The organism is Sulfolobus sp. A20, assembly GCF_001719125.1.
Taxonomy (GTDB): domain Archaea; phylum Thermoproteota; class Thermoprotei_A; order Sulfolobales; family Sulfolobaceae; genus Saccharolobus.
Genome location: NZ_CP017006.1, coordinates 2,359,384 through 2,474,726, shown reverse-complemented (window position 1 = coordinate 2,474,726; position 115,343 = coordinate 2,359,384). Strand labels below are relative to the sequence as shown.

At 36.1% G+C, this 115,343-nt stretch carries 96 protein-coding genes and 2 pseudogenes (1 of these 98 running past the window's edge); 61 read left to right on the top strand and 37 right to left on the bottom strand.

The window, feature by feature from the left end; all coding sequences use genetic code 11:
* Positions 1-577: the final stretch of a long-chain-fatty-acid--CoA ligase gene (locus tag BFU36_RS12655; RefSeq protein WP_069284358.1), read on the top strand. The gene continues 1,115 nt to the left of window position 1, outside the view; the window shows 577 of its 1,692 coding nt (coding positions 1,116-1,692); its start codon lies beyond the left edge, outside the window; it ends in the stop codon at positions 575-577.
* A 1-nt stretch (position 578) separates the two neighbouring features.
* On the opposite strand, the gene BFU36_RS12650 is transcribed toward BFU36_RS12655, so the two are convergent.
* On the bottom strand, positions 579-1,688 hold the full coding sequence (locus BFU36_RS12650) for a mandelate racemase/muconate lactonizing enzyme family protein (protein WP_069284357.1): 1,110 nt from the start codon (positions 1,686-1,688) through the stop codon (positions 579-581).
* A 192-nt stretch (positions 1,689-1,880) separates the two neighbouring features.
* Here BFU36_RS12650 and BFU36_RS12645 point away from each other — a divergent pair, with 192 nt between their 5' ends.
* Positions 1,881-3,161 carry an MFS transporter gene (locus BFU36_RS12645; RefSeq protein ID WP_069284356.1) on the top strand — a complete coding sequence of 427 codons (1,281 nt, stop codon included), beginning with the start codon at positions 1,881-1,883 and terminating at the stop codon, positions 3,159-3,161.
* Here the strand turns inward: BFU36_RS12645 and BFU36_RS12640 are convergent.
* Positions 3,158-4,018 (bottom strand): amidohydrolase family protein, encoded by an 861-nt coding sequence (locus tag BFU36_RS12640; protein ID WP_069284355.1) that lies wholly within the window; start codon positions 4,016-4,018, stop codon positions 3,158-3,160. The two genes, BFU36_RS12645 and BFU36_RS12640, sit on opposite strands and share 4 nt — an antisense overlap.
* A gap of 778 nt (positions 4,019-4,796) precedes the next feature.
* On the opposite strand from BFU36_RS12640, the gene BFU36_RS12635 reads away from it, so the two are divergent.
* Complete coding sequence (locus BFU36_RS12635; RefSeq protein WP_231961159.1) at positions 4,797-5,999, top strand: thiolase family protein; 1,203 nt, start codon at positions 4,797-4,799, stop codon at positions 5,997-5,999.
* A complete protein-coding gene (locus BFU36_RS12630; RefSeq protein ID WP_069284354.1) occupies positions 5,999-6,355 on the top strand; it encodes a Zn-ribbon domain-containing OB-fold protein in 357 nt (118 codons plus the stop codon). Before BFU36_RS12635 ends, BFU36_RS12630 begins: the two co-directional genes overlap by 1 nt.
* 48 nt (positions 6,356-6,403) lie before the next feature.
* Here BFU36_RS12630 and BFU36_RS12625 read toward each other — a convergent pair whose 3' ends face one another.
* Together BFU36_RS12625 and BFU36_RS12620 are read right to left on the bottom strand one after the other, a co-directional pair.
* On the bottom strand, positions 6,404-8,248 hold the full coding sequence (locus BFU36_RS12625; protein WP_069284353.1) for an AMP-binding protein: 1,845 nt from the start codon (positions 8,246-8,248) through the stop codon (positions 6,404-6,406).
* Positions 8,249-8,317: 69 nt separating this feature from the next.
* Positions 8,318-9,100, bottom strand: coding sequence for an acetoacetate decarboxylase family protein (locus tag BFU36_RS12620; RefSeq protein ID WP_069284813.1), 783 nt, complete (start codon positions 9,098-9,100; stop codon positions 8,318-8,320).
* Positions 9,101-9,195: 95 nt separating this feature from the next.
* On the opposite strand from BFU36_RS12620, the gene BFU36_RS12615 reads away from it, so the two are divergent.
* The 9 genes from BFU36_RS12615 to BFU36_RS12575 all read left to right on the top strand — a co-directional run bounded on the left by BFU36_RS12615 (position 9,196) and on the right by BFU36_RS12575 (position 17,791).
* Positions 9,196-10,596, top strand: coding sequence for a hypothetical protein (locus tag BFU36_RS12615; RefSeq protein WP_069284352.1), 1,401 nt, complete (start codon positions 9,196-9,198; stop codon positions 10,594-10,596).
* A gap of 4 nt (positions 10,597-10,600) precedes the next feature.
* Positions 10,601-10,996 (top strand): SCP2 sterol-binding domain-containing protein, encoded by a 396-nt coding sequence (locus BFU36_RS12610; RefSeq protein WP_069284812.1) that lies wholly within the window; start codon positions 10,601-10,603, stop codon positions 10,994-10,996.
* Between the two features lie 48 nt (positions 10,997-11,044).
* Positions 11,045-12,592, top strand: a complete 1,548-nt coding sequence (locus BFU36_RS12605; protein ID WP_069284351.1) for an acyl-CoA synthetase — start codon at positions 11,045-11,047, stop codon at positions 12,590-12,592.
* Between the two features lie 87 nt (positions 12,593-12,679).
* The gene (locus BFU36_RS12600) at positions 12,680-13,771 is read left to right on the top strand and encodes a biotin/lipoate A/B protein ligase family protein (RefSeq protein WP_069284350.1); all 1,092 of its coding nucleotides are present in this window, start codon (positions 12,680-12,682) and stop codon (positions 13,769-13,771) included.
* Positions 13,772-13,855: 84 nt separating this feature from the next.
* Positions 13,856-14,641, top strand: coding sequence for a PaaX family transcriptional regulator C-terminal domain-containing protein (locus BFU36_RS12595; protein ID WP_069284349.1), 786 nt, complete (start codon positions 13,856-13,858; stop codon positions 14,639-14,641).
* A gap of 218 nt (positions 14,642-14,859) precedes the next feature.
* A complete protein-coding gene (locus BFU36_RS12590) occupies positions 14,860-15,213 on the top strand; it encodes a PaaI family thioesterase (RefSeq protein WP_069284811.1) in 354 nt (117 codons plus the stop codon).
* Between the two features lie 28 nt (positions 15,214-15,241).
* Complete coding sequence (locus tag BFU36_RS14120) at positions 15,242-15,457, top strand: hypothetical protein (RefSeq protein ID WP_069284348.1); 216 nt, start codon at positions 15,242-15,244, stop codon at positions 15,455-15,457.
* A 551-nt stretch (positions 15,458-16,008) separates the two neighbouring features.
* The gene (locus BFU36_RS12580) at positions 16,009-16,725 is read left to right on the top strand and encodes a helix-turn-helix domain-containing protein (protein ID WP_069284347.1); all 717 of its coding nucleotides are present in this window, start codon (positions 16,009-16,011) and stop codon (positions 16,723-16,725) included.
* 64 nt (positions 16,726-16,789) lie between these two features.
* A complete protein-coding gene (locus tag BFU36_RS12575) occupies positions 16,790-17,791 on the top strand; it encodes an NAD(P)-dependent alcohol dehydrogenase (protein WP_069284346.1) in 1,002 nt (333 codons plus the stop codon).
* Between the two features lie 19 nt (positions 17,792-17,810).
* Here BFU36_RS12575 and BFU36_RS12570 read toward each other — a convergent pair whose 3' ends face one another.
* The 4 genes and pseudogenes from BFU36_RS12570 to BFU36_RS14505 form a co-directional block, all read right to left on the bottom strand.
* Positions 17,811-18,521 (bottom strand): aspartate/glutamate racemase family protein, encoded by a 711-nt coding sequence (locus BFU36_RS12570; protein ID WP_069284345.1) that lies wholly within the window; start codon positions 18,519-18,521, stop codon positions 17,811-17,813.
* A gap of 4 nt (positions 18,522-18,525) precedes the next feature.
* Entirely contained in the window at positions 18,526-19,842 is a 1,317-nt protein-coding gene (locus BFU36_RS12565) for an MFS transporter (protein WP_069284344.1), read from the bottom strand.
* 103 nt (positions 19,843-19,945) lie between these two features.
* Entirely contained in the window at positions 19,946-20,800 is an 855-nt protein-coding gene (locus tag BFU36_RS12560) for a cyclase family protein (RefSeq protein ID WP_069284343.1), read from the bottom strand.
* A gap of 66 nt (positions 20,801-20,866) precedes the next feature.
* Positions 20,867-21,172: pseudogene (locus tag BFU36_RS14505) on the bottom strand (AMP-binding enzyme); the annotation flags it as partial.
* 204 nt (positions 21,173-21,376) lie between these two features.
* Here BFU36_RS14505 and BFU36_RS14345 point away from each other — a divergent pair.
* The gene (locus BFU36_RS14345) at positions 21,377-21,595 is read left to right on the top strand and encodes a zinc ribbon domain-containing protein (RefSeq protein WP_306416235.1); all 219 of its coding nucleotides are present in this window, start codon (positions 21,377-21,379) and stop codon (positions 21,593-21,595) included.
* 356 nt (positions 21,596-21,951) lie between these two features.
* Here BFU36_RS14345 and BFU36_RS12555 read toward each other — a convergent pair whose 3' ends face one another.
* Positions 21,952-22,584 carry a helix-turn-helix domain-containing protein gene (locus tag BFU36_RS12555; RefSeq protein WP_069284342.1) on the bottom strand — a complete coding sequence of 211 codons (633 nt, stop codon included), beginning with the start codon at positions 22,582-22,584 and terminating at the stop codon, positions 21,952-21,954.
* Between the two features lie 54 nt (positions 22,585-22,638).
* A pseudogene (locus BFU36_RS14340) lies at positions 22,639-22,824 on the bottom strand (hypothetical protein); the annotation flags it as partial.
* Positions 22,825-23,361: 537 nt separating this feature from the next.
* Between BFU36_RS14340 and BFU36_RS12550 the strand changes: the two are divergent.
* From BFU36_RS12550 to BFU36_RS12505, 10 genes are all read left to right on the top strand, one after another.
* On the top strand, positions 23,362-24,204 hold the full coding sequence (locus BFU36_RS12550; RefSeq protein WP_231961155.1) for an XdhC family protein: 843 nt from the start codon (positions 23,362-23,364) through the stop codon (positions 24,202-24,204).
* Positions 24,205-24,267: 63 nt separating this feature from the next.
* Entirely contained in the window at positions 24,268-25,146 is an 879-nt protein-coding gene (locus tag BFU36_RS12545; RefSeq protein WP_069284340.1) for a xanthine dehydrogenase family protein subunit M, read from the top strand.
* 2 nt (positions 25,147-25,148) lie between these two features.
* The gene (locus BFU36_RS12540; RefSeq protein ID WP_069284809.1) at positions 25,149-25,631 is read left to right on the top strand and encodes a (2Fe-2S)-binding protein; all 483 of its coding nucleotides are present in this window, start codon (positions 25,149-25,151) and stop codon (positions 25,629-25,631) included.
* A complete protein-coding gene (locus tag BFU36_RS12535; protein ID WP_069284339.1) occupies positions 25,632-27,992 on the top strand; it encodes an aerobic carbon-monoxide dehydrogenase large subunit in 2,361 nt (786 codons plus the stop codon). It abuts the gene before it with no gap.
* 29 nt (positions 27,993-28,021) lie between these two features.
* On the top strand, positions 28,022-28,900 hold the full coding sequence (locus BFU36_RS12530; RefSeq protein ID WP_069284338.1) for a MoxR family ATPase: 879 nt from the start codon (positions 28,022-28,024) through the stop codon (positions 28,898-28,900).
* A complete protein-coding gene (locus BFU36_RS12525; RefSeq protein ID WP_069284337.1) occupies positions 28,866-29,870 on the top strand; it encodes a VWA domain-containing protein in 1,005 nt (334 codons plus the stop codon). Before BFU36_RS12530 ends, BFU36_RS12525 begins: the two co-directional genes overlap by 35 nt.
* A 201-nt stretch (positions 29,871-30,071) precedes the next feature.
* Positions 30,072-30,980 carry an oxaloacetate decarboxylase gene (locus BFU36_RS12520; protein WP_069284336.1) on the top strand — a complete coding sequence of 303 codons (909 nt, stop codon included), beginning with the start codon at positions 30,072-30,074 and terminating at the stop codon, positions 30,978-30,980.
* Positions 30,977-31,420 carry a heme-binding protein gene (locus tag BFU36_RS12515; RefSeq protein ID WP_231961153.1) on the top strand — a complete coding sequence of 148 codons (444 nt, stop codon included), beginning with the start codon at positions 30,977-30,979 and terminating at the stop codon, positions 31,418-31,420. The genes BFU36_RS12520 and BFU36_RS12515 overlap by 4 nt, the downstream gene beginning before the upstream one ends.
* Complete coding sequence (locus BFU36_RS12510; RefSeq protein WP_069284805.1) at positions 31,413-32,711, top strand: 3-isopropylmalate dehydratase large subunit; 1,299 nt, start codon at positions 31,413-31,415, stop codon at positions 32,709-32,711. Before BFU36_RS12515 ends, BFU36_RS12510 begins: the two co-directional genes overlap by 8 nt.
* Before the next feature lie 5 nt (positions 32,712-32,716).
* The gene (locus BFU36_RS12505) at positions 32,717-33,250 is read left to right on the top strand and encodes a 3-isopropylmalate dehydratase small subunit (RefSeq protein ID WP_069284803.1); all 534 of its coding nucleotides are present in this window, start codon (positions 32,717-32,719) and stop codon (positions 33,248-33,250) included.
* 36 nt (positions 33,251-33,286) lie between these two features.
* Here the strand turns inward: BFU36_RS12505 and BFU36_RS12500 are convergent, their stop codons facing one another.
* Positions 33,287-34,399 (bottom strand): mandelate racemase/muconate lactonizing enzyme family protein, encoded by a 1,113-nt coding sequence (locus BFU36_RS12500; protein ID WP_069284335.1) that lies wholly within the window; start codon positions 34,397-34,399, stop codon positions 33,287-33,289.
* 88 nt (positions 34,400-34,487) lie between these two features.
* Entirely contained in the window at positions 34,488-35,852 is a 1,365-nt protein-coding gene (locus BFU36_RS12495) for an FAD-binding oxidoreductase (RefSeq protein ID WP_069284334.1), read from the bottom strand.
* Positions 35,853-36,192: 340 nt separating this feature from the next.
* Between BFU36_RS12495 and BFU36_RS12490 the strand changes: the two genes are divergently transcribed.
* The 3 genes from BFU36_RS12490 (at position 36,193) to BFU36_RS12480 (ending at position 38,558) form a co-directional block, all read left to right on the top strand.
* Entirely contained in the window at positions 36,193-36,657 is a 465-nt protein-coding gene (locus BFU36_RS12490) for a DsrE/DsrF/DrsH-like family protein (protein WP_069284333.1), read from the top strand.
* A gap of 127 nt (positions 36,658-36,784) precedes the next feature.
* Complete coding sequence (locus BFU36_RS12485) at positions 36,785-37,297, top strand: OsmC family protein (RefSeq protein ID WP_069284332.1); 513 nt, start codon at positions 36,785-36,787, stop codon at positions 37,295-37,297.
* 448 nt (positions 37,298-37,745) lie between these two features.
* Entirely contained in the window at positions 37,746-38,558 is an 813-nt protein-coding gene (locus BFU36_RS12480) for an N-acyl homoserine lactonase family protein (protein ID WP_069284331.1), read from the top strand.
* Here BFU36_RS12480 and BFU36_RS12475 read toward each other — a convergent pair.
* The gene (locus BFU36_RS12475; protein ID WP_069284330.1) at positions 38,555-39,700 is read right to left on the bottom strand and encodes a homogentisate 1,2-dioxygenase; all 1,146 of its coding nucleotides are present in this window, start codon (positions 39,698-39,700) and stop codon (positions 38,555-38,557) included. The two genes, BFU36_RS12480 and BFU36_RS12475, sit on opposite strands and share 4 nt — an antisense overlap.
* An 88-nt stretch (positions 39,701-39,788) precedes the next feature.
* Here BFU36_RS12475 and BFU36_RS12470 point away from each other — a divergent pair, with 88 nt between their 5' ends.
* The 3 genes from BFU36_RS12470 to BFU36_RS12460 all read left to right on the top strand — a co-directional run bounded on the left by BFU36_RS12470 (position 39,789) and on the right by BFU36_RS12460 (position 42,829).
* Positions 39,789-40,811 carry an LLM class flavin-dependent oxidoreductase gene (locus BFU36_RS12470; RefSeq protein ID WP_069284329.1) on the top strand — a complete coding sequence of 341 codons (1,023 nt, stop codon included), beginning with the start codon at positions 39,789-39,791 and terminating at the stop codon, positions 40,809-40,811.
* 89 nt (positions 40,812-40,900) lie between these two features.
* Positions 40,901-42,010, top strand: a complete 1,110-nt coding sequence (locus BFU36_RS12465) for an enolase C-terminal domain-like protein (protein WP_069284328.1) — start codon at positions 40,901-40,903, stop codon at positions 42,008-42,010.
* 48 nt (positions 42,011-42,058) lie between these two features.
* Positions 42,059-42,829, top strand: coding sequence for a Zn-dependent hydrolase (locus BFU36_RS12460; protein WP_069284327.1), 771 nt, complete (start codon positions 42,059-42,061; stop codon positions 42,827-42,829).
* Between the two features lie 4 nt (positions 42,830-42,833).
* Here the strand turns inward: BFU36_RS12460 and BFU36_RS12455 are convergent, their stop codons facing one another.
* Entirely contained in the window at positions 42,834-44,180 is a 1,347-nt protein-coding gene (locus tag BFU36_RS12455) for an MFS transporter (RefSeq protein WP_069284326.1), read from the bottom strand.
* A gap of 944 nt (positions 44,181-45,124) precedes the next feature.
* Here BFU36_RS12455 and BFU36_RS14555 point away from each other — a divergent pair.
* The 6 genes from BFU36_RS14555 to BFU36_RS12430 all read left to right on the top strand — a co-directional run bounded on the left by BFU36_RS14555 (position 45,125) and on the right by BFU36_RS12430 (position 51,761).
* Positions 45,125-45,220 (top strand): hypothetical protein, encoded by a 96-nt coding sequence (locus BFU36_RS14555; protein WP_083216414.1) that lies wholly within the window; start codon positions 45,125-45,127, stop codon positions 45,218-45,220.
* Positions 45,221-45,854: 634 nt separating this feature from the next.
* Entirely contained in the window at positions 45,855-47,906 is a 2,052-nt protein-coding gene (locus tag BFU36_RS12450) for an ABC transporter substrate-binding protein (protein ID WP_069284325.1), read from the top strand.
* A 17-nt stretch (positions 47,907-47,923) separates the two neighbouring features.
* Positions 47,924-48,982: an ABC transporter permease gene (locus BFU36_RS12445; RefSeq protein WP_069284324.1), complete on the top strand. Its 1,059-nt coding sequence runs from the start codon at positions 47,924-47,926 to the stop codon at positions 48,980-48,982.
* Positions 48,979-49,851, top strand: a complete 873-nt coding sequence (locus tag BFU36_RS12440; RefSeq protein WP_069284323.1) for an ABC transporter permease — start codon at positions 48,979-48,981, stop codon at positions 49,849-49,851. Before BFU36_RS12445 ends, BFU36_RS12440 begins: the two co-directional genes overlap by 4 nt.
* Positions 49,844-50,857, top strand: a complete 1,014-nt coding sequence (locus BFU36_RS12435; protein WP_069284322.1) for an ABC transporter ATP-binding protein — start codon at positions 49,844-49,846, stop codon at positions 50,855-50,857. Before BFU36_RS12440 ends, BFU36_RS12435 begins: the two co-directional genes overlap by 8 nt.
* A complete protein-coding gene (locus BFU36_RS12430; protein ID WP_069284321.1) occupies positions 50,832-51,761 on the top strand; it encodes an ABC transporter ATP-binding protein in 930 nt (309 codons plus the stop codon). The genes BFU36_RS12435 and BFU36_RS12430 overlap by 26 nt, the downstream gene beginning before the upstream one ends.
* A 178-nt stretch (positions 51,762-51,939) precedes the next feature.
* Here the strand turns inward: BFU36_RS12430 and BFU36_RS12425 are convergent, their stop codons facing one another.
* The 3 genes from BFU36_RS12425 to BFU36_RS12415 form a co-directional block, all read right to left on the bottom strand.
* Entirely contained in the window at positions 51,940-53,205 is a 1,266-nt protein-coding gene (locus tag BFU36_RS12425) for an MFS transporter (RefSeq protein ID WP_069284320.1), read from the bottom strand.
* A 55-nt stretch (positions 53,206-53,260) separates the two neighbouring features.
* Positions 53,261-54,259 carry a zinc-binding dehydrogenase gene (locus BFU36_RS12420; RefSeq protein ID WP_069284319.1) on the bottom strand — a complete coding sequence of 333 codons (999 nt, stop codon included), beginning with the start codon at positions 54,257-54,259 and terminating at the stop codon, positions 53,261-53,263.
* 83 nt (positions 54,260-54,342) lie between these two features.
* Positions 54,343-55,491 carry an MFS transporter gene (locus BFU36_RS12415; protein ID WP_069284318.1) on the bottom strand — a complete coding sequence of 383 codons (1,149 nt, stop codon included), beginning with the start codon at positions 55,489-55,491 and terminating at the stop codon, positions 54,343-54,345.
* A 122-nt stretch (positions 55,492-55,613) separates the two neighbouring features.
* On the opposite strand from BFU36_RS12415, the gene BFU36_RS12410 reads away from it, so the two are divergent.
* On the top strand, positions 55,614-56,402 hold the full coding sequence (locus BFU36_RS12410; protein WP_069284317.1) for an Lrp/AsnC family transcriptional regulator: 789 nt from the start codon (positions 55,614-55,616) through the stop codon (positions 56,400-56,402).
* A 110-nt stretch (positions 56,403-56,512) separates the two neighbouring features.
* Here BFU36_RS12410 and BFU36_RS12405 read toward each other — a convergent pair whose 3' ends face one another.
* Positions 56,513-58,714: an MMPL family transporter gene (locus BFU36_RS12405; protein ID WP_069284316.1), complete on the bottom strand. Its 2,202-nt coding sequence runs from the start codon at positions 58,712-58,714 to the stop codon at positions 56,513-56,515.
* 286 nt (positions 58,715-59,000) lie between these two features.
* Between BFU36_RS12405 and BFU36_RS12400 the strand changes: the two genes are divergently transcribed.
* The 3 genes from BFU36_RS12400 to BFU36_RS12390 all read left to right on the top strand — a co-directional run bounded on the left by BFU36_RS12400 (position 59,001) and on the right by BFU36_RS12390 (position 61,288).
* Positions 59,001-59,228, top strand: coding sequence for an antitoxin VapB family protein (locus tag BFU36_RS12400; protein ID WP_069284315.1), 228 nt, complete (start codon positions 59,001-59,003; stop codon positions 59,226-59,228).
* Entirely contained in the window at positions 59,225-59,575 is a 351-nt protein-coding gene (locus BFU36_RS12395) for a type II toxin-antitoxin system VapC family toxin (RefSeq protein WP_069284314.1), read from the top strand. Before BFU36_RS12400 ends, BFU36_RS12395 begins: the two co-directional genes overlap by 4 nt.
* Positions 59,576-59,764: 189 nt before the next feature.
* Positions 59,765-61,288, top strand: a complete 1,524-nt coding sequence (locus BFU36_RS12390) for a long-chain fatty acid--CoA ligase (RefSeq protein WP_069284313.1) — start codon at positions 59,765-59,767, stop codon at positions 61,286-61,288.
* A gap of 674 nt (positions 61,289-61,962) precedes the next feature.
* Here BFU36_RS12390 and BFU36_RS12385 read toward each other — a convergent pair.
* The 9 genes from BFU36_RS12385 to BFU36_RS12350 all read right to left on the bottom strand — a co-directional run bounded on the left by BFU36_RS12385 (position 61,963) and on the right by BFU36_RS12350 (position 75,942).
* The gene (locus BFU36_RS12385; protein WP_069284312.1) at positions 61,963-63,231 is read right to left on the bottom strand and encodes an MFS transporter; all 1,269 of its coding nucleotides are present in this window, start codon (positions 63,229-63,231) and stop codon (positions 61,963-61,965) included.
* A gap of 735 nt (positions 63,232-63,966) precedes the next feature.
* Positions 63,967-65,244, bottom strand: a complete 1,278-nt coding sequence (locus BFU36_RS12380; protein WP_143576785.1) for a hypothetical protein — start codon at positions 65,242-65,244, stop codon at positions 63,967-63,969.
* 111 nt (positions 65,245-65,355) lie between these two features.
* Positions 65,356-67,629, bottom strand: a complete 2,274-nt coding sequence (locus tag BFU36_RS12375) for a M1 family aminopeptidase (protein ID WP_069284310.1) — start codon at positions 67,627-67,629, stop codon at positions 65,356-65,358.
* A gap of 889 nt (positions 67,630-68,518) precedes the next feature.
* On the bottom strand, positions 68,519-71,854 hold the full coding sequence (locus BFU36_RS12370) for a molybdopterin dinucleotide binding domain-containing protein (RefSeq protein WP_069284309.1): 3,336 nt from the start codon (positions 71,852-71,854) through the stop codon (positions 68,519-68,521).
* 133 nt (positions 71,855-71,987) lie between these two features.
* Positions 71,988-72,554 (bottom strand): DUF1404 domain-containing protein, encoded by a 567-nt coding sequence (locus tag BFU36_RS12365; RefSeq protein ID WP_069284308.1) that lies wholly within the window; start codon positions 72,552-72,554, stop codon positions 71,988-71,990.
* Positions 72,555-72,595: 41 nt separating this feature from the next.
* A complete protein-coding gene (soxB, locus tag BFU36_RS12360) occupies positions 72,596-74,119 on the bottom strand; it encodes a proton pump complex quinol oxidase subunit SoxB (protein ID WP_069284307.1) in 1,524 nt (507 codons plus the stop codon).
* A 1-nt stretch (position 74,120) separates the two neighbouring features.
* Entirely contained in the window at positions 74,121-74,657 is a 537-nt protein-coding gene (gene soxA, locus BFU36_RS12355; RefSeq protein ID WP_069284306.1) for a proton pump complex quinol oxidase subunit SoxA, read from the bottom strand.
* Positions 74,658-74,804: 147 nt separating this feature from the next.
* Positions 74,805-74,951 carry a hypothetical protein gene (locus BFU36_RS13965; RefSeq protein ID WP_156770093.1) on the bottom strand — a complete coding sequence of 49 codons (147 nt, stop codon included), beginning with the start codon at positions 74,949-74,951 and terminating at the stop codon, positions 74,805-74,807.
* Between the two features lie 310 nt (positions 74,952-75,261).
* Positions 75,262-75,942 carry a sulfocyanin gene (locus BFU36_RS12350; protein ID WP_069284305.1) on the bottom strand — a complete coding sequence of 227 codons (681 nt, stop codon included), beginning with the start codon at positions 75,940-75,942 and terminating at the stop codon, positions 75,262-75,264.
* Positions 75,943-76,737: 795 nt separating this feature from the next.
* Here BFU36_RS12350 and BFU36_RS12345 point away from each other — a divergent pair.
* The 9 genes from BFU36_RS12345 (at position 76,738) to BFU36_RS12305 (ending at position 85,806) form a co-directional block, all read left to right on the top strand.
* Entirely contained in the window at positions 76,738-77,370 is a 633-nt protein-coding gene (locus BFU36_RS12345; RefSeq protein ID WP_069284304.1) for a sulfocyanin-like copper-binding protein, read from the top strand.
* A 141-nt stretch (positions 77,371-77,511) separates the two neighbouring features.
* Positions 77,512-78,138, top strand: coding sequence for an arsenate reductase (azurin) small subunit (locus tag BFU36_RS12340; protein WP_069284303.1), 627 nt, complete (start codon positions 77,512-77,514; stop codon positions 78,136-78,138).
* A 127-nt stretch (positions 78,139-78,265) separates the two neighbouring features.
* Complete coding sequence (locus tag BFU36_RS12335; protein WP_069284302.1) at positions 78,266-79,024, top strand: hypothetical protein; 759 nt, start codon at positions 78,266-78,268, stop codon at positions 79,022-79,024.
* Positions 79,025-79,771: 747 nt separating this feature from the next.
* A complete protein-coding gene (tatA, locus tag BFU36_RS12330) occupies positions 79,772-80,029 on the top strand; it encodes a twin-arginine translocase TatA/TatE family subunit (protein ID WP_069284301.1) in 258 nt (85 codons plus the stop codon).
* Between the two features lie 310 nt (positions 80,030-80,339).
* Positions 80,340-81,572, top strand: a complete 1,233-nt coding sequence (locus BFU36_RS12325) for an NAD(P)/FAD-dependent oxidoreductase (protein WP_069284300.1) — start codon at positions 80,340-80,342, stop codon at positions 81,570-81,572.
* A gap of 64 nt (positions 81,573-81,636) precedes the next feature.
* Positions 81,637-82,635, top strand: coding sequence for a thiamine pyrophosphate-dependent dehydrogenase E1 component subunit alpha (locus BFU36_RS12320; protein WP_069284299.1), 999 nt, complete (start codon positions 81,637-81,639; stop codon positions 82,633-82,635).
* Between the two features lie 17 nt (positions 82,636-82,652).
* Entirely contained in the window at positions 82,653-83,633 is a 981-nt protein-coding gene (locus BFU36_RS12315) for an alpha-ketoacid dehydrogenase subunit beta (RefSeq protein WP_069284298.1), read from the top strand.
* 6 nt (positions 83,634-83,639) lie between these two features.
* Positions 83,640-84,641 (top strand): NAD(+)/NADH kinase, encoded by a 1,002-nt coding sequence (locus tag BFU36_RS12310; RefSeq protein ID WP_069284297.1) that lies wholly within the window; start codon positions 83,640-83,642, stop codon positions 84,639-84,641.
* The gene (locus tag BFU36_RS12305; protein WP_069284296.1) at positions 84,634-85,806 is read left to right on the top strand and encodes a dihydrolipoamide acetyltransferase family protein; all 1,173 of its coding nucleotides are present in this window, start codon (positions 84,634-84,636) and stop codon (positions 85,804-85,806) included. The genes BFU36_RS12310 and BFU36_RS12305 overlap by 8 nt, the downstream gene beginning before the upstream one ends.
* Positions 85,807-86,777: 971 nt before the next feature.
* Here the strand turns inward: BFU36_RS12305 and BFU36_RS12295 are convergent.
* Positions 86,778-87,986, bottom strand: coding sequence for a winged helix-turn-helix domain-containing protein (locus BFU36_RS12295; protein ID WP_069284294.1), 1,209 nt, complete (start codon positions 87,984-87,986; stop codon positions 86,778-86,780).
* A gap of 274 nt (positions 87,987-88,260) precedes the next feature.
* On the opposite strand from BFU36_RS12295, the gene BFU36_RS12290 reads away from it, so the two are divergent.
* Together BFU36_RS12290 and BFU36_RS12285 are read left to right on the top strand one after the other, a co-directional pair.
* The gene (locus BFU36_RS12290; RefSeq protein ID WP_069284293.1) at positions 88,261-89,856 is read left to right on the top strand and encodes a B12-binding domain-containing radical SAM protein; all 1,596 of its coding nucleotides are present in this window, start codon (positions 88,261-88,263) and stop codon (positions 89,854-89,856) included.
* A 132-nt stretch (positions 89,857-89,988) separates the two neighbouring features.
* On the top strand, positions 89,989-90,987 hold the full coding sequence (locus BFU36_RS12285; RefSeq protein ID WP_069284292.1) for an NAD(P)-dependent oxidoreductase: 999 nt from the start codon (positions 89,989-89,991) through the stop codon (positions 90,985-90,987).
* Between the two features lie 4 nt (positions 90,988-90,991).
* Here BFU36_RS12285 and BFU36_RS12280 read toward each other — a convergent pair whose 3' ends face one another.
* On the bottom strand, positions 90,992-92,380 hold the full coding sequence (locus BFU36_RS12280) for an MFS transporter (protein WP_069284291.1): 1,389 nt from the start codon (positions 92,378-92,380) through the stop codon (positions 90,992-90,994).
* Between the two features lie 410 nt (positions 92,381-92,790).
* Here BFU36_RS12280 and BFU36_RS12275 point away from each other — a divergent pair, with 410 nt between their 5' ends.
* Positions 92,791-93,957, top strand: a complete 1,167-nt coding sequence (locus BFU36_RS12275) for an acyl-CoA dehydrogenase family protein (RefSeq protein ID WP_069284290.1) — start codon at positions 92,791-92,793, stop codon at positions 93,955-93,957.
* Positions 93,958-94,129: 172 nt separating this feature from the next.
* On the opposite strand, the gene BFU36_RS12270 is transcribed toward BFU36_RS12275, so the two are convergent.
* Positions 94,130-96,949: a hypothetical protein gene (locus tag BFU36_RS12270; RefSeq protein ID WP_069284289.1), complete on the bottom strand. Its 2,820-nt coding sequence runs from the start codon at positions 96,947-96,949 to the stop codon at positions 94,130-94,132.
* Positions 96,950-97,316: 367 nt separating this feature from the next.
* On the opposite strand from BFU36_RS12270, the gene BFU36_RS12265 reads away from it, so the two are divergent.
* Positions 97,317-98,879 (top strand): APC family permease, encoded by a 1,563-nt coding sequence (locus tag BFU36_RS12265; RefSeq protein WP_069284288.1) that lies wholly within the window; start codon positions 97,317-97,319, stop codon positions 98,877-98,879.
* Between the two features lie 144 nt (positions 98,880-99,023).
* Positions 99,024-99,437 (top strand): hypothetical protein, encoded by a 414-nt coding sequence (locus tag BFU36_RS12260; protein WP_069284287.1) that lies wholly within the window; start codon positions 99,024-99,026, stop codon positions 99,435-99,437.
* Positions 99,438-99,854: 417 nt separating this feature from the next.
* Here BFU36_RS12260 and BFU36_RS12255 read toward each other — a convergent pair whose 3' ends face one another.
* Together BFU36_RS12255 and BFU36_RS12250 are read right to left on the bottom strand one after the other, a co-directional pair.
* A complete protein-coding gene (locus BFU36_RS12255; RefSeq protein ID WP_069284286.1) occupies positions 99,855-100,619 on the bottom strand; it encodes an enoyl-CoA hydratase/isomerase family protein in 765 nt (254 codons plus the stop codon).
* A gap of 40 nt (positions 100,620-100,659) precedes the next feature.
* Entirely contained in the window at positions 100,660-102,336 is a 1,677-nt protein-coding gene (locus tag BFU36_RS12250) for an AMP-binding protein (protein WP_069284285.1), read from the bottom strand.
* 65 nt (positions 102,337-102,401) lie between these two features.
* Here BFU36_RS12250 and BFU36_RS13960 point away from each other — a divergent pair, with 65 nt between their 5' ends.
* The 4 genes from BFU36_RS13960 (at position 102,402) to BFU36_RS12235 (ending at position 105,910) form a co-directional block, all read left to right on the top strand.
* Positions 102,402-102,563 (top strand): hypothetical protein, encoded by a 162-nt coding sequence (locus BFU36_RS13960; protein ID WP_156770092.1) that lies wholly within the window; start codon positions 102,402-102,404, stop codon positions 102,561-102,563.
* 56 nt (positions 102,564-102,619) lie between these two features.
* A complete protein-coding gene (locus BFU36_RS12245) occupies positions 102,620-103,264 on the top strand; it encodes a helix-turn-helix domain-containing protein (RefSeq protein WP_069284796.1) in 645 nt (214 codons plus the stop codon).
* A 282-nt stretch (positions 103,265-103,546) separates the two neighbouring features.
* Positions 103,547-104,866 carry an MFS transporter gene (locus tag BFU36_RS12240; protein ID WP_069284284.1) on the top strand — a complete coding sequence of 440 codons (1,320 nt, stop codon included), beginning with the start codon at positions 103,547-103,549 and terminating at the stop codon, positions 104,864-104,866.
* 9 nt (positions 104,867-104,875) lie between these two features.
* Positions 104,876-105,910 (top strand): NAD(P)-dependent alcohol dehydrogenase, encoded by a 1,035-nt coding sequence (locus BFU36_RS12235; protein ID WP_069284283.1) that lies wholly within the window; start codon positions 104,876-104,878, stop codon positions 105,908-105,910.
* On the opposite strand, the gene BFU36_RS12230 is transcribed toward BFU36_RS12235, so the two are convergent.
* Complete coding sequence (locus BFU36_RS12230) at positions 105,903-106,853, bottom strand: cyclase family protein (protein WP_069284282.1); 951 nt, start codon at positions 106,851-106,853, stop codon at positions 105,903-105,905. The genes BFU36_RS12235 and BFU36_RS12230 overlap by 8 nt on opposite strands.
* Before the next feature lie 147 nt (positions 106,854-107,000).
* On the opposite strand from BFU36_RS12230, the gene BFU36_RS12225 reads away from it, so the two are divergent.
* Entirely contained in the window at positions 107,001-108,419 is a 1,419-nt protein-coding gene (locus tag BFU36_RS12225; RefSeq protein WP_069284281.1) for a UbiD family decarboxylase, read from the top strand.
* A 499-nt stretch (positions 108,420-108,918) separates the two neighbouring features.
* A complete protein-coding gene (locus BFU36_RS12220) occupies positions 108,919-109,419 on the top strand; it encodes a hypothetical protein (protein ID WP_231961151.1) in 501 nt (166 codons plus the stop codon).
* Here the strand turns inward: BFU36_RS12220 and BFU36_RS12215 are convergent.
* Genes BFU36_RS12215 through BFU36_RS12205 form a run of 3 tightly spaced genes read right to left on the bottom strand, consistent with a single transcriptional unit; the run spans position 109,408 to position 112,293 of the window.
* Positions 109,408-110,640 (bottom strand): M20 family metallopeptidase, encoded by a 1,233-nt coding sequence (locus BFU36_RS12215; RefSeq protein ID WP_069284279.1) that lies wholly within the window; start codon positions 110,638-110,640, stop codon positions 109,408-109,410. The two genes, BFU36_RS12220 and BFU36_RS12215, sit on opposite strands and share 12 nt — an antisense overlap.
* Before the next feature lie 3 nt (positions 110,641-110,643).
* Complete coding sequence (locus tag BFU36_RS12210) at positions 110,644-111,432, bottom strand: SDR family NAD(P)-dependent oxidoreductase (protein ID WP_069284795.1); 789 nt, start codon at positions 111,430-111,432, stop codon at positions 110,644-110,646.
* Between the two features lie 9 nt (positions 111,433-111,441).
* Complete coding sequence (locus BFU36_RS12205) at positions 111,442-112,293, bottom strand: P1 family peptidase (RefSeq protein WP_069284278.1); 852 nt, start codon at positions 112,291-112,293, stop codon at positions 111,442-111,444.
* A gap of 409 nt (positions 112,294-112,702) precedes the next feature.
* Here BFU36_RS12205 and BFU36_RS12200 point away from each other — a divergent pair, with 409 nt between their 5' ends.
* Positions 112,703-113,935, top strand: a complete 1,233-nt coding sequence (locus BFU36_RS12200; RefSeq protein ID WP_069284277.1) for an MFS transporter — start codon at positions 112,703-112,705, stop codon at positions 113,933-113,935.
* 15 nt (positions 113,936-113,950) lie between these two features.
* On the opposite strand, the gene BFU36_RS12195 is transcribed toward BFU36_RS12200, so the two are convergent.
* Complete coding sequence (locus tag BFU36_RS12195; RefSeq protein ID WP_069284276.1) at positions 113,951-115,033, bottom strand: aminotransferase class I/II-fold pyridoxal phosphate-dependent enzyme; 1,083 nt, start codon at positions 115,031-115,033, stop codon at positions 113,951-113,953.
* Positions 115,034-115,343 lie beyond the last annotated feature (310 nt).

Here is a 115,343-nt window from a genome sequence, read left to right as displayed (position 1 = left end):
ATCAGCTCCCTTTGTCTTTGTCAGAGTAGTAGATCCAGAAATGAATGACGTTCCAAAGGATGGAAAAACTATAGGTGAAATAGTTGTTAGAGCCCCATGGATGACTAGAGGCTACTACAAGGATCCTAAGAAAACTGAGGAGAGTTGGACTGAAGACGGATGGTTTCGCACTGGAGATTTAGCCATATGGGATGAGGAAGGGTATTTAGCTTATGTTGATAGAGTTAAGGATGTAATAAAGAGTGGTGGAGAATGGATACCTAGTACTAAGCTTGAGGACTTAATTTCTACTCACCCTGGAGTAGCAGAAGTTGCCGTCATCGCAGCAAAACATGAGAAGTGGGTAGAGAGACCCATAGCAATCATAACTCCTAAACAAGAATATAAGGGAAAGTTAACGGAGAATGATATAATACAACATTTAACTGGATTCGTAAATCAAGGCGTTATTCCCAAATGGTGGATTCCGGACAAGATAATAATATGGGAAGAAGGAGAACTTCCAAAGACCAGCACTGCAAAAATAGATAAAAAAGTCTTGAGGGATAGATTTTCAAACATTCTAGTCCAAAAATAATCTAAACAATAAAATTTTTAATTTTTTCTAGATCTAATTCTACACCTAATCCTCCTTTCTCAGGGACTTTCACGTATCCATTTTCAATGTTAATTTTGTCCTTGAAACCGAATTGAATAATTTCATCGAACCACCACGAAGGATCTAAAGGAGTTTCTAAATATGGTGTGAGATTTTCTGGTAAACTGGCGACTAAATGTAAGTTAGCTAACCAGCCTAAGCCTGGATCCCAAGCGTGAGGGAGAAACAAAAGATTATTGATTTGGCTAAGCAAGGCTATCTTTACACATTCATTGAAACCGTTGGAATAAATGGCATCTGCTTGAATTATATCTAATGCCTTATTATCAATAAATTGCTTAAATTTTGAAAAATTATATTCCAATTCATTGCCTGCTATTTTTATATTAGTGTTCCTTCTTAGCCAAGCATAGCCTTCTATATCGTCTTTGAAGAGAGGTTCCTCTAACCACTCAACCTCATACCTCTCTAATTCTTTAGCGACCTTTAAGGCATCATATCTGTTCCAAAATGGTGGAACAAATGACCAAGCTTGATTCGCATCAACTGCAATCTTTATTGAATTTCCAAATTCCCTCCTAATCTGTTTTATGATGTCAAAATCATCTTCTATTCTTGGTCTATGAAATCTAATTTTAACTAGGTCAATCCCTAACTCATAATATTTCTTCATTAAATTAATTAACTCATTGGATTTCATTAATCTACCTGTACTAGCGTATATTTTTACTTCTTTCCTGTTACCTCTGAACAATCTATATAGTGGTAGGTTCTCCTTTTTGGCTATTAAGTCCCATAACGCAACTTCTATCGGTCCAACTCTACCAAAAAACCAACTCCCCAACTCTAAGATTCTATCATTTGTTATGAAGTCCTCAATATCTAAGTTTTTTAGTGTAGGCATTAGTCCCTTAACTGCTACATCAGTCTGAGCCGTGAACTGAGTTGCAGAATATCCTTTAACGCCTTCTCCCTCAACTATTACTAGGGAAAACTCGAAGTGATTATTAATTGTAGGTTCCCATGAGAATTGTACTGGTTCCTTAAGTGGTAATTTTACTTTGTATATTTTAATATCATTTATTTTCATTATTAAATTCTTACTCGACTATAAGAATTAAACTTTTCTACTCTTCAAGTCTATTGATCCTCACACCTATCTGACTTCCTCCCTTCTATAAATGGCGAGGCTTCCCACACTTATGTGAAATTAATATGGTATACAAACTAACTATAAACTAGCAAACATTTTTATCTTTCCTTTAATCATACTATACTTAAGATGAGCTACTTTGACAAATTACCCAAGGGGGTTAAAATAAGATCATTTTTCGTATCCTCTGCAGGATTCTTCTTAGATGGATATGACTTGTCAGTTATATCTTTCGCAATATATTTCATTGAACACGAAATGGGTTTATCTTCAGTTGAAACTGGGTTAGTTACAGCTTCTTCCTTGATTGGAATGATTTTCGGGGCTATATTATTCGGCTGGTTATCTGATAAAGTAGGAAGGAGTAGAATAATGGGAATAGACCTAATTTTCTTCGCAGTATTTGGCATAACCTCAGCCTTATCTCAAAACTTCATTCAGCTCTTCATATCTAGGCTACTATTAGGTGTTGGAATTGGGGGAGACTACCCAGTAAGTAGTACTTTAATAGCTGAATTCTCACCTTCTATCAGTAGGGGGAGATACTTAACCGGTAGCGTTTCAATGTATTGGGTAGGGACATTAGTCTCTGCATTAATTACACTGCTCACATTACCTCTAGGTGCTTATTACTGGAGATGGGTTTTTCTCTTTGGAGCTTTAATTTCAATTCCCATAATCTTAATTAGAATAAGATTAATTGAATCACCAAGATGGCTAGTATCTAAAGGAGTACTTAAGGACAGTAATTTACCTAAACAAGAAGATGAAAATAAGGGAATTAAGGGATACCTTGATCTATTTAAGGGTAATGTATTACTAGTAACTCTTTTCGTATCCCTAGTCTGGTTCCTATTTGATGTAGCCTCATATGGAATAGGTCTGTATTATCCCTTAATACTGAGAGAATTCGCTTTTCCCTCAAACTATGAAGTTCTATATGGAACGATGGTCATAGGGATAGGAGCAATCATTGGCTATATAATAGCGGAGTTTCTAATAGATTCTTTAGGAAGAAGAGTTGTACTTCTATTCGGATTAGGAGCTATGTCCCTCCTACTGATCTTAGGAGGAATAGTAAAAATTTTCGGTTTTATTTTAGTTCCATACTTCATGACATTTGTAGCATTAGAACAGTGGGCTGGAGCAGTCACCTTATTTTATCCGACAGAATTGTTTCCCACTTCTGTTAGGTCTAGTGGGCAAGGTTTTGCTACGTCGATAAGTAGGATTGGGGCTGTGTTAGGAGTATTCTATTTTCCTATAATGGTAAAAGATCTAGGATTTTCAACTTCCCTTATCGTGTTCGGCATTACATGTGTCATAGCCTTTATATTCTCTATATTAATGGCGAAGGAAACTAAAAGAAAAACGTTGGAAGAAACTTCTGTAGGTCTTAAAAGATCTTAAGCTAGAGGTTTAAAGAAACTTTCAGGATTTATTTTGGCAATTTTTTCCTTTGCTTCCTCGGAAATAGAAATACTCAAGAACTCCATTAGGTTTTCCTTTAAACCCTTAACACCTATGTCGGGGAAGTCACTACCATAGAGGCATTTATCCTTTATCTCCTCAAGTCTAGGTATGTAATCTAGGATTCTTTTGGGCGGTATACTTGACAAATCCAGATAAATATTCCTTCTAATTCTAGCCAACTGAAATGCCGTATTTACCCATATAGGTCTTCCACTATGAGCTAATATGATTCTCAGTTTGGGAAAGTCTACTGAAACGTCGTCCGCAAATATGGGGTCACCATACTTATTTCTGGCAACTGGAAAATAACTAGTTCCAGTATGGACTATTATAGGTAAATTATGGTCTTGAGCGAACTCATATATAATTTCTAATTGTTTTAGACCACCTTCTTCAACCCTATAACTATTTGGTTTTACCCACATATGAGGAGGATGTATCTTGAAACCTGAAACTCCTGCCTCGTACTGTTTCTCTAGCCAATATTTAGTCTCCTTTTCTGATAAGTGGTTTGGTTGAACCCCTCCCACAATTGAGATTCTATCAGGGTATTTCTTGAAGAAATTAATAGCCCTTAGCACTATATCCTCATTAGATCCCCACATTTCTCTTGAAGGATATACTATGTTTACGACGTATTCTATGTTAGCCTCATCCATTTCTTTGATTATGTGATCGATGGAAACTAGTTGCCTGTCAACTGCGTTATTAGACATGTTATTTACTCTCCTTATCATTTCATCCGACATTATCTCTCTTACCCAAAGATGCACGTGAGAATCTATATAGCCCATAACGATTATTATAATAAAGTCATATTAAAAACTTTATAAGAAAATTGAAATACATTAATTAGATTTAAATTGATAAAGTTAAATATACTTCCGTTATATGGGTATGAAATCAGTTTAGGTCACTCATTGACGAATTTTCTTAAATTTAAATTCTCGTTACTAGGTTAGATTATACCTTTTATATACCTTCATAACTGAACTAAAAAATATGATGTCATTAGCAAAGCACGTTAGATGCTTAGATTACACTATTACACTTTCGACGAAATTGAAGGCAATAAAAGTTATGAAGCTAAATATTTTGTGTGTAAAATTAAAACTTCACCAAGTTCTTATCTATAAAACTAACATGTGAACATTAGTGTACTCCCATTATGTGTAGAAAATGGAGGAACGATACATTTTGCTTCCCATTGCTATCGTTACCCTTCCACTACGTCTGTAGACATATCTAACTTAATTTATACCTTTGTTCTTAAACTATAAAGTCGTATCTAGTTTTGCCGTTATTAGTTCAAAAAATCTTTAGAGAGTATTTTAATTTTGTAAGATATTTACCCTATCTATTTTAAAAATTTTAATAGAATTTTATGTTACACATATGTACGAAATGAATAATTATGAAACAATACTTTTTATCGTATAAAAGATTTTTAATAACCATTACTCGTCTAGGAATATAGTTTTTCACTAACATCATAATGAAAACTTATTGTTAATGAATTCAAGTAGTTCATAAACCTATAACGTCAGTAAGGAAAGTTTATATAGTTTATTAATGAAAGTAATTAATGAAACCATGGTAGATGCTAGTATTGTAGGATTTGGTTTCTATTACGAGAAGAAGGTTGAGGTACCTGCTGTAGAGCTATTCAAGAGGTCAATAATTGAAGCCATTAAAATGGCTAACATGGAAAAAGACGAAATAGATGGATTGGTTGTTACTGCAGTGCCAGGGACAATTGATAATTCACATGATACTGGAATATTCCTAATTAATAAGGTAGCTAGCAAGGTTGGAATAAACAAGCTTAATTACTTCGACTATGTGTATACTGGAGGTTCGTCAATAGTTGTAGGAACTTATAGGGCTTTTAAGGCTGTGGAAAGCGGTCTGGCTAATAACGTATTAGTTGTAGGAGGAGGAAAGGGAAATCTGCTCAAGAGAATACGAAGTTCGATGTTTGAGTCCACTATTAAAAATTACGTCAATGAAGGGGTTACATATTATGAGTTAACAATACCTACTATTGAGTTCTATCCAACGAGCGATTATGCGTTAATAGCTAATAGGTACATGAGGGAACATAATACAGACGATAGTGGTAGGGCAATGATAGCTGTAAAGCAAAGGGAGAACGCTAATCTAAACCCTAAAGCAATATATAGAGGGAAGTTAACATTGAAAGACGTGCTAGAGTCACCTATGGTAAGTTATCCTCTAAGGCTATTAGAAGTTACCAATCCAGTTGACGGGGCTTTAGCTATTTTGGTAAGTAAAAATGCTTCAAAGTCAAGTATATCCCCTATAAAGTTGATGGGATTTGGAGAGGCTACACTAACAATTCCATTAGCTGAAAGAGAAAATATATTAGATACTCCAGTTAAACATAGCGTGAGAAGGGCGTTAAACTCATTAAATTTAGATAAGATAGATTACTACGGAATATATGATGCCTATACTATAATGGTTCTTTTAGAGATAGAAGGGATAGGATTAGCTGATAATGGTAAAGGAGGGGAGTTCGTAATGGGAGATAGCTTCCTACCTACTTCATCTTATCCAATAAATACGAGTGGTGGAAGTCTAAATGTTGGACAAGTGGGATTCACCAGTGGTGGTGTAGTTTTAGCTGAGGCATTATATCAATTAGCTGGATTAGCTGAGAACAGACAAGTTAAGGATGCTAGAATTGCCTTAGTTAATACTTTAGGTGGGGTTTTTGATCATTCAGCAACAATAGTTTTGGGTGTTGAATAATGGATTACAAGCAATTAAATGATGAATACTATAACGTATTAAGATCAGGTGAAGTACCTATACTTTCTTGTAAGAATTGTGGATACAGTTTCACTAATCTTAGAACAACATGTCCGAAGTGTAGTAGTGATAAATTAAATGTTAGGGGAGCTAAAGAGGGTGTAGTATATTCCTACACGATAATAGAAAGAGGACTACCTTTTACAGCAGTGCTTCTATTAGTGGATATTAATGGAGTTAGAGTTAAAGCCAATTATCTAGGGGATCCAAAGAAGTTAAGGATCGGATTAAAGGTTAGATCAAAGTATGTCAAGCAAGAACTGATAGAGTCAATAGTATTTGAGCCGGCGGAGTAGTAGCAAATACAGTCTCTTCTCGATTAAAAAAGTTAAAAAAGACTGAAGCTATTCATTTTTTATAACTTCTTTCAGTTCGTTTATTACGTTCACATCATCTAAGGCTGAGATATCCCCTAATGGTTCGTCTACTAATAATGACCTTAATAATCTCCTCATAATCTTAGCGCTTTTAGTCTTAGGCAATCTTCTCACGAAGAAGATATCGTCTACAGAGAAGCCCCTCTCACTTAAGTATTTAACTACATCCTCCTTAGACATCACACTACCAGGCTTTAGTACTATGAAGGCTGATATCTTGTTCTTACCCTCTTTAGTGTATCCCACTACTGCAGCCTCTGCTATGTTAGGATTACTTACTAATATCCCTTCAATTTCCAACGTGCCTACTCTATTACCCCCAGTTACGATTATATCATCAGCTCTACCTAATACGTAAAGATAACCGTCTTCATCATAAAACCCATAATCTCCAGTATATACGTAGTTAGGGAATCTTGAAGTATATATTTTTATAAACCTCTCCATGTTAGGATCGTTCCATAATCTTCCCATTGCTGGGTTAAGCATGCTTAGTACAATATATCCCTTTTGATCAGGTGGCAATGGTTTTCCATCATCATCTACAACATTAACGCCGAAGAACTTAAGTCCAGCAGATCCAGGCTTATAGGGGATTTCCCCTAACCCAAATGGAGTTGAAGCTATTGGAAATCCATACTCTGTCATCCAATAGGAGTCAGCGATTATTACGTCAGGCATATTTTCTCTTAACCATTTCCAAGTACCCGGATTTAAGGGCTCACCGGTATTTAAAATGAGCCTCAACGAGCTTATATCTCCCCTTACTGACTCTTCCCCTAAACCCTTTAACATGTTGAGGAGTGTAGTAGGCATCCACACTAGATTAACGTTAAACCTCTCCACGATTTTAGCGAATAAATCTCTTCTATAACCTATGAACCCTTCAAATATGATACCAGTGAGTCTCTTTTGCGGAATGAAATGTATATTCCCACCCCACGTAAGCCATCCTAAATCTGAAATTATCCACACGGTATCTTCTCCTTCATGAAATCCAAAGACTGATTTAAGAGCCCATGTTGAGGCTACAATGTATGCTAAGGAAGCGTATATCCCTTTAGGCTTTCCTGTAGTTCCAGAAGTGTAAGCTATTATGAGTGGGTCGTTTGATTCTATTGGTTGAGGTTCAACATACACTTTACCCTTAGGGGAGTCATCTTCGTATATTACATCCCTATTCTTAACTACATCAAAGTCCGAATAACCTCTGCTTACTACGACTACTTTCTCCACTGTAGTCTTGTAGTCATTAAGGACTTTATCAACATAATCCTTAATTCTTATCTCATTTCCATTTCTAAATCCCTTCGATGCAGTTACTAATATTTTAGAGCCGCTATCGTTTAACCTTTCGGCAAAAGCTTGTGGTGATAGGCCTAAGTAATGCATTGCTATTACAGCACCTAGCCTATATATTGCTAGAGCGAAATATATTGCCTCAGGTATGTTAGGTAGTAAGAGGGAAACTGTGTCCCCTTTTTTCACCCCTAACTCTCTTAAGAAATAGCTAGCCCTATTTACCTCATAGAATAAGTCCCAATAGGTTATTGCCTTGGTTAAGCCGCTTTCGTTCATGTAATAAAAGGCTACCTTATTCTTATTATCCTCTAAGTTTAGGTCGATAGCGTTCCAACATATATTCGATAATCCTCCTATATACCATCTTATTTTAGGTGGAGAACCTTCAGCTACTTCCTTCGGTTCTTGAATCCATTTTATTATGTTTCTATTTTCCCACCAGAATTTTAGGGGATTTTGGTCTACTTCCTTTATTAACTTCCTAATTTTAGCTAATGAATATAACTCCATTATAACAATTGACACTTTAAAAACATATAAAGTTTACTATCGCTTTTAAGTATTATTAAAAGAAAAAAATCAAATATATTTATATACTACCTTCCCTGGCGGTAAAATCATGTCAAACTTTCCGAAGTATGCACTAACTGGCTCTGCTGGACCAAACTTGAAAATAGGATCAGTTAAGCTTTCCTCTACGAAGTTCAATACCAGTTTCCCAGTCCACAACTCCAATGAGTTATCACTAGTAGATGTTCTAGGCGTCATTTTCACCTCAACTTTCACTAACTCCGCTAACGGTTTAGATTCAGTATCTGCATTTGGTATTAACTTAAGAAGCAATGTAGGTGAGGAGCCTATTCCGGAAGCTTGTAATTCTTCCATCTTGGCTTGTCTCTCAATTCTCATTTGAGAACTTATTAGTTTCCTTCCAGCAGGTCTCTCTAAAATAGCCTCTACACTCTCACCTTGAATTTCTAATTTCATCTTTGCAAATTTCTTAGGAAAGCCCCAAATTTCCCTACCCGCAGTTAGGGCTGAATCATTGTCTACATAAATGTAGGAGACGAATAGATGTGGTTGGTTTTGGTAAAGTACTAATGGCGATATCACTACCTCATTATAAGAACCATATAAGCTAGAAAAGGGATAATAAGCTTGGAAATACATAAATAATGGCTTGTTATCACCTAACGTGACTAGATCTAGATTATCTGGCACAGTTTCACTTATACCATCTGGATTTCCTTTAAAAATTCCGAGTATAGCGTAAAAATCTCTATAATATGCTGGAGGCTTTAAATATATTGGCGCATGAGCAGGCATGGCGAATGCTTGGTTAACATTTAATTTACCCTTCATTAGTTTATCTTTCACTTATAGCTTAATAAACTTTAATCATGAATAGTTTGTAGTCTGATAAAGATTTAAAAATAAGTAGAATTAAAATAATCATAATGGTAACAGAGAAAGAAAGGGAACTATTGAGAAGAGTGTGGAACGAATCCCTTATGAAGCAATTAGCTCACGTGAGGAGTAGAAGGTTTGGATTAGGATATAGATATGACACTGGAGAATCTATAAGAAAGGGAAATTTGGTTGTAGAATATCCAAAGGGATTGTTAGAATTTAAGTCACAGAAAGAACCTATCCCGTTATCCGATGTAGAAAACGCGTTAATTATGTGGTCAGCTGCTGGACCTAATGGATTAATTTTGGCAGATTTAGGCGTTAATAATAACGTAGCTACTTTCATTTACGCTACTGGTAGGACTATTCCTGGTCCAGATAATGATCAAGGATTGGACTTGATATATATTGTTGATGATGGAGTTTACTACTATAGACCATCACAAGCATCAAAAATATATGAAATTGAAAGAGAAGATGATTTGGGTAAAATAGTTGATTGGTACAAAAATTATTCCATTAAATTAGCGAATGGAAGAACAGACTTAGCTGGTACAATGCCCTTCGCTATGGCCTTTAACAAAAACTTTAACGAGATAGGAAGCACGCTACTACTTCCAATTTATGATGCCTCTAGGGTGATAGTTAACATATTATTTCACTATTTTGAATATGAACGTGTACCAATAATAGATGATAATACTGGCCAATTAGCAGACCAAAATGGTGCTATGAAGAAGCTAATTGATAAAGGTTACTTAACCTCTCAAATCCCATTAACGATGGACCTCTTAGATAGGGCCATAGGGGCAGTTGCTGGTGTAGTTGTTGGAACTTCTGTCCAGAACATAAGATTGATGAGCGAAGCTATTGGCTTAGGAAGTTGGATCTTTGGAGGGATTTATGATTATAGTATAATGGGAGCTTTTTCGCCTCAATTCAGAGGATTGGAAGAGGCAGGTGCTGTAGTGTGCCAACCACCATCTAAGAGTAAGAGATTATGGCCATATAAGGTTGGTATAAGAAATGTTAAGATGAGTTTTTCCATTATAGAGGGTTGCAAAGATTCTCCATATAAAAGTGGGGAAGAACTAGTTAATGATTTCTTAAATATAAAGTACGGGAAATATAAGGAGCCAAATGGTTTAGAATATGATGGAATATGGAGCCAAAATAGAGACCCTAATCTAGTAGCTTGGAAAAGGGATATTTATGACATGCTTAGAAGAGATGAAAAGGTAAGAGTTAAAGAAGAGATAAAGGATGCCGTAGTATCCTTTATAGATTACTCAGTAGCAAAGTATGGAATGTTTCCTAGAGTAGATCCTATATGGATTCCAATGGCTGTTCAAGTTCACCATCTGGATGTAGATTTCTACAAGAAGTATTATAAGGAAGAAGTATTAACTGAAAACATCTTAAGGCATTTTGAAATTTGGCACAGGTGAAATGATGAAATTTCCAAGCCTAGAGTGGGCACAGAAACTATGCGCTGAAATAAATGGTATAAATATTGATGAGATAAAATCATGGAATTGGAACATACTATTTATATTAAAAAATGTACAAAATAGAAATATGAAATTCAAGGTTAATATAAAGGAGGGAAAATGCTTAGGAGTAGAAGAGGGAGAAAATCTGGACGCAGATTACGTAATTGAGGGAGAGTATAGTGTATGGAAGTCGATATTACTGGGTGAATTAGATTTAGCCGTAGCCTTACTATCCGGTAAACTAAAGCTCGTTAATGGAGATAAGCTAAACTTAATAAGACACATTAGGGCAGCTGTTAATATCGCAAGTATAGTCAGAGGCAGAGGTATAACTAACGATCTGGAGATACTCTAAAACTATTTGAACATAAGCTTTTTTAATTTTTTATCTAATTCTACTTTAATGAGATATGAAGAAGTGTTAAAAAGTTTTAGTTGGGATGATGTAAAAAAGTACTTTGGGCAGGATTTTAGGGATAAGCTAATAAGAGAAGGAGGAGAGGTTGGGGTACTTAGGGTAGATGATAAGTGGAACAAGCAGTCATTATCTTACTCTCAACTGAAGGATAAAGCTCAAAAACTGAGTTCCTTCCTTAGAAATGAGTTCAAGGTGAGTAAAGGAGACGTAATGGCTTGTCTAGCTGAGAAAAAGATTGAACAAGTAGTTTACCTAGTCTCAAGTTGGATGTTAGGGGCAATATTTGAACCATTATTTACAGCATTCGGACCATCTGCAATAGAAATGAGAATTAAAGATAAGAAACCCAAAGTAATATTAGTACAAGAGGATCAATACGATAAGATTAAAGACCTATTCGACAACATCATCACTTTTCCCGGAAGGAAAGAGAAGTCTGTGTCTTTTGATGAGGCAATATCTTACGATAAATTGAAGAGGGAGGAATGGGAGAAGATTTCATATAATGATCCCTCTGGCTTACAATATACTTCCGGTACAACTGGAAGACCAAAAGGGGCTTTGCAGAACTTCAGAACACTCTATAGTTTATACGTTTATATGAAGTACGGAATAGGTATAAGGGATGATGACGTGTTTTGGACTCCAGCAAGTCCAGGCTGGGCTTATGGTTTAGGAGTTGGAATAATATCACCAATAATATTTGGGAAACCAGTAATTTTCTTCGATAAACTATTCTCACCGGAGGATACTTTAAAATTCGCTGAGGACTTCAAGATTACAAATTTCGCATTTGTTCCTACAGCATATAGAATGATAATGGGGAAAGTAAGAGAGCCTAAGAAGTATAATTTGAGAATAACTAGAGCGAGTTCTGCAGGAGAACCCTTGAATCCTGAAGTGATAAGGTGGTTTAAGGAAAACTTTGGCTTTACTATTAAGGATCATTATGGTCAGACAGAGACTGGAATGATAGTATATAACGGTTGGGGGTATGAGGCTGATATAAAGCCCGGTAGTATGGGATTACCTGCTCCGGGATATGAAGTGACTGTTATTGATGGAGTTATTGCGGTAAACAAGAATACTGAAGGGTTCTATTTCTTAGGATATATAAATGATGAGGAGAGGACTAAAAGGGCATATAGAGGGGATTGGTACTTAACGGGGGATATGGCAGAAGTAGATAAGGATGGTTACTTCTGGTTTGTTGGAAGGGAAGATGAGGTGATTAAGGTTTCTGGCTATAGAGTAAGTCCTTTCGAGATAGAGAGTGTTCTAATCCAACATCCTGCAGTGATGGAAGCAGCTGTATTAGGAGTAGATGATCCAGTTAAGGGTAAAGTTATTAAGGCATTCATAGTTTTAAAGCCTTCATATAACCCCTCTGAAGATTTAGCCAATGATATTATAAACTTCGTAAGGGAGAAATACTCTAAGCATGCCTATCCTAGGGAGGTTAAGTTTGTTAATTCGTTACCCAAAACTGAAAGTGGGAAAATACAGAAATATAAACTGAGAGAAATGTTATAGTGCTGACTTCCTCCCCACCATAAAGGCTTGTCCTCCCTTTATCAAGATACATAACTATTTAAACTAAAAATTTATAATAGAAACGACATGAATATAAGGTTATTATATTTCGAAAAGGCTGATCCACAGATTTTTAATTTAGCTTCAATCATATCTTATGCCTATTCTATAGGCGAATTAGAGGAGTTATATCCCACGTTGATAGTGATGGAAGGTTTCAGTAGACCTTTCTCATATTTAGGTTATTACCAAGATGTTGATAGAGAAGTGAAAATTGAGAATTGCAAAAGGTATAACGTAGAGTTAGTAAGAAGATGGAAGTTAGGAATGGGAAACATTTTCATGGATAAGATAACCGGAGGATGGGCAATCATATTCCCGCAGAGAATGTTTAATAGCTCCACTGAAGCATATGACGTGTTAGTTGGCAAAGTATTTTTAAATGCGGTAAAGGAGTTAGGCGTAAAGGATGCTGAATACGTGAGTCCGAATGATATAAGGATTAAAGGAAAGAAGCTTTGTGGAACTGGAGTAAGTATTCTAAGTAATAAGAGGGAAGTCTTATTCTTCAACGGATTCACCAACCTTTGGCGACCAGATCCAGAATTGCCTTTCAAAGTTCTTAACATACCACCAGAAAAATTTGCAGATAAAGCTATTAAAAAGCCAGAAGAGTACTTCGCCTCAATAGATATAGATGGGATTTTAACGCCTAAGAGTGGCGATTTCAGAGAGTCTTTGACGAATGCGATAAAGAAAGTATTCGATGCAAAAATTGAGATAAGCGAACTTAATGATGAAGAGGAGAAGATCTGGAGTAAATATCTCAGTATACTGAAGTCTGAGGAGTTCATCTTTAGAAGATCGACTGGTAAGTTTATGGCTAAGAACAGTGTATATGATTATAGATTTGCCCAAAAGAAGTATAGAAAGTTGATTCAAGCATCAGTAGCTTTAAGTGGTAATGAGATTAAGGACGTTATGATCACAGGAGATTTCGGGCTAGTTCCTCCGGATCTTGATGAAGATATAACGAGAGAACTAATAGGTTTAAGATGTGATGAATTTAACGTTGCTAAAGATAAAGTCTTAAAACTGATGAAAGAAGGGTATGAAATAATAGGTGCTACACCAGAGGAATTCATTACACCAGTGTTCATGGCTTGTAAAGGAACATAAAATATCAAATTGTTTTAATCATTTTTGTAGAAATGTAGACAATTATTTAAGACTTTAAAGAGTAAAGTAAATAATGATACCTATATGAAACTAAAAACATTAATTTTTACAATCTTAGGGGATTATAATTTGAGCGGGAGAAATAGCTCCATAAGAGCTAGAAGTCTAGTCAAATTAGTGGAGCCCTTTGGTTTTACGAGTAGTGCTGTAAGAACTACGTTACATAGACTAAAGCGTGAAGGACTCATTACGAGTTCAAATAGGGGGAGTTATGAGTTTTCGCAAGAAACTATCTTAAAGTTTGAAACAGCCATAAAGAGGGTTAAAGAATGGAGGTTTGGTCATTGGGACGGTAAGTGGAGGATAGTGATTTACAATTTTAAGGAAGACAATAAGGCTTTGAGGAATAAGATCAGAAGAGAACTACAGTGGTTAGGTTTCGGATCTTTAGCCTCTTCAACGTGGATTTCTCCCAATCCTTTAGAGGGTGTGGTAAATGAAATGATAGAGAAATATTGGAAGGATGGGGGGAAAGTGTACTTATTTATAGCCTCATTTCCTCAAGATCCTCAAATGATAATCAAAAAGTGTTGGAATCTAACTGAAATAGAGTTGAGGTATAAGAATTTCATAGGTAAATGGATAAAATTAGCTGATAATGCTGATAAACTATCCCCTGCAGAGGCTTTCGTAAATAAGATAACCATTTTGCATGAATATAGGAAGTTCTTACATATTGATCCTGGACTCCCTCAAGAACTCTTACCCCCTAACTGGATAGGTTATGAGGCATATAAGCTGTTCAAAAAAATATATGATGATTTATCCCCCTCAGCTAACAAGTATTTTGAAAGCGTTTATGAAGAATAATTACTGCATTGTAACTTTAATAATATGTAGAATCTTAAACAGTGATTGGTAGACTAACTTCTTTCCCACCAGTGAGCCTCTCCTCACTTTGTAACCTAAAAAGTTATACAAGTCTCATTAAGAATTTTATATCAATATAAAATAAATAGATATCTAAGGTGAGAAAAGTGGAGAATGTAACTGAAGAGCAGTTGACAGCTTATATACAATCGCATCCCATGTCACAACTCTTAGGGATTAAAGTGATTGAAATAGCCAAGGATCACGTGATAGTTAAATTTCCCTTTAAAGAGTTAATAAGTATTCCCGGAGGTATCGTCCACGGAGGAATATCCATGTATGTTTTAGATACTGTTTGCTGGTCCGTAGCTAGGTTAGTTTCGGATAGTCAAGTTCTCACATTAGAACTGAAAATAGCTTTTCTTTCACCATTAAAGGGAAATGAGTTTAAGGTGATAGGTAAGATACTTAAAAAGGGCAAAAGGGCTATTTTTGTAGAAGGAGAGATCTATAACGATAAGGGAGAATTATGTGTGAAGGCCTTAGGGACTTTCATGAAGGTTAACGCTTAATTTAAAGCGTGTTAGATACTAAATTTTATTGGCAAAGGAAGGGCAAGCTTTTCTCCCGGGGTTAAAGTTTTTAAGTGAAGGAAGATCATTGAGGGAAGCCATAAAGCGTAGTGAAAACGTGTCCCTCCTCCTCAATACATATTTACAAGTCTCGAGGAGGGTGGGGTTCCTCTACCCAAGGGATAGGGGTAAAATGGCTGAAGACCTAGCTATCGCTGGACGAGTGGGTATTAATGCCCACTAGCTATGAAGGCGGTAAACTTGTGAACCGCCCTAAGGGAACCCTTAAGGCGGGAAGGAGGTCAGATATTAAATACATACGTTTTTCCGTAGCATTTCCTATCCTATCCTAAAGGGTTATGTTGAGGTCTAAAGGACTACCCTTTGTAGGAGTTGCTTCATATTAGCAACGCTTTTAAATGAAGTTGTTTTAACCCTAGCTTGTTACTAATATGATTATTCATAAATTAATGAGTGATCTTTGCTACACAAAATTTATACTTTTCATCTTATTCTTAAAGGTTACTACCATTTTATAAACATTCGTAAACAATTAAAGAATAACTGTAATTTAATAATCTTCATCTTTTCGAAGCTTTGCTACTAAGATGACGTAATATTAAATCTTTATCATTACTTAACCTATACCATATTACTTTTTTTCATCAATACAAATATTGCCGATTAGTTATATAAGAACCAGGTTGTGCTTCCTCTTCATGATTTTCTCTAAATAAGTTATGGTTATTCGAACGCTAAAAGTATTTTATCAACTGAAACAAAGAATTAAATGTAATGGGAAAAGATATTGCAATTACCTTTCATGAGATGATGGTAGATTATATACATGAGAGTGATTGGACTTCAAAGATAAGTGTAGATAGAGAAAGGCTAGTTGTGTCTCCCTTTTCCTCCTATATTTCATCGGAAGGCGAGATAGAGATATCAACAGTTAAGGTTTATTCCAAAGAGGAACTAAAACTTTTAGAAAAAACTTTAAAGTCACATTGGAAGATCAAGAGAATATTATTCTTATATCCAATAAATGATGGATATCCTAAAGTATTAAGGTTAGGAGTCATTGGTGACCTAAGGGATTCAGTTAGAGGGACTGCTTACACTCTTGGGGCAATAGCGGATTCCTCTTTATACTATGAGACAAGGGAGAAGTGGTCTATTTTATTCATGGATAAATACAGCGTTGACGCAATGAGAAGATTTCTTGAAATCCACGGAAAGGTCTTGAATTTTAAGGTGAAGGAGTTTCAATTACCCATAGATGTTCTTTCTAAGTATGAATTTAAGAATAGATCCCTATTTACTGATAGAGAGGTTGAAGTTCTTAGGTTAGCTTATGAAAGAGGTTTGTTTGAGTATCCAAAGAAGAATAAGATTGAGGATGTAGCTAAGGAATTAGGAGTTACTAAGGCTTCATTAAATGAAGTGTTAAGAAAGACGCTAAAGAAGATAATCAAGAACATAGTTAGTAGTTTGGACGACTATTTCTACTAATAATGTAAAACAGCATACTAGTCTGGGTCATAATTTATTAATTACCTATCTAAACCTATTACCCATGAAGTCTAGGGCTATGATTCTTAAGGAGTTTGGCAAACCCTTAGAGATGGGAGAAATAGAAGTTCCTGAGGCAAAGAAGCAGTCAGTTGTAATAAGGGTGAATGGTGCAGGAGTTTGTAGAACTGATTTAAGACTTTGGAAGGGGACAGAACCCAGACCAGGATTCAAATTACCTTTTGTCTTAGGTCACGAGAACGCTGGAACTGTTGTAGAAGTTGGAGAAGATGTTAAGGGGCTCAAGAGGGGAGATAAAGTAATAGTTTATGCGGTTTGGGGAGACTTAACTTGTAAATACTGCAGGCAAGGCAAATATATGTTATGCAGAAATCAAGCTATCCCGGGACAGTCATATTATTATGGTGGTTTCTCTGAGTACCTTTACATCCCTAACTTTATGTTTCTATATAAGATAAATGTGGATCCAATACTTGCTGCACCCTTAGCTGACGCAGGTCTAACTTCTTACTCAGCAGTCAAAAAGGCTTTAAAATACGCTAAAGCTGACTCAAGTATAATACTTTATGGCTTTGGAGGATTAGGAATTTACGCTTTGCAAATAATTAAAGCTTTAGCTCCTTATCTTAAAGTCTACGTTGTTACTAGATCTAAAGAAAAATTAAATCTAATAGAGGAGTTAGGAGGGATAGGCATGAGACCAGAGGAGTTGAACGTTAAGGATGTTAGTGTAGCAATTGACTTCGTTGGAAATGAGGAATCGACTATGAGAATAGCTAAAACTCTCGAAAGTAATGGAGTTATAATTGAAGTAGGTATGGAAGGGGATAAATTATCAATACCAACATTTGAATCAGTAGTTTGGGAATATAAACTAGTGGGAAGTAATTATGGCACCTTCAACGAACTAGGTGAGTTGATGAGTTTAGTAGAACGTAATTTGATAAAACCATTCGTGATAAAAAGAAGTTTAGAGGAGTTAAACGAAGCTTTGAGAGATCTTGAGAGCGGAAAAGTTTTGGGAAGACAAGTGGTAATACCCTAACAGTTTTTGAGGAAAAAAGTCACTTTAAGAATAAAGTTCCCAATTTTACTTGTACATCAACTTGAAGTCTTCTAACAATATCCCATAGTGTAGCACTATTACTACTTATAACCGGCTTATTTAACTCTTTTTCAAGTTTATCTATTATCTCAAAGGTTCTCCAGTTAGTACAAGAGATGAAGAGAGCATCATACTTATTTGTACTCTTAGCCACATTTAATATGAAGCTATAACTATAATCTGGCTCAAGTTTGCCAATCTGAGTATTATCAACTATACCCATTCCTTTTATGTTCACAACTTCAAAGCCATTAGCTTCTAAGAATTGTTTCTCTTTCTCATTCAGCTCTTCTATGTAAGGAGTAACCACCAGGACTTTACTTGCATCTAACGCTCTTAAAGCTTTAGTTACTGACCCAGACGTAGCTACAGCCTTTATTCCAGTTTTTTCCTCTATCCTTCTCTTTATAAGTTCATGATGATTAGGTCCCTTAAATAAACTGCCCGTGGTACAAGCGTAAGCTATTATGTCAACTTTAGCAGTCTTTAGTTCTATTGATGCTCTCTCAGTTTCCTTTTCCATTTCCTCCAATGATTTTAATGTGACATCTGGCAGAATAATCCTTGAAGTATGAACTGTAAAATCTGGTTCTTTGAATACTCTGTTAAATTCTCTCTCTACTGTAGTGTTGGAGGATGGAACTATTACACCTATTTTAGTCCATTTCATTTTCTCACCTAGTAGTAGCTATTTCTTCCTCCCCCTCATAACTCCTTCCTTTAGTTTCCCCTATTACTAAAGTAGCTATTAACGCTATTATTCCCGTTCCTATCATGTAATATACTGGCATATTAATATCATGTGTAACTCCTATTAAATAAGTTAATAATAAGGGAGAGCTTCCTCCTAAAAGCCCTACACCTATCTGATAAGCCATTGAAATTGCGGTATATCTAACTTGTGGAGGGAATAGTTCAACTAGTACAGCCGGTGTAATAGCTCCAGCTAAATAGTATACAAACAAACCTGAAACTGTTATTGCCGTAATCACTAATTCTGGATTCCCACTCCTTAACATAGAGAAGTAGAAATAGGCGAATATTATCCCAAATACCGCATCGATTAACATTTGATATTTTCTTCCTATTTTATCAGATAGTAGACCAAATAGAGGAGATGCAAAAATTCCTATTATTGATACTATTAAAATTGCAAAGTCTACAACAGTTAAGGACACTGCCGGGTAATGGAATTCCTTAGCTAGAGACGTAGCATAAGATATTGAAAGGGTATAGTTTACGTAATACCATACACCATTAAATATCCCAACTAGGAACAATGCAGCTATTATATACTTCCAATAACCTTTTGCTGCCTTAAATAATGGATTTCTCTCTATTTTACCCTTATCTTGTAATTTTTTAAACACTGGTGAGTCCTCTATTCTAAGCCTAATGATTACAGCTAAAATAGCTATTACGAAACCTATTGCAAAAAGTATCCTCCAGCCTATTGTATCAAAACCATTAGCACCTAATATACTTGTTAGCAGAATCGATAGAGCTGAAATGAGTAATGTTGCTATTGACACTGTTGCTTGTAATATGCCAGAATAGTATCCTCTCCTATTAAGGCTTACGTATTCTGAAGTTAGAGAAAACGATCCACCCCATTCGCCTCCTAACCCTATCCCATCTATCAATCTCATCACAGCAAGAAGTATTGGAGCAATAATTCCAATCTGATAATAGGTTGGAAGTATAGCTACAATAAGTGAACTTAAGCCAGCAAATAATAGGGTAAATATTAGTGAATAAATTCTACCGTACTTATCCCCTAGATAGCCGAAGATTATGCCTCCTAGTGGTCTACCTAAAAATCCTATAAAGAAGACTAAGTATGTTAGCAGTAATGATAATAATGGAACTGATGAAGGAAAGAACTCCCTAGCAATTATAGTTGATAACAGTCCATATAAAAAGAAGTCATACCACTCGAATCCTATTCCTAACGTTGTACTTATTATTGCCTTTGTTTTCATTGAGACCATGATATCCACACAAGATACTACGGGATATAAAGATTAAAAATCTTACATCAGTTACTATTAAAAAATATTTATGATTAACAAGATTTAATTTAAAAAATTTTAATCATATGATAGCTATAGGATTCACCGGGGATGCAGTTGCACCTCTAAGCCTTAGCGGAATAACTATTAATAAGAAATCCTTTCTCTTCTCCTCTTGTAAACTATCAACTAAATCATCTAAATACATGTTATCTATAAGCAAAATTCCGTTCTGAGCTATGAGGAATCTATGAACGGGGAAGAAATCCTTAGTACCTCTCGTTATATATTCGCTCCTAGGAGAATCATTCCCAACTAGTCTAAAGCCCATTTCCGCTAACCATTTAGCACCTTCTAGGCCTATACCCGGTTCTTCATCAGTGTAATCTTTCCAACCCGTATATATTATCGCTGCGTCCCCCTTTTCAACCTTTATATTTCCTAGAGCGTTCTTTAGGTCATTTACCGTCACTTCTTCCACTCTATCCTTAGGAGTATAAAATAGTATTCCCCTAGTTATGATGGGAGGTATAGATGTTATATCCAAAGTATTGAAACCTTCTATATCTTCTTCAACCTCCTCAATTTTTATCTTTCCAAATAGCTCTCCCCTTTCTGAAACGTGATTTAAACCATCTAAATGAGTACCAGAATGGTCACATAGGCTTAACCTCATAGTGGCAAACCCCGTTCCCTCTGGTATATCCTTATCCTTATACTTCCTTTTTGCATCTCTATAAGTAGTCAATCTTGACATGTGAACTGGACCATGAGTTTTAATGAACCAGCCATTATATAAAACCTTAGATAGCTGAATTACAAACCCCTTCTGGATTAGATTTTTCAATTCATCCATTCTCTTTATCTTAAAAAATGTACCGTTACTGCCTTTCTCTATATTCAGATTATAAAGAAGTTGTTCCAAAGCGTTTTCCATAGAAAGATATTAGCTAAAGAAAATAATAAAACTTCAATGGAAAAATAATAAAATAGTTGAGGACTTTTAACTCTGCAAGTTAACCCTTCTTTTCAATTCAACTCTCTTAATTTTACCGGACTCTGTCTTCAGTAACAAATTCAACTTCCCTAGGATATGCATACATAACTACTTTTAACTAATTCGACAATCTCTTGCTTAATTTTCTCACTGGGCTCGTAACCAGTCTTTAACACTATAAACGCTTTTATGATCTCAACCTCTCACAGGGTCTTCTTTTCCAATAACAGCTGATTCGAGAACAGCCAGATGTTGGTTAATTATAAACTCTATTTCCTCCGGTCCGACTCTATATTCGCTACATGTATATACTCATCTATATTAAAATTAAGCAGAGTAGGTCTAGAAAACTCCATAGATTGAAAGTTTGCTCTATCTACTCCTACTTAAGGTCTTTATCAAGAAATCGCTTCAGCTCTTAAACCATATTCATCCCTCCAACCCATATCACCAGTTAGCAAAAATCCTCCTCAAATTTTATTAGCTGTAGCCTCTGGATTCTTATAATGCTATAGTATCTGGCAATTTTACTGCTATCAAGGTAATAAGTTCAATCTGAATATTTGGTCTTATCGTAAACTCATCGAGGCTATAGTTGACAAGCTCTATGAATACGGCATAAAGGTGTTTCTAGTTGTTGAATACAATACTTCACGTTTCTGTGCTTTCCATGACGTTGAAGTGAGTGGGAAGCCTAGGGGAGTTATCAATTGCCCTTTAGGTCATACGCAGTGACGTTAACGGTATATAATGAAGAAGGCAATAAAGAAAGTTGTAGGCACGTTGAAAAAACCTATTTCCTTCCTCGTAACGTCAAATGGAGTAGCAAAGGGGAGTAATGCTTTAGACCTCAGCAGAACCCTTGTCCTTTAGGGCTGGGAGGAGGTCAGCATCTCTATATATAATAGTAGTGCTTTCTCTATGCTTAGAAATAGCCTCTCCCGTATTGAAATACTCTGGAATTTCCTAATTAAATTTCGAATATAATATATAGTAGTCATCAGTGCCATACTTTCTTAGATCTATTTTTAGATTACTCATAATTTAAGTAACGAATAATATGATTATATATTCTTCACATTTAAAAATCCTTAAAATATGTCAAACTGATCATCGAGGAAAGCCTTTAGGATTGATTTCTCCGCTCTTCTTATGTGATATATGAGGGTGTTAGGTTTAATACCTAAGGCTTCAGATAGCTCGTAAATGCTTATTTTTCTGGGAGTATCAAAATATCCTAACTTATACGCATCTCTTAATATCTGTATATTTCTCTGACTTAATCCTAATTCCTCAAACCTCATGGAGTATAGCTTTCTGATCTCTCCTCTCTTATCTAACTCCTCTTTAAGGGTACCCAAATTACCTTCTTGTATTATAAATTTCCATCTCTCTAATCCATCATTTATCTTGTGTTCGATTACGATTGCGTCATGTTTTTTCAAAAGTTTAGAGACGGCATTATCTTTACCATAAAGGAATTCTAATAAATAACCTAAGTCACTTATCTTCTCTATCTTGCTAATTTTTAATTTACTAAATTTTCTCATACTACTTATGAAGCTTTTAGAATCCTTTCCTATAATTAGTATCGTAGAAGAGAACCATCTGTCATTAAGAAAGTTCTGATCTATCAACTTTATTTTGACATCATATTTTTGGGTAATTTCCGTCCAGCAATTATCATGTGAGATCTCTGTTGAAATTAAAACATTTCTTTTCATGCATTAACTTATATATGAATATAAATAAAAAATTTCTCATATAGGAATGATGGTTTAACTTCTTCCCCCTAGGGAGGTTTCCTTCATCGATTCGTGCTTACATCTCCCATGCGTCGAGAGGCTCAGAGAACCATAAAGGTTCATTATTGCAATAACTTCCCTAACGTTCTCATAGCCACAATTAACACAATGAAAGTATCTATAACCAACCCCTTTCATATCCTTACTACACTTTGGGCAACGAGTAGAGGAAAACTAGGGATAACATAAGCAACTCTAAGACCATACTTTTTAGCCTCCATTTAATCCAATATTGAACACGTCGGCATTGTACGAGATAAAGCCTATCTATTGGTAAACTCTTCACACTCTTGTTATTCAAATCCTCTAAAAAGATATGAGTGATCAGCCCGTTCACGTAATTTTAAATTGGCAGAGATAAGGATGTACGATAAGGCATCAGTTTACGTCTCTTGGTCTAATACAAAGGTTTGACAAGAGATTAGTAGATCTAAAAAGTTTAAAACTATTAAGCATGGACTTTACATGGAACTCAGCAAGATGACTGAAAACATTCTTCCACAATTTACTCGAAATTCATAAGCATAAGTGAGAATAAAATTTTAAGGAGGTAAAGAAATTGTTATCCATACTCCGAATGAGCAAAAATTAATTATAAAAGGTAAATAATGATGTGATGGTCAAGACTTAAATATTTGGCTTCAAAAAATAAACTATAGGAAGATCATGTTAAGCCAACAATATAAAGGTTATTTCATGGGTTCTCTTGACTTCATAAAGAGAGTTGAAGAGTTAATGGAAAAAGGAGAGGAATTTGCAGTAGTAGAAGTGGTAAATGCTGAAGGTCCAAGTTCATTAAAAGCTGGGAATAAACTTATCGTTAAATCTGATGGTTCATATGAGGGTTGGATTGGTGGTTTTTGCATTAAAGAAGAGATAATAAAGAATTCATTAGAAGTAATTAATATGAGGGTTCCAAAATTTTTACATTTAAAGACTTGTCATGGTGGTACAGTTTATTTATATATCGAGCCTATGGTAGGTAAAAGAGAGATAATAATAGCCGGGGATAATCCTATAACTCACTATCTAGAGAAGTTAGGGGCTGATATGGGATTTAGTCTAATTAAAGTTAGTGATCCAGGTGAAATTAATCAAGTTAAGGTTAGTAAAAACTCGTTTGCGTTAATTGCCACTATGGGCGAGAGAGATCATGAATTCGCTGAAGCATTACTCAACTCTAACGTGAAGTATATAGGAGTCGTAGCTAGTAGAAAGAGAGGAGAAGAGATTTTATCTTACCTAAGGAGTAAGGGATATGGAGAGGATTTGATATCAAGGATTAAGATTCCCGCTGGTATAGATATAAACGCCGTATTTCCCGATGAGATAGCTGTAAGCATCCTAGCTGAGATTATAAAGGTCGGAAAAGAGGCTAAGGCGAAAAATGAGTATGAAATATTTGAAGATCCAGTTTGTGGTATGTCTGTATCTAAGTCGTCTCCTTACTTTTCAACTTTTAACGGTAAGGTTTACTATTTCTGTAGTAAGCATTGTAAAGACAGTTTCGAGTCTAATCCTAAAAATTATATTAAATAATAAAAAATGCAAAGTTTTCCTTGATAGCAAAGCTTTTTTAACTTGCAAAAATAAGATAATTTGATGTATCCTGCAGAATTTGACTATTTCTCGCCTAACGACCTTAAGGAGGCACTAGAACTATTATCTAAATACGGAGATGACGCAAAGATACTGGCAGGAGGTCAAAGTTTAATAATAGCGATGAAGTTAAGAATCATTTCTCCTAAGTACGTCATAGATATAAATAACATACCAAATCTATCTTATGTTAGCGAGTCAGAAGGTTATTTGAGGATCGGAGCATTAACTAGATATTCAGACTTAGAGTATTCCGACTTAATAAGAAATAAATACCCATTACTTCATGAAGCTGTCAAGCATATTGCCGATCCTACGGTAAGAAACTGGGGAACTGTAGGAGGTAATGTATGTTATAATCATCCTGGAAATAACTTACCTTCTGTGATGCTAGCTTACAATGCTGAACTCGTGGCTACAAGTTTGTCTGGAAGTAGAGTTATTAAGGCTAAAGACTTCTTTTTAGGACCATTTCAAACCGCATTGAGAACAGATGAGATCTTGACCGAAATAAGGATTCCAATTCAACAACCAAGGAATGGTGGAAGTTATATAAAATTAGAGAGAAGAGTAGGCGACTTCGCAATAGTTGCATCAGCTGTAAATATATCCGTAGATTATGATGGAACTGTGAAAGAGGTAGGAATCGGGATTGGTGGAGCGAGTAATAATGCAGTTAAGGCTTATAAAGCTGAAGAGATGTTAAGAGGAAGTAGGATAAACGATAACTTGATTAAAGAAGTAGGCAAAGTAGTGAGTGATACAATTCAACCAGTTGAAGAACCGTTTGGTCCTCCAGCTGAATACAGAAAGGCTATGGCTGGAGTGCTAACAGTTAGGGCGATAAAACAATCATTAAGAAAGGCTTTAGGAGGTGTGTGAAATTGGTTAAAGCTGTCCACGTTAAAATAACGATAAATGGCAAACCTTATGAGGCTGATATAGAGCCTAGATTACTATTAGTCCACTTCATAAGGGATATAGCTGGTTTAACTGGGACTCACATAGGATGTGATACTACAAATTGTGGAGCATGTACAGTTATCTTGAATGGTAAGGCTGTTAAATCTTGCACGATATTTGCAGTTCAAGCAAATGGCAAAGAAGTATTAACCATAGAGGGTTTGGCTAAAGACGGAAAGCTTCATCCCATACAAGAAGGATTTTGGGTTAAGCATGGTTTACAATGCGGTTACTGTACGCCGGGAATGATAATGGCAGCTTATCAATTACTCATGAGGAATCCTAATCCAACAGAAGAGGAAATTAGATGGGGAATATCGGGAAATCTTTGCAGATGTACTGGATATCAGAATATAGTTGAGGCAATTAAGTATGCAGCAGAAAAGATGAGAGGTGGGGCTTAGATGGCAGAGGAAACTTTACCTCCTGTTGGAGTTCATGGAATGGGTCATAAAATAAGGCGTAAGGAAGACATGAGATTCTTAATGGGTAAGGGAACTTATGTAGATGATATAAAATTACCGGGAATGGTTTACTTAGCTTTTGTTAGAAGTCCTTATGCTCACGCGAAAATAAAAAGAATAGATATAGAAAAGGCTAAGTCGATGCCAGGAGTTATCGACATAATAACTGGAGAAGAACTAGAAAAAGCGGGATTATCGTGGATACCAACCCTTATGGGAGATAAAATGATGGTATTACCTACTGATAAGGTAGTGTTTCAAGGACAGGAAGTTGTAGCGGTTATAGCAGAAGATAAGTATAAGGCTTTAGATGCAGCTAATCAAATTGAAATCGAATATGAACCTTTAGAACCAGTTATTGATCCTAAGAAAGCTTTAGAAACAAATTCGCCCATTGTAAGACCCGATAAGAAGTCCAATTTAGTCTTTAAATGGGAAGCTGGAGACAAAGAACTTACAGATAAATTGTTTAAAGAGGCTGATGTTGTAGTAAGTCAAGATTTCTACTATCAAAGATTACACGTAGCTTATATGGAGCCAGTTGGATCAGTGGCACATTATGATCCAGTTTCTGGTAAGTTGACATTATGGATGACAACTCAAGCTCCTCACGTCGTTAGAACAGTGTTCTCACTAGTTACTAAAATACCAGAAAATAAGATAAGGATAATCTCACCAGACATAGGAGGCGGGTTTGGAGGGAAAGTTTACGTATACCCCGGTTACGTAGTTTCAGCTTATGCATCAATAAAACTAGGAAGACCAGTTAAGTGGATAAATACTAGATCTGAGGATATGAGAAGCACAGCTTTTGCGAGAGACTTTCACATACATGGAGAATTAGCAGCTAAAAAGGATGGGACAATACTAGCGTTGAGGATTAAGGTGATAAGTGATCACGGAGCCTTTTATGGTGACGCAAATCCATCTAAGTTCCCTGCAGGTCTATTCAGTATTTGCACTGGAGCTTATGACATGAAGTCTGCCTACGTCGAGGTAACTGGAGCTTACACTAATAAGCCTGCTGGAGGTATCGCATATAGATGTTCATTTAGGGTAACTGAAGCATCATATACTATTGAGAGGCTAGTTGATATACTAGCTCATGAATTGAGAATGGATCCTGCTGAGTTAAGGTTAAAGAACTTCATCCCACCAGAGAAATTCCCATATAAGTCTGCATTAGGTTGGACGTATGATAGCGGCAATTACGCTGCTGCATTGAAGAAAGCTATGGAAAAAATAGGTTATTATGAGCTGAGGAAGGAACAAGAGGAGAAGAGGAAGAAAGGGGAATTAATGGGGATTGGGATAAGCACTTTTGTCGAAATAGTAGGAGCAGGACCAGCTGACTTGTTTGATATTGTGGGAATAAAGATGTTTGAGAGCGCTGAAATAAGGATTCATCCCACTGGTAAGGTAATAGCCAGATTTGGAACTAGAGCACAAGGTCAAGGACATGAAACAACTTATGCCCAAATAGTATCTGAAATTTTAGGAATTCCAGTTGAGGATATAATTGTCGAAGAGGGAGATACGGATACTTGCCCATATGGCTTAGGTACTTATGCAAGTCGTAGTACTCCAACTGCTGGGGCAGCAGCTGCAGTATCAGCTAGGAAAATATTAGACAAGGCTAAGAAGATAGCTGCACACCTATTAGAAGCGAGAGAAGAGGACATTGTATTTGAGAAAGGTAAGTTTTATGTAAAGGGCTATCCAGAAAAATCTAAGACTATTCAAGAAGTTGCGTTAGCTGCATATACTAATCCTCCACCTAATCTAGAAGCTGGACTAGAGGCTGTTACATATTATAATCCCCCAAATATGACTTTCCCATTCGGAGCTTATATCTGCGTTGTTGATATTGACAAAGGAACCGGGCAAGTCAAGGTTAGGAGGTTTGTAGCAGTTGATGACTGTGGAAACATTATAAATCCAGTAATTGTTGATGGTCAAATTATGGGAGCTTTGACTATGGGATTTGGTACAGCATTCATGGAGGAAATACGTTACGACGAGAATGGAAATATTTATGGGGGAAGTTTCGCTGAATACTTAATACCCACAGCTGTGGAAACACCGAAGTGGGAACTAGATAAAACCATAACACCATCTCCTCATCATCCATTAGGAGCTAAGGGGGTAGGAGAATCTGCTACAGTCGGGTCTCCAGCAGCATTTGTAAACGCGGTAGTTGATGCCTTATCTCATTTAGATGTTAAGCACATTGATATGCCTATATGGCCTTGGAAAGTATGGAAAATACTTAAGGATAAGGGGATAGCCTCAGATGAATAAATTTTAACCCTTTTTTTAAGTGAAATAAAATGATCAATAGTGTTGATGAACTAATTAAACTATTATCGGACCATAATTACGTAATAGAGAGGGAAGCAGCTGTAGCTGTATTTCTAGCATTAAAATTAGAAAAACCTTTATTGATTGAAGGACCACCAGGATGTGGAAAGACTGAACTAGCCAAAGTTATAGCAAAGGCATTAAATTTACAGTTAGTTAGACTTCAATGTTATGAGGGATTAGACTATTCTCAAGCAGTCTATGAGTGGGATTATCCTAGACAATTGCTGGAAATAAAGATGCTACAGCAATTAAATAACGAGAATGAGATAAGGAAGAGAATATACAGTGAAGAGTTCTTGCTCGAAAGACCACTATTAAGGGCATTAAGGTCAGATAAAAGGGTAGTATTACTCATAGATGAAATAGATAGAGCTGAGCCGGAATTTGAAGGATTTTTATTGGAGTTTTTAGGGGAATTCCAAGTTACAATTCCTGAATTAGGTACAATAAAGGCTAACAGCGTACCTTACGTATTTATAACGTCCAACAAAACTAGAGATCTATCAGATGCCATAAGAAGAAGGTGTATATACTTAAATCTATCATATCCTAAAGAAGAAAGAGAACTAGAGATAATAAAGAGAAAAGTTCCTAATGTAAGAGAGGATGTAGTTAAGTCAGCTATAAGAATAGTGAATGAACTTAGGAATGATGATGAAATAATTCATAAACCTGGAGTGTCCGAAACTATTGACTTTGTTAATGCAATACTAACTCTTAATGTAAAAAATATAGACTATGATACCATAAAACAACTCATAACTACTCTACTTAAGGATGAGGAAGATATAAGACATTTCGTGAGTAAAAATGAGAGAGGAAGAATTGATAGTCAAGATAGCTAACGTATTAAGGGAAATGGGAAGGAATGTAGGTATTGATGAAACTCTTGACGCAATTAATGCAATAAGAGTTATAAAGGATAGGGATCCCTTTACTCTAAAGGCAATACTTAAAGCTACTCTCTTAAAGAATTTTCAACTCATCAATAATGAGGAAAAGCGTAGTCAAAGCCAAAAAGTATTCGGAAACGTTGTGACCCAACAGTACCTCAGTGAAAGCAAAACGCTGTTCATCTACAGCCCTTCAGAGGCTAAAGCAAAGTTAGAGAATTTTAAAGTAGATATCAACGATATAACGAAGTGGAGGAATATTGCAAATAATATTAGAGAGATTACGTTAAGTTATCAAGGGCATAGATTTAAGGTAAAGGAAATTGGGACATTAGATATTAAAAGGACACTAAGAAGAGAAGCGAAGTACGAAGGTGATTATCCAATTATAATAAAATCTAAAAGAAAAATTTTAAAATCTAATATAATTTTGTTATGCGATGTCTCTGGTTCAATGATAGATTTCTTTAAGGAAAGTTTACTACTATCTTTCTTCTTAAAGAGGATGGAGAAAAAAACTGAAATATTCTATTTTAGTACAGACGTAAAAAGAGTAACTAACTTCTTTCAAGTAACCAGCTTGAATCTAATAAATCTAAGAAGTATTTCGTCGACAATTTCTTATGGGAGTGGTACGAGAATAGGAGAAGCCTTGCAAGAGTTAAAGAGGCGTTACGGTTATTATTTAAATAGAAGAAGCAGTGTAGTTATTTTCAGTGATGCATGGGATTTAGGTAATCTAGAACTATTAAAAAGAGAATTAAAGGATATCAAAAAAAGGTGCTTTTTATCTATGTGGATTAATCCTTTAATGGATAGCCCATCATATTCTCCAGCTACTGAGACAGTTAAAATTGTAAATGAAAACGTAGACTTAATGATCTCCCCTAGTAGTCTAATAGATCATAATTTTTCCATTTGAGTCTTGCTTCCTTCCTACTGGAGGGACCTCCCTTATTTTGTAACCTCCATTATTTTGTAAAGTCAGAATAAATATTATAATCTCTTAGCCGATCTCATCCAGCCAAAAGAGTTTGCCCTTCAAGACAATCAATTTAATGCATTCGCGTCATTAATTTTATTACTTAAAAAACTTATTAATCTGGTGTTTATATGATACTATATGGGAGGGGTCCTTCTAAGAGATAAAATTAATGGACCAGATAACCTAAGGAAATTATTGGAATCTAAAGATATATTGGTTTGCCCAGGGGCATATGATGCATTAAGTGCTAGACTAATAGAAGCGATGGGATTTGAGTGTGTCTACATGACAGGATTTGGAACAGCAGCTAGCATGTTAGGCTACCCTGACGTCGGATTAATCACTATGAGTGAGATGGTAGATAACGTTAAAAGGATTGCCAGAGTAATTAGCGTTCCGCTAATAGCTGATGCTGACACCGGTTACGGTAATCCAATAAACATCATTAGAACTATTCGAGAGTATGAGGATGCCGGGGCGTCTGGTTTACATATCGAGGATCAAACTTTTCCAAAGAAATGTGGACATTTAACTGGTAAAGAACTAATACCCCTTGAAGAAATGGTAGAAAAGATTAGAGCAGGTAGAGATGCTAAAAGGAATCCTAACTTCCTCCTAATAGCGAGAACTGATGCTATTGCCGTGGAGGGAATTGACTCAGCTCTAGAGAGGGCTAAGGAATATTATAAGGCAGGAGCAGATATGTTGTTCGTTGAAGCCCCAGAAAATGTTGAACAGATAGAGAGGATTGCAAAGGAACTTAGGGGTATTCCTTTATTATACAATTGGGCAGGAAAAGGTACAAGGTCTCCTTTAATAGATCTAAAGACTCTAAGGGAATTAGGTTATAAACTCGTTATAGTACCAGTAGTAACGCTATTCACAGCATTTAAGGCAATGAAGGAAGTTCTTGAGAGAATGAAAGTAGACGGTCTACCATTAAACGTACTAGATAAAATGGTAAATTTCAACGAATTTGTAGAATTTATAGGCGTTCCAGAAGTACAAAAATTAGAGCAGAAATATGTTACTAGGGTGAGAAAGTGAAGACAACTTTCACTAAAGAGAGCATTTCCGATGATATGGCTATGGTTATGATAAAAGCTGCTACAGAAAAAGCTAAGGAAATAGGAAAGTCATTCGTTATAGCAATAGTTGATGAGAGCGGTGTTCTTAAGTCCTTTTTGAGAATGGATGGTGCACCTCTTTTAAGCGTTCAAGTTGCTATTGATAAAGCTTATACTGCAGTTGGTTTTGGAATGCCTACCCACCAATGGTATGACTTCATAAAGAATGATCCACCTTTAGCATTAGGTGCTCCATCTGGTATTAATAGACTAATAATATTTGGAGGAGGATATCCAATAGTGTTAAACGGTAAAATTGTAGGAGGAATTGGTGTCAGCGGGGGGCATTACACTGAAGACATGAAGGTAGCTGAAGCTGCTTTAGAAGCATTGAAGAAAGAGGTTGAGAGAAGTGGGTAAGACTATAGCGGAGAAAATATTACAAGCCCATTTAGTTGAAAAGCGTAATGAAATAAAGCCTGGCGAAATAATTCTGGCTAAGCCAGATGTGATATTACTCAATGACGTTTCTGGTCCATTGGCTATAAAGCAAGTTAAGAGTATTGGGGCGAAAAGGGTTAAGGATGTAAACAGTTTGGTTCTAGTTTTAGATCACTTTGAACCTCCTCCTTCTCTGGAGGCAGCTCAAAACAATAAAGTAATGAGGGATTTCGCTAAAGAGCAAGGAGCTAACAAGTTCTTCGAGATAGGATCTGGAATAGAACATACGTTATTACCAGAAATGGGATTGGTTAAGCCAGGTTATTTAATCATTGGAGGGGATTCCCACACTACAACATATGGAGCATTTAATGCTTATGGTTCAGGGTTTGGTGCAACTGATATAGCAGTAGCCATGGCATTAGGTTACTTATGGTTTAGGGTACCTGAAAGCCAATTATTCATATTTAAAGGAAGAAGACCACCATTTATCACTGGAAAGGACTTAATATTACATGCTATAAGTGATATAGGAGTAGATGGAGCAAACTTTCAATCTATGGAGTTTTCTGGACCTGCTCTACTTAATTTTAATATAGATGAGTATATGCATGTAGCAAACATGGCTATAGAGGCTGGAGCTGAAGCAGGAATATTTGAGCCTAATGAGGTTGTAATAAATTGGAGTAAGACTTATTTAGGTGAAGTAAGCAGTCTAGTGAAAGCGGATAACGATGCTAAGTATGTAGCGGTTCATGAGTATGATATCACTAGTTTAGAACCTTTGATAGCTAAGCCTCATTCCCCGGGTAATGTTGTGAATGTCAAAGACGTCGAGGGAATACCAGTTAATCAAATATATATAGGAAATTGTGCAAACGGAACAATAACGGATTTGAGACAAGCTGCGGCTATTCTTAGAGGCAAGAAGATCGCTAAGGACGTTAGGTTAATTATAATGGCAGCTACTCGTAACGTGTATAAACAAGCCATAAAAGAGGGTCTTATCGATACATTTATTGACGCAGGTGCCCAAGTATCTCATTCTACTTGTGGAGCGTGTTTCGGAGGTCATATGGGCTTATTAGCAGATGGCGAAGTAGCAATTACTACCACAAATAGAAATTTCAGAGGTAGAATGGGCTCAGCTAAGGCAGAAGTATATTTAGCAAATGCTATGGTAGCTGCAGCTTCTGCAATAACGGGATACATCACGGATCCTAGAAAAGTTGCAGACTGGGATGAAGTTAAAAAGTTTGTATATGGGTGAAAGAAATGATATTTAAGGGTAAGGCTCACGTAGTAGGAAATGATGTTGATACTGACGTAATAATTCCGGGTAGGTTTTTGACTATCACAGATCCTAAGGAAGTCGCAAAACACATTTTTGAGGGAGTAGATCCTGATTTCGTAAAACGTGTTAAACCGGGGGATATAATGGTTGCTGGTAAAAATTTCGGCAGTGGCTCATCGAGAGAACAAGCAGCAATAGGTCTTAAAGCTTTAGGGATAAGTGCGGTAATAGCTAAGAGTTTTGCGAGAATATTCTTTAGAAACGCGATAAATGTAGGACTTCCAATATTCATCTCCCCAGAAGCTGTAGAACATTTAAATAGTTTGATGAAGGGAAGGGAAGTAATAGGATCTTTTGTTAAGTCAACTGACATTGAAGTGGAAATTAACGTAGATACTGGCGAAATTAAAATTATGGATAAGACTTTTAATAGTACTCCTATGCCTCCTTTTATTTTAGACGTCATGAGAAGTGGAGGTATTTTAGAGTGGGCAAAGAGTAAGCTAAATGAATAATTTTTTTACGAAAAGCATTTTTATACGAGGGAAAAATTAGCTAACTTTTCTTCTATCTACTTCGTATTTAGAGATTTTTTCCCAATCAAATTCTATTCCATGACCAGGCTTATTAGGAGGAATAGCGTATCCCTCTTCGAACTTCAGTGTAGAAGCTAATACACCACTATCATTTAGATTACTTCCGGGTAGATGCTCTAGAAATAATGAATTCTTTATTGCTGAAAGTACTTGAACTGAGATTTCTTCACCGAAGTGCGGAGCCATAGGTAATCCTAAGGCTTCTGCAATCCTAGCATATTTCATCCACTCAGTTATACCTCCAGACCTATGAACGTCTAGTTGAACTATATCAACGCATTTGTCTAATATTAATCTAGCTTGCTCATATCCATTATATAAGCTTTCACCAGCAGCTATTGGTATATCTAACTTTTCCCTCAATTGCTTATACTGATCTAGAAGATCAGCTTCGATAGGTTCTTCTAACCAATAAACTCCCAATTCTTCCAGTACCTTCCCTCTTCTCACAGTTTCTTGATAGGACCATCCTCTATTAACATCTACCATTAGAGGCATATCCCCTATAACTTCCTTTACCGCCTTTATTCTCTCTACATCTTCCTCAAACTTTGGCTTACCCACCTTTATCTTGAACGCTTTAAATCCTTGAGCCTTAAACCTTTTTATATCATCAACTAATTCCTCTAAGGAGAAGTTCAAATCTATTGCACTTCTATAAGCTTTCACTTTAGGAGACTTTGGTCCTCCCAGTAATTCATACAATGGCATATCATGAGCTTTAGCTAGTGCATCCCATAATGCGATGTCTATTGCTGAATAAGCTATTCTACTGATACCCTCTAAGCCATAAGAGTAAGAAAGAGACCAGACTTTTTTATTTAATGTCTCGGGATCAATTGAGGGAGAGCTTAAAATCTCCTTAGCCCAATAATCCGCTATTAGATGAAATACCGCACTACCTCCTCTCCCTTGAGTATAAGTCCATCCTAGTCCTTCAATTTCATTAGAAAACCTTATTTTGACTACTGTCCATTCATATGCAGTAAATCTCGCTATAGCGTTTTCTTGAATATGTCTCGAGGGAACCTTATATAATAGTACTTCCATCTCTTTGGGCTGTAACATATATGATGATTGTTATCTGTTAATTATAAGTTTTATTACTATAAAAATGAATAACATGAAACATATTAATAAATAACCAGCCTTCTCCTTAATCAATAAGCTTTCCCTTATTCATCACTCCATTTTCATCTAAGTAATTTCTGATGATATTAAATAATCTAATTTCGTCCTTCTTTTCCTCGCCTATCCATTTCTTCTTTAAAAATCCTACTCCGTGATGATGTGAAATAGTCCCACCGTATTTTAATACAACTTTGGCTGTAGTCTCCCATATCTTCTCAAGTAATTCTGGGTCTTGTTTAAATATAACTACTACGTATAGGCTAGAGCCATTCATGTAAAGGTGACTTAACCTGGAAAGAACATTATATACCCCTGATAACGACATTATAGATTTTCTCAACTCACGATACATTTTAGGTAATTCGCTCCAACTAATAGCTAGGTCTAATGTGTCATTCCAATATCCTTGTGTGACGAGATAAAGTAGCTGTTCCTCATATTTTTTAGCGAAGACTTCCCTCCACTTTTTAACCAGCTCTGGCTCACCTTCCTTACCGTTGTAGGATCTCGCTATCTTCTTAACTATACTTTCCTCAGCGTTTACTAGCTCTTGGTCATATTCTCTTAACCTTATAAGAGAGATAGAATATGGTAAACCCAACATGTAACTACCACTTTCGTTATCATGAATTACTGCTCTATAGGGAGGATGAACGTGTATTGTGTACTCTCTAGCAAACCTTATTGCGTCCTCAAAAGTGTCGAAATAAAAGGCTAAATCTTTATAGTAATTAGCTAATGGCTTTACTCTCAACTTAGCCTTAGTTATTATACCCAATCTACCTTCAGAGCCTATAAATAGATGCATTAATTCTGGACCCATTGAATTCCTTATTGATTTATTTGGACCAACTTCGATTTTCTCTCCATTAGGAAGTATAACCTCTAACCATAACACTAACTCCTCTATATTACTACTACTATGAGACCCAGAACCCTTATGTGCTATCGCACCGCCTATAGTTGCTAAGTAAAAAGATTGGGGATGATAATCTAACGTATACCCCTTATTGTTTAGCCAACTCTCTAAGTCCTTTATCTTTATTCCCGCCTCTACTGTGACCGTTAAATCTTCCTCATTGAACTCAATTACTTTATTAAGATCGCTTAAATCCAATACAACACAATCTTTATTATGGTAAGCACCTCCAACCACACTAGACCCTCCACTAAAAGGAACTAAACATACTTTATATTTGTTTGCAAGTTTGACAATTTCTGAAATTTGATCATTATTGCTCACCTTTAATACTGCAATAGGCTTTCCTATATCTTTGCCTAGATATTCCTCCAAAGCTAGTAAAGGTGTCCAATCTCTTCTATATCCTTCTACGTCTTTAAGGATACTGATGCCTCTGGACTCAACCCCTTTTAAGAATGTATCAAGCAAGGTTATTCACATTTTTTAATTCATTAATTGATACTTTATAAATTTATTAATACATGAAGATTCTTGAACAACAATTTTGTTATTTTGTTATAAATTGAATTTTATTGATGTGAATGAAATTGTGATTTATATATAGAAAGACTTAAGTACGCACACGTTTGAAATTGGACTATGACCACAATTTGTACCTATATTACAATTATATGTGCATATATTTTTTAAGGGAGAGAAATTTCACGCTAGTCGTATCTTGTAATAGCGTTAGATAATATATTCTGTTAAGATCATTATGTTGCACTTATCGTAAGTTTTAAATGTAATGAAAATCATAAAATAATTCATGAGCCAAGAAAGAAAATTAGGAATTGTTGTTCAGTCTGGCGCAGCAAATAGGATATGTTGTGTAGCAGTTTATGCAGCATCAGCATTATCCTCTGGCTGGACAGTGGTCTTGCATCTAGTTAATGAGGGATTAGTGGCGTTCAGAAAAGACACAGCTAAAAAAGTTTGGTCTAGCTTGAATCCAGAAGACTTTAGTATTTACCCTAAGATGTATGGTCCTAATGTTGAAATTTTTCTTAAAAACTTACAAGAAATGATAAAAACTGGTAAATTGCAAGACTGGTCGGATATGTTTGTTGAGCTTAAAAAGTTATATGGCGAGAAATTAAGAATATATGCTTGTCCATTAGCTGCAGCTACTTATGGTATAAAGAAAGAGGACTTATTGGATATCGTAGATGATATAAAAGGTGCAGAATCCTTCTTAGAGGAAGTTTACCCGGGAATAGTAATGGTATTTTAAACCTTCATAAGGCTAAAAAATTTTTTACAATGGAACTTTTTAAAGGAAATCAGTTAGGTTATTTTCTAGAAAATAATTTATTGCATAATTCTTGCAATTTTAAAATTCATGCAACTAACCATAATTCATGGACTCGCAAATTTCGGATGTGGTTAAAAGGGTTAGAGATGATATAAAAAAGTTGAAAGACGCTAAAGCTCATTTTAGGGTTAATACTACTTTAATTAATGGATTTCATGTGGAAGCATCTGTGAGGGGATTTAAATTAACTATAGATGAGCCTGAAAGTTTAGGAGGAAGTAATAAGGGACCTAATCCAGTAGAGTTACTTTTAATATCCTTAGGTTCTTGCCAATGCATAGTTTTTCAAGTCTACGCTTCTGAGTTAGGAATTAATATAAAGAGGTTAAGTGTAACAGTCGATGGAGAACTAGATCCTAAAGGGTTCCTAGGTATTTCACAAGTTCAAGCGGGATTTACGGATATAAAATACACAATTGATATTGAAACTGACGCTGATCCAGAGAGAGTGAAAAGATTAAAGGAATTAGTAGAGTTACATTGCCCAGTTCTTTCAACGTTAACTACACCCGCTAAGATTACGTCCTCACTAAGAGTCAATGGAGAGGTAGTATATTAATTTATAATGCGAAATAGACTTCCGAAATCCCTACCGTAAATTTAATATTAGTTCATCTCTCAGTTATATCTAACCTCATCTTAAATGGTGTGTCCTCTTTTTTATCAAGGTGATGTTTTAATCGTATAGTATCATCTTGAAGGTATAAAACGAATTATAGAATGTGTTAATATAGCTGGACTCCTCCCAGCCCTAAAGGGCGAGGCTTGTCTTTCATTTTGTAATACTGATTAATAAATAGGTTGGTTGAGATTTATTTTTTATAACCATACAACCTCACTATGATCATGAGTTAACAAAATCTCTGTAAAATTCAAAATATTTTTACTAAGGTTTAGAGCTAATGTTTTTCTTCACTATAATTGTATAATAATTAAAATAAAAATGTATTTTATAAATAGAATGCTTTCAAACTAAAACATATAAATCATAAATGCCATTATGTCTTATGAACCAAGTTAATAAAATCTATCTTCTAGATCACGGTAAGATTAGGGCAGATATAGGTTGGTTTTTACCTACACCTATGACTGTTGAGGAGATGACTAATCCTAAGCCTAGGAATTGGGTTGACGTTAGTGTTATGAGTGCTGTAATAGAGCATAAGGATGGTATTATATTGTTTGATACTGGGATCTCAGAGAAGTCAAAGACCAAATGGCCTAATATGGCGTTGAGCGTATTCCCGATAGTTAGTTTTTCTGACGAGAATAAGATAGAGAATCAGTTGAAGAGTATTGGACTCAAGCCAGAGGATATACACTTTATAGTCTTCTCCCACTTACACTTAGACCACACTGGGAGTTTAGAAATATTCAAATCTTCTAAGCCGGGAATTATAGTTCATGAGAAGGAACTAAAGTTTGCATTATTAAACGCTTGGTTGAACAAACCAGTCCCCTACGTATATGATGACTTAGAATTGTTGAGAAATATGAATATAATGCCTATTACTGGGGAATATTTTGAACTATTACCGGGTATAGAGCTCTTCCTATTTGGTGGGCACACTCCAGGGTCAATAGTTGTTAAAGTGAGGACTAAGAATGAAAATAATTACGTCTTTACTGGAGACTTCCTTCACGTACCAGAAGAACTAGATTACGAATCTAAAGGTTGGTTATTGGGTGACGCTGAGGAATACTTCCTAAACATGAAGAAGCTTAAGGCTATGATGAAAGTTCCGAGAACATCGGTAATAATATCCCATGATCCAAAACTTTGGGATAAATATCCTAAAGCTCCAAAAAGCCTGGATTAAACCCAAGACAATGGATAATTTGGATCATCAATCTCCTTAGCGTAAATACTTAACTTTAGCCTTTTTTGGGTTTCAACTAGTATTGCTACTTCATCATTTAGTTTACCTCTCTTCTCTAAACTGCTCTCTAAGGCTCCGGGCTGAGGTCCATGAGCATGACCTCCCCTATGAACAGTTATATCTCCCTTGGTTATTCCCCTCCTACTCATGAACTGCCCAGAAGAGTAAAAGATCACTTCATCAGCATCAATGTTCTCATGATAATATGAGATTGGAACAGCCTCCGGATGATAATCGAAAAGCCTAGGCACGAAGGTACATATTGCAAAGTTCTCACCAGTAAAAGTAGTATAAACTATTGGAGGTTGATGAATTTTCCCAGTTATTGGTTCTAAGTCATATACGCTAATAGCAAATGGAAATAGATAGCCATCCCATCCCACTACGTCAAATGGGTGATAATCTACAAAGACTACTTGGAACCCCTTCTCACTCCTTATCACAACTCTATATTCCCCCTTTTCATCAAATGTTCTAAGTGTAGGAGTTCTGATATCTCTGTAATAATAGAAAGAACCCTCCATGAGTTGACCATACTCATTCCTATATCTCTTAGGTACCTCTATCTTCTTTCCCTCTATTATGAAAAACTCTGAAGGCTTTCTTATCTCGAAAGTATAAGTTGTCCCCCTTGGAATCAATAAATAGTCCCCTTCTTTTATCTCTAATTCTCCAAATACGCTCTCAAACTTCGCCTCTCCAGTGTGGAGATAATATACTTCGTCAAAGTCTGCATTTCTGTAAAAATAAGGTGAATTACTTTCTAGCTTAGCGTAGGATAGTACTAACTCATCATTGTATAGGAGAGGCTTCCTATCAATAAATGGATCAGAGGAGTTACCTAGTTTTGACGTACTAAGCTTGTGATGTCTATAACCGGATTCTTCCCATTCTTTAATGCTAAAGCTTTTCCACTCTCCTAGCTTTATCACCCTAGTTGGAGGGTTTAAGTGATAAAGTAATGAGTACCTACCGAAAAAGGTTTCAGTACCAAAGACTTCTTCTCTAATAATTTTCCCATCTTTCATAAACAGTGTGTGTCTTTTCTTAGGCAATTCTCCCTGCTTTACGTAAAATACCATATATTATCTATTGTTTAGGACAAATTTAAATATATAATCGAAACACTTCAATGTAAAGTTTATTTTAAATGTATCCTAAATTAGTCTTATGAAAATAAAACCTGAACTCTTTTGGGTAGTAGATTATTATCCAGAAAGCGGTTTATCAAAGGGGGAATATTACGAGCAAGTAGTAAAGGAGATAGAATTTGCTGAGAAGTTAGGTTTCCAAAGTGTTTGGATAGCTGAACATCACTTCTCAAATTATGGAATCGTACCCTCAACACCAGTCTTTCTCTCTCATGTTGCTACAAGAACTAGTAAAATTAGAATAGGACCGGCTGTATCTACGATAGTTTTCAAAAACCCAATTCAAGTTGCTGAGGAGTATTCATTGTTGGACGTTATATCGAAGGGAAGAGTTAATCTAGCTATGGGTAGTGGGTACTTAAAGCATGAATTTCAGGGTTTTGGCATTAACCCTGAATTTAAGAGGGAGATATTTGATGAGGGATTAGAGATAATCTTAAGAGCGATGAGAGGAGAGACTGTAACTTTTCACGGAAAGTATTTCAATTTTGAAAACTTAAGTATAAACATCTTACCACTACAAAAGCCCCATCCTCCTATATGGATAGCTGTTCTAAGAGCTGAAGCTGCATATCATGTTGGCAAGAAAGGATTTAATTTAATGATGATACCTTATGCTACTGTCGATAAGCTTGATGACATAAGTCAAGTTGTGAACTCGTTTAGAGAGGGATTGAAAAGTTCTGGATTAGAAGAAAAGGAGTTATCGTTATCATTTCATACCCACGTAGGAAAGTCTTTTCACGATGCAATAGAACAATCTAAAGACTACTTACATAGATACGTATTTTCAAGATTATATGCTAAGAGGAGGACTTTAGATGAGTTATATAAAAGCGGTCTTTTATTGTTAGGTGGACCAGAGGATATAGCTAACCAGATAGAGTATATCTATAAATTAGCTAGACCAACAAGGCTAATGTTCTTAATAGACTACGGTATGAAGCCCTTAGAGATGGTTGAGGAGAATATGGTACTACTTAAGGAAAAGGTTAGCAAGGCATTAGAAAGTAAAGGTATTACACTCGAATTTAGCGATTAACTTACGGATAAGCTACCTTAGTTAATAAAACTATTACCTTACTTGTATGGTTTACTTTTTTTCTATTTAAGAAATAAATATAGCTAAGAATGAGAGTAAAAGATATCGTATTAGTTAAGGCGAATTATAAACCAAATCTAGAGGCTTATCCTTATACAAAACCCACAGATTATTATGAAATAAAGGGCTTAAATCCACTAGAGTCAGCTGGCTATAATACGGTCTCTTTCGTTAAAATGGTCACAGACAACAATGAGGAAAGTATTGTAGAAGTTAGTGACATGGTTGCAGACATCATTTTGAAGTTAAAAAACGTAATAATCGGAAGGGAAATTGATGAAACCGAACGAATTTTTGACTTGCTTTATAGAATAACCTTACCTTTTGGCAGAAAAGGGATAGTAATGATGGCAATAAGTGCAATTGACTTAATGTTATGGGATCTAAAAGGTAAAGAGACTGGAAAGCCTGTATATAAATTATTAGGCGGTCCGACTAGGGAGAGAATTCCAGCTTATGCCAGTCATTTACATCCAACTGATATAAACGAATTACGAAAAGAGGCTTTAAGCTATCTAGAAGAAGGGTATCAAGCTATGAAAATGAGATTATGTTGTGGTCCATTAGATGGCTATAAGGGGATGGAGAGGAATGAGGAACTAGTTAAAGCTGTAAGAGATGCTATAGGTTATAATGTAGACCTAATGGCTGACGTTTGGATGGCTTGGAATTTAAAGTACGCTAGAAGAATGTTAAAGAGACTAGAGAGGTATGAGTTAAGCTGGATAGAAGAACCACTACCACCAGATGAATACCATGCTTATAAGGTATTAAGTAAGGAGATAGGAATTCCCATAGCAGCAGGGGAACACGCTTACACCGTTGAGGAATTTAAACTTTTAGCAGATTATGGCATAGAGATTTTGCAACCAGATGCCTTATGGTCTGGTGGAATTACCACTCTTAAGAAAGTTCAAGGATTAGCTGAGGCTTATGGATTACAAGTCATTCCTCACACTAGCATACCGTATAATCTGCATTTCCTATTTTCATGCCCTCCTCACATCTGCCCAATGGCTGAGTTCTTAACTAAATATAGATGGATGGAGGACTTCATGGTTAATCCACCGAGACCCAAGAATGGATATTTCTACTTAAACGATAAAGTAGGCTTTGGAATAGAGTATAGTCTTAACTAACTAGTCAGGGATTTCATTTTTATATTAGAGAGATGATGAGGATATTAAATGATAAAGAGAGTTCTCATGTTCAAGGTAGGAGAACATGGAGAAGTACCGGGAGCAGAAGTTTTCTGGATGAGAGAGTTCAACAATTGGATGAAGCTTTCGTTTTACTCTTTTTTGATAGAGGATGGAGATGAATATGTTTTAATTAACACTGGTTTAGTTAGGGATTTAACGTTAAGGAATAAGTTTTTAAGAGAATGGGCTGGTAATGATAGATGTAAGTTCTCCTTTACCGAAGATCAAAGAATAGAAAACCATTTAGCTAGATACAATATTAAACTAGAAGATATATCAAAAGTTGTGATAACCCCAGTCCAAGACTATGCAATAGGTAATATTGACTTATTTGATAAGGCAAAGTTTTACTTCTCTAAAAGAGGATGGTTTGAGGATGTAGTTAATCCTAATCCTTCACCTTTTTTAAATAGAGACATATATTTACCTAGATACGTTAGAGAGTATCTATTTGAAAAGGCGTGGAATAGGATAGTTTTAATTGATGATGATTACATTAGTGAGAACGTCTTCGTTAAGTGGACTGGTTGCCATCATAGGAGCTCGTTATCCATTGTGATAAATGGTCAAAAGAGAATTTGTATAACTGACTCAGCGTTTGTTGCGAGAAACTTTGAGGAGAATATACCAATTGGTATAGCAGAGAATATTTATGAGTGCCTAAACGCTTATGAGTATTTAAGAAAAACGTGTGATATTGTCATACCTGCATATGATCCAAAAAATGTTGAAAGGTTTGGAGAAAAAATAGTTTAAAAAATTATTTTTGCATAATTTTCTGTCCATAAAATTCTTTTAATATTTCTTCTAAAGTTTTTCCCTCAGCTCTTGGTCCAAATAGTCCCCCTATTATGGCATTAGCTACAAAGAAGGCTGTAGCAACAGAGGCTATTGCACTGTAACCTATTGTTGACACGATAGTAGGGACAAATATACTCCATACTCCAATCGCAAACCTCATTGAAGCCCATACTAAAGCTTGAGCTGTATTTCTTATTTCTGTGGGGAAAAGCTCTACTGACCACATTCTAGTTATTGGCCATAGACCCATTCCGTGTCCAAAGCCGAATAATATGACATTAGCAGCTGCTACAGCTAGTATCTTCACTGGTAAAGCTATGGGTATAGCGAATGCTATCGCACATACCATTGCTGAAATTGCATATAATAGTCTTCTGTTAACCTTATCTGATAACTGCATTGGAACTAGTATTACTCCCATAATTGCAGTTATGAACCAGAGTATTTGTATTAAATCTCCTCCAGTAGCACTACTAATTCCCAAATCCTTTACGAAAAATGGTAAGAAGAATCCGAATGTACCAGCTGGTATTCCCCACATAATGTATAATGGGATGATAAATGCAAATCCTTTAGCGAATTGGCTCAATTTAGGCTTGGAATTTTCTATGCCGGAAGTAACACTAGTCGATGGTGAGCTTACACCAAGCTGTTCAATAGCTTTCTTTACATCCTCTTCCTTACCCTTAGCAGCGGACCATCTAGGTGATTCTATCAGTCCTCTTCTAAGTAACCAAGTAATTAGTGCGACCAATGCTAAACTCCCGAAAAGTATTCTGAAAGAGTTTACTCCTACAGAATATGTTCCAACTCCTAGCAATAATATTACTATTGGACCTATATACCAGAAGAGGTTGGTGAAGGACATTAATCTACCTCTTCCTCTTTTAGGAGAGAATTCTGCAATTAAAGACCATGATGTAGGAACATCTACACCCACAGCTATTCCAGTTATTATATACCCTAAAATTAACATGAACGGATTTACACTTGCAATGACTATAATGGTACCTATAATATAGAATATAAGGTCATACGTGTAAATCGCTTTTCTACCATATCTATCACCTAAAGGACCAGCTACTAATGCTCCAATGAAGGCAGCAAAAGCATTAGGACTTAATGCAGCTATCAAGCCTAAGAGGATCGAGCTCAAATGAAAATAGGATACCCAAATGGAAACAGAGGCAGCTCCTGCCACTATCGCCCCGGCATCTAGATAGTCACCTAAGGCAGCTAATATAGTCCATCTATAGTGTACATTCTTTATTGGTGCATTATCGAATGGAGTGAAGTCTTTGCTCATGAGACATAACTAATCTTCCAAATTAATATTATAGCCTCCTTACATGTAAGGAATATTTAAGTAATATAAAACAATAAATTATCTATCATATCAAAGTAAAACTACCGAAGCAAGCTGACTTCTCCCCACATTAAGCTTTTCCTCATTTCGTAAATCTTTAAATATTGTATCATAATAAAATAACGACAAACCTTACCTTTCAAGAAGGGGGTAAAAGTTTTTAAAATATAAAAATCGTAGTCTCTTTTATGCCACTCCCTTCTGGTCAACTTAATAAAGATGAGGAGCAGGGGAACAGATTATCACTCCCGCAATACCAAAGGGGAGTGTAAGAACAGTCGTTCTTAGACTATTCCCTAACGGATACCAAAAAAGAAAGCTAAGCTGACGTAACATCAAAGATGTGGAACGAAATATGAGAGAAGGCAACAGTTCTTCCAACAAAAGAAAATAGACTTCAAGGGTACTTGGAATAAATTCTACGAGAAGTACAAGGGGATACTTGGAGTTAATGCACAAGCAGTATTGCACAAGAATAATGAGGCTTGGTCGTCCCTTTTTCTCTCTGCTAAAGAAGAAAGACCTACATCTTTCCCTAATCAAATTTCATAACCAAGTTATTGGATAGAAAACGGCGAGAGGAATCTTCTTATTACGCAAGACCGTTATAAGGTTGGTGAGGAAAGGCATATTTTAGTGTGAAGGACTGGAAGATGGAAATACCCTTTGCAGGCACACTTAGATGGTTTGGCATATAAGGAAGGATAGAAATACACATAATCAATAAGTTCTATGCTCATATTCCTATAGACGCTAGTAGGGTAGTTTCAAAGAAGAGTAAAAAACCAGTAAAGAACTCCCTCATAATTCACGGTAAAAGGGATAAGATCTAAATAGCCGTTCCTAAAGGTAACAATACAGCCTCAATTGACCTTGGTATAAACATGTTAGCAACGGTTTTAGTTGATCATGGTAAAACTCTATTTTACCGCGGTTCCATAGTTAAGAGTGATTTTCTATTTTCAGAAGAGGATTACTGAGCTTGATGAGTTGAAGAGTAAAGCTGAGAAGGTTTAAGAGTTTCATGCTAGGGAAGAAATTCTTAAATAGAGGGAAAGGCTCTTTGCAAGCTGAGGAAAGCCTCACCCTTCAGGGAGAAGAGGAAGTCAGAAGATTAATTTCCGAGATCAAACTTCACAACACGGTTTTTCGATAGTTCAATGTTATTATAATTCTTCTTATAATTATAATAATTTTTAAAGATATTTTAATATTTTATCGTATTATTCTTAAGTCATAAATAAAGTTAGATGCATGTGAGATATTTTAGAAGTGGATCACAGTTTCTGATATTTGACGTATAGTCCAGTTGAACTGACTTCCTCCCCGCCATAAATGGCTAGGCTTTCACCACGCTGTAATTTGTTATTAAAAGTATCACACTGTGTAGGCACTATAAAAAGTTAATCTCAAGCTTTATAAACATCCTCTAATAATACGCTTTATTACTTGCTTTAGTTTTTCACATAATTTGCATAAAATCAACTTTTAATGACATAACTGATTCAAAAATTTTTTATAATAGTAGATACATTACCCAGTAAATTTAGGTAGTTAATGAAGTACATATGTGATAAAAATTTTTATAATAGTGTACCTTAAACTATACTCGTTATGAGAAGGAATAAATTAGTTTTAGGAATTAGTAAATATATAATCGCTATTATAGTAATTATCATAGTAATAATAGGAGCAATAGTAGGTATACTTTTAATATCTAATCACTCGAAGACTAACCTCGTTACAACAGTTTCATCCACTACTAGCATGACAAGCATACCTACATCATCATCTACCATACCAATTGCTACTAACGTCTCAGTACCTTCTTCCATTACCGTAGAAGAAGCAGCTGCTCCCGTGAGCGTAGATCCAGCTACTAGCTATGATATTGCAGGAGGCGAGATTATTCAAAACGTATATCAGACACTAGTATTCTATAATGGAACCAATACATCTAGCTTCATAGGAGTTCTAGCAGAGAACTGGACTGTACTGAATAACGGTACTACTTATGTATTTCACTTATGGCCTTTTATAAAGTTTAGTGATGGGAGCCCACTAAACGCTACTGATGTATGGTTTTCAATATATAGGACAATGCTAATAGATCTAGGAATATCTATCTATGTTAGCCAAGGATTAGCAGTAAACAACGGTGTGGGATTTGTTGGTACTTTACCAAATGGAAAAACTGGAACTATTATGTTACCGAACGGAATCGTTCAAGCATTTGAAAACGCTGGATACAGTTTTTCGTCAAACCAGACTATAGCTATGGAGCAAGCTGCTTATGACTTAGCGTACATCCTTTCCCACTTCAATGTGAGCAATCAGACCATACAGAAAATAATGTCCTATCCTCATCAAGCCGTAGTTGTATTGAATCCATATACCGTAGAATTTAATCTAGACTATCCATACTCAGCTTTCTTGGCAGCAATATCGACTAGTGCAGGTGCAATAGTCGATCCAGTATTTGTTGATGAGCATGGAGGAGTTCAAATAGACTCTCCAAATACTTATCTATCTACTCACGCTTTAGGATCAGGTCCTTATGTTCTTGAAACCCCTATAGGTGGTTCTTACGTTATACTGAACGCTAGTCCGAATTACTGGGCTTCACAAATTCCAAAGAATATGGTAAATCCTATGCTTGAAACGCCAAAAATTAAGACTATAATCATAGACTATCAAACTAATGAAGCAGTAAGAATTTTAGACCTACAACAAGGTAAAGCACAAATATCTCAAGTTGACGTTATACAATTGCCAGAACTAATAGGTTCTTCTGGTTTATCAACTCTTCAGAGTGAAGTATCTAAAGGCATATATCCAGTAGTCTTCACATCCGGAAATACGACGATATATGTATGGGGACCATCAGCTCAAATAGATTTTCTGGCTATAGACGCATATCAATATCCATTTAATATTACAGCTGTTAGGCTCGCAATAGCCCACGCGATAGATCCTACGGTTATACAACAACAAGTTTACAAAGGATTTGCGGTCAGTTATGTGGGTCCTAATGACCCAGCATTACCTTACTATAACTCGTCAATACAAGGTTATACGTATAATCCTTCTTTAGCAATTAAATTGTTAACTCAAGCAGGTTTTAAATTAGTATTGCCTAATGGGACAGTTATAAATCCGAATGGTAAACCATTCCCTACGATAACTTTAACATATCAGTCTGGTAGCACTGCACTACAAGATGAGGCATTATTAGTGCAACAACAGTTAGCTCAAATAGGGATAAACGTTCAATTAAACGCTGAGTCTGCAGTAACAATAGTCGAATCTTACCTCAATCCTCCAAATTCTTCCGCTTATCCTGCATTCCAATTAGCCGGTAACTTTCCACCAGTATTAAGCCCTATTGATCCAGCAATATATCTTCTATCTATAGCAAGATTACATCACGGTAATCCAGCCTTCGTAGATAATACAACAATTAATCAATTGATTATAGAAGCGGTTAGGACAAGTAATCCAACACAATTACAGCAAATATTTAATAACATAACATTATTAACGTTAGCTCAAGCCCAATACGTCTGGTTAGATGACTTCTTAGCATATACTGTAACGTCATCCACTATTCACGGATTGTGGTACAGCCCAGGATTAGATGGGATGTTCTACGCGGACCTATATTGAAAGAGAGGTGAAAGGGGATTTTTTATAAGCTCATAGGAAAAAGAATTATTGAAGCTTTTTTTGTGATACTTGGAGAGTTACTTATTGTTTTTTATTTAGCAAATGTTGCAGCTCCTAATCCGGCTTCCGTTTGGGCAGGTCCAGAAGCGTCTCCTGCTCAAATTCAGATAATTACTGAGCTTTATCACTTAAATCAACCTTGGTACGTTCAACTTTACTACTATATTTTAAACTTCTTTACCGGGAAGTGGGGGATTTCACCATTGTATCAAACCCCAGTGATTACATTGATTGAGGAATATCTACCCGTAACTTTAGAACTAGCTATCATAGCCTTAATACTGAAAATATTAATAGAAGTCCCATTAGGAGTAATCTCTGCGATTAGGGCTAACGGATATCTCGATAACGCTATAAGAATCATATATACAATTTTAAGAAGTGCTCCACCTTTCATGATAGCGTTAGCTTTACTCTTAGCATTCGCATATTATGTTCATCTATTCCCTCCTTCGTATTACATGAATCCTATTTTATCTGTCCACGAACCTAAGTTCTACGTTTCAATTGGTGGTCATAAATATTATATATGGTTAATTGACAATATGCCTATCCTAAACTCCTTATTAGTAGGTGATATCCCAGCCTTTGTATCGTCATTACAGCATGCAATACTCCCGGCATTATCGCTAGTGTTAATAGGATTTGGAGGTGTAGTTAGATTGACTAGAAACTCTATGCTTGAGGTTTTAAACATGGAATACGTGAAGACGGCGAGAGCTAAAGGTCTAAAAGAGAGGATCGTAATTTTTAGACACGCTTTGAAGAACTCATTACTACCATCTGTTACTATAATTAGTATAATCTTTTCTGGACTAATGCAAGGAAGTCTAGTAGTTGAAACGATATTTAACTACTACGGAATAGGATATTTAGTTGCTGAAAGCCTTCTAAATTTAGATTCTCCTACCCTCATAGCTAGTACTGTTATAATTACAATAGTAGTTGTAATTTCTAATCTAATTGCTGATATTTCCTACGCATTTCTAGATCCTAGGATAAGGGATGCGATATGAGTCTTCAGTCGCTTAAGATAATCAGAAGAAACAATAATTTGCTTATTGGCACCGCTATAATATTATTCTTTTTCATTTTAACGTTATTATCATGGGCTGATATTCACTTGATAACTCCCTATAATCCGAATCAAATAAATTTCGATCAATCTAATTTACCTCCATCACCATCTCATATATTTGGAACTGATCAAGAGGGAAGGGACGTATTTTCAAGAGTTATAGCTGCCTTACCTATAGACTTCTTCATACCATATCTCATAGTAATTGCATCATTAATCATTGGTCTAGTGATAGGGATTATCAGTGGATATTATGGTGGTCTAATTGATGAGGCACTTATGAGAATTACGGATATATTTTTAGCTTTCCCCGGGATATTATTAGCATTGGCAATAAGCGAGATTTTAGGTACGACACACTTATCGCTAAGATTATATTTCAGTGCTATAGCTCTAACCATTGTGAATTGGCCAGTTTATGCTAGGCTAACTAGGTCCCAAGTACTTCAGATAAAATCGATGGGTTACATAACCTTAGCCAAAGTGGCAGGATTAGGGAATTATTACATAGTTAGAAAGCACATTTTACCAAACCTATATTCAACGCTACTGGTTTATTCAACTCTAGACCTAGGTACTATAATTCTAAGTTATTCTATCCTCGCATTTTTTGGGCTCGGCGCTCCTCCACCAACACCTGAGTTAGGAAGAATGGTCTATGACGGTTTATCATCGCTCCCACAAAATTGGTGGTCCTCTTTATTTCCAGCATTAATAATAACTTTAATGGCCCTTGGTTATTCCTTAGCTGGGGATGGATTAAGGGACGTATTATCCTCAGATGTAGGTGAGATTAACAATGGATAATAAATTACTCATAATTAGGGATTTATGGATTAGCTATTCTAAGGGAGGTAAAAGAGGATATGCTGTTAGAGGAGTGGATTTGGAGATAGAGAAGAATCAAATAATAGGAATCGTCGGAGAAAGTGGTTCTGGTAAAAGTACATTAGGACATGCGATTATTGGATTGTTGCCTAATAATGCTAAGATAGAGAAAGGGAACATAATATTCGAGGGAACTGATTTAACTAAAGTGAGAAAGGAGGACTATTTCAAGTTTAGAGGGAAAAACGGTATTTTCATAATCTTCCAAGACCCGATGACCAGTTTAAATCCTACAATGAAAATAAGGGATCAACTAGGTGAGATTCTCAGAAACGAGCCTAGAAAAGATGAGTTCTCACATTCGACCTTATTTTTCGGTTATCGTAAGAAGAACATTGTTAGGGAAATAGATGAGTTAAAGGAATCATTAAAGAAAGTAGGATTTAGAAACCCTGATGAAATTTTGTCCAAATATCCACATCAGTTGTCAGGTGGAGAGAGACAAAGGACAATGATTGCAATGGCTTATTTATTAAAACCTAAGGTCTTGATCGCAGATGAGCCTACTACAGCGTTAGACGTAATTAACCAAGCTGTAGTGTTGAAAATGCTAATGGAGTTAAAGGAGGAGTATAAGACTTCTATAATATTCATAACCCACGATCTGACATTAATAAGTCAAATAAGTGATAAGATAGCGGTGATGTACGGTGGAATGATACTAGAATATGGAAAAAGTGAAGATATAATAAAAGATCCTCTTAACCCATATACCAAAGGATTACTATCCTCAATACCTAATAGCTTTAAAGGTGAGGGTAGAGTATCCTCAATACCCGGCTTCCCACCTAACATATTTAGTTTACCACTCGGTTGTCCGTTTTATCCTAGATGTAGTTCAAATATGAAGATTTGTGAGTCTCAAATTCCAAAGGAGAAATACTTGGGTGATGAACATTATGTCAGATGCCACCTCTATAGTTAACGTAAAAAATCTAAAAGTAGTTTACAACAAGAAGAAAACAGCCTTAGATGGTATTTCAATTCACGTAAATAAGGGAGAGACATTAGGGGTAATAGGAGAATCTGGAAGCGGAAAAACAACGTTGGGATTATCTATCTTAAGATTAATAAAGATCACTGAAGGGGAAATACACTTCAAGGGGCTTAACATAACCAATTGGAGCGAGAAACAGCTCAGAAAGATTAGGAAGTTCATGCAATTAGTTCCTCAAGACCCATATTCTAGCATGAATCCGAAGTTAAAGATAAGAGATATAGTTATAGAACCCATACTAAATGAGAAATATGATTTAGATGAGAAAGCTAATAAGGTCTTACAGCAAGTGGGATTAGATCCCTCAATTAAGGATAGATACCCTAAGGAACTTTCAGGTGGTCAAAGACAAAGGGTATTAATAGCTAGGGCTATGATAGGAGATCCGGAGTTCATAGTACTGGATGAGCCAACATCCAATCTAGATGTTTCAATACAAGCTCAGATCTTGAATTTATTGTTAGACATGCAGGAACAGAGGAATTTATCATATTTGTTCATAACTCACAACATTCAAGTGGCTAAATACATGTCTAATAGGATAGCAGTCTTATATGGAGGGAAACTGGTAGAATTGGGTGAAACTAAGGATGTAATTAAGGATCCTCTGCATCCATACACTATGGAACTACTCGAATCTATTCCCTCAAGTGAATTCAAAGTGAAATTGAAACAAGGCTATAATTACGTAGAGGGCAATAATAAAGTAATTACGAGAGGATGTATCTACTTTAATAGGTGTAAGTTCGCAAAACAGGTTTGTAAGGAGGTTAACCCAGAGTTAAGGCAAATTAAAGTTAATCACTTCGTCGCATGCCATCTCTATTCTTAATAATAAATTACCTCAATTATCATATTTAATCGTGTTAGATTTTTTTAAATGCTGACGAATTATTTAACGTTTATCATCAAATTGTTGAAAATCAATTGGAAGAAGTCGTGTAGTCATGGAGTACTCTTTTTACAATACCATTATTTTAATGTTAGTAAAAAATAATGTAACTTTAACCCTAAAAATATATGTTTAATCTCTTATATCTCGTCAGTATTGAAGCTCCAAGGAAATATATGATACCCACGATTGCAAACATTTCTATACCGGGATTATAGGAATGAGTAATTGTCAGCATATATCCAAATACTATTGGAATAACTATTCCCCACAGAGTTTCCCATAAGCCAATGTGTCCTCCCCATTGACCACTATACTCGGGTGGAACTATAAATGAAGGGGCAGCCCATTGTATACCAGACCATCTCAAGAAGAAAAATGACGCACATAATATCGTTATTGCCTCTACGACGGAATTAGACAAAGTGACTAGCAATAGACCTAAGGTAACTGAGATGGAACTCACAGCAAAACCTATTTTTAAAGCAGTATTAGCCCCAATCCTTTTTATAAGATAATCTATCACGAACCCACCAGTGATCTCCCCGAAGAAACCAAATCCCCAAATTAATGCCGTATAATACAATGTTAAGGTTAACGTTAGACCCTTTGCATAATATAAATACTCCGGTAACCACGTAAATAGACCAAAGAATATACCAGCTTGAGCCCCTAATCCCATCATGTAAGCCCAATAATCCCTAGTCTTAAACCAATAGATTATAGGCACTTTCTTCTGCTGTAAGATAACCTCTTGATTATTTTTAATATAGTTAAGCTCATCTTGACTAATTCCAGGATGCTTGTCAGGGGTATCATGTACTAAAAACCTCAATACAATACCTAGCAAAATGGAAATTATCCCAACTACGATTAAGGCTACTCTCCATGCGACATTACTTGGAAAGAATAATAAAAACCATATTAGCACCAATGAACCTAATACTACTCCCACATTAACTCCTGCATCACCTATAGTACCTCCCCTAGCTTTCTCCCCCTTAGTTAACCAATTAGCTGTTATTTTAGTCACAGCTGGAAATCCTACAGCTTCAGCAACTCCTAATAAGACTCTAGCGATAATTAAGTAAATAGCTGATAAGGCAAAAGCTGTTATTATTTCAATCACACCCCAACCCATCACGAATGAGCTTAGGACTGATCTAGGACCATATCTATCTAATAGATAACCAACAACTGGATTCATTATTAAATAGCCGTAAAGAAATCCGTTTCCTATTAATGCTATCTCTATAGGGTTTAAGGAAAATAGTTTAGTCAATATTGGTTCAGCTGATGGAACTATCCCCCTATCTACATAGTCAACTGTTATTATAACGAACATCAGAGCGATTATTGTCCATCTTACATGGTTAGAGGGCATAAATCTACTAAATCTTACCAAGAATAAAAGCTTTACTCAAAAATATTTTTTAATGCTACTGAATTATTATAATAATTTTCAAATTATTTTCATCTAATAAGAGAGAGGGTAAAATATCTGGATCACTAAGTTTAACTACTTTAGTAATATACTTCAAATAATATTGCTGATTAGCGTAAACTATCTCACTAGCCTCAATGAAGTCTGTAGGATTATAGATTATTGAACCCTTAATCGTCAGCTCTCTTCTTATTAACGAATCTCTGTGAAAGCTTAGTACTTCATTTCCTAAGCCAGTTATGACGATTTCAGACTTAGAAGGGATGAGATCAAGGGCTGACTCTATCTCTCCTATACTCTTATTATCTCCTACGGTATCAAGAACGTTTATTGCCTTATTGCTTAAGGCTTCCCTTATGGAAGGAAAAGCCCTTATACCTATCATCCTAGCTAACTCTAACTTCCTCTCATTCTTCTCCACTGCTACCACATCATTAAAGCCTAAAATTCGAGCTGTCTCATATGCTAGACTACCCGTTCCACCCAAGCCTATAATTACTAACCTTCTATCCTTTTCCTCGAACTTCTTGAGAGCGTGAATCCCTACAGCAACTGGCTCAATTATTGGGCCTAATATTTTCTGTAGGTCTTCTGGAAGTTTTAGGAGAAATCTTGGATCAACCATCATATACTCCGAGAGTCCCCCATCAGTTCTAACTCCTATCATCACCTTGTTCCTACACGCATTAAAGTTCCTGTTTAAGCAGTCAATACATTTTTCACAAAAATAATTTGGATAAAGTGCCACATAGTCTCCAACTTTTAACTCATTTCCAGCTATGTCAATACCATTTCCCTCCATTACAATTCCGGCTATCTCATGACCTAGAGCAATAGGCTTCTCTAACTTATATTTGCCTAATAGAATTGACTTATCAGTTCCGCAAACGGAATAGAAGATGGGTTTTATTTTGATATGTCCCTCCTTTAAAGTCTCATCTTGCATCTCAACTTTCTTAAAACCTTTTCCGTCAAATATTATTTTCCACGTCATAAAGAAGAGAAATGATAAGACAAATATAACGCTATTTATATCATCTTAACTTTTTAACGCCCTTTGAATTCTATCTTAAAAGTCTATCTCGAAGAAGATATTCCTCTCATATAGGTCCTATAAAAGTAGGAAAGTGAGATTAGGATCAAGACAGAACTTAAAACATACTCTGAGCTTGCCGAGACGAATTGGAACATGAAATTCCCTAGAGGGAAACCTATTAGGCTACCTAATGCTGTCGATGATTGAGTGAATCCAAAGGCACCTCCCCTATTTCCAGATGATATGCTCTTACTAAGTAACGTCAAAATCGAGTTCTGGACTATTCCATTTCCTATTGCTATTGTAACTAATGATATATATGTTAAGTTTTGATTGATTGGAAATAAGAGAAGAGCGTAAGCGAAAAGGGACACTAATAGACCAATCACTGTTGAAACCTTCTCCCCTACTATTCCTATTAATCTATAGACTAAAAGGAATTGTACAATAGCCTGAACTGTTCCTACTATTCCTAATATTAGTCCTATTTGTTGAGGACCCCACTCGTAAAAATACTTTCCGTAGAAGGCTAAAGTACCTTGAAGAATTGCGAAACTCAAGGTAACCGTAAGTATTAAAATGAAGAAAGAACTCGACATTTTGAGAATATCCTTTAAAGAGCTTTGCTTGATGATAACTCCAGTATTTTCATCCTTTAAAGTTAATAAAACTGATAGTAAGTTAATTAAGCTTAAAATCGACACTATAATGAACGTATTCCTATATCCTAAAGGGGATAAAGCACCGCCCATGATCGGACCAGCAACAAATCCCACACCAAATGAGCCGGATATTATTCCTATATTACGAGATTTCATTCGTTCCTCATCCATGCTAGTTACATATGAAAGTATTACGGGTAAATTACTCGTTAAAGAGCCTGTTATGAATCTGGCTAAGAGTAATAGGTAGAAAAACGGGGAAAGACCTATTATTAAATACCCTACTACTTCTGAGCTTATTCCTAATAAAAGTACGGTTTTCTTGCCTCTTATATCGGATAATCTACTTATATATGGTGAGAAGATTAATTGACCAATAGAATAGGCAACTGTAAGTAAGCTAAACTCAATTGGTGTTGCCCCTAATTTCAACGAATAGTAAGGAAGGATTGGGATTATAATACCAAAACCAACCGAGTCTAAAAAAGCTGTAAGAGCTAGAGTGATTAGCGTTCTTCCTTCAGCCATAGGAGTAGCTATTTCTTAACGAATTTAAGACTGTTTTAGTTTTAACCTAATAGAAAACGTAAGTTAGCTTATCTCATGCTATTAAGCCAACTGTTTTTAAGCTGAGAATCAGATTTTATAGCGTGGATGAGACTGATAGAGAAATAATCTTTAACCTACTAAAGAATGGTAGGGTTTCTCAAAACAAATTAGCAAAGATAGTCAATTTAGCTCCTCCATCGCTTAATGCTCGGTTTAAAAGACTTATAGATGAAGGAATAATAAGGGATTTTAAGGTTTTCATAAATCCTAATCTAATTAATAAATACTTCGCGTATTATGCTTTCCCTAACTTGAGGGAAGCTCACTCTGATAAAATTTTCGTCAAGTTTAATTGTCTAGAGAACTTCAACGTATATGGGTTTTTAGGTAATAGCATAAACGAAATAAGGGAAACGGTGAGAGGGATTGAGGCTGAGGTAGGGAATCCGATAATGGAGTATTTACCTCCTCAGAGTCCTTTAAAACCAAAGAAATTACATTTGCTTCTTTTAAGAACGTTGGTTGAAAACCCTAGAGCTGAAATGGGTGAAATAGCTCATGCCTTGAACCTTAAGGTCTCTAAAGTTAAGAGGTTAATGAGCGAACTTAAAGGGGTGACTATTATTCCAGAGGTGGATCTCATAAAGGCGGATTCTCTTCTCCTAGGAGTATTCACTAAGAAAGTGGATGAAATAAGGAACATCACGAATAGGTTTTCAATTATTACTATAAGTGGAGTATTAGGTGGAGTTGACGTAAGTTTCGTGGGATCAATAAGGAATGCTAAAGAGATAGTTGATAAGGTTAGGGGAGTAGATCCTCAAGCCCAAGTTATGTTAGTATATAATTATGAGATAAGAACAGATACTAGGAATCTAGAGTTGGAGTAGCTATTAAACTCTTTTAAAAAATTTTATGGAAAAAATAACTTTAAACTCAGTTATTGATTAGGCAAATCAATTATTTAGATGATTACTTTTTTATCTCAAAATTGTAGACGTCAATTGTTCAATCCTTTAATTCCCTTTTCAACTCCTAAAATTGCTAACATGGCTGGGAAATATATTGTCCTTATTATAAATGTGTCGATAACTAGGGATAATATGAAGGCGATACCTAACTGCTCCAAAAATCCTACTGGAATTAATGCTAAAGCTCCTAAAGAGCCAGCTAATATAAGTCCAAGTGAGGTAACCACTATCCCCGTCCTCGCTATAGCTAACTGTATTCCTTTTTCCTGTCCATACTGATTGACCTCTTCAATTACTCTGGATATTATGAAAACAGTGTAATCGTTCCCTAAACTCATTAGTATAACAAACAATATTACCGGTATGAGATAAATTATGGGTTCATGAAGTATGAAGGTAGATATTGCGTAAAGTAAACTTGTAGTCCAGGTTATACTTATTATGACACCAGAAATTGAAATTAATGGAAACTTCCAAGACCTAAATGAAACTCCTATAATTAGTGCGACAAACAATGTGATCAATATTTCCAATTCTCCGAAATTGTGAGAAGCTACAGTCCTTTGATCTATTACCGCTGAAGTTAAACCTCCAACTAGTAGACTGTGATCTTGCTTAAGAATGTTAACTGTCCTTATAGCGTTTGCAGAAAAAGGATTGTAAGAGGTATAAGCTATAAACAAGATATACTTATCGTTAATAGTGAATGCTGAAACGTTAGTGTTATTAGTTATGTTCCTACCATTAACATATGGTCCGTATACGTTTGTTATTCCGGGAGTTGAGAGTATCTCTTTAGCAGTATTTATAATCTGCGTATTTGTAACACTTTCGTTTATCTTCATTAAAATGACTATTGGATAAAGTTCATTAGCCCCAAACTTACTCTCTATAAGATTCAAAGCCTTAACAGAGGGAAGGCTATTTGGTAACCCAGCGTTAAAATCATAAGTAGTTGGAACATTCAAGAATAATATAATTGATGGTATTGCTAAGGCTATGATTATTGTAGCAATAACGTATTTTCTCCTTACCGATACATTGCTAACACGGTAAAATATTGAACGTTCTAATTTTTGACTACTTATATTACTCAGCCCCTTGATGGAGAACACTTTTTTGCCAGTCACCGAAAGGATTGATGGTAATAGAGTAAGTATTAATATAGTTGATATCACTACAGCTGAGAATAAGACCAATCCCCAGCTTAAGAAATTAGGTATTAAGGAAAATGCTAATAGACTTATTCCCACAGTTAGCCCACTTACTAATACAGCTCTACCTCCTTTACTAATCGCTATCTCTAAAGCTTTCTTATCCTCCTTACCCTCTCTTAACTCTTGCCTAAATCTTGCCATAATGAATACGACATAATCCGTCGTAACTCCTACTAATACTGCCGTCAGCGTATAATTTACTACATAATTTACTTTCACTACTAGACTACCTACTAGGAATATAGCCACGTAACCAATTAGAGTAGTTATAGATATGAATAATAGAGAGACTAATGACGCTTTATAAGACCTCAATGTTATCCCTACTGCTATGGCTAAAATTATGAAAACGAGCCCGAAGGCAAACGCGTTCTTGGAGCTAATTTGCTGAGTCTCATAAGCTATTGCCCCTTCACCGGTTAAGGTAGCATTATTTCCAAAGAATTTTTGCATTATAGTTTTTACATAAGGATATGCCTCTTGGGATGGAGTGTTCCCATTTGGAAGTACATATCCTGAAGATTTATTGAATATGATAAATATCAAAAAAGTAGTATTATCAGTACTTACATATCTTGACGTAATGAAATTAGGAGCACCTTTAAGCCCATTTTCTTCTATATACTGAATTGAATATAGATGAGATTCTGTTGTGTTATGAAAAACATTAGATAATATATCATTAAGAAAGGAAATATATTCACTGAAGGGAGATTGAACTTCTGATAAATAAGGTATATTGGCTTTAAGTAAAGAGTCTTGGAAGGATAGGGTGGCATTGCTTACATATGGTGAGAAAGGATTTTCTTGAACGACCACTATTAATGTGTCATTATTGTATGACGTTCCATTCAGGATGTTTGTGACTATTGCTGACTCACTATTTGCAGGTACATTTTGTTCATTAGAGTAAGTGATATAGTGACTGTAATTCATTACAGCTGGTATCATTAATAAGATTAATACTACCCATAAAACGATCCATTTCCGATTTAATAGGAAATTTAATGACATAATGATTGCTATGTGGACACACATTAAACACTGTCTTAGTGTGAATCTAAGAAAGATTTATATATATGAAAAATTTTACGCCAAGTATAATAGAAAGGGAAAAATATCAAAAATTTCCTCTCTCATGCTTAAAAAATTTTTATCCAAAAAAGAGTATGTGTGGATATGATGCCGTCGTAAAGGTGTAAACTATAAAATGCAATAATTTATTAAAATCCAATTCATCAGCAAGTTGATGTAAACGTTTAAGAGAAAACGTTAAATGTTTAATTATTAATTATTAATTATGGTTGGAAGGATAACTACAATATCTGTTTCTGATAGTGTAAAAGAAATCTTAGAGAGAGAAAAGGGTGACATGAACTGGGACGAGTTTTTATTAATCTTGGTTAATGAGTATAAGAGAAAGAAAAGAGAAGAGGGACTAAGGGAATTAATGAAAATCTTGACTGAGGATGATATCAAGGAAATAGAAAAGAGCCATGAAGAGATGCATGAGGAATTTAAGTTATGACTCTCATAGACACTTCAGTCATTGTCGAGATATTAAAAGGAAGATTAGAGGCTATTGGTGATTCATTATCCATTATTTCTATGATGGAAATTGGAAGGGTTATAGATGACGAGAAGAGAAAGAAAACTTTTGAGAAGTTAAAGGAGATTTATTTAATATACCCTATTGATGAAAGGGTAGCAATAGAGTACTCTAAACTTTATTATGAGTTGAAGAAGAAGGGAGAGATAATGTCTGATCTAGATCTAATCATAGCCTCTACTGCTAAGGCTTACAATCAAAAACTAATTACGAAAGATAAGGACTTCCTTAAGGTAAGGAATTACGTAGATGTTGAAATTATTTAATTACAATCATATAAGAATTACTCATAATAAAAGCAAGAACAAAGAAACATTGAACTTACTTTATCTAATTTTTTTCTAAAGGTTAAGATGGGAATAATAGCTATTACAATAGTTAGTTTGTATTTAATAAAAGTGAACAACTTTCCTTTTGTGAGTAAGGTTTATTAGTTTTGTAAACTACTTATAATCATGGACTCTACAATAATGGATTATAATTTAAATATCAAATCAATATTTTGGAGAGCTGAGAAACTTTTCTACAGTCAAGAGATAATATCAAGGACTCATGAAGGAGTAAAGAAATATACTTATGCAGATTTCGCATTGAGAGTTAAAAAATTAGCGAGATTACTCAAAGAGAAGGGATTGGAAAAAGAGAGCGTTGCATCTATTGCTTGGAATACTCACAGGCATCTTGAAGTTTATTTTGCAGTTCCTATGCTAAATGGAGTTTTACACACTGTCAACGTTAGGTTTCACACAAGTGAAATGGATTATGTGATAAAGGAGATGAGAGACAAAGCTGTTTTCATGGATAAGGATATAGATTATAAAGGGGACTTACCCACTTTTATTTTTGATGAAAAATATGATGAAGAGGTGGATTCTCAAGAACCATTAGATAGTTTCCCAGACGTAGATGAAAGGCAAGGTGCTATAGCGTGTTTTACTTCAGGAACTACTGGTAAGCCAAAAGGAGTAATTTATAGTCACAGAAGTGTCTTCATACACTCTTTGTCCTTACTAGCTAAGGATGTAGTGGGAATATCCTCAAGTGATACTGTAATGCCTATAGTTCCCATGTTTCACATCTCAGCATGGGATATACCATTTGCCTCACTGATGACTGGAGCAAGACTAGTCTTGCCCGGACCAAGACCTAAGGCAGAGGATATAGTAAATCTGATTAAAAGCTTTAATGTAACGATAGGTGTTGGAGCTCCTACTGTTTGGATTGATGTCGTGAACTACGCAGAAAGAGAGAATATTAACCTATCCCCCTTAAAAGTTGTCGTAACTGGAGGAGCCGAACCACCTCTAGGCTTAATCAAGAATCTCAAAGAGAAGTTTAACGTTAAAACAGTTCACGCGTGGGGTATGACGGAGACTGAGGCTATTGCGACCGTAAATAGGAGCGATGACGTAAATAAATTAGTGGAACAAGGTATTCCCATACCAGCATTTGAGATAAGCTTAATAAGCCCTGATGGCAAGGAATTGCCTTGGGATGGTAAATCTGTAGGAGAATTAGTAGTTAAAGGAGCCTTCGTTACGAAGAGGTATTCTAATACTGATGCGAATGTCTTACATAACAATGAGTGGTTTAGGACTGGTGACGTGGCTAAAATAAACAAAGACGGTAGTATCAAGGTTGTTGATAGGTTAAAGGATTTAATAAAGAGTGGTGGTGAATGGATAAGCTCTGTAGACTTAGAGAACGCGATAATGTCTTATGACAAGGTTTTAGAGGCTGTAGTAGTTGGGATACCAGATGAGAGGTGGGGAGAGAGACCAGTAGCCTTAGTAGTTAAAAAATCTGGTGTTAACGTTACTGCTGAGGAAATCATTGAGTATTTGAAGTCTCTGAATAAGTTCGCTAAGTGGCAATTGCCAGACAAAATAATATTCGTTGATTCAATACCTAAGACTAGTACGGGGAAATTGGATAAAAAAGTAGTGAGAGAAGAAATAAAGAAGTTATTAATGAAATGATAGTTACGCTTTTTTCTCATGAAAAAGTGCGTATACAATAATAAGCTAAAATATCCAAGTTTAACTTACCTTAAGGAAGTTTATTAATAATAGATGATTAAATTTCAATAATAGATCATATTTAAGACAAAATACTTTAGTAATATTCAAAAAAGTGAAATTATTATTCACAAATAAAGATAAGGACCATGAGGAATTCATGAATTGAGTTTTCTATCTACTTGCCGAGTATATTATTTATAAGAAATACAGTATGTTAGATTAGATGAAAAATTTTAACTGAGTTGATAAAAGAACGGCAAACCTTTTAAGGCAGGGTAAGGTTTTTAAACTCTTTCTCTCATAAAACTCCCTTCTGGTCAACTTCATAAAGATGAGGAGCCGATCATTACTCCTGCAATACCATAGCGTCACTACAAGTTAGACTATTCCCAAATCGCTATCAAATCGGTGAGCTGACATAACTGGAAAACTGTGGACTGACCTCCTCTTTGCCTTTAAGGGCTTGCCGTTATTTTATCAACTACGAGAGGGGGGACAGTTCTTCAAATAAAAGAAGCTGATCTAAAAAGGTACTCAAGTATATCTTTAATAGCTACTTAGAATATATTACAAACTCATCTCCTCTTCTTAAAGGTTTTTCCTCATTTTGTTAAAAAATTTATTATACAATTTTAACCTCTTTCCCTCACTAGTAACATTACTATTCCTGCGAGGAATGCGAATAATGCCATGGCATATATTCCCGGCAAGAAGGAGCCCGTAAATGTTTTCAGAAATCCTACTACTATTGGTCCTACTATTCCACCTAAATTTCCTATAGCATTTATTAAACCAATAGACGCTGCTGCACCTTCTCTTTCCAATGCCTTCTGTGGTACAGCCCAGAAAGGAGAAAGGAAGCTATAAATGCCTATTGCAGCAATGGCAAATAATATGAAAGATAATACTACAATGCTGGCACTAAGGGCACTTAACGCTAGTCCTATCCCAGCTATCAAAAATACTGCAAAAGTTATGAATTTGTGATTTTGATGTCTATCTGAATATCTTGCAATGAAGACTAAGGATATTGACGCTATTATATATGGTATTATCGATAAGAAGCTGGCTATACTAGCATTAACTTTTGCTATATTACTTATTATTGTAGGAAGCCATATAGAATAGCCATACAAGCTCGTAACGCCTAAGAAATAAACTATTGCTAGTAATATTACGTCTCTAGACGCTAAGGCTTTGGTCCACTTAACTTTAATCTTACTTACTGATTCTTCCTTCATAGCTTGATCTAATGCTTCTTTTTCATCTTTACTTAACCATTTAGCATCTTTAGGAAAGTCTGTCAACAAAAGATAGGCTATTAATGCACCTATTAATGCTAAAATTCCCTCATACCAGAACAAGTACCTCCAACCTGGGTAATCTCCATATACTGCAAATATTGAACCCGCTACTAAACCACCGATTATTCCAGAAATCGGAATAGCTGCATTAAATATACTATTCGCAAATGCTCTTTCCGGCTTCAAAAACCATAAACTCAAGTAGAACATAACACCAGCATAGAATGGACCCTCAGCGATACCCAATAAGAACCTCAACACTTCAACTTGTGGTACACTGGTTACGAAACCAGTTAAGATAGTTATTATCCCCCAAGCGGTAAAAGCAATTGCGAAAATCCTCCTCACACCATATTTATTAACACCCAAATTTGAGAATATTTGAGGTATGAAGTATCCTACGAAGAATAGTGATGAGGCTAGAGACGCTATTACTCCTACCTGTTTTGCTGGAACCCCTAAATACTGGAACATCCCTGCATCTATCGCATATGAGATGTTTACTCTGTCGAGGAAGTTTACAAGATATAAAAATAAAAGTACTGGAAGTAGTCTAACTAACCTTTTAGGTCTTGACATTTCTATTAAGGATTTCATATTTGTTAGTACACAATTATGCTTAATAAATTATTCTAGGAAATTATAAGAACATCAGTATTTATTTTTTATTCTGCAAATTAATCAAAACAACATTACTAATGTCTTCATCACATCTCGTGACTCTCTCTGGATAATAATGACTGAATTATTTAAAATTCCCTAACTTGTATGAAATATTAGGAGTTAAACCAAATAGACACTCTACGTATTCTAGGATACTTACCACGCTTAGGGTTCTTAAGCCAACCCTTGTATATTGCTATAGCGTTTCTGTAACAATCTTGAGCCTAGGGTGAAGGTTATAACTCTCTTTTAAAACTTCATAAATAACCTTATGAACCTCCTTAATTAAGTTCTTGTCAAGCTTACTTTCCCTTTAACTAACTAAGCACATATCTTAATCCTTTTCTTTGAATAAGGATGATTAGGGGGGAAATCAGTAAGCTTAGTGTGCCTCGAATCCTAACCCAGCCTTCTTAGCTCCCCTACTCATAGACGAGGAGATAGGGAAAAGAGTTCATATACTTTGTTATCCCCGCTATGAATGGCGAGGCTTTCATTAATTCGTAAATGTAGACGTGAGGATTTGGAATTTAAGAAAGCCTAATGCGTAATTGAGATTTTTCATGTATAATGATATAAGCTTTACTGTTAGCACAGTTGATTGCCTTTCAAAGCGGATTCATGAACTAAAGAGAATCGGAGGTAACTACGAGCCCGTGATAAGTAGCTTTAATAAGAGAAAACCTCTTTAACTTTTTGCCAATCCTTATAGGACAAGTATATTTCTTTAACTTCACCGTTCTCCACTTCTACCTTAATCTTTACCTCATCTCTTAGAAGACCTGCATGTAAGGCAGCTTCACCCCTTTTATCATAAATGTCTTTAGCTACTCGTTGATTACCATAAAGTTCATCTAACATAATCTCTTCTCTTAGCTCTCTAATTTTCTCCTTAACCTTATCATAAAGTATTCCCAGTTCTTGATCTATTATCTTATAAGACGTATCAGAGAAAGACTTGTACACTTTATCATTAAGCTTCTTCAGAAAGCTAAACCTTACCGGTATTTCACAGGAAGAACTTACGCAAAGCTGGTATATTGCACTTAACAGAATTGATAGATAAACACTGTCAGCATCGTTTTCGCATTTATATTCAATCCTCAACTTTCTCTCCTCATACTTTATCTTGACGTCCAATCCTTTAACCTCTCTACCTCTATATTCGAATAAGGAGTAAACTAATGCAAGAGGAGAGCTCAACTTCAATGTGTTATACGCTATCTTTAGAGCAGTATCGGTCACATTAACTTGCCGAATTCTAGGCATCTCCTCTGTGAAGGGATTAGTCAATATGTATTTATCTAAGCTAGCTGGAACATAGCTGTAAAAGTCTACCTTTATCGGCTTCTCACTTATGACAGAGATTATTGATGCCAAATCCCTACTCACTGTAGAGGTTAATGTAGCTAAATGTGGTTCGCTTAACGTATTATCCACTATTATACCTTCCTCTGGAGGTTCTTCCTTTAGTCTATCATAAAGGCTAATTATTCCTGCTATATACATTAAGGAGAGATCTGAGATGGACTCGAACTTCGTAATCGGAAGATCTGACTTCACACTAATACTAGTACTAGATGGTAAGACAAATACCTCAGCGTTTATCCCATCCTTTTTAGCTATACATGATATATAATCTCTCACCTTCTTGACTAACTCAGCATAAGAGTTTACCTCATCTTTTAGCCAAATAGCTCCGTAATCTTGAAGGTCTAAATAAGCGTTTACCTTTTCTCCACACTCTATTGCGTATTGATTTATTATCCTCTTCTCCTTCTTAGCCGTAAACAGTACTGAGTCTTGGACTAGAATGTAAACTTTTTCTACCTCCTCGCTTAGAAGTTTTAAAGGTGTTAAGCCCTTTACTCTCTTGTTTACCTTCTCATAAGTTACTTCTCTCCATGAAGATGGATTTCCCCATGAAGTTATCAATACTTTATTCATACTCGCTATAGATATCAAAAGAATAAATATTTTCTGACAAGTTAATTTCACTTTTAGCTTTCTGTAACATTCTACATATTTAACAAAAAATAAGACTTTCGTTTAAACTGTTCATTTTTCACTCTCAATAGCTCTTAAGGCTGCAGCTCTAATCCTCCCGTCCTCATCCTCATTATTCGCTATCTGGATAAGTAAGTCCTTCTCTTTTAATTCGCTGAGAGAGTTTACCACAGCCGATCTAACTTCTGAGCTCTCATCCTTTATCATAACCCTCAATATCTCCCTAACCCTAGGATCCTTAAACCTCCATAAATGCTTAACTGCAGTAGCCCTAATTGTTGCTACCTCACTCCTTATACCCTTCTCTAAGACAAAGTTAAAGGAGTCATCGTCAGCAAAGTACGATAGTGACTCAATGACAGCTGAGGATATAACATGATTATGACTTGGCTCCTCAAAGTAAGACTTAATTAATTCTTTAAATCGAGTCAAACCAATCTTTCCAAGAGAGATTATTGCATCAGCTTTAACGTAATAACTCTTCTCGTCCTTGAGAAGGTTAGCTAAGAACTCTCCACTCTCTTGACTATACTTAAACTCACCTAACGCTTTAACTACTCCTCTTCTAGCCTTTGATGGTTCTACCCTTATTGAAGTTAAGTATTTTAAAGCTTCTTCATTACCAATCTTACCTAAAGCCATGGCTGACTCATACTTAACTCCCCAAAACTCATCCTTTAGTAACTCACCTAATGCTGATAATGCCTTGACGCTTGTAAACCTAGTCAAACCGTTTATCGCATTTATTTTACACATTATATCCTTGTCCCTACTCTCCTTTATCAGCATCTCCTCACCCTGCATATCATTTGTTACTTTAAACCACTTAAACTTGGGGTCTAGGCATACGTATTCACCCTCTTCCTCAACTTCTCCCTCTCCTTCTATCGTTAAAATTTTTTCACTTCCATCCCTCTTCATAACCCTAACCTCTAGAAACATGTCGTACTTTATATCGCCAGTTTGTTCTATCTTGATCCTCTTACCGTCATAATGAACGTTAACTATTGGATGACCTGCAGTATAAACGTACTGGTCAAAGAACCACGTTAAGTCCTCATTTGCCACCTCTTCCATTGCCTTTCTGAAGTCCTCAGTATCCACTGAGGAGAACTTGTATTTTTCTAAATAGTTCTTTATCCCCAGTTTAAACTTGCTGTCACCTAGGTAGCTTCTTAGGGTGTGGAGAACTAGGGCACCTTTAGGATAAGTATGCCTATCAAAAAGCTCTTCTCCCCACTTATAATAGCCTATAACTATTGGTCTTGAATACTTCTTATACTCCTCCAAATAGTCCTTTAACTTCATGTACATCTCGTAAATGAACTCGTTTTCTCCCCTAGAGTGGAGGTAATATAAAGCTTGGAAATACGTGGCAAAGCCTTCATTAAGCCAAATATTTGACCAGTGCTTCGTAGTCACTAAATCGCCAAACCATTGGTGGGCTAACTCATGCGACATTAAACTGTCACTAGAGTAGTCCATTTCAGCTATTTCGTCATGAAGAGTTTGATATGTTAAGTGCGTAGAAGTGATATACTCCATTCCTCCCCTCATTGAGAGGAGAACTATCTGTGCGTATTTGTTATAAGGATATTTCACACCAGTATATGAGGAAAAGAAAGAGATCGCGTCTTTTGTTTTAGAGAGGTTCCATAAGAACTTCTCATATCCTTTAGGTAAATAGTATTGAAGTGAAATACCGTCAAATTCCTCCTCAAAGATTGAGAAGTTACCGACGGCAACACTGTTGAGGTATGCTGAATGCGGTTTATCCATTAACCAGTGGAAGTAGTTATACTCACCCTCCTCCCACCTCTTAACTAAAACACCATTTGACACAGCTATCAAAGGCTTCTTTACCTTTATTACCTTCTCTGATGTAGCCTTCATGCCAGGGTAATCTATTACTGGAATCCAATGGGGAGCACTCATTACTTCCCCTACATTACAAGCCTCTATAATATCTTCTTTTTTGAGGAACTTAAAAGTCTTAGGCTTTTGTACTGAGTAATTTATCTCGATTAAGTTATCCCCTTGTACGTCTAAAGTGATATTTTTACCGTCATATTTATATTCATAAGGCTTATCATTTACTTTAACTGAAGAGATGTTAAAGTGAATTGCGTCAAGTTTTACCGGTCCCCATGAAGTCACATTTATCTTGGCTGACCCCTCAATTCTTTGAGAGTCTACGTCCACGAAAAGGAAGAAATTGTAGTGATTTACCTTAAACTTTAACCTCTCTGGATACACCATTTTATAGTCCTTTAGGATAAAGTTCTTACCAAGTCTCATTTGCTCCCTTTGTGGAACAAAGTCCATACCATAGGTGAGGCATGATGGGAAATAAGGTTTACTCTTATCTCAAAACCACTTAGGAAGTTAATCCTCATTGAAAGAAAGAGCGCCAAACCTCGCCTTTAGGTGGAAGGAGGTAAATCTCACATGAGATAACTATAATTACGAAACAAGGAAAGACTCTTCAAGGAGGTTAGTATCAAGTCGAATGAGAAGACAATAACCTTGTAAAAAACTTTTTGAGAAACCATTAATACATAAATCGTCTCTAATGTCAACTGTTTAAAGGGGAAAATAAGGGTAACGAGTACATTAATTGATCATTAAAAAATGCAAGGAAAAATCGTGAGGGGTAATGAAGATGTTAAGAATGGGTAACATATTTAAAATGTCGCATATGACGTAAAACTCAAAAACCTATAGAACTATTGTGATTTATAAACCTTTTTTTATATAGAGAATTCATGAGAAAGAGAGACTTAGTAGGGAACTAACCGTATTAATACTAAAATTTCATTAAAATATAAACAAGTTTTATCATTATTTTAAAATAGGCGACGTTTTTATTTTAAAGACTAGTCAAGAATGTAACGTTTTAATTAAATTACTTTACATCCCTCAAAACAATTTCCTTTTAGTCGAGTCTTCTGTCGTGTATTTTGAGAAGGATCATCTAGGCTAACGTTAAAGATAGAATAGTAAAACACTTTCGGAAGTAGTGTTTGAGATACGAAGTTAGAGTATTGGAGATTATATTTTTCCACTTCTATACCTTTCTACAGAGATTTTATTCTTAAGTGAAATTTTCATTAACTTATCGAATCATATGGAAAATTTAAAAGAAAGATTGTACAATGAGGAAAACTAGTGGTATCAACTACATGAGTTCAAAAAATAAAAATATTTTTTCTTATCAAGACGAGCTAACTTGGAACTTCACTGGCGCGAAGGTGACTTGCTGTATGTACTCTTGTGATAGTGTACCAATCTTCTTTATGTTAGCCCAAGCCCACTTGACCATTTGGTTATCAGTTACTGGGTCTACAGTTGGTGTAGTTAACTGATTAGCTCCAGGCTTCACTTCATAAGCCATTGCTACAAATACTTGCCCTTGTGGAACAGTATTAGATATCCACACTACTCCTTCTAATGATCCGAAGTCGTTGTATAATTGTATTATATCCCCGTTCTGTAATCCCTCATTCTGTGCATCAGTTGCGTTCATTTGAATTATCGGGAATGGAACTCTCTTATATATGTCGGGGATCTGATAATCAATCCATCCAGACTGAAATATTATGTTCCACCTACCGTTATTGACCCAGTACTTGTACTTCTGCTGTAATTGCTTAGCATAGCCAAACACTCCCACATAAGGCGTTGGGAACGGGTTAAAGCCATTAATTACGTATGGTAATAAGTCTTGCCATGAATAACCAAACATTGACTGTAAGTCATTAATACTTATGTAAACCACCTCTCTCGTGATTAAGGGTAATGTAGTGTTACCAACTGTTACAGCTTGGTTAGGATTAATAGTAACTTTCTCAGCCCTGAACATTCCATTAATAGCTGGTTCAGCGTAGTTAACTAACCCCCATAAGGTGAAACTACCGTCTGAGTTAGTGGTCTTGCCTAGTATTGGCAATTGAACTCCTATAGTCCTAGCCATCTTTAAGTCACTTAAGCTAACTTGAGTCCACCCTGGAGCCCAGTGTGGTACTACATATCCATAGGGCCATGAGCTGAAGTTCTTTGGACCATTTGCAACATAGTAGTCCCATATATCACTATAAATACTGAACCAATCATAATCATAGAAGTTCTCAGAGAATTGTGGTGCAACTGATAATGGTTGAGAGTTTTGAGTCATGTTTTTCATTAATGATTGCCATATTGGGTTAAACGCCATGTATAGCCTTTGTGCTTGTGGAGAACTTCCATTCCCTTCAGACTGATACATTTGATATATTACGTAAGCTATCATCGAATATATCCAAACGTCTGGCATTGCATTACCCGGTGGAGAGTGAAACGCTTCTACCAACCTCAATCTTCTGTCGTGTCCATTCCACCTTAGCTCATATATCTCACCGTGGTTAGCTACTGAGGGTAATAGTATGTGTGCAGCTCTCTCAAATACTCCGTTCTGTGGGAGTATAATATCATTACCAACTACAAATAATGAACCATTTACACTACCTAAACAGCTTATTACTGCACTAGCATACTGTTGAGGAGTAGGAACACTGGGAACTGGCTGGCTCACGGCACTAACGTTATAGGAGGAAGATGGTGTAGTCGTAGAGGAAGATGAAACACCTAGGCTTGCACTATTTTCTAAGCACTCTTGTAGTAGTCTTGCTCTATTATCAATTGTTAATCCAAGCTTAGTACCCGACATGGTTTGCTTATATGGGTTAGCTGTGAAGACCCATAATACTTTGCCATAACCGCTGTATATTAAATAGTCTACTACCGGATTATATTGGTATATCTGTGGGACTAGGGTACTGTTATATTGATTATAGAACTGTTTAATGAAGTTAACAATGTTAGTACCGTTAACTGTCATTCCCATGGACTGTAGCTGTTGAGGAGCATAAACGTGCATCGGTATGAAGAATTGTCTACTTTGACTCAAGTTGGAAGACCACGGTGGTGGTGGAGGTAATGGAAATGCAGCACCTCTTTGATGTCCAAAACCAGTAGATGTTCCACACCCTGGTCTACCGGATAATGCACCACTAATAATCGCTAAGTTTGCTATAGCGTAAATTGGAGTATAGTTACCAGACCATATGACACCCTTCTCAAACTCTATTAACGTCCTCTTATAATAAGTGTTTCCATTAGCAGTCTTTGGCTTGGCAATTAAGTCTCCCATCTGCATTATAATTTGACTAGGAACACCAGTTATCTGCTCAGCCTCTGATAGCCACTCATCTAGACTCTTTGAAGTCAAGTACTGTATATAATAGTTAAAAGTCTCCTCGTTGAAGGTGAAGCCATTCGTAGAAGCGGACTTGTATAAGTTAATGAAATAATTCACCACATCTGGATAAGTGTAGTAAATGTAAGCTGCTACAGCGTTAGCTAATTCGGCATCAGTACCGGGGTTAACTTGCACATATAACATGTAACCCCCACCATTATTGCCAGATTGTGCTGTTATTCCCTGCATAGCTTGCTGTATAGTAATTCCTAGCTTAGCAGCTACAGCGTGAACAGTTTCACTGGGCCTAGCTTCAACTATAATTATATTACCCGGCATTGCCGGCTCTCCAGATTCAAACCATTGCTTCTTCCTATCAATTGTAGCACCAGAAATATTATCAAATATATGTTGAATTAGGTTAACAGTCGAAGTAACGTACTCGTTTATGCCCCATACTACTAGAGTATCAGCAATTGAAATGTCTAGCATGCTAGCAGTGTCAGTTCCATTACCATTTGTTGCCTCCTCTAAAGCGTCCTGCGTAAACGAGAAAGCTACTTGATAATGGAACCTAATAAAGGGTGTTGCTAAACCCATGTGCAAGAATAATCCCGGCATTAAATTACTTACTATACCTCCACCTTGACCTCCACCGTGATCAGCCCTTATACCCAATACTTGAATTGCAGCAGGACCTACTGGGTCTGGGTAGGTAAAGTTCTCGTTGTCTAGGAAATATTTAATGATAGTTGCAATTGCCTCAATCGCATAGCTCCACGATATTGGCTGTAAACTATTGTTCCACCTCAGTAATGGTGTAGTTATCCTAGATTGATAGACCGCGAAGCCAGAGGCAACATCTTTGAATGGGCTCCAAATCCTTTGAGCGTTTCTCCCTCCTCTGGTGGAGTAGTTCCCTTCATTAGCTGGACACTCTGAGCTTGGAACTTCTATTATGTATACTTCCTCCCAGCTCTTAGTATTAGTGTTATATCTGATAGTTTTAGTTACCATACCTTCTCCAATCCATGGGGTACCGTAGTTAGCGCTTAATGGTATTAACTGCTGTGTGTAATCAGCCTGATAGTTCTGCAAGTTCCTATTGAATACTTTATCAACTAGATTATATACAACAGCGTTCTGTCCCTTTGCAGGACTACCCTCTTGTCCAACGGGGAATACAAAAACATCATATCCACAGCCTACATTACAGAATCTACAAGTGACGTGATATCTCTCAGCAGTTACAGGAGGTAGTGGAATCCTTCTATTAGGGACTGGACTATACTGCGTAGTAGAAGATGAGCTCATCTACTTTCACCATTATCAAAAGAATTAAGTGTTTTAACTTTTTAAAACTACCGTATATATATATAGTTAAACATATTTAACAGCTTATTCCATTTGAACTAAAAATTAATAAATCTTAAGAATAAAAAATTAGCTAAAAAATAGAAATATCCTTTAATAGTCTAATTATAACATATGCTAGAAACAAGTTCATAATAATAAACATCATAATGCCAACTCCAAAAAGTGCTGAAGGTCCCCAAGCTAAAGAGGGAAAGTATACATTAGAGTACTGTGGATAACCTAAAATGAAGAAAATACTTAATAGAGTATCCCCAAGCATATATAATGCAAACAATATGACCTTACTTCTAAGGCTAGCTACAGGTATGAACGAACCAGCTAATAAACCCCCTAGAAAGAGGGTAGCCTCACATAATAGCCTAAAAGTTATACTAGCCCCTGCTAAGTCAAAGAATAGGGGGTAGTGCCAGAATATAGCTGGGATAACACCTAATATAAGAGTATGTATTGAACCCTTAAAGAACTTAGATCCAAATATTAGCCCAGCTAAGTAAAGAGCATAATGATCTAACATGTAGATTATTGGATTTATCCCTTGTAAGACTTCCATTACTGGATTAACAAAGATCACTATCAAGGCTACGGATAATGCTAAGGTCTTATAATTTTCCCTAACATTTCCGTTATAGGATAACATATATATAAATAGGAAATGCAGAAAAAAAGTTTTTCTTTATTTTATTTTTTATTCTCTGCCATTACTCCGGGCATACTTCCAGCAGAAACTTTACCTTCAATACCGGGTAACTCCCAGAAAGAGTCCAACTTTATCCTCAATAAAGTAGCTAGTACGGGAATCATTATCATAACGAAGCTAGCCCCCATCATAATCGCATATATCGACATGGCATCCATATATGGCAAGAACTTTAGCGGATAAGCCATCCACCTCCTCAGTAGTCCTAGATAACCGGCAATGCTCATCGTATATCCTAACAGGAAAGCACCTATAGTCCACATTATCACTCCACCCCCTATTAGACCGGTAGATAAGCTAGATAATGAGATACCTCCCATTCTCTCAGATAGCATTCCTAGGAATGAGGTTAAATAACCTAGGAATATTATAGTCCATATCATCAAGTGGAAGTGTCCAACTACATAATAACTGTTGTGAACTAACACGTTCAATGGATTTATTGGTAACATTAGCGCTTGTAACCCTGCTAATATAAACCCTAATAAGGCTATCAGTGCGGTAAGGCCTACAGGGTTCTTCCACTCATATCCTTTACCTAGCAATATAGTTAAGCCTAAGTTTAGTACAGTTAAACCTGAACCGGCAGCTAGTATTAAAGTAGTCGGGGTAATGAATGCCCTTAAAACTACTGGCAAAGGCCAAGTCTGTAAGTGGTGGACCCAAGCTAACATCGAGAAAGTGAATAGTAAAGCTATGTTCCACCTCGCCCACCTTTCGCTATAAAGTTGTCTTCCTGCGAACTTAGGTATGAAGTAATATAATCCACCAAAGGCAGCGAAGGGAACGTAGTACACTACTGGGTGTCCAAAGAACCAGAACAAGACTACCCATGTTAATGGGTTAACTGGTACTGAAGCCCAGAAGTATAATACATACCACAGCTCAGCTGCAGCTAATGCTAAGATGGTTATAAAGACTAATGCACCACCAAAAGCCATGCCGTAAGCTGCAAATATCGGTATCTTACCCTCCTTAGGTCTGGTCTTATAGCCATCAATAAACATTGTTATAGAGCCTATCGCAACTCCTATCGAGTTAAGGAACATCATGAAGTAAGCTAAGCCTATTAACTTCCCTGCTAATGATGGAGCAAAGGATCCAAAGTATAACCAACTACCAAGCTGTAACGATAGAGGAGGATACATATACCAACCCGTCATCGGTCCTCCTAGGAATGTTATTATCATCGGCAAATTTATCAAGTAGAATGAGAGAGCTACTAGTTTATAGCTTAATACATTCATATTACTTTTATACAACGAATATGCTAGTAATGATAATGCTAGGTCTGGAACAATTATATACATTGCAGTAGATCCGTGCATAGTTACAAGAAAGTAATACAACGGGGCTACCTTATAACCCAGTGTTGGGTTAGTGTGTGGACTTATTAAGATAGTCCTAAACCATAGTGCAGCAACACCCATTACGGCTAACCATACTAGACCAGCTATTCCATAAGCTAAGGCAACACCTAAAGTAGTCTTAGGATATAGTTTCATTTCACATCACCCACAGATAACCATACATATAAGAATGTCCTATCCCACAATATTCCGCACAGTGAAAAGTGTAGTTACCAGGGGTTGAGGGAGAGAAGAAGAATGAATAACTGTTTATTCCAGGGACAATGTTAACGTTCTGAGCCCCGTGAGGTAACCTTATATAAAATCCGTGGACAACATTATTACTGTATAAAATGAACAGCACTGGCTGATTTGGATACACTTTTATGTAAGGATAGCCATGGACGTAAGTTATCACTTGTGAAGTAACAGAAATATTTTCCATAGTCCCATTAGGCAAGTAAATTATTTCAGTAGCGTTATTTGGCAAGAAAGCCCACTGTATCGCAGCCATGTAAATTACTACTGTACCATTAGGCAAAGGTTTAGGCACTCCGCTAGCTAGCGGAAGACCATATCTGTAGGTCGCACTACTTCCATTGACTATTGTGAAGTAAGATAAACCAGTAAAAATAGTAACTAACACTAACATAACTATAAACCATATCTTCTCCCAATCCTTATGATTACTCATAACTAACACTTCCTATATATATCTACCAAATTTAATTAAAAAGTTTTTTGGTTGCTAATGTATTTATACATTTTAAAAACTCATTTGAATATTCGCAAATTATTGAGACAAAATCATAATAATTAATTATAAAAAGAAATAATGTTTCTAAAAAACCTTCTTCCTATATATCAAGTAAAAGACTAACCCCGATGCTATTGCTATTCCGGCAAGACCAAATCCAAACACATCTTGAAACCCTATACTTGCAGGCGTTGCATACGTAGCCACTTGAAACACTATCATGTTCATCACACTATAATAACTAAAAACGCATTAAAAAACTTTTCTTTCTTTTATTTTACTTTACTTTAAAAAGAAATATCGTTAAATATTATAGAAACATATTGATACATAAACAAAATAGATAAGTATAGAAATTAGTAAAAACAATATTAATAAGGAATAAAACTTATCTTTGGGTCAAGAAGCAAAGGCTCTTAGAATATAAACTCAACATGATAGAATGAGTCCAATATATATAAAACGTCAATCCTCTAATCCCGGCTCACAACGCAACAATACATTAGAAAAATAATAATATGTTTTAAAAAAAGGGTTTAATTTATTCTACTATTGCGTAGGGTGTTGTTATTGAGCTTGATACTTCTATTACACCCCACATTCCACTTGAAGCATGACCTTCTACTCCACAAGCAAACCAGTATACCCCGGGATTTAGCGTAATTGAACCACTTGCAGTTTGCCCACTTGAAATACCGTTATACAAATAGTTTGAACTAGTAGCCCCAACATACAATAATATGTTGCCATCTTGACCAACATCAGTACCTGGCGTAGCAGTAGTGTTCTGTATGATTAAGAAGTTATGTGGCAAACCCTCCTCATTAGTGAAATAAACAATAACAGTCCAACCAGCAGGGATATAAATATGAAGATTACCATCACTAGTACCATTAAAGTTGAAAGGATTACTACTACTCTCAGCAACTATGTACAAGAAAACAGTCTTATTAGAAGGATTATAAGGTAAAGCATAAGCACCAGAAGGAAGAGAAGAAGTCATACTAGTTGTCGTAGTAGTAGTTGTCGTAGTAGTGCTCGTTGTAGTAGTGTTAGTCGTCATACTCGTTGTCATAGTGTAAGAAACCGTGGTAGGTGGTAGAGTAGTAGTGCTTACAACTGGTGAAACAGGCCTTACAGCTACTACATAATAAGCTGCTACAGCTACTAAGATTATTGCTATTACTATTGCTACCACTACTGGAGTATCTACCTTAGCCATTTCTCATCAACTCTTAAAACAACTTATATAAGTAATAATTTTTAAATTTTATCATAACAATTACTTCAGACAGAACTAGAGCATTTTAGGATGTCATAGCAGAATTAAAATGAGAAAACGGAATCTCCACGTGGAGAATATTTTAAGAATTATATCTAGAGATAGTGTAAGAGAAAGTACTAATTTAAGGTATCTACGTGTGGGCAACAATTTGGTTGTTTTGATATAAATTGAATTTTCTTTATTGTGGAAAAGTATTTTTAGGGTTATTTATTGGGACGAGAATAGGTTTGATTTCCTAGGACTCACCTAACTCAATGAGAAACACAATAGCAAGATGGCTGAAAATATTCTTCCACAATAGACTCTCGTATAAGTAAAAAATTTTATAGTTGGACGAAATTGTTGCACATAAAGTTTTTAGAGTCAATTCTATATGTAAATGAGAGGGATTCTCTTCATCTCCAAACGAGAATCGATGAGAGGAACCGATGAACTACCCTAAGGGAACCCTCTACGGGAAGGAAGTCGGAAGATGAGAAGAGGCCCTCGTTTTTTAGGATAGAAAGTAAGTGAGGATAAACACTAGGAAAACATAGTCTTTATGAAGATTATTACCATTAATAAGGTCATATATCGTATAACTAGTAGAATGCGGAGAAAGTTTTTGTATTAACTGACATCACTTAGAGAACAAATAACACATTCTAGATTCCTAACGTGGTGTTCTTTAGAGAGTATAGTTGAAAAGTAAGTTTAAATACCCTAAATTAGTTTAATTTATTTTGATATATTATGAGCAAAATAGGCATAGCTATCATAGTGATAATATTTGTTGGGACTGCAGTGATGGCAGGTTTTTTAGCATATAACTTTTCGATCGTCTATTTCCCATTGCCTAAAGTCTCTAAAGCCCCAATATTATCTAAGGTTATACATACTACGAGTACTACTACGACAACTAGTATGACTTCTTCTCTTCCTTCTGGTGCTTATGCTTTACCTTATAATCCTTCTAATAAGACTGTTTTCTTGTACATAGTTGCTGAGAGTAGTAGTAATCCTTTCAACTTTAATGGTACTAGTGATGGTAATCTTCATATTTATATCCCTGCTGGTTGGACTGTTATTGTTTATTTCACTAATGAGGAGGGTTTGCCACATAACTTCTTAATCATACAGAACACTACTGCTACGCCAGGTACTGATGTTGGTCAAGATGGCAACATATTATTGTATGTCGGGGCTACTAGTTCAAACTATTTGTATAACGGTATTTCAAGTGGGCAAACTGCAAGTGGTTCAATTACGCTAAATCCCGGGGTATACTGGTTTGCTTGTGGAGTAGAAGGTCATGCTTCAAGTGGAATGTGGGGTGTAATAGAAGTATCAAGCTCAATAACAACACCCTACGCAATAGTAGAATAAATTAAACCCTTTTTTTAAAACATATTATTTCTGGGCTATTATTTGATATCATGACCTAATTGAATTATTGTTTAATATGTATAACTATACATATCCGCAAAACATTTATAAGTGGACTATACCATATTAAAATGGTAAGTTATGAGTAGCAAAGAAGAGAAGAAAGGTTCTAATGGAAAGGATCCTGATCCAAATAGGAGGGCTATTATAATCGGTGGAGCTGCTGCGGTTGCCGGTATCGCAGCTGGAATTGTAATAGGTGGTGAAGCTTTCCCTAGAGTTTATAGGGTACAAGAGGTGGTTCCTCAAGTACAGACTACGACTGTTACATCTACTGTTACGCAACAAGTTGTCGCTCAATATCAGAAGCAGTTGATAGCTAATTATAGTGAACTCTCAGTTGGGGTTCCTAAATTAACTACATATATGGGATATCCTATTGTTGTTGTCAGAACGGGTACTCCTTCAATTGGAGGAGTTGGACCAAACGGTGATGTTGTAGCCTTCAGTGCTGTCTGTGTCCACATGGGAGGTCCTGTTCAATATGACCCTAATACTAATTGTGGTGTTTGCCCATATCACTATTCTCAATACGACTTCACTAGGGGAGGGATGCAGGTAGTGGGTCATCCTAATCAGTATCTTCCGCAGGTTATATTGGAATATGATAGTTCAACTGGGAATATTTATGCTTTAGGCTTTAATAGGCTTCTATACGGAGTTTATGATAACGTACTACAGGCTTCGACATCCTCCTCAACTTCATAAAAAGGTTATAAGTTTTTTAATAATTTTTACTACCCTTCTTCAAATTATAGTAAACGAGAATTATGGTTTTCTCGTAAACGCTTTAGCAAAAGAAATTTTTTTAATCTTTTTTTAAACATAATAGTGCGTGAAACCTAGTATTTGGATTTATCGTTCATTAAGCCTGTTCCTAGGCTTAATTCTGACGTACACCGGATATAACTATTTACTCTTAGGACTAGGTTTATTCATTTTTTGGTCTACTTTAATTATGATGGTGGTTTCATTAGTTAAAGATAGGGTTAATTTTAATTCTAGGCTCTTCTACGTGATATTCTTATCCTATTTACCAATTCATCTGTTCATATATAGTTTAGCCCTAGAGAGGCTATTAACTAGTATTTACGGTAAACTATTCACAATTAATAGCCCATTCTTAAGCTTTAGCTTCACACCGTTTATAGGTAATTCACTACTATCTCTAGCATATAATTTGATCTTTAACCCTTCTATCACAATTGGATTTCCACCAAACTACTTCCTTGACCTTTCATTTTACTCCATCTCCATGGGAATAATAATAGCACTGTTCATAGCTTCTATCATGGATAGAGTAGTTTACTTGTACAAAAAGACGAAGTTAGTAAAGGAAGTTCTAATAATTCCCATCTTAGGAGTAATAGGAGGAGGGAGTTGTTGTGTTTCAATACCGTTAATTCTAGCCACTTCAATACCAGTAGCTAATATAATTCTTCTTTCACCTGTTGGTGATCTAGCCTTATTCATAGCTTATATTACGCTACCACCATTAACAGCTTTAATATTAGGTTTACATTTTAGGACTTTAATATTTCCTAAGAAGAGAATGAAGTTGTTGCCTAAGAATCTATCACGACTAGATAGGTGAACGAGGTTTGTAATCATAAAAGTTTTTTTACGTAAGTGAAAAATAGTTGCGCATTATATGAATTTACTTGAATTTTTATCCTTATAACTATATTAAATTTATTACATATTATTTAATAAAAACAATTCTTGTTTTTGTATAAATTACTTGTTTTGCTAACAAGGATAAGAATATTTATACATATATATTACGTTAAACTTATATATTAAACTACGTTAATGTTTACCTTCAACTCTATAAGTGATATAAAGAATTAGAGTCATATCTGTTTATTTTTAAAAAGTTTTTATTGTATTTCTCCGATTTACTAGTAACATTTTACTTTGGTTAAATCTATTTTCATGTGTAGACAAATATCTTAGTATAAATTTCTCCGAAAGTTTTTGATTTATAAGACTTATTAAAACTTCTCAAGCTTTTATTCTTTAGATCGCCTAATACTTAACGATAAAATGTCAAGCCTCGTCTTTTAAGGCAGGAGAATGCCAGTTCTTTAGTTAGAGATAATGTTATGATTGCATTTTCTCATTCCTGCGAATCGATGATGGATGGGTTTTGCTCTGAGCTTCTTCATTCTTTATCATATAACGGCATTTATACGTTCAAAAATCGTAGAGTGTTTTAGTTTTAAGACTACGATCAATATTAAAGCGTGATAAGGCTATTTAAGAACTTCAGAAGTTTCTCTAACTTTAGAAAAATTTATAAATGTATAAATCGACCTTAAATTAAGGTAGGTAGTAAAAAATGTTGGATAGTCCTACCGATTTACTAATTCTCTTGGTAGTTATAGCCGTAGTATTCTTCGGATCATCTAAGATACCCGAAATATTCAGATCCTTAGGTAGAGCAATGGGAGAGTTTAAGAAGGGGAGAATAGAGGCTGAAATGGAAATACAGCAGATGTACTCTCAACCATCTGCTAATCAGAGTGTTGAGGAGCTAGAAAAGAAGTTAGTTGAACTACAAAAAGAGATAGAACAATTAAAGCAAAGTAGGGCTTAATTTTTTACTTAAGTTTTTCAAAAATTTGAGAACATGACTAAAAAGTTAAAATATTTTTCACACAAATAGGATAAAAAACCTTTTATAAAAATCATTAGCGTCTAAAAATATCTTTCAAAATTTGAAATGAACTGTTTTATGTTTCTCTAAGCAAAAAACTCACTCTTGAAACAGACTTAGTACATAGAATAAGTGATAATAATTTTTGATAAATTTTCTATAATTTTCTTACTATTTAAATAAAATAATTAAAATGCAAAATATTTCATATTAGATAAAAATTTTTAAGCATATGATCTACTATAGGAATATGAAAGTAGGAATTATTGGTTCCGGTCCAGCTGGGGTTTATGCGTCAATTACTCTAGCTAAGGACGCTAAAGTCGTCTTAATAGAGAGAGAAGACAGATTAGGGGGTACTTGTGTACTTTATGGATGTATACCAACTAAGTCCATGTTAACACCACTAACCCTCTCCTCTTTTCTTTCATCTTATAAGAGGGAAATTAAATTTGACATTGACGAGCTCAGAAGCTTTGCTCTAGATTCCATAAATAAGATAAGTAAAGGAGTAGAGTCTATGCTTAACAGTATTGGTGTAGAAGTAATTCACTCCAATGCTTACATAAGGTCATCTATGCTTCATGCTGGGAATTCTTCGATAAACGTTGATAAGATATTAATAGCATCTGGTACTAGAAGGGAGAGAGTAAAGGGTTTGAAGTATACTGAAGACTTACCCTATGAAAGAGGAGATTATCAGAAGGTTATCATAATAGGTGGAGACGTAGGTGGGATTGAACTAAGCTGGCTATTGAACAGGTTAGGAAAAGAGGTAGCCTTAGTTGACAGAAACTCCTCACTATTATCTAACGTGGATAAGGATCTATCTACAGTAGTGACAAGTTATTTTAACCAATTAGGAGTAAGCCTATATTTAGGAGAAGAGGTAGTAAAGGTAAACGATAATTCAGTCACTTTAAAGAGCGGAAAGGTTATCTCTGGTGATGCTGTCTTTTTGACCTACGGTAGGAAAACCAATTTAGAGGGTTTCGAGGAGATACCCCATGATAAGTTTATCTACGTTGATGAATTTTTGAGAACTGAAACTCCAAACGTTTACGCAGCTGGAGATATCATAGGCACTTATACTGCGCATGAAGCTATATATGGAGGAGTTATAGCTGGTAAAAATATACTGGGATATAATGAGGAGTTTATAGCTGAAGGAGTTCCTAAAGTCATTTACACTCATCCTCAAATAGCATATACTGGTGTACCTTCCGGAAAGTGCGTAACTGTTAATACATTAAGCCTGACTAAGTCTATTATAGATAGAGATGAGGGTGGTCTCTTTAAGATTTGCGAAAGAGATGGCAAAGTAACTGGAGCGATAGCATTTATGCCTGAGGCTGAAAGTGTAGTCTCATTGGTCTCAGCACTAATAAGGCTTGAGGTTAGTTTAAAAGACGCTCTAAATTTAATTTTACCACATCCATCATACTTGGAGGTTCTAAGCGAGTCATTAAGAGTGTTAAAGTAAATCTAATAAAAATTTTAAAAGTAAGGTTTAAATATCTTAAAATGCAATTATTTTATGGTATATCATGTCAATATCAATTTCTAAGGATAAGCTATTAGACATGTATAGGAAGATGCTTCTGATAAGATATCATGAGTTAACGGTAAAGGAGTTGTTCGCATCTGGAAGGATACCAGGTTTCGTACACCTATACGTGGGAGAAGAGGCTGTTGCTGTAGGTGTAATGAGTAACTTAAAAGAAGAGGATTACATCACAAGCACGCACAGAGGACATGGACATTGCATAGCTAAGGGGTTAGACGTTAAGAGAATGTTAGCTGAGATATTGGGCAAGAAAACTGGAGTTTGCAAGGGAAAAGGGGGGTCTATGCATATATTTGACTTCAGTAAAGGAATGTTAGGGGCTAATGGTATCGTAGGAGGAGGTGCACCTCACGCTGTTGGAGCTGCTTTAGCTTCTAAGCTTAAGGGGTTGGACAGAGTTGCAGTTGCCTTTATTGGAGATGGGGCTATGAACCAAGGAGTAGTATTGGAATCATTAAACTTAGCCACAGTGTGGAAACTCCCTGTTGTGTTCGTAGTCGAGGATAACATGTATGCTATGTCTACAAGGAGTTTATCTCCAGGGAGGTTGCAACCCAGATATTCAGCTGCTAAGAGCTACGTAGATAGGGCTTTAGGATTTGGAGTTCCAGCAGTGGAAGTCGATGGTATGGATGTTTTAGCAGTTTATGAAGCCTCTAGGGAGGCAATAAATAGGGCTAGAAGAGGAGAAGGACCTTCATTATTACATTGTAAAACTTACAGATTCTTCGGTCATTTCGAAGGAGATCAATTGGTATATAGGGATAAGGAGGAAGAGGAGATGTGGAAGAAGAGAGATCCCATAACTTTGTTCAAGGATAAGCTAATCTCAATGAAGATTGCCACTTCAGAGGAGTTGGATAAGATAGATTTGGAAGCTAAACAAGAAATAAGTGAGGCGTTAAAGTTCGCTGAACAGAGCCCATATCCAGAGCTAGAGGAGGCTCTAACTGATGTGTTCACAGATAACTCTTATTAAGGGGGGTGTGTTTAAACTTGAACAATAGACAAATCACCTTCACGGAAGCCATAAATGAGGCTTTAAGGCAAGAGATGGAAAGAGATCCTTCTGTAGTTTTAATAGGTGAAGATATAGGAGTTTATGGAGGAGCTTTTGGAGTAACTAAAGGCTTAGTAGAGAAGTTTGGCACGGATAGAGTTATTGATACCCCTATTTCAGAGGCAGGATATATAGGAGCTGCTGTTGGAGCTGCTTTAGCTGGATTAAGGCCAGTAGTGGAATTAATGTTCGTAGACTTCTTCGGTGTAGCAATGGACCAGATATATAACCAAATGGCAAAGCTAAGATACATGTCTGGTGGGCAACTGAAGGTCCCCTTAACATTAAGAGCTCCCATAGGAGCTGGAATAGGTGCAGCAGCTCAACACTCTCAAACGCTATACTCCATTTTCGCTCACGTCCCTGGCTTAAAAGTAGTTGTCCCATCAACCCCATATGACGCTAAAGGTCTGTTGATATCATCAATTCGTGATGATGACCCAGTAGTGTTTCTGGAGAACAAAGTATTGTATGGAGTTAAGGGGCCAGTGCCTGAGGAAGAGTATACAATACCTTTAGGTAAGGCTGAAGTGAAAAGGGAAGGAGAGGATGTGACAATAATAGGGATAGCCAGAACTGTATGGCACGCTTTAGAGGCTAACGAGACTTTAGGAAAGGAAGGTATTAGTGCAGAAGTTGTTGACGTAAGAACTATTGTACCATTCGATAAGGAAACAGTTCTCAAGTCAGTTAAGAAGACTGGTAGAGTGGTAATAGTTGATGAAGACTATGATAGGTGTGGATTCGCCTCTTGGGTAGCTTCCATCATTGCAGATGAGGCTTTTGAATACTTAGATGCTCCCATAAAGAGAATAACTACACCAAACGTTCCAATTCCGTTTAGCCCTCCATTAGAGCAATACGTATTGCCAGATGCTAAGAAGATAGTGAACACAGTTAAGTCCATTACGGGGTAAAAAGAAGTGAACTCCATTGGCGTTATCATCAACCCCGAGTCCGGAAAGGATATAAGGAGAATAGTAAGTAACGCATCTTATATAAGTAGTTATGCGAAAATTAACGCGGTAAAACGCTTTCTCTTAGGTCTAGATTCTACTGACAGCGTGGACGAAGTATTATTAATGCCAGACTTTTATGGGTTATCCTTAGACCTAATTGAGGAAACTGAAGATAAAGTAAATTTTAAGCTCACTAAAGTGAATATGAAGCCCGAAAATACAGTAAACGATACTATAACCGCTTCAAAGATAATGAAGGAGAAAGGGGTAAAGACCATTGTAAGTGCAGGGGGAGACGGTACATTAAGGGCTGTGTTTAAAGGTATAGGTGATACTACACCAATTTTAGGTCTTTCTTTAGGCACTAACAACGTCTTAGGTGCTTCCTATGAGCCAACAGTATTGGGGGTTATGCTAGGGTATTTCTTGAAAGGGAACTATTACGACATATTGGATAAGGCTAAAACGATTAAAGTGTTGATTAATAACGAAGAGAAAGACTTCGCTCTAGTAGACTTAACGTTCATTGATGGATGGTATGTAGGGGCTAAGGCTATATGGGATGAATACTCTCTCAGATATACCTTCATATCCAAAGGTGAACTGGGTGATATAGGCATACCCTCAATCGCCAGCTTCCTTAAACCAATAAATTTCGATGACGATTTTTCCTTAATGATAAAGTTCGGAATTGGTCACAGTAAGATTAATGCCATATTAGCACCAGGGTTAATAAAAGAAGTCTTCATCAGTGAAGTAAGAACGTTAAGGATAGGAGAAGAGATTGAGATACCTAGAGGTAATTACGTTATTGCGTTTGATGGTGAAAGAGATTTAGTTGCAAATCAATCACAAGAGGTTAAGGTTAGGGTAGAAAGGGATGGTCCCTTATTAATAAATCCTCAAAAGGGAATTAGATATATTACAACTTACTATAAAGAGAATAGGGGGAAAGAAATTGGGTAAAGAGGTAGTAATGCCCAAACTTGGATTAACTATGACTAAGGGTAAAATAGTTGAATGGAAGAAGAAAGAAGGAGATAAGGTTGAAGCTGGAGAAGATATAGTCGTAATAGAAACTGAAAAGATAACTACCACTATTAAAGCCCCAATAAGTGGGATAATCCTTAAAATTTACGCTAAGGAAGGAGAAGAGGTGCCAGTTGGTCAGATAATAGCCTTTATAGGCATGCCGGGAGAAACACCACCACCAATAACTAGAGGAGAAGAAGTCACTCAACCTCTTGATGTTAGACAAAAGATGGAAGTTAAGGCAGAGGTTAAGGCAGAGGTTAGGTCTACTCCGAGAGCAAGAAAGTTAGCTAGAGAAAAAGGTATAGACTTAACTGCAGTAAGGGGAACTGGTCCAGGGGGAATGATAACTGAAGAGGACGTATTAAGGGAATTAGAAAGTAAGACCAAATTTAGTCTATTAGGAATAAGGGTTAGAGAAATAATTCCAATGAGCCCGATGAGAAAGGAGATAAGTAAGAGGATGACCCAAAGCCTTCAAACCATGGCCCAAGTAACCTTATCAATGGAGGTAAATGCGACTAATCTAGTTAAGATAAGAGAGGAGATAGAGAAGAAGACTGGAGAGAAGATAACTTACACTGATATTATAGTCAAGTTAACCTCAAGTCTTTTAAAGACACATCCATATTTGAACGCTACTTTAGAAGGAGATGAGATTAAGATATTAGATGAGATCAACATAGGTATAGCAGTAGCCCTAGACCAAGGGTTAATAGTACCAGTAATAAGAAATGCAGATAAGAAGTCCATAGTAGAGATATCCAGAGAGGCTCACCAGCTAGCAGATAAGGCTAGGGAAAATAAGCTTTCACCAGATGACGTAGCTATGGGAACTTTTACCGTATCAAATCTAGGAATGTATGATATCGATTCCTTCACTCCCATAATAAATCCACCTCAGACTGCAATATTAGGTGTGGGAAGAATAAAGAAGAGCCCTATTGTTGTAGGAGACTCAATATCAATAGGATATACGATGTGGCTGAGTTTGACTTTCGACCATAGAGTATTGGACGGACATACAGCGGCTAAGTTCCTAAAAGAGTTGGCTAGTATTATAGAAAATGAAGAGGAGTTAAGGAGGAAAGTTAGTTAATTCTTTAATTGTTTTTTATATTCTTCTTTCTAAGATTAACTTGCACTCTAATAATTGCTCATTTTTCTTTCAATCCCTTTTGGGATGCAACGGTGAGTTTATAAACGTTTAATTAAGCAAATGATTCTCGCATTTCTTGCATTAAGACTCGCATTTTTACGCTTTTAAATAACTTAATGAAGACGAACTAATATTGTTTGAGTTAATGAATAATAGGGTTATTATATCGTATTGGGGCATTGAAATGTCACTTGAAAATGACAGAATAAATGTTTTTTAACACAGCGCAATAGTTATGTTTATAAAGAAACTTAAATGTACGTATTTAACGTAAAAATTAAACCTACGTTAAAATAAAAGGTTTTATTACGATATAAAATCTATATTTTATACGGTAATACATATGTCAATAGCTCAAAGAAGAATTAATATAATATCCCAAGAATAAGATGTGTAAGTGATTAAAAATATTAAATATTTTTCAAGTTTTCCACTATCTACATTCCTAGACTTCCGATAAATATTGTGCCTTTGATCATGGCTTATTATTTACATCAAACCTATTTGCCGTGGTAAGCAGTTTCAGTGAGAGGATTAAGTTTATGTAACTCCATACTAATTTTTTTACATAATGCCAGATGTGGGTATGTATCCCAAAAGGCTTACATAGCCCGAGATGTTTCTCCACTTAGATGGTGGGTTGGGGTTATCCCGCTAATGGGACAGAGGAGGGTGAAGGCGAAAAATTCGCTTGACTCCCGTGAAGCCCAAGGGTCGATATATATGAGATCCGATGAAACCCAAACCCCTAACTTCTCATGCCTTAAATTCTCTTGCTGTGTCTATGGTTGTCCATAATACGTTAAACTTTTTAAAATTGAAGCATAGTAGGATAAAAATTTATACAAATAGCGTCAAGCCTTTTATGACTGGAAGGTGGTCAGAAATAGTCTGGATGGGATTGATGAAAATTATATTTCATTGATAGTTACAATCCCTCCGTCAACGTTCGCAGTTATTATTAGTTCACCTTTATTCCCAGCTCTATTGGGAGGTAGTCTCGCAACTCCTCCGTCTACTCTCGACGAGGTTATAACGCTAAAGTCCTTAGGTATTGATACATCAATTTTCCCCATCCCTCCATCTATATCAATATTCAATCTCGCTTTGGTAGTGTCCTCAAACTGGACTTTTCCATCAACTTTCCCTCCATCTAAAGTGATGTCTACCATATCCTTACACTTCACGTTTAGGCTAATTAATCCTCCGTCCATGTCAATCTTCAGATCGTTTACTTTTATTTCATTAATCTCTACTTTCCCTCCGTCAACGCTAACTCTAAGTTGATTTAAATCGGGGTAGCTTATCTTTATGTAACAACCATCTGCACTAATGCCATTATCATTTATTTCGAGGTCTCCTATATAACTACACTTAGCTAGGAGATGTGGTTCTCCCTTACTTAGTTTAACTACACCACCGTCTACCTCAATATTTAACTTATCATTAACTTTTAGAGGACCGTCATATACTACCCTTAGGTGTGAGCCTATGTTAATTGAGAAGTCCTTAGAACCAAGTACTCTAGATACTATTTTACCTACTAATCCTCCTACTCCACTCACTATATTCCCTATCTCCTCATTGATCTCTTCTTCGCTGCTAAGTTCCTCTTCTATTGACAAAACTTGCTTCGATTTTCTAGATATAATATCCTTTAGATTTGGAGGGGACTTGATAGTTATAACGTTCTCTATCAGTTCTAACACGCCATTTAATAGGTTTTCATCAATATCATCTTTGAATATTACCTCATTGACGTTTCTTATTATTAATTTCTTGTTCTCTTCTTTAATTTTAGTCAACATACCTTTGTCTATTATTACCTTATCTGCGTACTCGATCAATACTGGTGTTAATACTCTTTTTTCTTCTGGTAATATTACGTTTTGGCTCTCTATCATGTTTACTATTGATAAGGCTTTTTTCCCTAACTCTGTGAGGACGTAATTTCCCTTATCGTCCTTAGTTATTAAGCCATCTAGTTTTTTTAAGTGAAAGGCTAGGGCAGAGCTCTCTAAGTTGAGTCTCTCGCATAACTCAGAAAAACTCCTAGGAGTCTGGAGTAGCTTTATTATTTTCCTTCTGATCTCGTTTGATACTGCCTCAAATATATCCATATGTTAGTATAGTCTTTGACAAATATAAGCATTTTGTAAATTTCAAGATAGTAAAGAAAAATTTACTCATTGCTTGTATGTAGATCTTTTTAAGTTGCAAGTACCCTACACCTAATTTTTACAGACGAAGGTTAGACGGGAGGGAAGTCAGCATATAAAGAGTTTGGTGTATTTTCATAAGAGCTATTGCTTAAATTTTAGTTTGATAGCTTAAACTTCATAATATGATTTTTAATAAGCTAATCTTTAATACCAAAACGAATCTAAGTAAAATATGAAAGCCCTTCTGATAAGACCTACTAATCCTACCGGAAGTGGTTACAACAAGTCCTTTGGCTTCATGCCAACACCTTTAGGCTTATTACAATTGGCTGGAGACTTAAGGGCTACTGGTAATTGGGATGTTAAGGTTATAGATATGGAAGCTGATTTGACGAGTGTGGATGATGTAGTTAACTTAGCAATAAGTTATGATCCCGATATCATTGGAATAACCTTACATGCTACAGCCTCTCACAATGTATCAGTAAAGATAGCTAATGGAATAAAGAAGGAGCTAAAGGATGTAATTCTGATTGCTGGAGGGCATCACGCTACTTTCTTACCTACCCAAATGCTTAAGGACGGCTTTGATATAGTGGTATTGGGTGAGGGAGATTTAACAATTATGGAAATAGGTAACGCAATGAAAAATAGAGACTTTTCAAATGTTAGGGGAATAGTTTACAAGGAGGGGGAGAAGATAATAAGGACTCCCCCTGCCCCATTAATTGAGGATTTGGATAAATTACCACTTCCAGCCTTTGACTTAGTAGAAAAGGAAAGATATAGGATTGACGCATTTGGAGAAAATCAATATGTGGCATGTGTTGAAACAGCTAGGGGATGTCCTTATGCATGTGATTTCTGTTCTGTAACTCCCACGTGGGGTAATAAGTGGAGAAATAAGTCTAATCCTAGAATATTAAAGGAGATTGAGGAGATCAAAAAGCTAGGATACAATTGGGTCTTTTTCGTCGATGATATATTCATTGTATGGCCTAATAGGAGTCAGAGAGCTAAGTTATTCAGAGAGATGATAGAAAGGAAGTTGACTATAAATTTCATAACCCAAATGAGGGCTGACGTAACAGCTAGAAATCCAGAATTAATAAAGTTAGCTTCTGAGGCGGGTTTAAGGGTAGCGTTTTTGGGAGTTGAGAGTGGAAGTCAAGAGACTTTGAAGAAGATGCATAAAGGTTTAGCGGTTTCTGATTCAATAAAGGCTGTTAAAGTACTTCATGAGAACGGCGTAATAGTGTTTGTTGGAATGATGATGGGTGCGCCTTATGAAACTTTTAAGGATATAATTGCGACCATAAAGTTCTCTAGAAAGCTAGCTGATGCCGGAGCAGATGGTGTGCAGTTTTCTATTTATACACCACTTCCAGGGACTAGAATATTCGTTAACTCTTTACAACAAAAAGCTTTATTCACATTGAACTGGGATTACTATGATTTATTAACGCCGGTAGCTAAAACGAGGGTAAATCCTGCATTAATTCAATTTTTAGCTGTTTACGCTAACCACACGTTCTATTTATACAAGTATCTTAGGAGTAAGCTTAAAATATCTAAACTGAAGATTCCAGAGAGAAAGCTAGAACTATTGAGGAATGCTGAAAAGTATATATGGAAAAGGTTGCCATACTTCATTAGGGGGACGTTTATAGATTTGCCAAAGTCTATGATGAACACGTTGAAGTTGTATTCTAAGAGGGCAAATAGTCTAAGAAACGACTTAATTGATCTACTTGTTTCAGAGTCAAGTAAGATAATCTACTATGACCCCGGGGATAAGAATAGGTACTTTAAGATTAAGACCGACTAAAGACTTTTTTAACTTTCGAACACATTATCTTTGATGAACGGATTGGTCTTTGCTGAAGAGTGATGACTGCACGTCATAGTGACCTTATAAGTAAGGATTTTCTTTTTAAAATCTAAGAGAGTACTATATTATATGGATAAATTAATTTTAAAGGGAGACTTCTCTATACTGAGAGGTAAGAGAATAGCGGTAATAGGTTACGGTAATCAAGGTTACGCACAAGCTAATATAATAAGAGACAACGGATTGGACGTAATCGTAGGAAACATAAGGGATGAATACGCGAGAAAAGCTGAAAAGGATGGTTTTAAAGTTTATGATATTCCAGAAGCGTTTGAAAGGGCTGACATAGCATTAATGTTAATACCAGATGAGGTTCAACCTGAGATTTATAAAAGTGTGGAAAAGATAATTGAGAAAAAGGATGGTTTCGTCCTAGATTTCGCCTCAGGTTATAACGTGGCTTTTGGATTTGTTAAGCCACCTAAGAACGTTGACACAATAATGGTAGCTCCCAGAATGATAGGTGAAGGAATAGTGACATTGCATAAACAAGGTAAGGGTTACCCAGTCTTAATAGGTGTAGCAAACGATTACTCCGGGAAAGCCTGGGATTACGCAATAGGAATAGCTTCAGCTATAGGGGCTATAGGCAAAGAAGGTGGAGTTGCAGTTAGGTCATCTTTCGAAGAAGAAGCTTTGTTAGATTTATTAAGCGAGCACACGTGGGCTCCCTTACTTGTCGCCACTATGAAAGCCTATTTTGACGTGGTAACAGAAAAGTATGGTGTCTCTCCAGAGGCAGTTATTCTAGAACTTTACGCCTCTGGTGAGTTGGGAGAAATTGGTATGGCTATGGCTGAATATGGATTATTCGAGCAACTGAAGTTCCATTCCACTACTAGCCAATACGGGCATTTGAGCAGGGCAGAGAAGTATTATGATATAGTTAAAAGAATATGTGAGGAGGAGGCTGAAAAGATACAAAATGGGGAATTTGCAAGAGAGTGGACTTTAGAGCAAATAGCTGGAAAAGTAGTCTTAAATAGTCTATGGAAGAAGTTTACTAATAGCAAGATGTCAATGTCAGAAAAAGAGTTATATGAAATATTAGGAAGGAAAAAAGATTAATTTTTTATTGATCTGTTGCTTCGTTAATTTCTTCTAACCTCTTACCCACCGTATTGGGTGTTAAGAAAAGTACCAATATAGCCATTATTATTGCGGGTATCCACGGTATTGTCCATCCTCCCACATTTCCTAAGGCATATATGAGAGGAAGTATGACGAGTAATCCCACAGCACCTCCTGCGTGTCCTACTCCATCAGCTATAGAATATCCAGTAGCTCTAGCAGCTGTGGGAAAGTTATCTATACACATCTGGTAGTAAAGCTGATACCAACCTACTCCTATGAGCTCAGCTAAGAATGCTCCTATGAAGAATAATGTTGACGACCTTATTGCACCTCCATACCCCATAATACCGGTTCCCAACGTATATATGATCACAGAAATTATGGTCATCTTCCTTCTATCATACTTATCGATGAAGGGTCTTAGTATTATAGACCCTAGAAAAGCTCCTATACCTGCTAGACCAAATAAAAAGACTATTTGTGATAGTAAGGCTCCAGAATAGCCTAACACTACCTTAGCCCACGTCTCTGGGATTACTAAAAATGGATAATCCATGAAGTAGACGAAAAACATTAAGAAGAATAACGCTAATAACCTCTTTAGATATTTAGGTTTAGCTAATATCTTGAAGGGATTTTGCTTTGGAACGTTATACATTCTCATGTCTGGCTCTGGCAATGACGTAAGACTAGTTCTAATCATAGAAACTTTTTCCATTGAGGAAATTATCTTTTCTGCCTCATCAAACTTACCTTTTGAGGCTAGGAATCTAACCGTTTCGGGAGCATACGCTCTGATTGCAAGAGCTAAAAACGCCAAGATAGCTCCTACTAAGAACACTATTCTCCAACCTATTGATGGTATACTAGTAACAATAATAGCAGCTATGAATGGACCAATCCCTATTCCAGCCCATCCTCCAATAAATGCTAAATTAGTATATCTACCTCTTTTGGCTGAGGGTGACATTTCGGACATGTAAGTCATAACTAATACTAGGTCAGCACCAATTGCCATTCCAGTTATAAATCTAAATGCTGCTAACATAGGGTAATTTACTGATAAGGCATCCCCTAAACTCCCTATTGCTGTGAGCAAAGCCGTAAATATTAATGTAGGTCTTCTTCCTATGATATCTGCGAAGTAAGAGAAAAGTGGCGCCCCTACGACATATCCCCATAGACCTAAAGAGGCTACCAGTGAAGCTTGAAATCCCGTGACGACGAATGGTATATATGGTAATGCGAAACCTACGTTTATAACGTCATATAATGTTATGAAAAAGCTAAATCCCATTGCCCATATTATGGCATAGGATAGTCCCCATGTAGGTAATCTATCTACTCTTGCTACATAATAATCTGGATTTGTTTTAAGGTCACTCATATGTTAAGTTACTAATTTTTTAATATTAAAAATTTACTTGAATTTTTCTATTCTTTAGAACTAAAATATTTTTTTGGCATAATTTTCAATAAAAGTATATTTAACTTACCATAGACGTGAAGAACTAGTAATGCTGACGAGAGAAAATCTCACATTTTAAGGCAGGAAAGAGGTTTAGAATGTGAATCTGACTTCCTACCCACCATGAATGGCGACTCGTCACTTCGTAATTTTTATGAAATCCCTATTTACACTCTATTAACGTACTAATTTAAACTCTTCATATCACAGTTTTATTCATAAATACCTACAAGGTGTTTTCAAATTTAACGTTTATTTCTACATCTGTTAAAATATAAATCTTTAGCCTCTTAACTAAAGTATTTTAGGTATAGATAAAATATTATTTTATGATTCCTCTATCAGAGGAGGACAGGTTAATTTTAGACTCTGTAAACCAATTGATGGATAAGTATAATGAAAGGTATTGGCTAGATAAGGATATAAAAAGGGAATTTCCCTCAGAGTTCATGAATGAGTTCATCGAGCTTGGTTTAGGATCTATTTTAATACCTAAAGACTATGGTGGAATTGGTAAGGGACCGAAAATGGCTTGTGCGATCTTATATCTTGTTAACGTCAAAGGTGGAAATTCTTACGTCCTTCACGGTCATTATTATAATACTTCACTCCTAGTTAGACATGCTGGTAAAGTAATTAGAGAGAAGTACTTTAGAGAGATAGCAAATGGGGCTAAAGTCCTCTCGTTAGCCTTAACTGAGCCCGAGTCTGGATCAGATAGCACTAAGATAAGGACTTTCGCTGAGAAGAAAGGGAACAAGTACGTCGTAAAAGGGCATAAAATATTCATTTCTAGGGTTAAGTATTCTGACTTCATGATACTCGTAGCTAGGACTAAACCTTATGAGAAGGTAGAGAGGAAAACTGAGGGAATTACATTGTTTGTAGTTGATTTAAGAGAGGTAAAGGAAGGGAGTATAGAAATGAGGGAGATAAGGACTATGTCAAATACAGCTGCTTATGAACTATTCATAGATGGCTTAGAGATACCGGAAGAGAACGTAATAGGTGAAGTCGATAAAGGTTTCTACTATCTATTAGACTTACTTAACGCAGAAAGGTTTATGATAGCAGCAGAGATGATAGGTAATGCTGAGTGGTTTATAAATAAGGCTAGTGAGTACGCTAAAAATAGAGTAGTGTTTGATAAGCCTATAGGAAGCTATCAAGGTGTCCAATTTCCATTGGCAAAAGTTTACGCTGAATTAGAGGCAGTTAAGGCGTATTTTAATGAGGGGCTGAAGTATTTAGAAGAGGGGAGTGATGTTAAAAGAATTGGAAATTATGCTAATATCTCTAAATACTTGGCAACAGAAATAGCATGGGAGGCTGGTAATGTGGCAATGGATATATATGGAGGATATGGTTATGCTGTAGATTCTAACGTGGAGAGGAAATTGAGAGAGACTAGGTTATATAAAGTTGCTCCAGTCTCTCAAAACTTAGTCCTAGCATATGTAGCCCATCACATATTGAATTTACCTAGATCATACTGAAATTGGCAAAAATTTTAAAGCATAGACGTCTAAACTCAAAGCTTACAAAGTCTTAACTACATTTTTGGCACAAATGATTGCTTTATTACGAAATACTTTATAGACTAGCATCTAAAATTTCCCTATCTTGCTCACTTTGTTACGTATCTGCATTTTTTATGAAAGAAAACTCTTAAGGCAAGTAGAACAATATAAGTGATGCTATATATCTTTCCTTATCACCTTTAATGAAATCATGGGCTATAATGAAGAACACTCCTGGCAATGTCTTAGCTATATTTTCAATATCGCTTGATATATCTTGCCCGCTTAACATTTTATGCACTAAAATCGCTTCTACTATATCTGGAGGAAGTAACTTGTAATCTTGATCCTTAAATTCTTCATATATTTTCTTAAGACCTTCATTTGAACTCCCTTTAATTACAGATAAAGCTATATTTATTAGTGGGCTATCGCTCTTGACATTAACTTCACGTCCTAGAGCTAAGGAAGCTAAAATTTTTATTTCCTCTGGCATCTGTTCAATTTCAATTATGTCTTCTAGAACTCCCTTATATTCATATTTATTTTTAGAAAGTAATGCATTAGCTAATTTAAATTGATATATCATTATTAACTCTTTTATTTCTTCATCTCCTAACTCATTTAAATTCTTTATATACCCATATATAGCCTCTGAATCCTTAAGCATGGATTGTATAAAACTCCTAAACATATTCCTATCCGTAAACCACTTATCTTCAACAAATGCTCTAAAACCTATGTAGGAGGCATATCTCACGTATAAAATGAATTTATAGTAGTCATTCTCTAACGTATTAATTAAATCCTTTAAATTACCGTTAAACAGTATAGTCGATAAAACTTTCTTTGCACTTCTATCATCAATTTTCTTCAGGACTGATTTTAACTGATCTAATCTTCTCTTATACTCACTGTATTTATTAACAACCTTATCTAGCTCAGACCTATCTATTGCTAAGTTTAGTTCATAGTTCAAGGAGAGTACACTACTCAGCATTTCAATAGGACTCTTCCCAGTTTCTTTTGGTAAGAGGATTAGGGTATAAGGTCTGGCATTGGGTATAACTTTCTGTATTTCTCTTATATGCTTGAGATTCCTATACCCAGTCAATAAAGCCGTTGTCACATAACTACTAACCAGATCTTCGTTCTTCAGTTGAATTATTTTATTAAATATAATGTCCTCTACGCTAACGAAAAATCTTCTGTCATTAAATAGAGCGTAATTAAAAATGAGTTGGAGGGCTCTGTTTACACATTTAACGTCATTAGACTTCACAATAGTTCCAATTATTTTAGGATATAACTCAGTTAAGAGGAGGTTCAAGTTAAAAATTTCGGGAATAACGTTTACGAAGGCTGATGGATCTAACATGATAGGTTGGGGTAGTTCACTACATCTATCATCTAAATAGTCCTTTATGATAGGTATTAATCCCTTTATCAAGGGCTTAACTATTCCTAGCTTATCTGATATGTTAATCAGATAATTGTTTAATGGACTATCCTCTACACTACTAAACTTATATTTATCTAAAAGATAACCTACAATCTTAAAGAAATTATAAGCTAAATTTCCAGTAATTATCTTCTCTTTTAATATGTTAATTAAGATAAGTAATATCTCATCAGCTCTCTTCTCATATTTTTCAACATCCTCAGCACCTTCAGCTTTCTTAATGCTCTCGGGAATATAGTCTATAACAGAAAACCAATTCAATATGGGATCGTCAATTGTTTCCTCCACCTTTCTCCCGAAGTACTTCAAGACTAGTTTTGATACCTCTACTGGCATGGGGAAATATTTCATAGCGAGCAGAGGAGAATACCACTTTAAAACGTTAGGATCACTTTCGAATATCACATTATACACGTAATCTGTGTAATCCTTTTCGTCAATAAATGTTCGGTATGGTGATATCGTAACAATATCAATCCTTAATTTATCCCTTAAAGCGTCCAATAAATCATCTGTAAGGACATAAATATCAGCATTAAGATTTTTGTATATCCCCCTTAAACTCTTATACCCATTCTCGTCATGATAGTCTACTATCTTCAGATCCTTCTTACCCTTAATGTATTTCATAACCTCCTTAGCTATTCCAGTCTTTCCACTCTTCAAAGAACCAATAATACCTACCCTTTTACCATTTAGTAATTGAGCTACTAAATACTCCACGATTTCCAGGTTTTCTGGAGTGTAGTCCAAGTCAATGGAGAGTTTGACTTCTTTCTCTTCAATTCTACTTAGGTATTTATTTACAACCTCTTTTGACCTACCAGGCAAGAGTCTGAGGTGAGAGTCTATAGCGTAGTATATTAGTTCCTTCCAGCTATCGCTAAGTTTATTCCAGCAAAACTTCATTTCCTCTGGTGAATTGAAAAGAGATACTAATGGATAGATTATAGCCTCATCCCCTTTTATGTTTGACTTAGGGAAAACGGTGAACAATTGCTTAAACCTTGAAACAATTGGTAAGACCTCGTCTAGCCCTTCAATCTTTTGAGCTTCATCAAATAATCTAGGAATGTAAGTGGTATAAGTAGGAGTTACTATTAATGAGTACTCGAGAAATTTCACTACATCCTTAATGTTCTTTTCAACTTTAAGATCATCAAAGTGATAGGTTAGAGCATTTCCGGAAATCTTAGTCCTAGGATTCCTTAAGGAAGGTTCACTTACTGGTTTTACTTTTCCTAACATTAAATCGATAACGTAATTCCTGCCCTCTACTACTACCTTCTTACCGCTTTTTACCTTTTCCTCTATCATTTGCCTACACTTCTTTAGTTCATCAAGGCTCTTAACCTCCTTTGGAAGTTCAATTAACTCAAAATTTCCTTTAATTCTTTTAATTACTGTGGTCTTACCAACGAAGGGAAGACCAGATATATAAATAGGGTTTTTTTCAGAACTAATTACTCTATTATAAACGTCATCTTCTGAAATTTCTACGACCATATTTTAGTATAGAGTTATACATAATTAAAAATTTTGCAAACAAGACGAACTTCTGTCCACAATAAAGATAACCTTGTTTTACTTAAGCACGAACTTCAAAAAAATAATTTACCGTTAAATTTTGGTTTCTTATTGCTTAGAAATGAATCTACTCTCTCATAAATTCGCTCATGAAGTTTATACACTTGCCTTCAGACAACGCGTATGCTACTCTCCCCATAAATGGTGAGGGTTCCACTGAGGTATAAGCTCGCCTTTAAGCTATATGAAGGCGAATTTTAACTCGTTTTGTTCTTACTACAGCTTTCTCAAACCACTAAATAATGGTATAGTTAACTTTTTATACTATTAGGGTTACCCTAAGTATATGAGTGGTCAACAAGAGGTTCCAAAGCTCAAAAAAGGCGTTGTTGGTACCTTAGAGGCCCTAAGCCAAGAGATAGCAGCAATGGCACCAGCGTGTGATACAGTGGCGTTCATAACGTCAGCTGCTGCAGCAGCATTTGTGTTAACTCCACTGGCGTTTCTATTGGCTATGGTGGTGATGTACCTAGAAGTGAACACGCTCTACCACTTAGCTAAGAGACATGCAAGTGCGGGGGGCTACTACGGTTACGTTGCTACTGCGTTTGGTCCAAGGGCTGCCATGGTAGTTGGTCTGATGTATCCGATGTATCAGATAGTCAGTACTGCGGCAATTCCCATTTACGTTGCAGGAATAGTTTTGCCTGGAATTCTCTACTACTTCTGGAAGATAGTTCTACCAGCGTGGGTGTGGATACCCTTTATTGCAGTTTTCATATTAGTACCAATAGGGTTAGCTATGGTAGGGATAAGGCCTCAAATGAAGTACATTAGATATGCAGCCCTCACTGAGGTAGCTTTCCTAGCCTTGACCAGCTTAATAGTGATCTTAAAGGCCCCCGACAACACCATCAATCTCTTCAACCCGTTTGCGTGGAACAAGGTCTACGGAAGCCAGTTTGAACCACTTGGAGGACCTCTGGGAGCCCTAGGTCTAGGCATGATTTTTGGAATAACCAGCTTCATAGGCTATGGAGGCTCAGCTCCTTTGGGAGAAGAGGCTAAGCACTCTAAGTACATAAGGAGGGCATTAATGATGGGAGTATTCATTGTCGGGGCAGTACTGACAGAAGTGGCATATGCTCTAACTGTAGGATGGGGAGTGAATAACATGCTGAGCTTTGCTAACAGTGGTATTCCCGGCGTTATAGTGTATACAGAGTACATGGGAATCGCTGGAGGTCTTCTGTTGGCCCTCTTTGCTTTCAACTCAGCCTTCTCAGACAGCGTTGCAATGCAGTCAAACGCAGGTAGGGTTTACTTTGCCATGGGTAGGGATGGGGTACTTCCTAGGTTCTTTGCATATGTTCATAAAAAGTTCGTGACCCCTACAAAGGCTCTAGCATTCGTTGGATTAGCTTCAACGGTCATTGCGGTCATAACTGGCTTCGTTGTGGGTTACTTCTCTGGCGTTAGTCCTAGTCAAATGTTCACTCAACCGGCAACTTCGACACAGATAATAAACGCCTTGGAAAACGCCTTTAGCTTATTGACCACAATGGCTTTAGTTGGACTGGTAGTTGCTCATATAACCATGAATACCTCGGTGTCAATACTGTTCCACAGACTTAAGGAGAGACACTTTGGCTTAAACAAGTTGATCCACCCAATTCAGCACTACGTCTTCCCTACCATAGCCACTGGCATCTTCGCCTACGTGCTTTACACTAGTATATGGCCTCCAGTTTTCCCATATACCCAAGCAGTAATTGCAAGTGCGGTATACTTAGCGTTTTCAATAGCTTACTCGCTATGGGTGTGGAAGAAGAAGCCTCAAATAAGGAACAAAATAGGAAAGACGGTAAACATCGTAGAGGAGGAAAGGCAACAAGGAATTGCAGAGTAGGATAAATCTAAGGTTTTTTTACTACATCCTATTTATCGATTTTTTATTTGGTCTTAGCGCTTATAGTTCTTGAGTGTCAATATAGTGTAGGACATAACATTCGTTTTCCGAAAGTTTTTTATTTTTATGTCCAAAATAAAATTTATGGGTAACCCTAAAGATGTTTTGAAGAGGAATTTTGAAGACCTTAAAGGGATTAGATTACGTAAGTTAGAAGAGGGGATATATGTGGGAAGGAACTTCCTTAAGGATATATTAGTTTACGTGGAATACAATGGGCAAAACGGTATATTCATACACTGCGTTGGTGACTGTATAAAGGGTACTGGATGTGTAGTATATGAAGTTAAAGATAGTATGAGAAAGGATGATATCAAGGTGGAAGAGTTAAACTTAACTCCACTCTTCGTCACGAGTAAAGCGTATACTGCATTACACTCGTTATTAGAGGCTTCAAAGAAACTTGGGATAGAAAAGCTAGAGGAAGCCTTTAATATAATAATGGATAAGGTAAGTGAGGGTAAGTTTTTGGAGTGGGATAGCACAAATGCAGGTTAACTCACTAAAAAGGCCGATTACTCCCTTATTCAACGCGTTTCTTCACATATAGCTCCGTGGCACTAGTTAGAAGTTTTGCGTTGGCTTTCTTATATTAATGGATCATAGAGAGTGATTACAAAGTAGGGAAAGCCTCCTCCTCTAGGGAGGAGGTCAGTCATGTTAATAGATTTGGGACATTTTTCAACCGAATGAAACCTAAGAGGAGATGAATTTAGGAAATCAATCCTAATCCAAATAAATAATATTTTCAAAATAAATAGAAATAATATAAAAACTGTTGTTCACATACATAAAACTTCCACAACCATATTTTAATTTAGAATTAAAAATTTTGTAAGGTTTATATAAACAAGACGAACTTTTATCCACAATAAAGATAACCTTGTCCTAAGTAATCATGAAGTTTAAAAAACACTACTTACCATTAAACTTTGGTTTCCTCTTATTTAGGAATGAATCTACTCCCTCTCTAAAGTCCTCACTATATCTCAATAACCCGAAGGTCTTTCTCTCTATGTCGAAACCAGCGTAAAATGGTGAGTCAGCTATCTCATATATAACCTTCTTTAAAGCCTTAACGGCTAAAGGAGATAAACTCGCTAAGTCCTTAGCTATTTCATATGTCCTCTCATCTAGTTTCTCTGGCTCAACTACTTCATGTACTATACCCCACTGCAAAGCTAAGTCTGCATTAATTCTCTTACCAAGTAATAACATGTAAGTCGCTCTAGATATTCCTAAAGTCTTGATTATCCTCGTTAAACCACCACTCGCTGGGACCATACCTAACCTTATCTCAGGAAAGGCGAACTCACTCTTAGGAGTAGCTACTCGAATGTCACACGATAAGGCTAATTCCAGACCAGCGCCGAAAGCGTAACCATCTATTGAGGCAATTACTGGTTTTGAAATCTTCCACGAAGTTGTCAAATCATCACCCCAATCCAATAACGTTTCTGGAGTAAGAGAGAGGAACTCACTAACGTCCCCACCGGAACTAAAGGCTTTTCCTCCTAAGCCCTTTACTATTATAACCCTAACATCTTGATTTTTATCGAGTTCCAATAACTTCTCTCCTATCTCTCTCCTCATACTGACTGTTATGGCATTCATCTTCTCTTGTCTATCTATAAATATCTTGCCTATCTTATTCTCTTTATCAATCTCAACCTTTATCAATTTACCACCTATATTTGTAGTTTCAATGATAAATTTAAATCTATTTATCCTTCTTCTTCACAACCTCAGGATTTTCTAAAGTACTTACGTCTCCTATTTGAGAATTAGTCTCAATAGCTTTCAACACCCTCCTCATTATCTTCCCGCTTAGAGTATGTGGCAATTCAGATACGAACTCTATTTCCCTTGGAACCATGTGTGAAGCTAATTTCCGTTTAACGTAATCCATAATTTCCTTCTTTAGTTCCTCCGAGGGTTTAATATCCTTCTTCAGGACGACGAATGCTTTAATCTTGTAACCTCTTACCTCATCTTCAACAGCTATTACAGCAGATTCAGCTACTGCTGGATGAGTAGATAAAATACCCTCAATTTCTACTGGGCTAACTCTATAACCTGATACTTTAACCACGTCATCAGCTCTACCAACATACCAGAAATAACCATCTTCATCCATATACGCTACATCTCCGGTTAAGTAATATCCGTTCTTGAAATTACGTTTCCATCTCTCCTCATCTCCCCAAATTCCTTCAGCCATAGCTGGGAAGTTTGGATCTAAAGCTAATATACCTTGACTATTAGGAGGTAGTGGGATTCCATTTTCGTCAACTATTAAAGCTTTCACCCCCGGTAATGGCTTTCCCATAGACCCTATCTTTATAGGCAATGAAATGAAATTGGCAATAACGTAAGTAGCTGTTTCAGTTTGTCCGTAACCATCGTGAACGGGAACGCCAAAAATATCTAAGCCAAATTTCACTACATCAGGACTTACGTATTCTCCCCCAGCGTGAATAAACCTTACAGAGGACAGATCATATTTTTTAGCCAAATCTAAGCCTTCCTTCTTAAGAAGTCTTATTGCAGTAGGAGCAGTTGAGATCACTGAGACTTTAAACTCTTGAATTATTGAGTACCATCTCTCAGCATTAAACTTGCCTTCGTATGAGACTAATGGAATATTGTTAACCCAGGCTGTCCAAACACCGGCAAATCCAGCTACCCAAGCAGGATCCCCAGTATGCCAGAAAGTGTCTTGAGAATGCATGTCGAAGTGATACTTACCAGAAACATAGTAAAACGTAAGTATATCTTGAGAATGCCATATTCCCTTAGGCTTACCAGTAGTGCCAGATGTATAAAGGATTAAGAAAGGATCATCAATAGGTCTTCTCTCATAATTTACATCACTCTTACTTGATTCTCCTTCTATACCTTCATCGCTTATCTTTACCACTTTCACATTTATGTTCTTGAACCTATCAACTAAGGACTCATGAACTAATGCAACTCTAGCATTACTATTCTCTACTCTATATCTTATTGCTTCCTCTCCAAATGTGGAAAATATAGGGACTATAACTCCTCCCGCCATAGCTATGCCTAATAAGGAGAAGTATAAGCTGGGTACCCTTTTAGACATTAATACTACCCTATCTCCCTTATTCACACCGTGTCCCGTTAAAACATCTTTGAATATTGAAGCCTTCTTCTCTAAATCTTTGAAAGTATATCTTTTAGTTTCCCCTTCTTCACTTACCCAAAGTAAGCCATAGCCTTCTTTTTTACTGACTGCTAGTTCAGCCGGATTCACGTTTCCAATGTAATTTATTTCTTTTCTTATCTTGTCCCAACTAAAGCTCTTATATATTTCATCGTAATTATCTAAATTTGGCTTCAACACAATTTTCTTATCTCTAATTACTTCTACCATCAAGAATATGATATACTTTAGTCTTAAATAATTTTTATTAACTTGCTGAAGTGTAACGAAGTTTAATGAGGATTAAGAATTTGGAAAGTCAAATAAGGCTAATAGTCACGCGTAAGTGGAATATTAGAGGAGACTTAATCGATGATGAGACCTCTAAGGTGAGGAAGTCAGTAGTAAGGGAGAATTTAGGATTACTACTCTACTCCTTAATTTTATCTCATCTTTGATTACCAGAATATCAACGACATTATAGTTTATAAATCTCGTGAAGATAAATTATTATGTGAGGAACTTCACAAATTTCCCTTTAAAATTTGTTAGAGTTATTGTAATTCATGAGAATTGTTGGAGCAGATACTATTCAAATGAGGACTTAGTGAGGATAATAAACATAACTCCCTATCCTGAAAAAAACATTCTAAGAGTGTTTGCAACAGTGTCGGAAAAGGGATATAAAGAGATAAGTAAGTTAAAATTTGAAGAGAGAATAAAGGACATCTTCAACGTTTATAGATATGGAGATAAAATATTCATAGACTTAGCTAGGGATTATGATAACTCAGTATTTTCAGTGATTTCACACAATAACGGCATTTTATTGAATACTATGAAGTATAATGGGATGGAGATTTGGAATTTGCTATTATACGAGTATAAGATAAACAAGGTTTTAAGGGAATTAGATGAGGTTGCAGATATTAGAAATGTGACTATAAAGGACGACTTGCCCCAAAACTCTTTAAAAGATGATGAATTAAAGATACTTTCATTAGCGTATGAAATGGGTTACTTTGATTATCCCAGAAAGGTCAAGTCTAAGGAGTTAGCTGAAATGTTAGGGATTAGAGAATCAACATTAATCTATCATTTAAGAAAAATCGAGAAGAAAATGGTAGAGAGCCTACTGAGGAGACATGAAACGGTGTAAAAGATTTTTCGAAATAACGTTAATCCATAAAAATAATGATTAAAAAGTCTTATAGCATTGAAAGATTTGTAAGAGCATTACGTTAAAAAATAAGAATTTTATACTCTATTTGATTAGTTCTTACATTTAAAATTACGGTTGGGCTAAACCTATTCGGTATTCTATTATATTCGAGGAAGAGTAGGTTTAGAAAATGTATTGTCTAACCTTTTTTATATTTATAATCATAAAATGTAACACATACTTATATATAAAAAGGATTAGTGAAAAAAGGGTATTGTTATGAAAAAAGACGATAAATTAACTAGTAAGCATATTAAATGGATATTGGCAACAATGTTAGCTTGGACCTTCGACCTATACGACTTGTTTAGCATACTCTTCGTCACACCTTTCATAGCTGAGCTCTTCTTTCCCTCAAAGATATTACTCCTCTCCATAGCTGCAACTTACGCAAGTTTTTTAACATCCTTTATCATGAGACCCGTTGGTGCTACGTATTTCGGAACGAAAATTTCCGATAAGTCCGGGCGGAAGAGGGCGATTTTTTACGGCATTTTAGGTTTAGTAATCACTGCAACGCTACAAGGGGCATTACCAACATACGTGATAGCTGGAATAATCGCACCTATACTATTAATCATCTTAAGGTTAGCTGAAGGATTTTTCGTGGGAGGAGTTACTAGTGGTAGTCATACTATAGGTCCAGAATCCGTACCAGAGAGACATAGAGGCTGGGTAGGGGGTCTTGGATTCTCTGCTGCAGGTATTGCTTATTTAATAGCTGCAGGATGGTTTTACTTAACGGCGATACTTTATCCAGGTTCTGAATACTTAGTATGGGGTTGGAGAGTGATGTTCTTAGGAGGACTATTACCGCTGATAGTTCTCTTATTCGTTAACTATTTGACGCCAGAGTCCGAGATGTGGAATAAGATAAAGTCTAAAGGAGAATTAGTTAAATCTCCCGTTAGAGAGTTATTTACTAAAAAATATAGAAGAGCCTTAGGTATAGCGTTAGTAATAACAGTCGGATGGGCTTTGATGTATTACATTCCTCAAGGATTATTTCCAACCTTTTTAGCTGAAGTTAATAAGTTGCCTAAAACTGAAGCTGCAATAACGCTAATAATTGCATCTATAGGAGTAATAATCGGTCCAACGCTAGGAGGCGAAATATCCCAGCACATTGGAAGGAAATTAATGAGTTTGATTGGAGGTATTATAGTCATAGCAGTGGTCTCACCTCTGTTCCTATACTTAGGTTCTCTTCATGTACTAAACTCAATAATTTTAACAGCCTTCTTAATAAGCTTATTAAGCGACTTCGGAGGAGGGATAGTGATGACTTATTTGAATGAGATCTATCCTACAAGTGTTAGAGGTACTGGAGTAGCGTTCACATGGAACACTGGATTTGCAATAGCTGGAGCTTCTCCAACGATTATTAGCCTGATACTTGCCTCAGTAGGTGGATTCCCCAAATTCCCCATTGTAATGTTTTATTCAATCATCTTTGCGGGATTAATAATATTGATAGGATCAGTATTGACTCAAGAGACGAGAGGAAATATAATTAAGGAAGTAGAGAAACTTGGTTAGTGGTATGGAATGAAGGCAATGTTATTAAACGAGTTTGGGAAACCTTTACGATTAAATGATATTGAAACGCCGAGGATAAGAGGAAGTCAAGTATTAGTTAAAGTCGAATATACTGGAGTTTGCCACACTGATCTTTCGGTAAAAAGTGGAGTAATTTACAATAGAATTAGTATGGAAAAACCCAAACTTCCGTTAATATTAGGTCATGAAATATCTGGAGTTGTTGAGGAGATTGGGGATGAAGTAAGTGGATTTAGTAAAGGTGATAAAGTTTTGATTAATCCTTGGATAGGTGATGGTTCATGTTATTACTGCAAAATCGGAGAAGATCAATACTGTGATAATCCCAAGTGGTTAGGGATTAGTATGAACGGAGGATATGCGGAATATGTAGTAGTTCCAGATTACAAGTATTTATATAAGTTAAGGAATTTATCAACTTTAGACTCCTCACCCTTAGCCTGTTCGGGAGTAACAGCTTATAGAGCCTTAAGATTGGGAGAGCTAAATCCAGCGAAGAGTGTAATGATAATTGGAGCTGGAGGGGGATTGGGTAGTATAGCCATTCAAATAGCTAAGGCAGTTTATGGTAGTTTAGTTATAGGGGTTGACGTAAGTGATGATGGATTAAGATTAGCCTCTAAATTAGGGGCAGATTACGTAATGAGCAAGGTAAATAAAGAAGAATTGATGAAAATAACGGATAATAGGGGTGTTGATGTGATTGTAGACTTTGTAGGATCTGAGACGACTATTAATAATTACTACACCTTCCTATCCAAGTTGGGAAAATACATCAAAGTGGGAACTTTTGGAGGAGGTTTACCTCATGATGCGGGTTTAAAGCTTCACTCCATGGGATGGCAATTTATCGGCACCTTAACTGGTAACAGGAAGGACTTTCTAGAAGTGTTAAAATTAGCTGAGAATGGTAAAATAAAGCCGGCTATAACTAGAACCTTAAGCCTAGAAGAAGCCAATGAAGCTTTAGAAAACTTGGAAAAAGGTAAAGTTAGTGGAAGGCAAGTTCTTAAAATTACTTAATTGCAACGGGATTTATGGGTGAACCGGTACCTCCTATGACTTTCAGTGGTGATGCTACGAAGAAGAACTCGTATTGCCCATCCCTTGAGCAATCTTCAGCTAATTCCTCTAACCATAACATCTCCATTATAGGCATGCCCAAATAGTTTAAGAAGAAAATATGTAAGGGGAGCATTATTCCCAATGTGCTAGAATAAGTCTGCTCAGAGGCTATCGTATCAGAGCCATAAGCAATTATCTCATTTTCGTAGAACCAATTAACTAACTCCGGCTCATAAGTTATTCCAGGCTCATTAAAATCCTTATAAAACTCTTCAGCTCCCTTCTCGTAAAAAGTCTTCAAAAAACCGGTCCTAACGAGTATGATGTCACGCTTCTTTAACCTTACCCCTTCCGACTTAGCTGTCTCTAATAAATCTTGAAACGATATCATTTCTCCCTTATCTAAACTACTCTTTCCCTTATATCTAGCTACGTCCAACAAGACACCTCTGCCTACAATACCTTTCTCAGCTAACTTACTCACGTCATCCTTAACTAATCCTCCTATAGTGAGTTTAGAATCATAACCGTTATAGAGCGTGTTATCCTTCCAATAGTGACCCAAAGCATCCACTTGGGTACTAGCTTGAAGGTGCATAATGATGATATCGTCAGCTGACTTTCCTCCACCCGGTCTAGGCTTAGATTTACCTACCATATAAGAACTTTCGTCCCTAACCATTAAGTGAATAGTGGGTTTTCTTCCAATCCATAAAGGATCGCCTTCCCTCCTATTTATCCATAAACCTAAAGTGAATACTTTTCCCTTCCTTATTACCTTTAAAGAATCTAAAAGATACTCACTGGTTATGTAATTCAAAGTACCAATCTCATCATCTCTTCCCCATCTACCCCAATTCTTAGGGGCTTTTTTAACCTCTTCCTCAAAATTATACCTCATGAGGAACAATTAATGATAAAAAATTTAAAAAATTTACGGGAGACAGTAATTATAACTGTCGTTCTCGTTATGGTAGTTAATGTAGCCAAGAACGACTTTAATATGTTCACGTATGTTTATTAAAGCTTACAAAAGAATATAAAAATAATGTATATACGAAAGTTCATCGAAGAAGTAAGAAATTTAGGTCTATTAAAAGAAGTTAAAGGAGCTGACTGGAACTTAGAGATAGGAGCTATAACTGACTTAAATGCCAAGAAACATAAGTTTACTTTACTCTTCGACGAAATAAAGGACTACCCTAAAGGTTTTAGAGTACTAACTGGGGCATTATTAGATTATAAGAGAGTAAACCTAGCTCTCAATATAAATGCCCTTAACGATATTGATTTAGTGAAAAAGTTAAGGGATAGATTAAACATAGCATCTAAGGAATACAGAAGCTATGAACCAGAGGAAGTTAATGATGCAGTATTCCTTGAGAACGTTGATAGTGATGATAAGGTAAATCTTTTTAAGTTTCCAGCCCCCAAATGGCATGAATTCGATGGAGGGAGATATATAGGTACAGCTGATGCTGTAATAACTAAAGACCCAGAATCTGATTGGGTAAATGTAGGAGCTTACAGAGTCATGTTAGTTGATAGGAATAAGTTATCAATATTCATTGATTCTTCTCATCACGGTAGGATACATGTGGAGAAATATCTTAAAGCCGGTAAAAAATGTCCAATAGCGATTTCATTCTCCCCACCATTAGACTTGTTCATTTTCGCAGGAATGGAAGTCCCAGCAGGTATATCTGAGTACAATTACGCAGGGGCTATAGTAGGTAAAAGATTTAAGGTATTTAGAGGAGAGGAGACTGGACTACCTATTCCAGCTGAGAGTGACATTGTGATTGAGGGATATATAAGTGGGGAGTTAACAGATGAGGGACCTTTTGGGGAGTTTATGGGATATTACGCTGGAGGAAGGATGAAAAATCCTGTAATAGAGGTTAAAAGGGTTTATTATAGAAGTAATCCCATACTTTTAGGTACTGCTCCAAGTATTCCTCCCTACGACTACTCTTATTTTAGGTGTCCTCTGAGGTCAGCAATGATATGGGATATGTTAGAGAGAATTGGGGTAAGGGATATTAAGGGTGTATGGGCTCACGAAATAGGGTTTTCAAGGGCTTTAATAGTAGTTTCAATTAAGCAATCCTTTGCTGGTCAACAAACCATGGTAGGACATATATTAGCAACAAGTCCTCTAACAGCCTATGGTGGTAGATATGTAATAGTTGTAGATGAAGATATAGATCCGTCAGATATAAATCAAGTATTATGGGCGATTTGTACTAGAACAGATCCTATTAATTCAATAGAAATTGTTAAGAACGTTCCTAGTACTCCTTTAGACCCCATGGCTGAAAGGAAGCAGAACGTAAAGGAATACGTCTCATCCAGAGCTATTATATATGCTACCAAACCCTTTAACAAAGACTTTCCCAGAGAGGTAAGACCTAGTGAGGATATTGTGGAAAGGGTAATCGTTAAATGGAGGGAAATCTTGGAGTAACTGGACTATGCGTGATCAAAAATTTCACTTTAAGGCAATTAAGATTAATCTGTTTAGATACTACCTAATTAGATACTACCTAATCGGAAAAATTATTCTTTCTGACCTCCTCCTAGTCCTAAAGGGCGAGGCTTGTCGTTCTCTTTGTTAATAAACTTCCCTAAATGAATTATGCTCATATTAAAATAACAAAAATGTTGTCCACAGATATATTCCCGTCTTGAAAGTATAAATGTGTAATCATTTAAATAATCTAGTTCACCATAAGCTGAATATTATTAATATTTTTACAAAGTGATGAAAGCCTCTATGGCGGGGGAGGAAGCCGGGCTTATATAACAGCATTCACATATGCTCGATTTAAGAAAAGATACTTTTAATCCCTCACAAAATGTACTCAAAGGTCATTCTTTAGAAAAAATATATTAGTTAGAAAAGTAAAGATATATAATTATGGCATATACGACCAAATTTGTAACCCCCTTATTCCATATTAACCTTGTTAGTACCGATAGCTGGGTTATTGGTAGCATTAGCGTTAAGAAGTTTACTAATACTAGATTACGTTCATGTGCTAACTGGAGGAACTTGGACGGGCATAGATTTATTCATGGGCTTGGTAATGAGTAGAGTTTTGAGATCGTTAGACCCTAAGGGTAGGGCTGAGATAATAAAGAGGTTAGTTCCAATAATGCTCTTCTTCATGCCATCCCTAGCGTCAGTGGCAACTACTGCCGGATATTTCTTAGCCTCATGGCTAGGAATATTCAACTTAAAAAGCATCTATATCCTATTATCTGGCGTAGTCGTTCTAATATTAATTATACAAGGTTTTGGAATCATATTACCTAATGAGGTTAGAATAGTGTTGGAATTAAGAAATGAAGACCCAGATTTAAATAAGGTAGTCAAGTTGGGAATGAGGAACATTTATGTCTCTGGTAGTCAAGTTATATTTCAAATAATTATAATCTTCATAATGGCAAACCTAGTGATCTAGTTTACTTAACTCCATTAAAGTCATTGCTAATATTTTTATCGAATCGTAAAAGTCATTAATTTCAACATATTCATCAGTAGCATGGGCTAGCTCTATTCTCCCTGGACCGTAATTAATTGAGAGTATTCCCTCTTTTACAGTAAACCTCATGTCAAAAGTACCGGGAGATAATACAAGCCTAGGCTCTACACCTCTAATCTCCTTAACTTTTCTCCTCATTATTTCATATATTTTGTCATTAACATCTGACGTTATAGTATCTATTGCATAAAACTCATCATACTCATACCTTGCCTTAAACTCTTTACTTACTCCTTCTAGTATGTCTAAGATCTTACCTCTTACCTCATCTAGGTTTTCCTCTGGTACTAACCTTCTTACTATGGAAAACTCACAATAGTCAGCTACTGTATTAACCCAATTCCCGCATTTCACAGTTCCCACTAGAATAGATGGCTTCTTAGAGACCTCTGGAATTATCTCGTACTTAGACGTTATGTCTGGAAGAGAGTTGTACAATTCTTGGATCATCTTAGTTGATGCTCTCACAGCGTCAATACCTAATTGTGGCAATCCTCCATGACTTTTCTTACCGTAAACCCTTACAATAGCCCATATCGCACCCCTATGACCATAACATACATTATCTGCACCAGTTGGTTCAGTGAAAATCACGTAATTTATTTTTCCTTTCTTTAAAATTCCTTTCTCAACTAAGTAATAAGTACCAGCGTTAATATTACCTACAGTCTCCTCATCTGGAACTAACGTTTGAACTATTTGAAGGTTTGAAGGGAATACTTTATTCCTTCTCAACAACTCAACCGCATATATCTGGGATACTATTCCAGACTTCATATCTGCAGATCCTCTTCCATATAATTTGCCATCTTTAATAATTCCTTCATAGGGATTAACGCTCCAACCATCTCCAGCCGGAACAACATCGTAATGCCCGTTAAAGGCTATCCTAATATTTCCATTACCTAAATAGCCAACTAAGTTATGTCTTCCTCCCTTCCCAAACTTAACTAATCTCTTTAAATCATCATCACTCAAGGAAAAGACTTCAGTATTATAGCCTAACTCGTCTAACTTCTCCTTCATCTTTTTAACTATAATGTCGTAGTTAAGCCCGGGCGGATTTTCAGTAGGTATTCTTATTAGTTCTTTTAAGAAGTTTAAGGACTCTTGTTTTAACTCCTCATCTAGTTCAGTCAACCATTACACCTCCGGCTCATATCTCCCATCTATCGCAGTCCATCCACCATCTACGAAAATGACGGTACCAGTAATGTATGATGAGGCAGGCATTACTAAAAAGATTGCGACGCTAGCTATTTCCTCTGGAGTAGCCCACCTCTTAAAGATCGTCTTCTCAGCATAAGCCTTATACCAATCTGGCTTACTCTTTATCTGCTTAGTAAAAGGAGTGTCAACAACTCCGGGGGCAATTAAATTAACCCTTATATTATATTTACCATATTCAGCTGCTGCTACTTTAGCTAATTGTACTATACCAGCTTTTGAAGCAGAATACGCGGATTGTCCCGGTTCAACTACTATACTTCTTATTGAAGAGAATAATACAACACTTCCACCATCTTTCATAAACTTCAGAAATTCCTTTAACACTATAAAGGGACCCTTAAGATTTACATTAATAACCCTATCAAACTCCTCATAAGTGTAGTTTTCAATAGATTTTCTAACATTTATAGCAGGTGTAATAAATAGAGCGTCTATTTTCTTGAAATTCGAAAGGATAAAAGGCAATAACTTGTCTCTAACATCTTCTACCTTAGTAATGTCAGCTTTGATTCCTTTAATTTCATATCCTTTTGAGGAGAGCTCATTTATTAACTTATTTAGTTCTTCCTCGTTTACATCGCTTGCTATTACTTTCCCTCCTAAACTTACAAACATCTCGGAAATACTCCTCCCTATTCCACTAGCAGCTCCAATTACTACAGCGTTCATTCCCTTAACTGAAAACAAATCCTTATAATCCATGTACTTCACCTACTTAAATATGGATAACACAGACTTTTTACTGGATTCGTAAGTTAAAAATATTAGATCATCTACGTTAACGTCAACTTCGTTAGTAGATATCGTGAAAACGGTGTCCCCATCCAAGGAGAGGTTATAAGGTCTTATGATTGCTGAAAAACCGTTTTCAGCACTACTAGCTATTCTACAAGCATCGGAGTTAGAAAGCTTAGCATTGGTTAATACTACTCCTAAAGTCGTCCCTGGAGTACTTAACCTCATTTCATCACTTTCGTTTCCAGCTATCAAATTACCTTCTTCATCATAGACGTTACCTATGCTGTTAACCACTGAGATAACGCCCACTTTTACTTTACCTTTCTCCAACTCATAATATCCTTGTCCAGAAGGCTTAGCATCTCTAATCCCATTGAGTTTACCAACAGTAGCACCTCTTCCAGCCCAATATCTTCCAATCATTATTTGTTGAGATAAATTTTTCAAAGCTTTAAGTCCCCACTCCTCTGTGGGTAGTATATGATTATCGTAGAAGTCGTAAATAGCTGCAGCTGCTACAATAGGTACTCTCATATCCCCTATCTTAAAACCCTTACCCATCTCGTATAAACCCAATAATACGCCATTAACCGCCCTAAAACCAAACACACTCCTTCCCGTAAGCACTATAGCGTCAACTGATTGATCCCTTCTGTGTAATGGTCTTAACAGATCAGTCCCCAAGGTTGCTGGAGATCCACCCCTTTGAGATAAGCCGACAGTGTTGTTCCTATTATCCATTACTACTACTGTTAAGCCAGACTTCGCATTATCATCAGTATACCCTCCCACTAATACTCCATCAATACTTATCCTCTTATTCATATATCACATCCTCCTTTTTCCCAGTATATGTTTCTCTAGACAATAAAATACCAATGATCATCACTATTTCCGCAATTAAAAGGTTTAAAAACCATGCCTTTTAGGGCGGGGTAAAAGTTTTTAAGACATTTTTCTTTCATAAAACTCCCTTCTGGTTAACCTAATAAAGAGTAGGAGCCGGATCATTACTCCCGCAATACTGGAGTTATATAAACTTAATTCTCTCACTGAAACTACTGACCACGGTAAAGTGGGGTAATCCAATTGCTCTAGCTAAGGGATTTAACATAACTGTGCTAAAGTATCTAAAGGGAGGGCTATTCGAGGAAAGATAAATTTAAACCTTTACAGTTTATATTTAAGTTAGTAAACAGAAGATTTATATTCCAACTATTGAGAGTCATTATTTATGGAGAAACTTGACGTTTACTTACTGATGGTTTCAAGAATTCTTAGAAGTTTGGTAGCAGGCTTCCTAGCAGTAGTAATAGGCTTATATTTCTTGAAGATAGGATTGACTGACGTTGAAATAGGCGTACTATTTGGTATAGGCGCATTCGCAACCCCGCTCCTTTCCCTCATTTTCTCAATATACGCTGATAGGTACAGTAAAAAGATGTTCCTCCTCATGACGTTAGCCTTCTTGCCAATTAGCATAATAATACTCTTGACTACTAGAAACTTCGCATTATTAGCATTATCGTCAGCCTTAGGAGGATTTGGAATAGCTGGAGGTTTAGTAGGTGGAGGTGTGGGTGCGATTGTTGCCCCAATACAGACCGCTATTTTAGCTGAGAAAAGTAAAAAAGATGAACTGACTAAAGTTTATTCAATCTTCACTACATTATCAACATATAGTGGAGCATTTGGTGCCCTTTTTGCTAACATTAGTGATTATACTGAGCTATTTATGATAGGTTTAGTATTGTCTTTAGCCTCATTCTTAGTAGCCATACCAATAAGAGAGGAGAAATCGAAAAAATTGAACGAGGAAACGATAGTAGATAACAAGAAGAAAGAGGACTTAGCTACCATTAAGAAGAAGGACTTAGATATAATTAAAAAGTTCACTTATACTGGAATGTTTAATGGTATATCACAAGGTCTAATAATACCCTTCATACCAATCATTTTTGAGCAGTTTTACGGATTAACACAGGCTCAGATAGGTGACATAGTATTTATAGGAGGCATTGTCTCAGCCTCAATAATATGGTTAACCCCAATAATGAATGAAAAACTTGGTTTCGTCAGATTTATTATCTATACTAGGCTAGTGTCGACTATCTTGACCTTAGCCTTTCCTTTCTTGAGGCTTCCCTTACTAGCGAGTATTGATTACATCGTATTTACTTCTTTTAGAGTGTTCGCATTACCAGCACAACAAGCCTTAATGATGACCTTAGTTAGTGGTAGGAGAAGGGCTACTGCGAGTGGTACCAATCAAACTGCAAGACTATTACCTTCAGCCTTATCTACGCTTTTGTCAGGATTTCTACTAAGCGTTTCGGTCATATTTCCTTTCGCTTTAGCTTTCGTAACGAACATGACTAACCTATACTTATACTATAGATTCTTCTGGAACGTTCCGGAGGCTAGGGAAAGGAAAAAGATCAGTGCTAGGATAGGTTCGGAAGGGTAGAAGTTGACGGATTAACTAATGCTTAGTATTTAAATGATTAATGAACAGACTTAATGCCTCTCTTAGGAAGTTTTGATCCTTACTACCTAGCCCTATTCTAACATACCCTGGCATTTCAAAGCACTCACCGGGGTTAATCAATACGCTATATTTGTTAAATAAGCTTTCACTGAACTCATAGGTGTTATCTACACCTATTGACTTTACGAAAGCAAGTACAGTAGCGTTAGGTTTTACCCATTTTATTTTTTCATTAAGCATTTCCTCAAATAACTTGAAATTAGTTAAAGCTATGTTCCTAGCCCTCATCATCAGTTCCTCTCTCCTCATTAAGGCGTTATAAGCTATTTCTTGACTGTAAACTGAGGGTGATATTGTCGTGTAATCTCTTACACTCCACATTTTATCTATTATCTCCTTATCATTTGCAACAACCCAGCCTATCCTTATGCCGGGTAAACCGTAAACTTTAGACATACTGTTAGTGCTAATAGCCTTTTCGTATAAATCAACAAAACTAGGAGAAACGTTACCATCAATCTCTGAACCTCTGTAAACTTCATCTGAAATTATATAAGCGTGATTGTCCTCAGCTATCTCAACAATTCCCTTAATTTCGTCTTTAGATAATGCCATTCCAGTAGGGTTATTTGGATTAGTTATTACAATTGCTTTAGTATTCTTACTTACCATTTCATTTAACTCGTTCAAGTCTAAGTGAAAACCTTTCTCTTCCTTAAGCCAAATGTTCTTAACTTTTGCGTTAATACCCTTTAATAAGCCCGGTATTTGCATGTAATTTGGCATTTCTACAATTACCTCATCATTAGGCTTTATTAACGATAGGATAGTGATGTAGTTCGCCTCAGCACCTCCATTTGTTATTATAACCTTCTCTGCGTCTTTTACCTCATATAAGCTTGAAATTAATTCCCTTAACTTTATCAATCCTTTAGTATGCCCATACTCGAACTTCACTTCAGGGGGAAGCTCTACTTCTCTAGAGGAAAGTGGTTCAACACCACTTTCTGATAAAACGTATTTAGCCCTCCAATCCCTTAATGATTGCCATCTCTCTAGGCAAAACTCAGGGTACATATAGTAGAGATTGACAACCAGTATTTATTTCCTTTCATCTCGTGAAATGGTGTGTGGACAACAATTTCATCCACCCCCATAAAATTTTATTCCAACTTATGCCAATAGATTTCGAGTAAATTGTGTTGAAGAATTTTTTTAACCATCTCGTCATTGTGTTTCTTGTTAAGTAAGGTGAGTGTTAGGAAATCAAACCCATTCATCTTCTTCCTACAATAAATAACTTACCCTCACCCTAAAAATACTTTTCCACAATAAATAAAATTCAATTTACATCAATCAAATTGTTGTCCACACACCTAACCAGGAT

What these genes read in the sequence shown, in the direction of transcription:
- BFU36_RS12650 (WP_069284357.1), bottom strand. Translation starts at nt 1,688, where the DNA reads ATGAAAATAAATGATATTAAAATATACAAAGTAAAATTACCACTTAAG.
- BFU36_RS12645 (WP_069284356.1), top strand. Translation starts at nt 1,881, where the DNA reads ATGAGCTACTTTGACAAATTACCCAAGGGGGTTAAAATAAGATCATTT.
- BFU36_RS12640 (WP_069284355.1), bottom strand. Translation starts at nt 4,018, where the DNA reads ATGGGCTATATAGATTCTCACGTGCATCTTTGGGTAAGAGAGATAATG.
- BFU36_RS12635 (WP_231961159.1), top strand. Translation starts at nt 4,797, where the DNA reads ATGAAAGTAATTAATGAAACCATGGTAGATGCTAGTATTGTAGGATTT.
- BFU36_RS12630 (WP_069284354.1), top strand. Translation starts at nt 5,999, where the DNA reads ATGGATTACAAGCAATTAAATGATGAATACTATAACGTATTAAGATCA.
- BFU36_RS12625 (WP_069284353.1), bottom strand. Translation starts at nt 8,248, where the DNA reads ATGGAGTTATATTCATTAGCTAAAATTAGGAAGTTAATAAAGGAAGTA.
- BFU36_RS12620 (WP_069284813.1), bottom strand. Translation starts at nt 9,100, where the DNA reads ATGAAGGGTAAATTAAATGTTAACCAAGCATTCGCCATGCCTGCTCAT.
- BFU36_RS12615 (WP_069284352.1), top strand. Translation starts at nt 9,196, where the DNA reads ATGGTAACAGAGAAAGAAAGGGAACTATTGAGAAGAGTGTGGAACGAA.
- BFU36_RS12610 (WP_069284812.1), top strand. Translation starts at nt 10,601, where the DNA reads ATGAAATTTCCAAGCCTAGAGTGGGCACAGAAACTATGCGCTGAAATA.
- BFU36_RS12605 (WP_069284351.1), top strand. Translation starts at nt 11,045, where the DNA reads ATGAGATATGAAGAAGTGTTAAAAAGTTTTAGTTGGGATGATGTAAAA.
- BFU36_RS12600 (WP_069284350.1), top strand. Translation starts at nt 12,680, where the DNA reads ATGAATATAAGGTTATTATATTTCGAAAAGGCTGATCCACAGATTTTT.
- BFU36_RS12595 (WP_069284349.1), top strand. Translation starts at nt 13,856, where the DNA reads ATGAAACTAAAAACATTAATTTTTACAATCTTAGGGGATTATAATTTG.
- BFU36_RS12590 (WP_069284811.1), top strand. Translation starts at nt 14,860, where the DNA reads ATGTCACAACTCTTAGGGATTAAAGTGATTGAAATAGCCAAGGATCAC.
- BFU36_RS12580 (WP_069284347.1), top strand. Translation starts at nt 16,009, where the DNA reads ATGGGAAAAGATATTGCAATTACCTTTCATGAGATGATGGTAGATTAT.
- BFU36_RS12575 (WP_069284346.1), top strand. Translation starts at nt 16,790, where the DNA reads ATGAAGTCTAGGGCTATGATTCTTAAGGAGTTTGGCAAACCCTTAGAG.
- BFU36_RS12570 (WP_069284345.1), bottom strand. Translation starts at nt 18,521, where the DNA reads ATGAAATGGACTAAAATAGGTGTAATAGTTCCATCCTCCAACACTACA.
- BFU36_RS12565 (WP_069284344.1), bottom strand. Translation starts at nt 19,842, where the DNA reads ATGGTCTCAATGAAAACAAAGGCAATAATAAGTACAACGTTAGGAATA.
- BFU36_RS12560 (WP_069284343.1), bottom strand. Translation starts at nt 20,800, where the DNA reads ATGGAAAACGCTTTGGAACAACTTCTTTATAATCTGAATATAGAGAAA.
- BFU36_RS12555 (WP_069284342.1), bottom strand. Translation starts at nt 22,584, where the DNA reads ATGAAAAGAAATGTTTTAATTTCAACAGAGATCTCACATGATAATTGC.
- BFU36_RS12550 (WP_231961155.1), top strand. Translation starts at nt 23,362, where the DNA reads ATGGGTTCTCTTGACTTCATAAAGAGAGTTGAAGAGTTAATGGAAAAA.
- BFU36_RS12545 (WP_069284340.1), top strand. Translation starts at nt 24,268, where the DNA reads ATGTATCCTGCAGAATTTGACTATTTCTCGCCTAACGACCTTAAGGAG.
- BFU36_RS12535 (WP_069284339.1), top strand. Translation starts at nt 25,632, where the DNA reads ATGGCAGAGGAAACTTTACCTCCTGTTGGAGTTCATGGAATGGGTCAT.
- BFU36_RS12530 (WP_069284338.1), top strand. Translation starts at nt 28,022, where the DNA reads ATGATCAATAGTGTTGATGAACTAATTAAACTATTATCGGACCATAAT.
- BFU36_RS12525 (WP_069284337.1), top strand. Translation starts at nt 28,866, where the DNA reads ATGAGAGAGGAAGAATTGATAGTCAAGATAGCTAACGTATTAAGGGAA.
- BFU36_RS12520 (WP_069284336.1), top strand. Translation starts at nt 30,072, where the DNA reads ATGGGAGGGGTCCTTCTAAGAGATAAAATTAATGGACCAGATAACCTA.
- BFU36_RS12505 (WP_069284803.1), top strand. Translation starts at nt 32,717, where the DNA reads ATGATATTTAAGGGTAAGGCTCACGTAGTAGGAAATGATGTTGATACT.
- BFU36_RS12500 (WP_069284335.1), bottom strand. Translation starts at nt 34,399, where the DNA reads ATGTTACAGCCCAAAGAGATGGAAGTACTATTATATAAGGTTCCCTCG.
- BFU36_RS12490 (WP_069284333.1), top strand. Translation starts at nt 36,193, where the DNA reads ATGAGCCAAGAAAGAAAATTAGGAATTGTTGTTCAGTCTGGCGCAGCA.
- BFU36_RS12485 (WP_069284332.1), top strand. Translation starts at nt 36,785, where the DNA reads ATGGACTCGCAAATTTCGGATGTGGTTAAAAGGGTTAGAGATGATATA.
- BFU36_RS12480 (WP_069284331.1), top strand. Translation starts at nt 37,746, where the DNA reads ATGAACCAAGTTAATAAAATCTATCTTCTAGATCACGGTAAGATTAGG.
- BFU36_RS12475 (WP_069284330.1), bottom strand. Translation starts at nt 39,700, where the DNA reads ATGGTATTTTACGTAAAGCAGGGAGAATTGCCTAAGAAAAGACACACA.
- BFU36_RS12470 (WP_069284329.1), top strand. Translation starts at nt 39,789, where the DNA reads ATGAAAATAAAACCTGAACTCTTTTGGGTAGTAGATTATTATCCAGAA.
- BFU36_RS12465 (WP_069284328.1), top strand. Translation starts at nt 40,901, where the DNA reads ATGAGAGTAAAAGATATCGTATTAGTTAAGGCGAATTATAAACCAAAT.
- BFU36_RS12460 (WP_069284327.1), top strand. Translation starts at nt 42,059, where the DNA reads ATGATAAAGAGAGTTCTCATGTTCAAGGTAGGAGAACATGGAGAAGTA.
- BFU36_RS12455 (WP_069284326.1), bottom strand. Translation starts at nt 44,180, where the DNA reads ATGAGCAAAGACTTCACTCCATTCGATAATGCACCAATAAAGAATGTA.
- BFU36_RS14555 (WP_083216414.1), top strand. Translation starts at nt 45,125, where the DNA reads ATGTTAGCAACGGTTTTAGTTGATCATGGTAAAACTCTATTTTACCGC.
- BFU36_RS12450 (WP_069284325.1), top strand. Translation starts at nt 45,855, where the DNA reads ATGAGAAGGAATAAATTAGTTTTAGGAATTAGTAAATATATAATCGCT.
- BFU36_RS12440 (WP_069284323.1), top strand. Translation starts at nt 48,979, where the DNA reads ATGAGTCTTCAGTCGCTTAAGATAATCAGAAGAAACAATAATTTGCTT.
- BFU36_RS12435 (WP_069284322.1), top strand. Translation starts at nt 49,844, where the DNA reads ATGGATAATAAATTACTCATAATTAGGGATTTATGGATTAGCTATTCT.
- BFU36_RS12430 (WP_069284321.1), top strand. Translation starts at nt 50,832, where the DNA reads ATGTCAGATGCCACCTCTATAGTTAACGTAAAAAATCTAAAAGTAGTT.
- BFU36_RS12425 (WP_069284320.1), bottom strand. Translation starts at nt 53,205, where the DNA reads ATGCCCTCTAACCATGTAAGATGGACAATAATCGCTCTGATGTTCGTT.
- BFU36_RS12420 (WP_069284319.1), bottom strand. Translation starts at nt 54,259, where the DNA reads ATGACGTGGAAAATAATATTTGACGGAAAAGGTTTTAAGAAAGTTGAG.
- BFU36_RS12415 (WP_069284318.1), bottom strand. Translation starts at nt 55,491, where the DNA reads ATGGCTGAAGGAAGAACGCTAATCACTCTAGCTCTTACAGCTTTTTTA.
- BFU36_RS12405 (WP_069284316.1), bottom strand. Translation starts at nt 58,714, where the DNA reads ATGTCATTAAATTTCCTATTAAATCGGAAATGGATCGTTTTATGGGTA.
- BFU36_RS12400 (WP_069284315.1), top strand. Translation starts at nt 59,001, where the DNA reads ATGGTTGGAAGGATAACTACAATATCTGTTTCTGATAGTGTAAAAGAA.
- BFU36_RS12395 (WP_069284314.1), top strand. Translation starts at nt 59,225, where the DNA reads ATGACTCTCATAGACACTTCAGTCATTGTCGAGATATTAAAAGGAAGA.
- BFU36_RS12390 (WP_069284313.1), top strand. Translation starts at nt 59,765, where the DNA reads ATGGACTCTACAATAATGGATTATAATTTAAATATCAAATCAATATTT.
- BFU36_RS12385 (WP_069284312.1), bottom strand. Translation starts at nt 63,231, where the DNA reads ATGAAATCCTTAATAGAAATGTCAAGACCTAAAAGGTTAGTTAGACTA.
- BFU36_RS12380 (WP_143576785.1), bottom strand. Translation starts at nt 65,244, where the DNA reads ATGAATAAAGTATTGATAACTTCATGGGGAAATCCATCTTCATGGAGA.
- BFU36_RS12375 (WP_069284310.1), bottom strand. Translation starts at nt 67,629, where the DNA reads ATGGACTTTGTTCCACAAAGGGAGCAAATGAGACTTGGTAAGAACTTT.
- BFU36_RS12370 (WP_069284309.1), bottom strand. Translation starts at nt 71,854, where the DNA reads ATGAGCTCATCTTCTACTACGCAGTATAGTCCAGTCCCTAATAGAAGG.
- BFU36_RS12365 (WP_069284308.1), bottom strand. Translation starts at nt 72,554, where the DNA reads ATGTTATCCTATAACGGAAATGTTAGGGAAAATTATAAGACCTTAGCA.
- soxB (WP_069284307.1), bottom strand. Translation starts at nt 74,119, where the DNA reads ATGAAACTATATCCTAAGACTACTTTAGGTGTTGCCTTAGCTTATGGA.
- soxA (WP_069284306.1), bottom strand. Translation starts at nt 74,657, where the DNA reads ATGAGTAATCATAAGGATTGGGAGAAGATATGGTTTATAGTTATGTTA.
- BFU36_RS12350 (WP_069284305.1), bottom strand. Translation starts at nt 75,942, where the DNA reads ATGGCTAAGGTAGATACTCCAGTAGTGGTAGCAATAGTAATAGCAATA.
- BFU36_RS12345 (WP_069284304.1), top strand. Translation starts at nt 76,738, where the DNA reads ATGAGCAAAATAGGCATAGCTATCATAGTGATAATATTTGTTGGGACT.
- BFU36_RS12340 (WP_069284303.1), top strand. Translation starts at nt 77,512, where the DNA reads ATGAGTAGCAAAGAAGAGAAGAAAGGTTCTAATGGAAAGGATCCTGAT.
- tatA (WP_069284301.1), top strand. Translation starts at nt 79,772, where the DNA reads ATGTTGGATAGTCCTACCGATTTACTAATTCTCTTGGTAGTTATAGCC.
- BFU36_RS12325 (WP_069284300.1), top strand. Translation starts at nt 80,340, where the DNA reads ATGAAAGTAGGAATTATTGGTTCCGGTCCAGCTGGGGTTTATGCGTCA.
- BFU36_RS12320 (WP_069284299.1), top strand. Translation starts at nt 81,637, where the DNA reads ATGTCAATATCAATTTCTAAGGATAAGCTATTAGACATGTATAGGAAG.
- BFU36_RS12295 (WP_069284294.1), bottom strand. Translation starts at nt 87,986, where the DNA reads ATGGATATATTTGAGGCAGTATCAAACGAGATCAGAAGGAAAATAATA.
- BFU36_RS12290 (WP_069284293.1), top strand. Translation starts at nt 88,261, where the DNA reads ATGAAAGCCCTTCTGATAAGACCTACTAATCCTACCGGAAGTGGTTAC.
- BFU36_RS12285 (WP_069284292.1), top strand. Translation starts at nt 89,989, where the DNA reads ATGGATAAATTAATTTTAAAGGGAGACTTCTCTATACTGAGAGGTAAG.
- BFU36_RS12280 (WP_069284291.1), bottom strand. Translation starts at nt 92,380, where the DNA reads ATGAGTGACCTTAAAACAAATCCAGATTATTATGTAGCAAGAGTAGAT.
- BFU36_RS12275 (WP_069284290.1), top strand. Translation starts at nt 92,791, where the DNA reads ATGATTCCTCTATCAGAGGAGGACAGGTTAATTTTAGACTCTGTAAAC.
- BFU36_RS12270 (WP_069284289.1), bottom strand. Translation starts at nt 96,949, where the DNA reads ATGGTCGTAGAAATTTCAGAAGATGACGTTTATAATAGAGTAATTAGT.
- BFU36_RS12265 (WP_069284288.1), top strand. Translation starts at nt 97,317, where the DNA reads ATGAGTGGTCAACAAGAGGTTCCAAAGCTCAAAAAAGGCGTTGTTGGT.
- BFU36_RS12260 (WP_069284287.1), top strand. Translation starts at nt 99,024, where the DNA reads ATGGGTAACCCTAAAGATGTTTTGAAGAGGAATTTTGAAGACCTTAAA.
- BFU36_RS12250 (WP_069284285.1), bottom strand. Translation starts at nt 102,336, where the DNA reads ATGGTAGAAGTAATTAGAGATAAGAAAATTGTGTTGAAGCCAAATTTA.
- BFU36_RS13960 (WP_156770092.1), top strand. Translation starts at nt 102,402, where the DNA reads ATGAGGATTAAGAATTTGGAAAGTCAAATAAGGCTAATAGTCACGCGT.
- BFU36_RS12240 (WP_069284284.1), top strand. Translation starts at nt 103,547, where the DNA reads ATGAAAAAAGACGATAAATTAACTAGTAAGCATATTAAATGGATATTG.
- BFU36_RS12235 (WP_069284283.1), top strand. Translation starts at nt 104,876, where the DNA reads ATGAAGGCAATGTTATTAAACGAGTTTGGGAAACCTTTACGATTAAAT.
- BFU36_RS12230 (WP_069284282.1), bottom strand. Translation starts at nt 106,853, where the DNA reads ATGAGGTATAATTTTGAGGAAGAGGTTAAAAAAGCCCCTAAGAATTGG.
- BFU36_RS12225 (WP_069284281.1), top strand. Translation starts at nt 107,001, where the DNA reads ATGTATATACGAAAGTTCATCGAAGAAGTAAGAAATTTAGGTCTATTA.
- BFU36_RS12210 (WP_069284795.1), bottom strand. Translation starts at nt 111,432, where the DNA reads ATGGATTATAAGGATTTGTTTTCAGTTAAGGGAATGAACGCTGTAGTA.
- BFU36_RS12205 (WP_069284278.1), bottom strand. Translation starts at nt 112,293, where the DNA reads ATGAATAAGAGGATAAGTATTGATGGAGTATTAGTGGGAGGGTATACT.
- BFU36_RS12200 (WP_069284277.1), top strand. Translation starts at nt 112,703, where the DNA reads ATGGAGAAACTTGACGTTTACTTACTGATGGTTTCAAGAATTCTTAGA.
- BFU36_RS12195 (WP_069284276.1), bottom strand. Translation starts at nt 115,033, where the DNA reads ATGTACCCTGAGTTTTGCCTAGAGAGATGGCAATCATTAAGGGATTGG.